Here is a 115,343-nt window from a genome sequence, read left to right on the forward strand (position 1 = left end):
CAGAAACCACCGCGCACTTGCGTTTACCCGAAACGCGGCGACCGGCGGCCAAGGCCAGCGCGCCAGCGCCCTCGGCGATGACGTGTTCTTCCAGTGCCAGACGCACCAGCGTTTCGCGCAATTCGGCCTCGCGCACGATCACCACATCGTCGAGCAGGCTCGAGCACAGGCGGCGGGTCAGAAAGCCGGGAATCTTGACCTTTACGCCATCGGCCAGCGTAGGGACGGGAGCGATTTCGCGCAGATCGCCGCGTACGGCGCGCGCCATCGAATCGACACCTTCCACCTGCGCGCCGACGATGCGCACGCCTTGTGATTTCAGCGCCAGCGCCACCCCGGAGGCCAGTCCGCCGCCACCGATCGGCACGATCACCACGTCCGGCGCATGCGCGGCCAGTTCGATGCCGACCGTGCCTTGCCCGGCGATCACATCCGGGTCGTCGAAGGCGGACAGAAAACGGTAGCCGTTCTGGCCGGCCAGCTCGCGCGCGAACGCAAATGCCTCGTCGTAACTGTTGCCATGCTGGCGGACGGTGGCGCCCCAGTGTGCGACGCCGGCGATCTTGGTCTGCGGCGCGCCGTAGGGCATCACCGTGATGGCCTGCACGCCCAGCCGATATGCCGACCACGCCACACCTTGCGCATGGTTGCCGGCCGAGGCGCAGATCACCGGGCGCTCGTCGCCGCGTTCCAGCCCGGCCAGCAATGCGTTCAACGCACCGCGCACCTTGTAGGAGCCGGTGCGTTGCAGATTTTCCAGCTTCAACCACACACCGAAGCGCTCGGCGTAATGCAGCGGCGTGGGCGACAGGTACTTGCGCAGACGGGCCTGCGCGGCGAGCACGTCGGCCACGCTGACGGCCACGTCGCCTACGTCTGGCTCCTGCGGGGAGGGGCGGCCGGAATCAGGCATTGCGGCACGCGCACGGCCGATCCGGAAGAAGACACCTCCGGATGGCGGTTTGATGCTCGCGCGAGGTCTGGGCGTTCACGCCGCGACCTCGACCGAATCCAGCGCGGTGATCACCACCGACTCGCAGTCGTACACCTTCTGCAACTGCAGGCGCAGCGTCTCCGGTGGCCGGGCGCTGTCCACGTCCAGTTGCAGATGCCAGCGGCCGGCATCGTCCGGCGCGCAGGCGCCCTGGATGGCGCAGGGGCGGAAGCCGCGCCGCTCGGTCATGCCGAGCACGCGCACCAATGCGCCTTCGGCCGGCGTCAGCACCAGATCAAGCCGGTAACGCATGCGATGTCTCCTTGGCCGCGTGTGCGGGATTGCTGTCCAACATGGTGCTGTTGGCGTTGTTGGGCGGCACCAGCGGCCACACGTTGGCGCGCGCGTCGATGGCCACATGCAGCAGGCCGGGGCCGGGTTGCGCCAGCAGTTCGGCCAGCGCCGCGTCCACGTCGCCGCGCGCGACGATGCGCTTGGCCGGGATGCCGAAGACCTGCGCCAATGCTGCAAAATCCGGGTTGTCGGACAGATCGATTTCGCTGTAGCGCTCGGCAAAGAACAGTTCCTGCCACTGCCGCACCATGCCCAGCGAACTGTTGTCCAGCAGCACGATCTTCACCGGCAGCTTGCAGCGCGCGATCGTCACCAGCTCCTGCACGTTCATCATGAAACTGCCGTCGCCGGAGACCAGCACCACGGTGCGGTCCGGGCAGGCGAACTGCGCGCCCATCGCCGCCGGCAGGCCGAAGCCCATCGTGCCGAGCGCGCCGCTGGTGAGGTGATTGCGCGGATCGTTGAAGCGGCAATGCTGGGCCACCCACATCTGATGCTGACCCACGTCGCAGGCGATGATGGTGTCGGCCGGGGCCACTTCGCTCAGGCGTTTGAGCAGCGCCGGCGCGTAGATATCGGTGCCGGGCGCGTCGTAACGCGCGCCGAATTTTTCGCGGTTGGCAAAGCAGCGCGTGCGCCATGCCTGGCAATTGCCACGTGCCGCGCTCAATGCCTTCAGACTGACCGCCACATCGCCGGGCACAGCGATGTCGGCCGTGCGCAGCTTGGAGATTTCATACGCATCGGCATCCAGGTGGATGACGCGCGCAAATGGTGCGAACTCGCTCAACTTGCCGGTGGCACGGTCGTCGAAGCGCGCGCCGACCACCACCAACAGATCGCATTCCTGGATCGCCATATTGGCCGCACGGGTGCCATGCATGCCCAGCATGCCCAGATAATCCGGATGCGCATGCGGCAACGCGCCCAGGCCGCGCAAGGTCAGCGCGGCGGGAATGCCGGTGGCTTCGACAAAGCGCCGGAACGCCTCCACCGCACCGGCCAAGGCGATGCCGCCGCCGCCGTACACCACCGGGCGTTCGGCACTGGCGATGGCCGCCAGGGCTTCGGCCAATTTCGTATCTTCCGGGGCCGGGGGCGGCAACACCGCCGCCGGCACGTGATCGGGCAGATGGGACGCGTCGGCAATCTGCACGTCCTTGGGCAGGTCGATCAGCACCGGCCCGGGACGCCCCTCGCGCGCGATACGGAACGCTTCGCGCACCATGCCCGGAAGATCCTCCACGCGCCGCACCAGAAAGCTGTGCTTGACGATCGGCATGGTCATGCCGAACACGTCCAGTTCCTGGAACGCATCGGTGCCCAGCAGGGGCGTGGCGACCTGGCCGGTCAGGCACACCATCGGGACCGAGTCGAGCATCGCATCGGCGATGCCGGTGACCAGATTGGACGCGCCCGGGCCGGACGTGGCCACGCACACGCCGACCCGGCCGCTGGCACGGGCGTAGCCGTTGGCGGCCAGGGCGGCGCCCTGTTCGTGACGGACCAGGATGTGCTTGAGCCTGGAATCCACCAGGGCGTCGTAGAACGGCATGATGGTGCCGCCCGGATAACCGAACAGCGTTTCCACGCCTTCTGCTTCCAGGGCCTGCGTCAGCCAGCGCGCGCCGTTGCGGGGCGTGCTGTGTGCGGAGGTGTTCATGCGTTGCGGACCTTCGGTGTTAGCGGTGGGGGTGCGGCGGCATTACGCCGCTTGTTGATTCGCGGGTGCGGCGGCGGCTTGCTGCTGCCCGTTGAGCCACACCATCTTGGCGCGCAGCTTCTTGCCCACTGCCTCGATCGGGTGCTCCAGATCGGCCTGCTTGAACTTGGTGTAGTTCGGCAGGCCGGCTTCGTATTCGGCCACCCAGTTCTTGGTGAAGGTGCCGTTCTGGATGTCGGTCAGCACGTCCTTCATGCGCGCCTTGGTGCTGGCGTCGATCACGCGCGGGCCGCTGACATAGTCGCCGTATTGCGCCGTTTCGGACACGAATTCCAGCATGCGGGTGATGCCACCTTCGTAAAACAGGTCCACGATCAACTTCAGTTCGTGCAGTACTTCGTAATACGCGATTTCCGGCTGATAGCCGGCTTCCACCAGCACTTCGAAACCGGCCTGCACCAGCGACGAGGCGCCGCCGCACAGCACGGCCTGTTCGCCGAACAGATCGGTTTCGGTCTCTTCCTTGAAGGTGGTCTTGATGATGTTGGCGCGTGCGCCGCCCAGGCCGCCTGCATAGGTCAGCGCGAACTGCTCGGCCTTGCCGCTGGTGTCCTGGTAGACCGCATAGATGCACGGCACGCCGCGGCCGATCTCATATTCGCGACGCACCAATGCGCCCGGGCCCTTCGGCGCGACCAGCACCACGTCCAGATCGGCGCGTGGGGTGATCATGTCGAAGTGTACGTTCAGGCCATGCGCGAACAGCAGGCAGGCGCCTTGCTTCATGTTCGGGGCGATGACCTCTTCGTAGAGCTTCTTCTGCACCATGTCCGGGGTCAGGATCGCGACCAGGTCGGCGCTCTTCACCGCCTCGGCCGGCGCCACCACGGTGAAGCCGTCGGCCTGGGCCTTGGATTCGGTCGGGCCACCGGCACGCAGGCCGACGGTGACGTCGAAGCCGGAATCGCGCAGGTTCAGCGCATGCGCGCGGCCCTGGCTGCCGTAGCCGATGATCGCGATTTTCGGTTGGGTGTCGTTGCTCATGGAGTAGTCCTTGCGGGGTTAGCAGTGGGAAAAGAATCAGCAGGCAGCGTCAGAGGCTGGCCGGCCGAGCAAAGCGGGGATGGACGACGGCACCGGCCACGCAGGCTTCACCAGCGCCGTGGTCGGCGCGGGTGGGGCAGAGGGTGGCGATGTCGGTGTTGTCGTTCATGTCATTCGAAACTTTTGGTGGTCCCTGAAACGCGAAACCCCGCGCCGTTGCCGGTGCGGGGTCTGATCGAAGCCTTGTGTGTCTGTTGCCTACACGAAGTCCCGTCCCGCACCGGTTGGCGAGGTAATAAGTACGAGCACGAGAAGCGACGCTGCCGACGCGCCGATGGGCGCGGACACTGGGGCGTTCGAGGTGGTGTGGCGGTGCGACATGTGACTGAGATAACCATCGCGGCAGGTGGGGTGTCAACCCTTGCGCATGAAACGGCCGCATCAATCGGCGCTGTGTCGCGAGAAACCGCGTGGCAGCAGCATGGTTGCTGTTGAAACCGGATCGCTGCAGGCCAGCGTTTGACGATACGGGTCACCCAATGCGCGGCATTTGTGCTGACAGGCAGTGCTCACCGAGCGACGCGGCCCGACCCCGCTGGTATGGTTGGCGACTCACATGTGGTGTCCGGGGATCTTCCGTCATGCGTCGCGTACCTGTGCTGTTGATATCTGCCTTGGCGCTGCTCGCGCCGCCCCTCAGTGCCGCCGACCGGATCACCGGGCAGCCGTTCGCCACCCGCTCGGAAGTCATCGCCCCGCATGCGATGGCAGCGACCTCGCAGCCGTTGGCCACCCAGATCGCGCTGGATGTGATGAAGGACGGCGGCTCGGCGGTGGACGCGGCGATTGCCGCCAATGCCGCGCTGGGCCTGATGGAGCCGACCGGCAACGGCGTCGGTGGGGATCTGTTCGCGATCGTCTGGGATCCCAAGACCAGCAAGCTCTACGGCTACAACGGCTCGGGCCGTTCACCCAGGTCGCTGACCCTGGCCGAGTTCCAGCGCCGTGGGTTGAAGGACATTCCGCCGACCGGCCCGTTGCCGGTCTCGGTGCCGGGCGCGGTGGATGGCTGGTTCGCGCTGCACGAGCGCTTCGGGCGCAAGCCGATGGCGCAGAACCTGGCCCCGGCGATCCGCTATGCCCGCGAGGGCCATCCGGTGGCCGAGACCATCGCCTATTACTGGGACCGCTCGGTGCCGCGCCTGTCGCAGTACCCCGGCTTCAAGGAGCAGTTCACCATCGACGGCCACGCACCGCGCAAGGGCGAGCTGTGGAAGAACCCGAACCTGGCCAACACCCTGCAGCAGATCGCCGACGGTGGCCGCGATGCGTTCTACAAGGGCGACATCGCCCGCACCATCGGCGCCTATTTCAAGGCCAATGGCGGCTACCTGAGTTACGAGGACCTGGCCAGCCACACGGGCGAGTGGGTGGAGCCGGTGTCCACCAACTACCGTGGCGTTGATGTCTGGGAGTTGCCGCCCAACAGCCAGGGCATCGCCGCACTGCAGATGCTCAATATTCTGGAGGGTTACGACTTCTCCAAGATCCCGTTCGGCTCGGCCGAGCACGTGCACCTGTTCACCGAAGCCAAGAAGCTGGCCTTCGCCGACCGCGCGCACTTCTATGCCGACCCGGCGTTCCAGCCGGCACCGCTGGCCAGGTTGATCTCCAAGGACTACGCCGCGCAGCGTCGCGCGCTGATCTCCATGGACAAGGCGCTCAAGGAGGCACAGCCGGGCACGCCCAAGCAACTGGAAGAGGGCGACACCATCTACATGACCGTGGCCGATGCCGACGGCATGATGGTGTCGTTGATCCAGTCCAACTACCGCGGCATGGGCAGCGGCATGGCTCCGCCGGGGCTGGGCTTCATCCTGCAGGACCGTGGCGAGATGTTCGTGCTGAAGAAAGATCATCCCAACGGCTACGCGCCGGGCAAGCGGCCGTTCCAGACCATCATTCCCGCCTTCGTCACCAAGGACGGCAAGCCGTGGCTGAGCTTCGGGGTGATGGGCGGGGCGATGCAGCCGCAGGGGCACGTGCAGATCGTGATGAACCTGGTGGACTTCCATATGAATCTGCAGGAAGCCGGCGATGCGCCGCGCATTCAGCATGAAGGCTCCACCGAGCCAACCGGCCAGGCCACTGCGATGAGTGACGGCGGCGAGGTCAACCTGGAAACCGGCTTCTCCTACGACACCATTCGCGCGCTGATGCGCAAAGGCCATCGGGTGATCTTTGCCGATGGCCCGTATGGCGGGTATCAGGCGATCGCGCGCGACCCGGCCAGCGGGGTGTATTACGGCGCCTCGGAAAGCCGCAAGGACGGGCAGGCCGCCGGTTACTGAGCAAGCGTTTGCGGGTGCGTGGCGTCGCTCAATTGCAGCCGCGGCGCGCCGCTAATGATCGTGATGGATTAGGAATTCCCATGAGCTCGATGCAACAGCCCGATCCGCCGTCGCAAACGCACGCGGCGCGGCTCCCCGATGCACCGGTCGCGCTGCTGCGGCTATCGGCCGAGGCCTGCGTGGTGGCCTGCAATCGCGCCGGCCTGGACGTCCTGGGCAAGACTGCCGGCGAGCTGCAAGGCGCGCCGGCGTCGGTGGTGTGGGGATTGAGTGCAGCCGATCTGGTCGGCGAAGACGGCGTATGGGCCGCCCCCGGCGACGACCCGGCCCGGCGCGTGCGTTATGTGCGCGACCGCGAGCACGGTGGCTGGATGTTGTCGCTGCCGCATGTGGAAACCGCGATCCTGCTGCGCGAAGCCACCCGTCTGGCCGAAGACAGCCGACCGGTGCCGATCTCGCCGCTGCTGCAGCCGTTGGTGACACGCCTGCAGGCCGAACACGAGGACCGCACCGTGCTGGAGCGCATTGCCCAGGCGCTGGCCGGCTGCGAACTGGAACTGTTGCTGCCGCCCGGTCTGGCGGAGACCGACATGGGGCGCCGGCTGCAGGCCGGCTTTGGCAATCTGGCCGAGGCGATCCGGCAGGCAGTGGCGTTGTCGGTGCAGATCGCCGCCGAAGTGCCGCCGCTGGTGGCCGGGAACGACGAGATGGTGCGTCAGTCGCAGGCGCAGACCGACGCGCTGGATGGCGCACGCACTGCGGTGGAGCGGCTTGCTTCGAGCCTGCAGGACGTCAATGCCGATCTGGCACAGGTGATCGCGCTGGCCGCCAGTGCCGACGAAAGCGCACGTCAGGGTGTCGCCGCCGCGCAAGCGCTGGGCCAGGCCATGCACGAAGTGGAACGTCGCGCGGCGCGTGCCGGCGAGGTCATCGAAGTCATCGACTCGGTGGCGTTCCAGACCAATATCCTGTCGATCAACGCCAGCATCGAAGCCGCGCATGCCGGCGATGCCGGGCGCGGCTTTGCGGTGGTCGCCACCGAGATCCGCCGCCTGGCCGAACGCGCGGCAGCGGCAGCGCGCGACGTGCGCGCGATCCTGGCCGAAACCAGCGCCGCGGTGGGCGAGGGCGCTGCCTCTGCGCGCGGCACCGAAGCGGTGCTCGATGGCATCACCCGCGTGCTCGGCCAGGCCAGCAGCGCGATGACCACGGTGGCCGTGCGTATCCAGGCGCAGGACGGCGAGATTCGCGGCATCGAACGTGCCGTCGATGGCGTGGTGGCGCTGGGGCGCAGCAACCTGCAGCATGCCGCGCATGTGGCCGAACGTAGCGAGGCGCTGGAGCGCGGCACCGAAACGCTGCGCGACTGCGTGGGCCTGTTCCGTCTGCCGGCCGACCCGCTGGCAGTGCCCCGCCACGCGCGCGTCAAGGAGCTCGCCGTAGCGACCGCCGCTCGTATCGGCACTGCCCTGGCGCAGGCCATCGCACGCGGCCAGATCGATGAAGCGGCGCTGTTCGCACGCAGCTACACACCGATTGCCGGCGTGGAGCCCGCCAAGTTCAGCACCGACTTCGATGCGCTTTGCGACGAGGTGTTACCTGCCTTGCAGGAGCCGCTGCTGGATGCGCATCCCTGGATCGTGTTCGCCATCTGCGCCAATCCCGACGGCTATGTGCCCACGCACAATCTGCGCTTCACCCAGCCGCTGACCGGCGATCCCAAGCGCGATCTGGTCGGTAACCGCACCAAACGCAAGTTCACCGACCGCGTCGGCCGTAGCGTGGGCGCGCACACCGATCCGTATCGCCTGCAGGTCTACCGCCGCGACACCGGCCAGATCATGTTCGACCTGTCGGCGCCGATCTACGTCGGTCGCAGGCACTGGGGCGGTTTGCGGGTGGGCTACACGCTTGAATGACGCGATCGCGTGCGTGCACGCTCCCAAAAAAAAGCCGCCGAAGATAGGCGGCAGGGAGAGAGAGCAGGTTTCTTGTTGTAGTGACTGCAGGCTAGCGGTGTGATGTGCCGTGCAAATGTCCCTGCATGGCGCCGCTGGCGTGCTGCGTGCCAGACGGCCGGTTGCGTGTCAGCCCTGGCACATGCACAACGACCTCCCGAAGGAGGTCGTTGTGACCACCGGCGTATCCAGACAGCGGACCGGCGACGCAGGGGGCGCGATCAGAAGCGCTGGGTGTACTGCAGGTAGCTGTAGCGTCCGGGGATGGCATAGGCCGAATCGAACGAGTTGGCAGAGGCGCTGAGCGCCACCGGCGGGTCGCGGTCGAAGACATTGTTCAAACCCACACGCACGGTCGCATTCCACGGCAGCTGGTAAGACACCTGCATATCGTTGAACGCAGTCGCCGCGACGTGGCGATAGCTGCCGGTGTCGTCCAGCTCGGAGTCGTAGTCCTTCATGCCCGAGTAGTAACGCACGGCCCAGTTGGCGGCCAGGTTGCCGTAGCTCCAGTCCAGGGTGAGCGTGCCGCGCGTGCGCCAGTTCGGGTTGTCGGTGTGGTAGATGCCGTTGTAGCTCTCCCACGCCGAATTGTCGTCCTGCTTCTGCTCGTTGACGGCCACGTAGGTCGAATCCAGCGTCAGCATGAACTGGCCGATCGCGGTCTGCGGGAGCTTGTAACGCGCGGTGAAATCGTAGCCTTGCATGCGTTGCCCGCCGACGTTCACCGGCTGGATCACCAGGCCGGTAATGGCGCCGGTGGCATCGCGCGTGACCAGGTCGCAGAACGCCGAGACATTGAACTGGTAACACTGCGACAGGATCTGGTTGGCGCTGAATTCGGTGATGGCGTCGGTGATCTTGATCTTCCACCAGTCCAGCGACACGTCCAGGCCTTGCACCGAGGCGGGGCTGTAGACGAAACCGAGCGTGGCGTTCTTGGACTTTTCCGGCTGCAGGTTGGCGTTGCTGGTGTAGGTGAACGGATAGATGGTCTGGCCGGAGTTGCCGCTGGCGCTGTTGTACTCGGCCACATAACTGGCCGGCACGCCGCCGGCCGCGCATGCCGCAGCAATCGCGCCGGTGTAGGAGGTGCTGTTGGTCGAGCAGGGATCGGAATAAGTGTCGAAGCTGTCCGATGCGCCCAGGTACAGGTTTTCGATCGATGGCGCGCGGAAGCCGGTGGCGTAGTTGCCCCGGATCAACAGATCGGCGACCGGCTTCCACTTGAAGCCGAATTTGCTGTTGGTGGTGCTGCCGAAGGTGTTGTAGTCCGAATAACGCACGGCTGCGCTCAATTCCAGCAATTGCGCGCCGGCCACATCCTTCAGCAGCGGAATCGCCACTTCGGTGTAGTAGTCGTTGAGCGTGTACGAGCCGGAGGTCGGGGTGAACGAATTGCCCGAGGTGTAACCGGCCGAAATCAAGGCGTCCGGCGAGGAGAAGCCGCTTTCCTCGCGATGCTCGACACCGGCGGCAAAGCTCATCCAGCCGGCGGGAAGCTCGAACAGATCGCCGGTGAGGTTGGCGGTGAAACTGCTGTTCTTGTACTGATAGGTGTTGTGCGCGGTGAACAGGATGTAGTCCAGCATTTCCTGGGTCACGCCACCGGCCGGCGACAAGGGATTGAACGGCACGCAGCCGGCAATGACTGCGCCACCGCTGTCCAGGCACGACAGGGTGCCATTGACGATGGCGGATGCACCGAGCGCGTTACCCAGGTTGAGCAGGTTGACATCGCCGTACTGGGTTTCGGTCTGGTCGGTCTGATTGTGCGCAAAGCCCACATCCCAACTGAACTGCCTGTCCGCAAACTGGAAGTCGCCTTCCAGCCCGGTATACACGTGGGAGGTCTTGACGTCCTGCTGGTAGGTGCGCGCGAATTCGGTCAACCGATGCGACCAACCTACATCGCGCCCGTCGCCGCCGTAGGCGCTGTTGTACGGGTTGTAGTAGCTGTCGCCGCTCATCAGGATGCCGGTGTTGACCGAGGCCAGCGGAAAGCCGGCCAGCTGCTGCGACGATTGGCGGCGGTTGTAGAGTCCATCGAACTTGAAGCGCACGTTGTCGGTGAGTGCGTAGTTGCCTTGCACGTACAAGGCGTCGCGCTTCTGCGGCGTGACCAGGTAGTTGTCCTTGGCGTAGTTGTAGCCGTAGTCGGAGGTATTGAAGGCGGTGTACTGGTCCAGGCCGTAGCGCGGATAATTGCTGTCGCCGCTGGCCGTTGCGCTGCCGGGCAACACGGTCCAGGCACCGCTGTTGCCATCTGCACGCAGACGGCCGCTTGCCGAGTAGCTGCTATACGCCGACGACCCTGCGCCATACACCGGCTCGGCCGAGATCGCGCGGTCGCCTGCCATCACCGCATCTTCGGTGACGCTGGACAGCCCGATCACCAGATTGCCGCGCTCGCTGGTGGCGCCCACGGTGGCATCGAACGAAGTGCGCTGACCGTCGCCCTGGCCGTACTGACCGACGTAGGCGTTGACTTCGGCACCATCGAAATCGGTACGGGTGATGATGTTGACCACACCGGCGATGGCATCGGAGCCATAGATCGACGAGGCGCCGTCCTTGAGCACTTCCACGCGCTCGACGATGGCCGACGGAATGGTATTGAGATCCACCGAGCCGGACAGACCCGATACCCAGCGCCGTCCGTTGACCAGCACCAGGGTGCGCGAGGCGCCCAGATTGCGCAGGCTCACCGTGGCCGAGCCGTCGCCGCCGTTGTTGACGGTGGAGTTCATCGTCGCGCCGTTGGAAGGGATGCGCTTGAGCACGTCGGCCACCGAGGTCAGGCCCTGCTTTTCGATGTCCTGGCGCGTGAGCACCAGCACCGGTTGCGAATTTTCCACATCGACCGAGCGGATGCGCGAGCCGGTGACTTCGATCTTGTCCAGATTGGTCGGACTCTTGTCGGCCTGTTCCTGGGCAACGGCACTGGTGGTGACGCACAGGCCGATGGCGATCGCGAGCGAGCCCCGACGCAGGGTCGGGTGAGACGTGGGCATAGTCATGTGTACGGCGATTCCCGTTAGAGGAGGAGCGACAGCGCGATCCCCGTTGAATGGCACCTGCACGCGTGTGTTTCATCGGCACGACACGCAGGCTTAGCGGGAATTTAACGAGCGGGTTTCGCCACCGTTTTTCGCCGATCGGCGCCTTGTTGCGGTGCGGCGCGCGCAGTGCGTGGGCGCGCCATGTAGTGCCGGAGTAACGCTGCGCGTGTGCGGTGCCGACCTGGGATGCCATGCGTGGACACATGTCGTTGTCGAACGCGACCACACTGCCGTGCTCACCGCCAGGCGGGCGCGACCGCTGCCCGGAACGGCATGCGCCACTGGCGCACCGCGGTGCCGAGTGCGTTGCCGACAGCTGGCGACATTTTTTAGCCGCGCAGGGTGCGATGTGGTTTAATCGCCGCCGAAGTGGGGGTACCGCAGTGCGCTGCGGTTGAGATAGTCCCTTCGAACCTGATCCGGCTGATACCGGCGTAGGGAAGCTTCGTTAGATGCGATGGTCCGTGCCTGCACGGGCGCATCGCCATTGAGCGCCGCCGCTTCGTCCGCCTGCGAATCCTTCGCAGAACCAGCGCCGTGGGTGCTGGTTTTCCAGCACACAGGACGAACGCCATGAATGCCGCGCCTACCGTTTTGCAGCAACAAGCCCAGTCGCTGTCCGAGGCTGTGACCCAGCCGATTCCAGGCTCCCGCAAGATCTTCGTGCAGGGCTCACGCGCCGATCTGCAGGTGCCGATGCGCGAGATCGCATTGACCCGCACACCAACCCTGTTCGGTGGCGAAGACAATGCGCCGCTCAGTGTCTACGACACCTCCGGGCCGTATACCGACCCGCATGCCGCGATCGATCTTGCCGCCGGTCTGGCGCCGCTGCGCGCGCGCTGGATTGCCGAGCGCGACGACACCGTGGCGCTGGACGGCCTGAGTTCCAGCTTCGGCCGCGGCCGCGAGCACGATACGCGCCTGGATGCGGTGCGTTTTCCTGCACGGCGCCTGCCACGCGTGGCGCGCGACGGTGCCAACGTCACCCAGATGCATTACGCACGGCGCGGCATCGTCACTCCGGAAATGGAGTTCGTGGCGATCCGAGAAAACCAGCGCCTGGAAGCGGTGGCTGACGCGATGCTGCGCAAGCAGCATCCCGGCGAGGCCTTCGGTGCCGCGATCCAGCAACGCATCACGCCGGAATTCGTGCGTGACGAAATCGCCCGCGGTCGCGCGATCCTGCCCAACAACATCAACCACCCGGAAAGCGAACCGATGATCATCGGTCGCAACTTCCTGACCAAGATCAACGCCAATATCGGCAACAGCGCGGTGTCGTCCGGCATTGCAGAAGAGGTCGAAAAGCTGGTGTGGTCGATCCGCTGGGGCGGCGACACGGTGATGGACCTGTCCACCGGCAAGCACATCCACGAAACGCGCGAGTGGATCATCCGCAACTCGCCGGTGCCGATCGGCACGGTGCCGATCTATCAGGCGCTGGAAAAGGTCGACGGGCGCGCGGAAGAGCTGACCTGGGAGATCTTCCGCGACACCTTGATCGAACAGGCCGAGCAGGGCGTGGACTACTTCACCATCCATGCCGGTGTGCTGCTGCGCTACGTGCCGCTGACTGCCAAACGGGTCACCGGCATCGTCTCGCGCGGCGGGTCGATCCTGGCCAAGTGGTGCCTGGCCCATCACAAGGAAAACTTTCTCTACACGCACTTCGAAGACATCTGCCAGATCATGAGGGCCTATGACGTGGCGTTCTCGCTGGGCGATGGCTTGCGCCCGGGCTGCATTGCCGATGCCAACGACGCAGCGCAGTTCGGCGAGCTGGAAACGCTGGGCGAGCTAACCAGGACCGCCTGGAAGCACGATGTGCAGACCATGATCGAAGGCCCGGGACATGTGCCGATGCAGCTGATCAAGGAAAACATGGACAAGCAGCTGCGCGAATGCGGCGAGGCGCCGTTCTACACGTTGGGGCCGCTGACCACCGACATCGCACCCGGCTACGACCACATCACCAGCGCGATCGGTGCGGCGATGATCGGCTGGTTCGGCACCGCGATGCTGTGCTATGTCACGCCCAAGGAACATCTGGGCCTGCCCAACCGGCAGGACGTGCGCGACGGCATCATGGCCTACAAGATCGCCGCGCATGCCGCGGACCTGGCCAAGGGGCATCCCGGTGCGCAGGTGCGCGACAACGCCTTGAGCAAGGCGCGTTTCGAATTCCGTTGGGACGACCAGTTCCATCTCGGACTGGATCCGGAAAAAGCCAAGGAGTTCCATGACGAAACCCTGCCCAAGGAAGCGCACAAACTGGCGCACTTCTGCTCGATGTGTGGGCCGCATTTTTGCTCGATGAAGATCACCCAGGACGTGCGCGATTACGCGGCCGAGCACGGCATGGGCGAGGCGCATGCCTTGTCGGCGGGAATGGAAGAAAAGTCGGCGCAGTTTCTGGCACAAGGTGCGCAGGTGTATCGCGCCACGTGACAAGCAGCGTCGTCGTTGCATTGCAGCAGACCGACTGGTTGCTTAAGAAAAATTCAGCTTCGACTTATGCAGATCGCAGCGTGGTACGCAAGTGCCGCACTGCGACTGCATTGCAAGCGGTTACAGCCAGCAAGCATTTCGCGGCCTTTTCCTGAATCGCAGATAAAAAAATCGCGCCAGAGGCGCGAAGTGGACATCGTAATTATTTGAATTCGTCGGCGAGAGAGAGAGAGCCTGACGTCGCCACCTGTCGTAGGGAAGCAACGAGGCATAGAGTAAAATTTGCACCAAATGGATGCATGACACAGTTGGTTGTGGTCCTTTGCTGAATTTGGCGTTTCGCGCGAATTGCGTGTTGCGTTTTTGTAGTCCTTGCATGCCGATGCGTGTTCTTGCCGATGAGTGTTCTTCCCGCTAATGCGATGCCATCGGGCCGGTTACGTGTCGGCCAGTGCGTGGTCGACGTCGCCTCGCGCGAAGTGCACGCGCCCGGCGCCAAGCGCGCCGCGCGCCTGGCACCGAAATCCCTGGCGGTATTGCTGACGCTGGCGCGGCAGCCGGGCCAGGTGGTGACCCGCGAGCAGCTGTTGGCCGAGGTCTGGCCCGACACCTTGCCGACCAACGATGTGGTGACCCAGGCGGTCACGCAACTGCGCAAGGCATTGGCCAGCAACGTCAGCCAGCGCTTCGAGCATATCGAAACCATCGCCAAGACCGGCTATCGCCTGCTGGCGCCGGTTGCGTGGGAGCAGCAGTCGGACAGTCCGGCCGATGTTGCCGCGCCTGCAACGGCTGCAACCGCATCGAGCAACGAGCCCGGCGAGCGCGATCACATCGCCGGCGTCACCGCCATTGCCGCATTGGAGCGCAGCCCGGCAACCCGGCAGACTCGACCACCGGTTCCGTCTGCGTCGGCTGCAGCGCGGCGGCGCCGGTGGATGGCCTTGGCAATGGCCAGCGTGGCCCTGCTGGTGGTGCTGGGGCTGGCGGCGCGGAGGCTGTGGATGCGCGCGCCAGACCGCGACGCAGCAGCGGCCTCGGCAGTGCTCGGCAGCCCCAAGCGCCCGTATCAGGTCATCACTGCAGGCGGCGGTTTCGATCTCACGCCCAGCCTGTCGCCGGACGGGACAATGGTGGCCTATGCCTCGCTGACCAGCGATCGCGCAGGCACCTCGATCCTGGTCAAGACCACCAACAACGCCTATCCGCGCGTGCTGGAGACGCCAGCGGCCGGCATCTCCGATCGGCTGCCGGCCTGGTCGCCGGATGGACGCGAGATCGCCTTCTCGCGACAGGCGCCCGATGGCAGCTGCCGCATCATGATTGCCGCCGCACACGGCCCGGCTGCCGCACGCGAGGTGGCGCGCTGCGACGGCGCGGACATGCTGAGTTTCAGTTGGTTACCGGACGGTCGTGCGCTGCTGTTCGGCAGCATGACGGGTGCGCACGGGGCGCCGCACATGCGTCGGCTGGATCTGGAAACCGGCCAATGGCAGCCGCTGAGCTACAGCGCGCAACCGACCGACTTCGACTACACGCCGCGCTATTCACCGGACGGGCATTGGATCGTGTTTGTGCGCAATCCGCAGCTTGGCGATCTGTGGCGCATACCGGCAAACGGCGGAACCGCCGAACGGCTGACCCACGACAATGCCGATATCCGTGGCTGGAGCTGGTTGCGCGACGGCAGCGGCCTGATCTTTGGACGCCGTGTGGACAGCGAAGCGCGGCTCTACCGGCTCGACCTGGTCGACCGCAGCCTGCATGACCTCGGTGTGGACGATGCGCAGGCGCCGGATGTGGCGCATGGCCATCTGGTGTTCGTGCAGCGCAAACCGCAATTCGGCGTATATCAGGTCATTCACGATCCCATGAATGGCGGCTACATCCGCCGCCGGCTGTTTCCTTCCAGCGGGCGCGACGACCAGCCGATGATTGCGCCGGACGGGCGCCAGCTGATCTTTGCCTCCAATCGCTCCGGGGCGTACGGCCTGTGGTGGGGCGATGTCGGCAAGCCTGGCTCGGTGCGGCTGATCGAAGGCCTGCGGCCGGATGCGCGCCAGGCCGCCGACTGGTCGGCCGACTCGCAACGTGTGCTGGTCAGCGGCAGCGATGCCCAGGGGCATGCGGCACTGTTCGAAGTGACCCCGAGCACGGGCAAGGCGCTGCGGCTACCGGTGGCGCAGGCGCGACCGCTGCAGGCGATTCATGTCCCCGATCCCGATCGGTTATTGGTGGTAGCTGCCGCCGATGACGGGCACACCTTCGCCACGCTCTACGACAGACGCAGCTCTCCATGGCGCGCGCTGGCGTCGCTGCAGGACGTCTCGCAGCTGCGGCTGGACCGCGTCAGCGGCCAAGTATTGCTGACGCGTCTGACCGGCGGTGGGCTATGGCAGGTCGCCCCGTCGCTGGCGGCCGACACCTTGCAGCCGGTCGATCCGCAGCAGCCATCGCGCTGGCGCTATCGCAGCTGGGCGCCTGGCGCGCGGGGTCAGCTTCATTACCTGTCGTCCACCGACACCTGCGCCACCTATGACAGCGACCTGCGCGGTGGTGACGGGCGGTGCCTGGATGTGGCCAAGTACACCACCATCAACGGTTTCAGCGTGGATCAGCGCAGCGGTGCGCTGTATGTGGCATTGGCGGAGGAAGATGGCAGCTCGATCGCCTTCATGCCGTTGCCGGAACGCCTGGCCACGCCTCTGGGGGTGATGTCCAACCTGTTGATCGTGCTGAGGAAAATCGCCTCGTAAGTTCTTCGGAAAGACTTCGTGGCAATTTCGGCAGACCTTCGTCGGAACTTCCTGACTCACGCCAGATTCGGCAAAACACTACGCCCTCTTTCGTACAGGGGGGCTGCCAACATGCAACAGGTCATCACCGCAGATCGCGGGCTCGCACTCTCATTGGATGGTGCCAGCGAGCCGACGTCGACGACCTGTCTGGCGGTCGCGCGCCTGGGCAGCATCCGCACCGCCGCCGCCACCTTCACGCTGTGGGTGCAATTGCGCGGCCGCGCCTGGGTGGAGTCCAAGGAAGGGCGCTTCCGTCTGCGCGCCGGCGACTGGATCGCCTTCGACAGGGAATCGCATCCCACCGTGCAGGCCGACCGTAGCGCGCTTTGTGTGGGCGTCAGCCTCGATGGCGACAGCCTGCAATCCCTGGCCGAGTTGACCGACGCCACGTTGTATCCGGGGCGCAGCCAGCTTTCGCGTGGCGATCTGCGCATTGCATTGCGCTTGTGGCGCAACGCGGCCGCACAGAGCGGGAGTGCGTCGGCACGCCCCTTGTTGCTGCACCTGGCTGCGATGCAACGCGACTTTATCGCGCAGGAGCAGCGCTGCCCGGGGCGTTCGCGCAGCCGTCGTCGTCAGGTCTTCGGTCGCATGCAACGCGCCCTGCTGTATCTGGAAGGCAACAGCGACCGCGTGGTGCGCATCGCCGAGCTGGCGCAACTGACCAATTTCTCCAGTTGGTATGTGTCCAAGACGTTCCAGAGCCTGTACGAGGAAAGCCCGCAGGCTCTGTCGGCGCGTCTGCGCCTGGAGCGCGCCTCCGACCTGCTGCGCGATACCTCGATGATGATCGGTGAGGTTGCGGCCGCAAGCGGCTTCGACAATTGCTGCAGTTTCGCGCGTGCGTTTCGCGCGCGTTTCGGTGTCTCCGCATCGCACTACCGCGACCAAACGACAAATCCGCCAGATTCGGCAAAGCCACGGAACGTGACGCGCAAAGCGACGATGTTCACGCAATCGTAATTTGCACGGGGGCGCTTAACGCGCCACTAACGAACCCTGGAGAGATTGATGAACCTTCGCACCTCCGCAGTGCGGCTGGGCCTGTTGCCCGCCGGTATTGCGATCGCGTTGACGCCGGCATTTGCCGCCAATGCACAAGAGCAGTCCGCCCCGTCGACCACGACGCTGGACCGCATCGAAATTACCGGCTCGCGCATCCGCTCGGTCGACGTCGAAACCGCGCAGCCGGTGTTCACCGTCTCCCAGCAGGACATTCAGAAGTCCGGCCTGGTCAGCGTTGGTGACATTCTTCAGAACCTGTCGATCGCCGGCACCCAGACCTATAGCAAGGCTGCAGTGTTGACCTCGGATCCGGAGCAGGGCGGCCAGTACGTCAACCTCTACAACCTGGGCGAGAACCGTACCCTGGTGCTGGTGAACGGCAAGCGTTGGACCAGCAGCCTGTCGGGCCTGACCGACATGTCGACCATCCCCAGCTCGCTGATCGAGCGCATCGAAGTCCTCAAGGACGGCGCCTCGGCAATCTACGGCTCCGACGCCGTGGCTGGTGTGGTCAACATCATCCTGCGCCAGAACTACGACGGCGCAGAAGCGTCGGCCTACTTCGGCCAGAACGGCCGTGGCGACGGCTCCAAGGAGCAGTACTCCTTCACCGCCGGCACCACCACCGACCGCGCCTCGCTGGTGTTCGGTGCCAACTACACCAACGAAGATCCGGTGTGGGCCAAGGATCGCGCGCTGACCCGTTACTCGGCCGGCCCGAACCATATCGAAGACAGCCTGAGTGCGACCGGTCCGTGGGGCCGCTTCACCTCCAATGGCGAAACCTACATCCTCAACCACACCGGTTCGTTCGACGGCCGTGGCGTGGGCGCGGATTCGCGCAACATCGCCAACTACCACAACGACATCACCACCGACGACTACTACAACTCCGTCGACCAGATGATGTTGCAGCAGTCCAGCCGCAACAAGTCCATCTTCACCACCGGCAGCTACAACCTGACCGACAGCCTGACCTTCAAGTCGACTGCGATGTACTCCGAGCGCGACTCGAACCGTCAGATTGCCGGCTACCCGCTGCAGGCTTCTTCGCAGCCGCAGTTCCCGGTGGCGATCAGCGGCGCCAGCTACTACAACCCGGTCGGCCAGGACATCACCAGCTGGTTCCGTCGTACGGTTGAACTGCCGCGCACCACCGAAAGCAACGTCAAGACCCTACACTTCGATGCGGCGCTGGAAGGCGTGTTCGACGTGGGCAGCCACGGCTGGAACTGGGACGTGGGCTTCAACTACAACAAGTACGATGTGACGCAGGTTTCGCGCGGCAACATCAACTTGCTGGCGCTGCAGAAAGCACTGGGTCCGTCGTTCCTCAATGCACAGGGTCAGGTGCAGTGCGGTACCGCTGCCAGCCCGCTGCCGCTGGGCACCAGCAACGCGCTGGGCCAGTGCACCCCGTTCAATATCCTGGGCGGCCCGTCGGCCTCCACACCGAACGCGCTGCAGTACATCAATGCATTGGGTCAGGCCACGCAGCAAAGCCTGAGCAAGCAGTGGACCGCCAACGTTACCGGTGGTTTGTTTGACCTGCCGGCCGGTGAGCTGGGCTTCGCTGCAGGCGTCGAACACCGTGAAATCAGCGGTTACGACTATCCGGATCAGCTGTCCAGCGCCGGTTACACCACCGATCTGGCCGCACAGGCAACCGAAGGTCGCTACCAGACCAACGAAGCCTACCTGGAGCTGTTGATCCCGGTGTTGAAGGATCTGCCGGGTGCCAAGGAACTGTCGTTCGACGTGGCTGCGCGTTACAGCAACTACAGCCGCTTCGGCGACACCACCAACAGCAAGTTCAGCTTCACCTGGAAGCCGATCGACGATCTGCTGGTGTGTGGTACCTACGGCACCGGTTTCCGTGCGCCGACGCTGTCCGACACCTTCGGTGGCGGTTCGCAGACGTTCGATACCTTCACTGATCCTTGCGATGCGACCTTCGGCTCGCTGGGCAACGCAGGCGTGGCAGCGCGTTGCGCAGGCGAAGGCCTGCCGGCGGGTTTCCGTCAGACCGATACCGCGGGCAACCCGGTGACGCGTCGCGACGTGCAGGGCAACGCTCCGTTCAATTCGGGCGTGGGTAATGCAGAGCTGGAGCCGGAATACAGCATCACCCGGACCGTGGGCATGGTGTACAGCCCGCATTGGGTGCAGGGTCTGGACTTCTCGCTGGATTGGTACCGCATTTCGATCTCCAACATCATTACGTCGCTGACGGCCAATGATGTGTTGAACAACTGCTACCTCAACAGCCTGGCCAGCTACTGTGCCGACTACGGTCGCGATGCGGTCACCGGTCAGGTCACCACGCTGAGCCGCGGCAACGTCAACCTGGGTCGTCTGGAAACCGAAGGCTACAACTTCGGCGTGCGTTATCGCATGCCGGAAACCGCGTACGGCAAGTTCGCTGTCAACCTGGACACCAACTATCTGGCGACCTACAAGTCGCAGGCAGAAGCCGGTGCCGAGTGGGCAAATGCTGCTGGCTACTGGAACTACCCGCGCGTGCGTGCCACCTTGGGTCTGGACTGGTCGCTGGGTTCGCTGTCGGCCAACTGGAATCTGCGCTACTACGGCGGTTTCCGTGATTACTGCTGGGATGCAGCCGCAGGCATCGAGTGCAACAATCCGAACTACCAGACCCCGAACCCGGCATGGGGCGGCGGCACCGGCTCCAACAAGAAGGGCTCGATCTCCTACCAGGACGTCTCTGTCACCTGGCAGGCTCCGTGGGATGGCAGCGTGACCGTTGGTGCCCGCAACATCTGGAACAAGCAGCCGCCGATCACCTACTCGATCACCAACAGCAGCACCGCTGCGATCGATCCGATGCTCGACTACGACCGCTTCCTGTTCGTGCAGTACAACCAGCGCTTCTGATCATCGAAGTGTCGTAAAGATTGAAAAAAAAACGGGCCGAAAGGCCCGTTTTTTTTGTTTTCGGATATTGAGTAAGGGGCAGGGCCTGGCAAACATTATCGCTGCCATGTGCGTCGTGTCTCTGCTTGCCTGACCATGTGTTGCGCCGTGCTGGGGCGACAAGCGTGCTTGATGGTTTGCTGCACGTCGCCGCGCGAGTCATGTTGCGATATCTGTGCAGATCGCAAGCGCCGTGATGCGTGCGCAGACAAGTCGCATTGCGCCATGTCTGCATTCGCGCGGTCGCAAACAGCCAAAGAAAAAGGCGCGACCAAGTCGCGCCTTTCCTGTTGCATCGATCTGGTGCCGCTCTCACGCCTCGGCCAGCCCCAGCAAGGTATCGGCCTGTTCGCGCCAGGCCGGCAGGCGTGTGAGCACACCGACCTTGGACAGGTACTCCTCGTCCACGGTTTCGCCGCTGGCCAATGCGGTCGCTACATGCACCGCGCCGGTTACCCAGAAACTGCGCAGGCTGGAGCGCTGCGGGTGGCGATGGAAGGCCACCGCTTCGATGATCGGCATCGGCAGGCCCCACAGACCGAGCAGATACGCGCCGGCTTCGGTATGGCCCAGACGATCGTCGCCGCCTTCCAGCGGCGGTTCGCGCTCGTCGCGCACGCCGGGCAACAACAGGCCGATATCGGCCAGCAGCGCGGCGGTGGAACCGAGTTCTGCGCTGGTGGGCGGCAACACCTTGGCCGCCAGTCGCGAAGAGAGCAGGGCGCGGCGCTGCATCGCATTGCGCTCGGCCGGGGTCAGCGTCTGCACCGAGAACACTTCGCTGGCCAGGACCAGATCGCGCAGCGTGGCCACGCCCAGGCGGGTCACCGCCGTGCGCAGATCGGTGATGCTGCGGCCGCCAGAGAAGAACGCGGAATTGCACAGCTGCAGCACCTTGGCCGCAATCGCCGGATCGCCGGCGATCAGCTTGGCGATATCGGCCGCGTCGGCGCCTTCGTCTTCTTCCAGTGCATGCATCAGGCTCAGATACAAGTGCGGCGGCGAGGGCAGTTTTTCGATCCGGCCGATCGCGGCGCGCAAGCGCGGATTGCCGAGCAGATCGCGCAGTTCTTCCAGGCTGGTAATGGCTTCTAGCAGGACTTCCGGGGCCAGCGGCATCGGCAGGAAGCGGTGCGCCACGCCAATGATGCGCGCCGGCGGCGTGCGCTGACCATCCTGGGCATCGATCAAGGCGATGCGGATGGTGTCCGGGCGCAGCGTACGGATCTGCCCCAGCAATGTGGCGGAAGTGAGATCCGGCAAGACGGGGGCGACGAGGACCGCATCGAACGGCGACAACGCAGCCGCTTCGATCGCCGAATTGCCGTCGGCCACCTGCTGCACCTGCCACTGATCACCCAGATCGGCGACATAGTCGCTCAGTTCGGACGGAAGGCTGGCTTCGTCCCCAACAAACAGAATACGCAAGACACTTCCCCAAGAGTCACCGGTGACAGACACCGGCCAAACGCTGTCGGCAATGTACCCAATCTGCCGCCGGCGGTCACCGGGATCACGCCAGAAGGCTGATCCCGATCGCCCCGCGGTTGCGGGGCTGCATCACGGTCGTTGGATCAGGGTGCGTCGGAATTATAGCGTTCCACCGACTCCACCAGGATGCGCTTGGCCTCGGCCGCGCCGCCCCAGCCATCCAGCTTGACCCACTTGCCCTTCTCCAAGTCCTTGTAATGCTCGAAGAAATGACCGATGCGCTCCATCCAGTGGCTGGACACCTGGTCGATATCCTCGATATGCGCGTAGCCGGAGAAGATCTTCTCGATCGGCACCGCCAGGATTTTTTCGTCGCTGCCGGCCTCATCGCTCATGCGCAGCACACCGACCGGACGGCAACGCACCACCGAGCCAGGTACCAACGGCAGCGGCAGCACCACCAGCACGTCGGCCGGGTCGCCGTCGCCGCACAGGGTGTTGGGCACATAGCCGTAGTTGCAGGGGTAACGCATCGGGGTGGACAGGATGCGGTCGACGAAGATCGCGCCGCTGGCCTTGTCCACTTCGTACTTGACCGGCTCCGAATCCTTTGGAATTTCGATGACGACGTTGATTTCTTCCGGCAGATTCTTGCCGGAGGTGACCAGTTCAAGACCCATGCGCGTAACTCCCGAGGCGTCATCTAGTGTGTGGAGCGCGATTCTACGCGTTCGGCTGTTGCGATGCAGCGACACTGAATGGGCAGTGTTCTGACCGACGCATGCGGCATAGCCCGCATTCATCCCGGGGAGCTTTCCGATCGTCGCGGACCGCGGCGCGGCGCACGCTGCAGACTCATCCACTGCTCGGGAACTGCCATGTTCAAGCCTGTGCGTTTGCTCGTTGTGCTGCTGCTCTCCGGTGCCGCCCAGCTCGCCACTGCGGCGACGCCTGCGCCACCGCCGACCTTCGTCGATGCGGTGGACTGGCCCGCCAATGGCGAAGGCTGGGAAGCCTTTGTCGATCTGGAGGAGCGGCTCGAGCACGACTTCGACCAGATCTGCGGCGACACCTTTTGCGGCGGCGAATTCAGCGACTACCAGCCGCTGCGCTTCCGCTGCTCGGTGCATCGGGTGAGCGGGGTGGTGCGCAGCTGCATCTGGACCTTCGGTGCCAGCGAGGTCAGCGTCGATTCCCACAGCGGGTACCTGCGCTCGGACAGTCGGGTCTGGCGCTGCACGGCGCCACTGAAGGATGGGACGCGTCTGGACGAGATGTATCGCACCCTGGCGGTGAACAATCCGCTGTTCGAGCCACTGCCCGGTGGCGCGCCGCCGATCTATGACGGCTTGATCGGTTGCCTCTGAGGACGTGTCACCGTAAGCGGTGGCGCTGTGTGCTGCCTGGCGCAGTGATTGCATCCGGGCAGGGCAGCGGGGCACGCGCGGCTTTGGCGATCGAGCTATGCAGCACGCCAGCATCGCAGGCCGCAGGCCAATGGGGCTTGCCGCAGTGCTCAGGTAAGCGCTGTAGGCAGTCGTAGGGCCTGGCGCGGCGTACGGGACCCGGGGCGTGAGTCGGCACGTTCCGGGTCCTGCCCCATCACCTTCGGCCGGCCCGCGGCTTGCGGCACGTCGTCCTCAAAGCAGCGGTACCAGTAGCAGGGCCACGATGTTGATGATCTTGATCAGCGGATTGATCGCCGGCCCGGCGGTGTCCTTGTACGGGTCGCCTACGGTATCGCCGGTGATGGCGGCCTTGTGCGCTTCGCTGCCCTTGCCGCCGAAGTGCCCGTCTTCGATGTACTTCTTGGCGTTGTCCCAGGCCCCGCCGCCGGTGGTCATCGAAATCGCCAGGAACAAACCGGTCACGATCGTGCCGATCAACAATCCGCCCAGTGCACGCGGCCCCAGCAGCAGCCCGACCACCACCGGCACCACCACCGGCAGCAGCGAGGGCAGGATCATTTCGCGAATCGCCGAGCGGGTCAGCATGTCGACGGCGCGGTCGTATTGCGGCTTGGCGGTGCCGGCCATGATCCCGGGGATCTCGCGGAACTGGCGACGCACTTCTTCGACCACCGCGCCTGCCGCGCGCCCCACCGCTTCCATCGCCATCGCGCCGAACAGATACGGGATCAAGCCGCCGATCAACAAGCCGATGATCACGGTGTGGTCGGACAGGTCGAAGGCGAAGACCTGGCCGGGATTGGCCGCCTGCAGGTTATGGGTGTAGTCGGCAAACAGCACCAGTGCGGCCAGCGCGGCCGAGCCGATCGCATAGCCCTTGGTGACCGCCTTGGTGGTGTTGCCCACTGCATCCAGGGGATCGGTGATGTTGCGCACCTCCGGCGGCAGCTCGGCCATCTCGGCGATGCCGCCGGCGTTGTCGGTAATCGGCCCGTATGCATCCAGCGCCACGATCATGCCGGCCATCGACAGCATTGCGGTCGCTGCGGTTGCAATGCCATACAGGCCGCCAAAATGAAATGCACCCCAGATTGCCGCGCACACCGCGATGACCGGCAGCGCGGTGGATTTCATCGAGACGCCCAGGCCGGCAATGATGTTGGTGCCGTGGCCGGTGGTGCTTGCGGCGGCAACGTGCTGCACCGGCTTGTACTGGGTGCCGGTGTAGTACTCGGTGATCCAGACGATCAAGCCGGTGAGCACCAGGCCGATCAATGCGCACATATACAACGCGGTGGCGCCATGCGTGTTGTCGCGCATCAGCGACTGGGTGATCGGCCAGTAGGCGAGCGCGGCCAAGACGCCGGAGACGATCACGCCCCTGTAGAGCGCGCCCATGATCGAGCCGCCCGCTTTGACCTTGACGAACGAGGCGCCCACGATCGAAGCGATGATGGAGACACCGCCCAGCACCAGCGGGTACAGCACCGCATGCGGCCCGGTTTCGGCCAGCGTCAGACTGCCGAGCAGCATCGTGGCGATCACGGTGACCGCATAGGTTTCGAACAGATCCGCGGCCATGCCCGCGCAGTCGCCGACGTTGTCGCCCACGTTGTCAGCGATCACCGCCGGGTTGCGCGGGTCGTCCTCGGGGATGCCGGCTTCCACCTTGCCGACCAGGTCCGCGCCCACATCCGCACCTTTGGTGAAAATACCGCCACCCAGGCGCGCGAAGATCGAAATCAGCGACGAGCCGAATGCCAGCCCCACCAGCGCATGCAGGTTGCGCTCCAGCGGCAGTCCCATCGCCTGCAGCAGCGCGTAATAACCGGCGACGCCGAGCAGTCCCAGGCCAACCACCAGCATGCCGGTGATGGCGCCGCCACGGAACGCCACATCCATCGCAGGGCCGATGCCATGGCGCGCCGCCTCGGCCGTGCGCACGTTGGCGCGTACCGACACGTTCATGCCGATATAGCCGGCCAGTCCCGACAGCACCGCACCGATCGCAAACCCGACGGCGGTGTACCAACTCAGAAACACCCCGACCAGGACGAACAACACGCCGCCGGCAATCGAAATGGTGAGGTATTGCCGATTGAGATACGCGCGTGCGCCTTCCTGGATCGCGGCGGCGATCTCCTGCATGCGTGCGTTGCCGCTCGGCTGCGCGATCACCCAGCGTGACGATACACCGCCATAGACGATTGCCAGGACCGCACACCCCAGCGCAAGTGGTAACCCGTAGTGTTCCAGCATGACCTCTCCCAGAGAATGGATGTCGTCCGGTCGGGACGAACCAAGGGCGATGCACGCAGCGAGTGGAGTGACGAGTACGGACTCGACGGCCATGGAGGCCGTAATGCGCGTCGCGATGTTCGGGTGGCCGGATTGCGGGCGAGTATGCGCCGCAGCTTGCGCCGCTGCCACCACCGCGGCTTTGGCGCGCTGTTCAGTCGCGGCATGACAGCCTGCGGCCAACGTGATCGAGCCGATCCAGGAGTGACGATGTCGAACCATGCCGCAAAATATGCCGTGACGATCGCTGCAGTCTTGCTCAGCGCCCATGCGCTCGCTGCCGAACCGACGCCGGAATTGAAGCAGCGTCCAGCCGGCACCGCGCAAGCGGTCGGCGCCGTGCACACCCTGCGCCAGATTCCCGAGGCCTGCGCGCGCCTGGAAGGCGTGTTCACCGGCAATGCTGCGCAGCCGTATACGTTGTCGGTGGTGCGCAGCAGTCCCGCCTGCCAGCCGCGCGCCCGCTTCGTGGATTTCGCCAAGGCCACTCCCAGCGTCGCATCGGGCTGGATCTTCAACGATGTGATCCGCGTCCCCAGCGCGGCCTGCCCCGCGCAGCAGGCGGTGGTGCGCGTCTGGCGCAAGCCGGTGGATGCCAAACCGCAGCTCGATGGCCAAGGCCAGTCGCGCATCTATCTGGAAGATGCAAAGCAACAGGCCGCCGCCGGAAAGATCCCGCAGGTGCCGATGTTTGCTGCGCAAATGACGGTGGAAGGCAAGGCCTGTCAGTAAGTCAGGCGTTCGCTTCGTCAACTCTATCAACGACAAACCCCGGCCAGGCCGGGGTTGTTTGTACGACGCTTGGCAGGACCGCGATGCATCGTCGCAGCGGCGCACATGCCAACCTGTGTCGTCAAACGCCTGGGCGATGAAGATAAGCGCCGTATCGATGTCCCGCATCCCTTGCTGCGATGCATGGCAACGGAAGGAGATGGGGGATAGCTGAAGCGTGTGTACGGGGCTGCAGCGTCAAGCAAGTCCTGCGGCCGGCCACATCGACGTTCACCCCTCCCACTTCGGCAGCTTCTTCGCCACCGCCATATTCTTCAACGTCACGTACTTGGGCAGGCCATCGCTGTCGTAGGTTAGCGGGGCTTCGCCCTTGATCAACGGGGCGAAGTAGCGGCGGGCGCGGTCGGTGATGCCGAAGCCGTCCTTGCGCAGGAAGCTGGGCGGCATCTTCTTCTCGTGATTGGCCACCTTGTGCAGCGGGGCGGGCACGATCTTCCAGCGGTACGGCGCGTCGCTGACGCGTTCGATCACCGGGATCACTGCGTTCATGCCCTTGAGTGCGTATTGCACCGCCGCCTTGCCGACGGCCTGTGCCTGTTCCCAGTCGGTCTTCGACGCCAGGTGGCGTGCGGAACGCTGCAGGTAATCGGGCAGCGTCCAGTGCACCTTGTAGCTGAGCTCCTGCTTGACCTGCGCAGCGAGAAACGAGGCCACGCCGCCGAGCTGCGCATGGCCGAACGAATCGGTCGCACCGCCGGCATCGGCGACGAAGCTGCCGTGCGCGTCCTGGATGCCCTCGCTGGCCACGACCACGCACCAGCCCACCTTCTCCACTACCTGCTTGACCCTGGCCAGAAACACGGCCTGGTCGTAGGCACGCTCGGGCAGCAGGATGATCTGCGGTGCGTCGTCCGGGCCCTGGCCGGCAAGGCCCGCGGCGGCGGCGAGCCAGCCGGCGTGGCGGCCCATCGCCTCGTAGATGAAGACCTTGGTCGAGGTGTCGGCCATGGCGGCGACATCCAGTGCGGCCTCGCGCACCGACACCGCGGTGTATTTGGCTGCCGAGCCGAAGCCGGGGCAGGTGTCGGTCACCGCCAGATCGTTGTCGATGGTCTTGGGCACGCCGATGCAGTGCAGCGGGTAGCCATAGGCCTTGGCCAGCTGCGAGACCTTCCACGCGGTATCGGCCGAGTCGTTGCCGCCGTTGTAGAGGAACCAGCGCACGTCGTGCGCGCGCAGCACATCGAGCAGGCGCTCGTATTTGGCGCTGTTTTCTTCCAGCGACTTGAGCTTGTAGCGGCACGAGCCGAATGCGCCCCCAGGGGTCTGCGCCAGTGCGGCGATCGCGGCTGCGGACTCCTTCGAGGTATCGATCAGATCCTCGCGCAATGCGCCCAGGATGCCGTTGCGTGCGGCCAGCACCTTGATCTTGCGCGCGCGCGCTTCGGTAATCACACCGGCGGCGGTGGCGTTGATGACGGCAGTGACACCGCCGGATTGGGCATACAACAAGTTGCCAGTAGACATAGGGGGACGGGCTCCTCACATGGGACATGGCGCAGGGGACAGTGCCGGGACATTCCCCGGATGCGGTAAGCTGCACGACCATACGGTCAGCGCTGGCGGAGACCTGAGTCTAACGCCGCCAACCGCAACGCGTTTTTATTCGAAAGTGGAGTCCACTGATGCGATTGGTTCTGTTGGGACCGCCCGGTTCGGGCAAGGGCACCCAGGCGACACGTCTCAAAGACAAGTTTGGGATCCCGCATATTTCCACCGGCGATCTGCTGCGCGCCGAAGTGGCCGCCGGCTCACCGCTGGGCCTGAAGGCCAAGGAAGTGATGGCACGCGGCGATCTGGTCTCCGACGAGATCCTGCTCGGCATGCTGGAGGCGCGGCTCGGTCAGGCCGATGTCGCCAAGGGTTTCATCCTCGACGGCTATCCGCGCAATGTGGCGCAGGCCAATGCGCTGGACGACCTGCTTGGCAAGATCGGTCAGCCGCTGGATGCGGTGGTGCAGCTGGATGTGGCCAGCGAGTTGCTGGTCGAACGCATCGCCGGCCGCGCCAAGGCCGAGGGTCGCGAAGACGATAATCCCGAGTCGGTGCGCAAGCGCCTGCAGGTCTATACCGACTCCACTGCGCCGGTGATCGGTTTTTACGAACAGCGCGGCAAGCTGGCACGCGTGGACGGAGTGGGCTCGCTGGATGAAGTGCTGGAGCGTATCGGCACCGCGCTCGGTCGCTGAGTCGGTTCGGGCCGGGCAGTGCGTCCGGTCCACCCAGTCGCGCTGGAAGCTGGCGCGGCTCTCGCAACGCATTGACTGCACAAAAGAAAAACCCCGGGCGTACAAGACGACCGGGGCAGAATAACGCCAGTAATGAGCTTGCTCAGAGCCCCGCAGCATGAGCTCCCTGGGGATTTGGCCTCTTGGGGAGTAGGACCAAAGGGTGCTGCGACTGGCGTTCAGCATGGTGATGGATGTGACGCAGTTCGCATATCGGGAAATTCCCTACAGTGTGGTAGGTGTTTCCTGACACTGCACTCGGCAATGAGGCGGAATGGCCGGCAACTCCGGCGATCGGCGACAATGCGCTCCATGACCAAACTCCACATCCTCGGCATCGCCGGGACCTTCATGGGCGGTGTCGCCGCCCTTGCGCGCGAGCTGGGCTGGCAGGTAGAGGGCAGCGACCAGGCCATCTATCCGCCGATGTCCACCCAACTGGAAACCCTTGGCATCGCGCTGGCACAAGGCTACGCGCCGTCCAATATCTCGGCAGATGCCAGCGATGTCGTCATCGGCAATGCCTTGTCGCGCGGCAACCCGGCGGTGGAAGCGGTGCTCGACGCCGGCCGTCGCTATAGCTCCGGTGCGCAGTGGCTGGCCGAGCAGGTGTTGCCGGGCCGCGACACGCTGGCCGTTGCCGGTACCCACGGCAAGACCACCACAACTACCATCCTGAGCTATCTGCTGGAAGCGGCCGGGCGCGCGCCGGGCTTTCTGATCGGTGGCGTGGCCGAGGACTTCGGCGTATCGGCGCGACTGGGCCAGGGACGCGAATTCGTGGTGGAAGCCGACGAATACGACACCGCCTTCTTCGACAAGCGCAGCAAGTTCGTGCACTACCGGCCGCTGGTGGCGATCCTCAATAACCTCGAGTACGACCACGCCGACATCTTCCCGGACGTGGCCGCGATCCAGCGCCAGTTCCATCATCTGGTGCGCACCGTGCCGGCGCGCGGGCGGCTGATCGTCAACGGCGAAGACGCGCGCCTGGCCGAGGTGTTGGCGATGGGCTGCTGGACGCCGGTGGAGCGATTCGGTTTCGATGCATCCCTCGACTGGAGCGCACGCCTGATCGCCGCCGACGGCAGTGCGTTCGCGGTGTTGCAGCGTGGGGTGGAGATCGGCCAGGTGCAGTGGCCGCTGGTCGGGCGGCATAACGTGCTCAATGGATTGGCAGCACTGGCGGCCGTGCATGCGGTGGGCGTGGATCCGGCGACGGTGATGCCGGCGCTGGCGCGCTTTCAGAGCGTCAAGCGGCGGTTGGAGCTGTTGGGGCAGGTACGCGACATCACTGTGTACGACGACTTCGCCCATCACCCCACCGCGATCGCGACCACCTTGCAGGGCTTGCGTGCGAAGGTCGGCGCGGCGCGCGTGCTGGTGGCGATGGAGCCACGCAGCAATTCGATGCGGCTGGGCGCGCATGCGCAGGCGCTGGCGCCGTCGTTGCGCGATGCCGATGCGGTGGTGTTTCTGCATCGGCCCGAGTTGGCCTGGGATGCCGCGCCGATCATCGCGCAGGTGCGCGGTGAGGCGCATGTGGCGCATGACGTGGAGGCATTGCTGCAGACGCTGGGTGAGATTGCGCAGCCGGGCGACCATGTGGTGTTCATGTCCAATGGCGGTTTCGATGGTGCGCCGCGTCGCTTCCTGGCGCAATTGTCCCGATGACCGACCTCACGACCAGCGCCGACACCAGCGGCTTGCCGCTGTTTCCGCTGCACAACGTGCTGTTGCCGGGCGCGGCAATGGGCTTGCGCGTGTTCGAACGCCGCTATCTGGATCTGGTGCGCGAGAGCGGCCGCACGGGCAGCAGCTTCGGTGTGTGCCTGATCCTGGATGGCACCGAAGTCGGCGTGCTGGCGACGCCGGCTGCATTCGGCACCGAAGTACGTATCGAGGATTTCGATGTCGGCGCCGACGGCGTGCTGGTGCTGCGCCTGCGCGGCACGCGTCGCTTTCATGTGCAGCGCTCGCGCATCCGCGACAACGGGCTGGTGGTTGGCGAGGTGAGTTGGTGCGAGCCCGACAGCGACGACGAACTGCGGCCCGAGCATGGCCTGCTGGCAACCGTGCTCGAGCGCATGCTCGAACAGGTCGGCGGCGAATTCGCCTCTGCCGGGCCGGAACTGCTGGACCAGGCGGCATGGGTCGGCTGGCGGCTGGCCGAGCTGCTGCCGTTGACCGAACAGCAGCGTCTGTCGCTGTTGCAGCAGGACGATCCGCATCTTCGCCTGGACCAGTTGCTTGCCTGGATGCCGTGACGCGGTGAGACAACCGCGCGCGTGACCCATCACCGCGCTTGCACCCTTGCAGCGGCACACTCGCCACGCTTGAGTGCGCTCACGATGGCATCCCTGCAGTGGATGTGCGCATTGGCGTCACTCGTTATCGATCCATGGAGTGTGCCTTGATCATCGATGTCAAACCGCGTGTGGCGGATGTGTTCAGTCAGGTCTGGCGGACCCTGGCGGTGTTGTTCGTGTGGGACGTGCTGATCACGATCATCTACTACGTGCTGCCGTTCCGCGCGCCTGCGTTGCCGCTGACCATCTTCGGTTCGGCGCTGGCGTTGTTCCTGGGCTTTCGCGCCAACTCGACCTATCAACGCTGGTGGGAAGGGCGGGTGCTGTGGGGCCAGATGATCAATGCATCGCGCAATCTGGTGCGCCTGAGCGTCAGTATCCTGTCCGCACCGGAAGCGGCAGCGCTGGGCCGCACCATTGCGCTGCGCCAGATCGCCTACGTCAATGCGTTGCGCTGCCAACTGCGGCGGCTTCCGGTGGCGATGGTGCTGGAGCCGCGTCTGCATGCCGACGAAGTGGCCGCGGTGATCACGCGCACCAATGTCGCCAATGGCCTGCTCGACACCACCGGGCGTAACGTCGAGCAGGCACGTCGCGATGGCTGGATCGACAGCATTCAACAAGCCAGTGTCGAGCGCATCCTGGTGGATATCGCCAACGCACAAGGCGGCATGGAACGGCTGAAAAATACGCCGCTGCCGTATCAATACCGGTTCTATCCGAACCTGTTTACGCGGCTGTTCTGCGTCTTGCTGCCGATCGGTCTGGTGGAAACGCTGCAATACGCAACGCCGGTGGGGTCGACCGTGGCTGGCCTGATGTTTCTGGCGGTGCTCAAGATCGGCGACGAACTGGTCGACCCGTTCGCCAATGCCATCCACGATCTGCCGCTGGACAGCATGTGCCGCACGGTGGAAATCGATGCACTGCAGGCGATTGGCGAGCAGGCGCCCGAGCCGATGCAGCCGGTGGATGGTGTGTTGTGGTGAGTGCGTCGCGCCTTGACCAATGCGGCTTGCGCGTCTCCAAACGGCGCTGAAGCGCAGGCTCTCGGTCATCTTGAGAGGTAATCGAACGGTGCGGATGCGTCGGTTGTAGAGCGGCTGATCTGCGGCTTGGCTGCAGGGGCCCTTGTCCGCCTACCATCGCGGGACACGCTGCAAGTACGTCCATGTAAGCTCTTATGCGGCATCCATGCCGCGTAAGGTCCCGCGACGGTATGCGGGCAAGGACCCGTCGAGATGGTCGGCGTGCATGGTGCAAGCAATGCATGAGGTGCCTTTACTTCGCTAGCTCACATGTAATTCTGCGACCCGCATCAGCAGGCCAATGCAACTCGCGAGACAGCCAGCTTTTTACGCAGCTACCGACCAACGTCCTGGGGCGGTGTCCTTGCCGATTGCGGGACCGTGTGGCGGCATGGATGCCGCCACCGAGCCTCCAGGGACGGATGCACGGCGTGTCCCGCGAGCGGTGAGGGCACCGCGCGCTCGACTCACCAGGCTGTTGACCCAAACAGTCGGCTGCATCCAAGCGACGCGAACGCGTTGCCGCCATCGATACAGCGTTCAAGACGTTTTATTAGCAGCTCTTATCTACAGGACTGCGCGTTCGTCGACCGATCGCTGTGGCCGATCGATCAACGGCGCTGTTGTGACGGATCCGATGCAGCCGGATCGGATGTAGTGGTTTGCGTCTGCGGTGCAGCGTTGTCTTTGTCCTCTCGCCGCATCGCATTTCCCGACATGCTGTCGATCAATATCACCGGCACCTGCGAGCGTCGACGCTGTTCCAGGCGATGCGGCAGCGGGTCCAGTGCCTCGCGCAAGGCGCTCAGTGCCGGGTCGACCCCACGCAGCGGGTACCACAGGCCGATCAGGCTGAAGTGCCGGCCGTAGCGCAGCGTCTGGGTGCTGCCCACCCACAATGGTTGTGCACCGGGCTGCAGGCGTGCGGCCGCCGGCCACAGGCGCAAGACATGCACATGGCCGGGCGCAGCGTGACGCACCATCAGCAGGGCTTCGACCTGCGTGTCCAGCGTGGCCGGCAGAATCGGTACCTCGTCCGGGCGGCCGCTGACATCGAGCAGATGCAGCGCCTGTTCCCAGCCGGCTTGCGGTTGCACCCGCCAGCCACGTGCTTCCAGCTGACGCTGCAGCGGTGCCAGCGGGCCGGCCAGTTGCACGTCCAGCGGCCAGCGCTGGTCGTCGTCGAATTCGTTGCGGCGTGCGGGCAGCAGGCGCCACTGGCCATTCCACCAGTCACTGGCGGGCAGCTCCATCAGCAACGGCGGCGGCGGTTCGAACCTGGCCAGCTTGGTGTCCAGATTGCGCGGCGCGAACACGATCGCGCAGGTCAGGAACACGCCGTAGAAGATCCACGAGACCGGTTTGACCCAGAACGCGCGGGTGGCGCGACGGCGATAGGCGATGCCCAGCACCAGCAGCCAGAAGATGCCGAACAGCATGCCGCCGACCACGTCGCTGAGCCAGTGCGCGCCCAGATACAGGCGCGCGAAGCCGATCAGCGACACGAACGCGCCACTGACCAGGTACGGCCACACCCGGCGCCGTCCCGGTAGCTCACGCGCGATCAGCAGCGCGAAGAAACCAAAGCCGATCGTGGCCATGGTGACCGCCACCGACGGGAACCCGAAACCGCTGCTGGCCGCCGGCGGGCGCACCACCTGCACGGTGGCGCCCAGTAATTGTGTCAACGCCAGGCCGAAGGCCAGCGCGATCACCCAGTGCGCCACCGCCATCCAGCGGCGACGCCAGGCCAGATAGCCCATCGCTGCTGCGATCGCCGGCAGCAGCACCTGCCAGTCGCCCAGCGAGGCCAGCGCCGCCATCGGGTAGTCGGCCAGCGGGTTGCGCAGCGCCAGCATCAGATCGTGCACGGCCAGGTCCACGCGCAGCGGCTCGCCATGCGCCAGCACCACCATCAGCAACGCGAACCAGCCCCAGCCCAGCAGTAACAGCATCAACGCCATCATCGCCAGCGGCACCGACTCGCGGCGGCGCGGGTCGAACACGCCCACCGACCAGTTGCCCAGCACTGGATGCCGATGCGACCAACCCAGCAGCCGCGCCAGCAAGGCATCCAGATGACCGGCCGACCAGCGGTACGAGTACAGCACCATCGCCCAGGCCAAGCCCATCACTGCGGCCAGCAAGGTGACCACCACGAACAGGCGGCCGGCCACTGCGGCCACCGCGTCGTAGGCAGTGCCCAGCACCCAGCCGGGCACCAGGAACAGCAGCGCCCACGAGATGCAGGCCAGGCCGCTGGCGACCAGATAGCGCTTGAACGGCATGTGCGACATGCCGGCGATGGCCGGCACGAACGGCCGCACCGCGCCCACGTAACGGGCGATCAGGATGCTCTTGAAGGCATTGCGCCGAAACAGCAGCTCGCCACGCTCCAGTAACTGCGGGTAGCGGCGGAACGGCCAGTAGGTGTGCAACTGGTGACCCCACCGGTGGCCGACCCAAAAGCTCAGCGTATCGCCGACGAAGGCGCCCAGGGCTGCGCAGGTCACCGCGTACGGCCCGTTGATCTGACCCAGCCCGATCAGTACGCCGATGGCGAACAGCAACGGCAGCGCCGGCACAATGGCGCCGAGCACGATCACCGCATCGGAAAATGCGATCGCAAAGATCACCACGCCAGCCAGGGTGGGGTGGTGTCCGATCCACTCCAGCGTGGCGTCGATCCATGAATTCATCCGGCGATTATAGGTGGGCATGGCGACGAGGTGACTTGCGCCGTCGTCACATCGGCCTGTCCGCTTCACCTCGGGTTGCGAGCGGATAGCGCCGCAGGCGGGTGTGACACGCAGGCAGCGCGCGCTGTGGTGATGCAGGCGCCCCGCCTACAATGGGGGATGAGTGACGATCCCGCCGGCAATCTGCCGCTGAAGTCCGATACCTTCGGGCGCATCCTGTTGATCCGCGACGCCGATCGCCTGTTCGTGCGGCGCGACCTGAGCGTGGCGCCGTGGCTGTTGCGCGGCGTGGCCTGGTGGCTGGCGCGGCGCGAAGCGTTGGCCTTGCGCCAGCTGGATGGCTTGCCACGCACACCGCGTCTGTTGCGCTGGGACGGGCGCCATCTGGATCGCAGCTATCTGGCCGGCGATGCGATGTACCGGCGCCCGCCGCGCGGCGATCTGGCCTACTTCCGCAGCGCGCGCAAGTTGTTGCATCAGCTGCATCGCTGCGGGGTGGCGCACAACGATCTGGCCAAGGAAGCCAACTGGCTGGTGCAGGACGACGGCAGCCCGGCGGTGATCGATTTCCAGCTGGCGGCACGCGGCGATCCCCGCGCGCCCTGGATGCGTCTGCTTGCACGCGAAGACCTGCGGCACCTGCTCAAGCACAAGCGCATGTATTGCCCGGCCGCGATCACCCCGGTGGAACGCCGCGTGCTCAAGCGCACCTCCTGGGTCCGCAAGCTGTGGTTTGCCACCGGCAAACCGGTCTACCGGTTCGTGACCCGCCGCGTGCTGCACTGGGAAGACAACGAGGGGCAGGGGCCGAGGCCCTGAAGTGCCGGGAAGCGGGAATCGGGAGTAGGGAATCGGTAGAGCGCATCGCGGCGGCTGATCGTGCGTCGGCTGCTGAACGTTCAAGGCGCTAAGCTTTTGCGATTCCCCATTCTCGATTCCCGATTCCCATGACCTTAAACGGCAAAACCCTCTTCATCACCGGCGCCTCGCGCGGGATCGGTCTGGCGATTGCATTGCGGGCGGCGCGGGATGGGGCCAATGTGGCGATCGCGGCCAAATCGGCGGTGGCCAATCCCAAATTGCCCGGCACCATCCATAGCGCAGCCGTGGCGGTGACCGCGGCCGGTGGGCAGGCGCTGGCGCTCAAGTGCGACATCCGCGACGACGACCAGGTGCGTGCGGCGGTGGCCGCCACGGTCGATGCGTTCGGCAGCATCGACATCCTGGTCAACAACGCCAGTGCGATCTGGTTGCGGGGTGCGTTGGACACGCCGATGAAGCGCTTCGACCTGATGCAGCAGGTCAACGCGCGCGGCAGTTTTCTGTGCGCACAAGCGTGCCTGCCGCATCTGTTGCAGGCGCCCAATCCGCACATCCTCACGCTGGCGCCGCCACCGTCCTTGAACCCGGCGTGGTGGGGCGCGCATACCGGCTACACGCTGGCGAAGATGGGCATGAGCCTGGTGACCCTGGGGCTGGCGGCCGAGTTCGGCCCGCAAGGCGTGGCGATCAATGCGCTGTGGCCGCGAACGGTGATCGCCACCGATGCGATCAACATGATCGATGGCGTGGATGCGGCCGCGTGTCGCCGGCCGGAGATCATGGCCGACGCGGCGCATGCGGTGCTGACGCGCAAGGCGGCTGGATTCCATGGCCAGTTCCTGATTGACGACGAAGTCCTGGCCCAGGCCGGCATCACCGAGCTGAGCGGTTATGCGGTCGACCCGTCGCGTGCGTTGTTGCCGGATCTGTTTCTCGACTGAACGCGGCGAACATCGCAGCCCGCGCTTGTTGGTTGGATGCGCAAGGCGGCCGGGAATCGGCGCGCGCAGGTACCGCGATTCGGAGGATCAGTGTGGCCGATCAGCGGCCGCGCCTTGGAAATCCAGCCGCCTCGCGCACGTCCTGGAGCGAGCACAAAGAGTTCACAGTAGGGTTTGCTATCGTACGCGGCTGAAAACGTTTCCAACAGGGATGTACCGCGCGTGTCCTCGATGTTCCGTGTCCTTGTTCTGGTTGCTTCCGCGTCCGTTCTGACGACCGCCTGTGGTGGCAAGTCGCAGCAGCCTGCAACCGATACCGATGCCCAAACGACTGAAACACAGCTGGATTCCTTGCAGGGCGTCAACGCCAAGCTCGGCGCCTACATCGACTGCTTCAATCGCGTCAACGCGAAGGTGCACGCCGGCGCCAGGTATTACACCGGCTGGATGCAGGACCCGTTCGCCGGCCCGACCGGTCGCGAGTCCGGCATGACCGGTCCGTACGATATCGACGCCTATGACATGAAACAGTGCGATGCGCCGGTCAGCGCGGCCGCTGCGGCGAACCCATCGCTGCCTGCATTGGACAAAGCAGCGCGCGACTACCGCGCGGCATTGAAGGCACTGCAGCCGATCAGTCACGCGGTGGCCGATTACTACACGCGTCAGGACTACGAAGACGACCAGTTCGCCAAGGGCAAACAGCTGCACCCGGAGCTGATGGAGGCGCTGGCGACCTACGCCGATGCCAGCACCGCCTTCAGCGCCGAACTGGACATACGAAACGACGCGGCGCAACGCGAAAAACTCAAGACGCTGGAGCAGGGCGAGGGCCGCACGCGCGAGTACTACCGGCTGGCGATGATGCTCGACGCCAAGAAGATCGCCGATGCGCTGGAAGAGGATCAGTTCGACGTGCCACGTGTCACCGCGCTGCTGGACGGCTTCAACCGTCTCTCCGATGAGGCGCATGCCAAGGTGGCCGACCAGGAACCGGGCAAGCTGAGCTGGAACAGTTTCGAAACCGCTGCGGAAACCTTCCGCAGACAAGCCAAGGCGCGGGTGAAACGCGTGGTCGAAAAAACGCCCTATAGCAAGATGGAACAGGGCTGGCTGAATAGCCCCTCGCTGGCGCCCGAAGGCTCGTCGCGCAAGTTGCTCAACACCTACAACGCGCTGGTGTCCGAAAGCAATCGTGAGTAATCACTGCTGTCCTCAGCCATCGCGCGTGTGCCGGCGATCGGCTGCGCCAGATGTCATTGGGCCGCACGCTGCGGCGCCACCTTCTTCAACCCATCAATGGAACGCAAGATGACCCATCAACTCCGTTATGCGCCGCTCGCCGCGGCGATGGCTTTCGCCGCGCTGCTTGCCGGCTGCCAGAAAGAGACACCCGCCACTGCAGTGGAAGGCGCCGACAAGATCAATGCCTACATCACGTGCTTCAATGGCGTCGAGCAGCCGATCCATGAGAGCTACCAGCAATACATCGAGTGGATGCAGGACCCGGAGGCTGGCCCGACCGGCAAGGAAAGCGGTATCCATGCACCGGGCACGGTGCTGTCGCATCACGTGGACGAATGTGGCGCGCCGATGACTGCGGCCCTGGCGCAAACACCGGCCAACCCCGAGCTCGATCCGGTGGCCAAGACCTATCAGGAACGTTTCACCACGCTCAACGAACGTATCGGGGAAGCGGTGCGCTACTACGACCGCGAGGATTATCTGCGCGACGACGGCAAGGGCATGAAGGCGCTGCACGCGCCGCTGATGCAGGCCTATCACGCATTCTTCGAAGCCGGCGAAGCCATGAATACTGCGCTTGAACACAATGAAGACACGCGTCGCAAGGCGCAGATCGACGCGATCGAAAAGGAAGAAGGCCGCAGCGCCTCCTGGTATCACCTGAAGATCATCGGCGAGGGTAAGCAGCTGGTGCAGGTGCTCGACAACGACACGCCGGATCTTGCCGCAGCACAATCCCAGCTCGCGCGCTACCAAGGCATTCTGGAAGAGGCGCAAAAGGCCAAGGTCGGCCAGGGCGATGCGATGTGGGGCCACATGGAACGCTCCGCCGACAAGCTGGCGCGCGAGTCGGGGCGACTGGTCGAGCGTATCCGCACCAAGACACCATTGAACAAGAGCGAGCAGATGCTGCTGGAAAGCGGCTCGCTCCCACCGGGCGGCACGCGCCAGGCGGTGCTGGCCAGCTACAACGATCTGATCGACATGAGCAACCGCATGTCGCATTGATGCTGTGCACGCGTCTCTGTCGCATTGTGGAAGCGCATCGAACAGGTGATTGTGCAAGTTCCGAAGGCACCGCTATTTCGAGTAGTAGCTGAATTCAGATGTAGTCAGAAGCTCAGTGATCGAAGGCGCGGTGCCCTCACCGCTCGCGGGACACGCCGCAAGTACCTCCATGTAGCAACTGTGTTGATCAGGACCTTGATCCGCGACCTCCGATCGGTTTCCTTCGGGCGCGTTTATCCGTAGGTGCCGGCCGCTGGCCGGCACGCTTTTGCGTTTGCTCATGACCGCCGAGTACGCTCAGGCGGGCTGCATGGCGGCTCTTTCATCGCGCACGCGCGCATTGAGGATGACCAGCATCTTGCGCATCACCGCCACGAGGGCGACCTTGCCTTCCTTACCCCGCGCGCGCAGCGATCTGTAAAAATCGCGCAGACGTGGTTCGTGACGAGCCGAGGACGTGGCGGCCATATACAGCACCTGCCGGATGTCGGCTCGGCCTCCGCCGATCCCCCGTTTCCCACGCATCGTGCCGCTGTCGCGCGATAGCGGGGCAACGCCGACCAACCTGGAGATCTGCTTTCCGCTGAGAGTTCCAAGCTCCGGCAGCCGGCACGCCAACACCGCCAGCAACACCGGACCGCCCCCTTTGAGCGTCTTCAGCGCGGCCAAGTGAGGGTGCTCGATGAGCAGCGTCTCCAGCTGCCCTGCGATCAGTTTGTCTAGCCGCGCCACACTGCGCACGAGCTGGTTCACGTTGGCTTGCAGCAGCTTTCGTAGCGGCCTGTCCGCCACCTGCAGCAGCTGTTGTTTGGCCGTCTTCAACAGATCGATGAGCTGTCGGCGGGCACGGACATGCTCGCCCAGATGACGCTGCCACGGCTCCAGCGGAACATACCGATGAAGCTCCATCTTCTCGGCCATGCAGGCCAGCATGGCCGCGTCCAGCCGGTCGGTCTTGGCCAGTCCCAAGCCGTTGGCCAGGTTGCGTGCCCGTTGCGCATTCACGCGCGCCACCGGCAGGGCGGCGTGATGCAAGGCATCCAGCGCTGCCAGCTCGTAGCCCCCGGTCGCCTCCAGCACCACCTGCCGCACCGGCAGCGTATTCAGCCAATCGACAAGCTTCCGATGACCGCTTGCGGTGTTACTGAACTGACGGGCCTGGCCTTGAAAGACAGCCGCATCCAGGAACTGCTTGCACACATCGATCCCGATTCCGCTCATGGGACATCTCCGCTAGGCTAGAAAGGTCGAGAGCTCCCTTGTTTGCCCAGTCTTATCGTTTCGAGTGTCGTCTCGGGCAACTGTTCGGGCGAATCAAGGGAGAATCCGGCGTGGGCACCCAGCTACACGACGATCGCTTAGATCCAGGCTCTGACGGTGGCCCACGCCGGCTCTCGACACCTAAACTGCCACAATCCGAACAGATAAGAATCCGAACAGATAAGGCTCGGTGGCGGCATCCATGCCGCCACACGGTCCCGCAATCGGTGAGGACACCGCACCAGAAAGATGGTCGGTGACTGGATGAAAACCAGCCTGTTGATCGCGTCGTGTTGGAAAGGTGGAAGGATGCGCCGTTATCAGAAAACGCACGCCACGCATTGCTTGGACCACACACACCGACCATCTCGACTGGTCCTTGCCCGCTCACCGGCGCGGGACCTTACGCGGCATGGATGCCGCGTAAGAGCCTACAGGGACGTACTTGCGGCGTGTCCCGCGATGGTGAGCGGGTAAGGACCCTGCAATCAAGCCGCAGATCAGCCGCTCCACACCTGATCGACCCGCACTGCCCAACCACTCCAAGACAATTTAGCCGTTGGAGATCTCCTGCAGTGGCTCGGCACATTGCCGGCAATAACGCGCATCCGGCGCGTGGCCTTCCAGCCCGCAACGCGGACAATTGCGGGTATCGCGCTTGCCGGCGTGGCCGCCTTCGCGCAGCGTGCTGGCCAGTTCGGCGGTGTAGATGCCGGTGGGCACGGCGATGATGCTGTAGCCGATCAGGATCAAGGCCGAGGTGAGGAAGCGGCCCAGCGTGGTCTGCGGCACCAGGTCGCCGAAGCCCACCGTGGCCATGGTCACGATGGCCCAGTACATGCTGGTCGGGATGCTGGTGAACCCGTGTTGCGGGCCTTCGATCACATACATCGTGGCGCCGGCGATCACGGTGATTGTGAGCACGCTGAACAGGAACACCAGCACCTTGCGCCGGCTGCGCCAGAGTGCGTCCACCAGTTGCCCGCTTTCCTCGATGTAGCGGGTGAGCTTGAGGATGCGGAACAGGCGCAGGATGCGCAGCACGCGCACCACCAGCAGCGTCTGCGCACCGGGCACGAAGAACGACAGATAGCTGGGCAGAATCGACAGCAGATCGATCACGCCCCACGCACTCAGTGCGTAATGCAGCGGGCGCCGCACCACCGCCAGGCGCAGCGCGTATTCGACGGTGAACAGGACCGTGAACGCCCATTCCAGCGGCAACAGCCAGTGCGCCGAATGCGAATGGATGCGCGGCACGCTGTCGATCATGATCACCACCACGCTGGTGAGGATCGCCACCACCAGCATCAGATCGAAATTGCGCGACGGACGGGTGTCGTGCCGGTAGATGATGTCGAACCATTGCCGGCGCCAGCCGTGGTCGGTGGCGGGAGTGAGTTGGGGATCGGAGAAAGGGCGCATCCGCGCATTGTGCCGCAGGCCGGCGAATGCGCGAGAATGCGCGTTCTCCCTCCGCTTCTGCGACCCACCATCATGAGCACCGCTGCCGACTCGCCCCTGTCCCTCGCGCATTACTACCTGCCGGTGTACCGCCCGCGCCAGGTGGTGCTGGAGCGTGGCCAGGGCAGTCGCGTGTGGGACGACCAGGGCCGCGAATATGTGGATCTGTCCGCCGGCATCGCGGTCAGCGGGCTGGGCCACAACGATCCGGATCTGATGGCCGCGCTGACCGAGCAGGCCGGGAAGCTGTGGCACACCAGCAATGTGTTCTTCAGCGCACCGCCGTTGAAGCTGGCCCAAGAGCTGGTCACCGCCTCGCGCTTCGCGCACAAGGTGTTCCTGTGCAACTCGGGTACCGAGGCCAACGAAGCGGCGATCAAGCTGGTGCGCAAGTGGGCCAGCAGTCAGGGCCGCCCGGCCGACAAGCGCGTCATCGTGACCTTCCGCGGCAGCTTCCACGGGCGCACCCTGGCGGCGGTCACCGCGACCGCGCAGCCCAAGTACCAGGAAGGCTACGAGCCGCTGCCCGGCGGGTTTCGCTATGTGGACTTCAACGATGTGGCCGCGCTGGAAGCGGCCATGGCCTCGGGTGATGTGGCCGCGGTGATGGTCGAGCCGATCCAGGGCGAGGGCGGGGTGATGCCGGCCGAGCCGGGTTTCCTGAGCCGCGTGCGCGCGCTGTGTGACCGGCACGATGCGCTGCTGGTGCTGGACGAGATCCAGTGCGGCATGGGCCGTACCGGCACGCTGTTCGCACATTGGCAGGAGCAGGTGACGCCGGACATCGTGACGCTGGCCAAGGCGCTGGGTGGCGGCTTCCCGATCGGCGCGATGCTGGCCGGCCCCAAGGTGGCCGAGATCATGCAGTTCGGCGCGCATGGCACCACCTTCGGCGGCAATCCGCTGGCCGCGGCGGTGGCGCGCGCGGCGCTGCGTAAGCTGGCTTCGCCGCAGATCGCCGGGAATGTAGCGCGTCAGTCGGCGGCGCTGCGCGCAGGCCTGGAGGCGCTCAACGCCGAGTTCGGCCTGTTCGCACAGATTCGCGGACGCGGGCTGATGCTGGGCGCGGTGCTTGCGCCGGCGCATGCCGGGCAGGCCGGCGCGATCCTGGATTTCGCCGCCAACCATGGCTTGTTGCTGTTGCAGGCGGGGCCGGATGTGTTGCGCTTTGTGCCGGCGCTCAATCTGACCGATACCGAGCTGGCCGATGGGTTGGAACGCTTGCGCTTGGCGATTGCTGAGTACGTGGCGCAGAAGTAATGGAGTCCTGAGCTTTTGCGCCATCGTGGCCGGCACCGCGCCGGTGAGCGTGGTGGGGTAATACGCGCGGGTCGTTGCGTTTCTTGATTGGTGCTAAGTCATGTCAGGCTCGTGCTGTTGCCGCCGCATGTACCTGCGCGGCAGTTGCAGGATCCGCATGAAGACAGCGTTGCGTAGCTGATGCGGATTGCGTATCGCGCGATGCAGCCCTCCTGCAGCGATTGGATAACGGCGGCGGTCATGGAGGTTTGAGTTTTATCGCTCTACCGTACCCTCACCCCAACTCCTCTCCCGACGGGAGAGGGGCTCGCGTCTGCGTTCGTCATTAACCCGACACCGACTCAAGGCGCCAACGCTGTCCCTGATCGTGGACGCCGACGCGTTCAATGCTGCGAGCAGCGTCTTGCGTCACCCCGAGAGAGTGACAGGTGTTCCGCGATGCTCAACGATTCCCGATTCCCGATTCCCCAATCCCGGCCCTTCACCCCAGCCCATACCGCTTCAACACCCGCCGCAAGCCGCGCGCATCGCGCACCGTGTCCGCATGCAGGCCGGCGGCACGGGCGCCGCGCACGTTGACGAACAGATCGTCGACAAACAACGTGCGCGAGGCGGCCGCATCGAGCCGGGCGAGCGCGCGCTGATACACCTGCACATCGGGCTTGCGGCCCCCCAGTGCGCCGCTGCACAGCACGCGGCCCTGCAATAGCGGAAACAGCGACGGCACGATCCGCTCAATCGCTTCCGCCATCAACGGCCCGTTGTTGGTGAGCACCGCCACCGCGGTCGTTGCCGCCACCGCCAGTACCTGCGCCACTACCGCCGGCTCGGCGCGGCATGCGGCCACGCGCGCATCGATCCAGGTGGCACGATCGATCATGCAGCCGAGCCCCTCGCTGAGCTGCGCCAGATACGCCTGCGTATCGATAAGCCCGGCATCGTAGGCGCGCTCCAGGCCCTGCTCGAACAACACCTGTTGCACACGTTGCGGCGTGCACGCCGCCGCACTGGCAAGCGCGGCCAAACGGCGCGGCCGCGAATAGCTGGCCAGCACGCCGTCGAAATCGAGCAACAAGAGGGACGGTGCTGCAGCCGGCATGGGCGGACTCGGGACGCGGCTGCGCAGCGTTGTCGATTCGGCGCGGCATGGCAAGCGCGCAAGACCCGGTATATCCGGATGCACGCAGGTGGGTGGGGATAGTGCCTATTCAGATCGTTGAATCCGGCAGCAACCTACCCGCCCGCGCCGCCCCTACCCTCCGCGCGGCGCTTGCGGTGGAACTGTGCTGGGTATGGTCGATGCATGCCGCATCCGCGGTATCAGCCGGTCTTGGGGAGGGACCCGGTCACTCAGCACGTCACACCATCCAGGGGGTCGATTGCATGCGCAAGCGCTTGAACACCGATCAGTTGGCGGCATCGGTCGCCGCCATTCTCACCACCGCCACGCGTGGTCGCACGCTGGCTTCGATGACCTTGGTGCTGGCTGGCGCACACAGCCTGCCCATCCTGGCACAGGAAGCGCGCACGCTGGACGCGGTCAGCGTGGTCGGCACCGGCTCCACGCGCACCACTGCCTCCATCTCCGTCGCCGAGATCCAGGCACAGGTGCCCGGCGTGGCACCGCAGCAGTTACTGGCGAGCCTGCCCGGCGTGAATGTCCAGACCACCGATCCGTTCGGGCTGTACGAGTTCGGCGACTCGATGACCATCCGCGGCTTTTCCGCCAACCAGATCGGCGTGACCCTGGACGGCGTCCCGATCGAAACCTTCGACACCCGCGAAGGCGGCCCGATCACCCGTTACGTGTCCAGCGAGAACCTGCTCGACGTCACCGTGTCGGCCGGCTCCGGCGACGTCACCCAGCCGTCGTATCACGCGCTCGGTGGTGCGATCCGTTACACCAGCCTGCCCCCGAAAGGCGGCGACAGCTGGAGCGGCAACCTCACCCAGACCATCGGCTCGGACGATCTGGTGCGCAGCTTCGTGCGGCTGGATACGCCGGATTGGTGGGAAGGCGGCCCCAGCGCCTATCTGTCTGCCTCGCGCACGCAGGGTGGGGTGTGGGACATGGAGCCGGCCACGCAGAAGAGCGATCACTTCGAAGCCAAGATCCGCCAGGCCTGGGACGTGGGCAGCCTGACCCTGGGCTGGATCTACAACAACCGCAAGGACTACGACGTGCAGTCGTACAACTCCGACGGCTCGTTGTCCTGGGATCTGCACGAACGCATCACCGGCAATCCGGAAGTGGATGCCGAGCATTACAGCGAATGGCAGAACGGCCGTCGCGATTCGCTGCTCAGCCTGCACGGCGATTTCCTGTTCAACGATGCGATTGGTGTCACCTTCACCGGCTACTACGAGAACAAGCATGGGTACGGCATCGGCGGCACGCCGCCGAGCACGGCCACCGGCCTGTACAACGATGCCATCGCCGGTACGCCCGGGCGCACCGATATCGCCATCAACGACCCGCAGATCGTCGATGCCAACGGCAATGTGACCCGCGTCGGTGCGATGACACGGCGCGAGGAAATCATGGGCGGCGATCGCTACGGTGTGACCACCGCGGTGTCGTGGGAGACCGAGCACAACAAGCTCGAAGTCGGTGCGTGGTACGAGAACTACGACTTCGATCAGGTGCGCCCGCTGTACAACCTGGACCCGGCCACCGGCGCGCTGCTCAAGGGTTCGCTGCCGATCGTGGTCTACTACGACAACCACTTTTCCACCGAGGTGAAGCAGCTTTACATCAAGGACACGCTGCGTCTGCTCGATGACCGGCTCACCATGGAGTTCGGCGCCAAGGGACTGGATGTCAAACGCGACTACAACGGCATCGCCAATCTCGATGACTTCAATGTCGGTGTGCGCCGCGATGTCACCATCAAGAACAGCGACTGGTTCCAGCCGCAGGTCGGCGCCAGCTTCCAGCTTGCCGAAGGCGTGCAACTGTTTGCCAACTACGCAGAGAACTTCAGCTCCGCCCCGCGGCTGGCGTTGACCTCGGGTGCATTCAATCCGGATATCGCGCCGGAGGAATCCACCAATATCGATATCGGCATCCGCGCCGAGTCCAGCCAGTGGAGCGGCTACATCGCCGCCTACAAGATCGATTACGAGAACCGCATCATCGCGCTGACCGACCCGGACCCGCTGGTGGTCGCGCCCACCGTCTACGCCAACGTCGGCGACGTGCAGACCTATGGTGCGGAAGTGTCCGGCATGTGGAAGCCGGCGCCCGGCTGGCGGCTGGGTGCCTCGCTGACCTGGAACAAATCCGAATTCCAGGACAACTATTTCGGCCCGGTCAGCGGCAACCTGGTGCAGGTGGAAGGTAACGAAGTGCCGGACTCGCCCAAGGTGATGTTCAGCGTCAACGGCGGTTGGGAAGGCGAGCATTTCTTCGCCAACCTCGACACCAAATATACCGGCAAGCGCTACGGCGACACGCTCAATACCGACCAGGTGGATGCCACCTTCATCGTCAACGGCAGCGTCGGCTATCAGGGCGAGGATGCGGGGTTCCTGGCCGGTGGGCGGCTGCAGTTGTCGGTCTACAACCTGTTCGACAAGGACGATGCGATCGGTGCGGTGTTCCCGAACGAAAGTTCCGGCTCGTATCAGTTGATCGCGCCGCGCCAGCTGTTCGCCAGTCTGTCCTACAAGTTCTGAGGGGGTGATGCGGCCGGCGTCATTGCCGGCCGCGTCATGCGTTTTCGTCGGTCGCACTTGATCCATGACATGCAAGGACTACGCGTTGATGCAAGGCAATCACTCTGGGGCGATGACGCGGCGGCAACTGCTGGCGCGCATCGGCATGACCGCTGGCGGCGCGATGATGTATCAGGCGATGAGCAGCCTGGGCATGGCGGCCGAATCCGATTTCAAAGGACCGCTGCAGCTGGATGGCGACCCGAAGGGCGCCTCGGTGCTGATTCTGGGGGCGGGGCTGGCCGGCATGGCGGCGGCCTTCGAACTGCGCAAGGCGGGGTACCGCGTGCAGTTGCTGGAATACAACGACCGCCCCGGTGGGCGTAACTGGACGCTGCGCGGCGGCGACCGTTACACCGAACTCGGCGGGGCGATGCAGCATTGCCAGTTCGACGATGGGCTGTACCTCAATCCCGGACCGTGGCGCATTCCGCATCACCACAAGGCGGTGCTGGGTTACTGCAAACAATTCGGTGTGGCCCTGGAGGCCTTCAACCAGGTCAACTACAACGCGCTGTTGCATAGCCAGCAAGGCTTTGGCGGCAAACCGCAGCGCTTTCGCGCCATCGATGCCGATTACAAGGGTCACGTGTCCGAACTGCTGGCCAAGTGCACCCAGCAACAGGCGCTGGACAAGAGCGTGAGCCGCGAAGACCAGGAAGTGCTGCTGGAATCCCTGCGGACCTGGGGCGCGCTCGACCACAAGTTCGGCTACGTCAAAGGCAAGGACAGCAGCGAGCGGCGCGGTTTTGCGCGGTATCCCGGTGGCGGTCTGTCGGGCAAGCCGGAGTTTTCCGATCCTTTCAGCGTGCAGGACGTGTTGCGCTCGCGTCTGTGGACCACGCTGGCGGCTGGCAACAACTACGAAATGCAGACCACCATGTTCCAGCCGGTGGGCGGCATGGACCAGATCGGCAAGGCATTTGCGGCTCGGCTCGGCGATACCATCACCTACAACGCCAAGGTCACCAGGATCGATCAGGACGGCAACGGCGTGCGCGTCTCCTGGCAGGATGCCGCGCACGGCGGCGAAGAACGTATGGCCAGTGCCGATTGGTGCATCTGCACGATTCCGTTATCGGTGCTCAGCCGCATTCCGGTGACCGCCAGCGACGCAATGACCACCGCGATCGGCCAGGTGCCGTATGCGGCATCGGTGAAAGTGGGCCTGCAATTCAAGCGCCGCTTCTGGGAAGAGGACGAGGCCATCTACGGCGGCATCAGCTACACCGATCTGCCGATCAGCCTGATCAGCTATCCCAGCACCAACTATCACAGCCCCGGCAAGGGCGTACTGCTCGGTGCGTATGTGTGGGGATTGGATGCCTACCAGTTCACCTCGATGCCCCCGGAGCAGCGCGTGCGCAAGGCGGTCGAATACGGCACGCAACTGCATCCGCAATATCCGCGTGAGTTCGAGAACGGCATTTCGGTCGGCTGGCATCGCGTGCCGTTCACGCATGGCTGTTTCGGCATGTGGAGCGAGCAGGCGCGTGCCGAACATTACATGCCGCTGTGCCAGATCGACGGGCGCCTGGCGCTGGCCGGTGAACACGTCTCCTATATCCCGGCCTGGCAGGAAGGTGCGATCTTGTCCGCGCACGATGTCGTCGGCCGTCTGCATCGCAAAGTGCTGGCCGGAGGAGGTCGCGCATGAGTCTGTTGCCACGATTGGCCGCGGGCACGTTCGTCGTTGCGATGGCTGCCCTGCTGTTACCACCGGGCGCGTACGACGCGCAGGCGCAGAGTTCCGATGCCACCCAGCTGTTTCCGCAACAGGGCTTTGCCAAGGCATCCGGCCAGGAGGTCTACCGGGCGATCTGCCAGGGCTGCCACATGCCGGGCGGGCGCGGTGCGCAGGGCGCGGGCGAATACCCCGCGCTTGCCGGCAACCCCAAGCTGGCCGCCGGTCCCTACGTCACCATGATGGTGCTCGATGGCCACGCCGGCATGCCCGGCTTCGGCGCGATGCTCAACGACCGCCAGGTGGCCGAAGTGGTGAGTTATGTGCGCACGCACTTCGGCAACGATCACGCCGAGCGTGTCACCGTCGACGACGTCAAATTGCTGCGCCACTGATGCTCCCTTTCCCTCTCATGCAAGGAGTTGCCATGTCCCGTCCAGTGACAGCCGTCTTCACCGCCGCCCTGTTGTGGTCTGCGGGTCTCACCACCGCGCACGCCGCCGAGGTGATCCGCCACAAGACCCCCAACAGCGATTTCCCCATCGCAGCCGCCGTGGAAATTCCTGCCGGCAAGGCCACCGTCTACGTCAGCGGCAAGGTGCCGGCGGTGGTGGATGCCAGTGCGCCGAAGGACTCGGCTGCCGCCTATGGCGACACCAAGGCGCAGACGGTGAGCGTGTTGAACCAGATCAAGCAGCAACTCGCAGCGCTTGGCCTGGGAATGGGCGATGTGGTGAAGATGCAGGTGTTTCTGGTCGGCGATCCGGCCATGGGTGGCAAGATGGATTTCAACGGTTTCATGGAAGGTTACCGCCAGTTCTTCGGCACCAAGGAGCAGCCCAATCTGCCGGCGCGCTCGGCATTCCAGATCGCCGCGCTCGGCAATCCGTTGTATCGGGTGGAAATCGAAGTGGTCGCCGTTCGTCCTTGAATCCGTGCTGTCGTCCTGCTGGAGGTTGTCATGAAAACTGCTCTTTCGCGCCGCATGTTTCTCCGCGACTCCGCGCTGTTTGCCGGCGCTGCCGGTGCGAGTGCGCTGCCGCTGCTGGCCAGCGCCACCGAACGCTCCGCCACCATCGCACCGACACCGGCGAGTGCGCTGTCGCCGGTGATGATCGGTTCCAACGAGTTTCCTGACGGCCCGTCGGCTGCTGCGGTCAAGGCCATCGCGCAGATCGCACCGCAAGGCGGACGCTACCTGCGCGATGTGCAGATGGAATTGATGGATACCCTGGCCGCCGAGCTCAAACTGCCGGTCAATCACCTGATGGCCTACGCCGGCTCCACCGAACCGCTGGACTACACGATGCTGGCGTTCACCTCGCCCAGCGCCGCGCTCGTCACTGCCGATCCCACCTACGAATCGGGCTGGCGCGCCGCCACCCGCAATGGCGCAAAACTGATCAAGGTGCCGTTGCGCAAGGACTTCTCGCACGATGTGCAGGCGATGTGCGCCGCCGACGCCAGCCCCGGCGTGATCTACATCTGCAATCCCAACAATCCTACCGGCTCGGTCACCGCGCGCGAGGATCTGGACTACGCACTGGCGCACAAGCCCAAGGGCAGCGTGCTGGTGGTGGACGAGGCCTATATCCACTTTGCGCAGAGCACCAGCAGCGTGGTCGACATGGTCGCCGCAGGCGAGGACGTGGTGGTGTTGCGCACCTTCTCCAAACTCTACGGCATGGCCGGCATTCGCCTGGGCTATGCAGCCGCGCGCCCGGATCTGCTGGCCAAGCTGATGTTCTACAGCGTCAACAGCCTGCCGGTGACCGCCGCCGCCGCGGGCCTGGCCAGCCTGCGCGATCCCGCACTGGTGCCGCAGCGGCGCGCACGCACCGCGGCCACCCGCAAGGATGTAATGGCGTTTCTCGCCAAGCAGGGCTACGCCTGCACCGCCTCGGAGAGCAACTGCTTCATGGTCGACGTGAAGCGCCCGGCCGCCGGCTTCAAGGACGACATGGCCACCCATGGCGTGTTCATCGGACGCAGCTGGCCGGTGTGGCCGACCTGGTCGCGGATCACCGTCGGCACCGACGCGGAGATGGCGCGCTTCAAGCAGGCCTTCGTGCAGGTGATCGCCGGCAAGCGCGGCCCGCTGCCGCTGCCGGACGCCACGGCCGATGTGCATGATCCGATGGACGCTTTTTTCCGTTACGCATGAGGCGTTACTCTGTCCGCCCCGGCGCATGCGAACGCGCCGGGGTGGACAGGCGCGCTGGGCGTCGCGCATCCCTTAACGCAGGAGTGTTCCCTTGAACGTGTTTTCAACATTCGCCGTGCTGGGTCTGGTGCTGCTGGCGCCTTCGGCATGGGCGCGCACCTGCGCCGTCACCATCACCGGCAACGATCAGATGAAGTTCGACCAGAGCGCGATCAAGCTGGCGCCCGATTGCACGCAGGTGTACCTGACGCTCAAGCACTCCGGCAAGATGGCCGCCACGGTGATGGGGCACAACTGGGTGCTCACCAAGTCCGCCGACTTCCAGGCAGTGGCCAATGCCGGCGTACGCTCCACCGTGGCCGACAGTTATCTGCTCAAGGCCGACGCGCGCGTGATCGCGCACACCAAGGTGATCGGCGGCGGCGACAGCACCACGGTGAGCTTCCCCACCAGCAAGTTGAGCAAGGGCGGCGACTACACCTTCTTCTGCTCGTTCCCCGGCCACTGGGCGATGATGAAGGGCACGCTGAGTTTCGGGTGAGCTGTCACGTGCCGCAGGTGCGCGTGGCCGGCGGCAAGCGTGCTGTGTGGGGCGCCGGCACGCGGTCATGCCGCGTACTCCAAGGCGATTGTGAGCGGAGCGGATGGCAGCGCCAACGACCGTCGTAGACGGTGCGCGGAGAACTGCGCGCGAATGAAGGCGCGCTGTTGCGCCACGCTCCATGTGTTCTCGTGACCGGGTCGCTTCTGGATGCCGAGATAGACTCCCAACTTGCCGTCGCGTGCAGGTTTCACCATCGCCCCCCGGCGGCCCAGCGTGTTGTATTGCCGCGCATAAGCGCCGTCGCCGGCGACCGGTACTGGTGATCAGCCCGGCGCCGTCTCCGGACTGCCTGGTGGATCCGCTGCGCGCAACAACCCACGTTGCAAGGCCTGCGCCAACGCGCTTTCGCGGCTGCGTGCATCGAGCTTGCGATAGAGGTTCTTCAAATGGAACTTGACCGTGTTTTCCGACAGGTGCAGACAGCGTGCGATCTGTTTGTTGGAATACCCACGTGCTAGTTGCGCGAGCACTTCCAGCTCGCGCTCGCTGAAGATGTCGCCGGCCGGGTCCTCGTCGCCGCTGAGGCGTTCGAGCAGGGCCTGGATGGTGAGTGCGCGGGTGGTGCCGCCGACGGTATGCGGGTCGTGTTGACGCAGCGAGCGCAGCATCGCTTTGGCCGGCAGGCCGAGTTCGACGATCGCCTGCCAGCTTTGCGTCAGTGCCACATGGTCGAGCGCGCTGTACAGATGCGGCAGCGCCGCGACCAGTTCGCCGCGTTGCTGCAGCACCAGGGCGATGCGTGCGCGGGTGCGCGCGAGGTGGCACAGGTTGTCGTTGGCCAGGCAGGCCTGTTCGATCTGGCCCAGGATGGTCAGCGCGGCGCTGCTGCGCCCGGCCAGCCGGTGCCAGCGTGCCAGCGCAAAGCCCATCGCCGCGCGATCGCGCCAGCGGTGGGGCGAGCGCAGCGTATGCGCCAATCCGGATTCGCCGCCGGTACGTGCGATCAGCACATCGATGGCGGCATTGCCCGGATGTTCCAGCAACAGCATCAAGCGCCAGGCTGCAGCCAGCTCCGACAGGCGCGTCAGCTTGCGCCCATGCGCGATCTGTTCGATGTGTTCGAGCAGCGCCAATGCACTGCGCCCGCTGTGGTCGCGCACACGCTCCAGTCCCAGCGCGGTGTCGTAGGCGGCGGCCAGCTCGTCCATGCCGCCGTCGTGCTGTTCCAGCAATTCCAGCGCCGGATGCAGCAGGTCGGCCGCATCGTCGTGGTGGCCGCGTTCGTAATGCAGCTGCGCGAGCAGGCAGTGGCCGGCGGCCTCCAGGACGCCATCCAGCTGCCGGGTGCGGGCGCACCAGTTCAGGGCCTGCCGGTAACAGGCCTCGGCGTCGCCGAGTTGTCCGCGATAGAAAAAGCTCTGGCCCAACGTCAACAGCGCCTGGCTTGCGCCCGGTTCGCTGCCACCGCGCTGCATCGCGTCGCGTGCGTTCAGGGCGTAGCGTTCGGCCAATGCGAAGGCGCCCTGCGCAATGGCGGTGGTGGCGCAGATGCACAGCAGCATGCCACGGCCCAGATGGTCGTCTTCGTCCAGCGCGGACGCTTGCGCGGCGATCTGGGTCAGACCATGCGGATTGCCGCAGATCTCGTCGAGGCGATCGCGCAACAGCGCCACCACCACCGTGTAGTCGCGCTGCAAGGGTTCACGCAGCGCGGCCGGGAAGTCGCGGAAGCGTTCCAGCAGCAGGCGCGCATGGCTGAACTCGCCGAGCTTTGCGTGCAGGTGCGCCTGGGTGAGATTCAGCGCCGGGGTGTCGCGGATGGTGCGGTGTTCGAAATGCCGCAGCAGTGCGCGCACTTCATGCGTGCCGTGGGTCAGCAACAATTGCCAGGTGCCGGCACGCGCGATGTAGCTGGCGGCCAGGTCGCCGCACTCGGCGCGCGATGCATGCCGCACCGCTTCGGCCAGATACCGATGATCGCCAAACCAGCGTGCGGCCCGTTGATGCAGTTGCGTGGCCTGACCAGGATGTTCGCGATCGAGCAGCTGCTGCAGGAAGTCGGCAAACAAGGGGTGATAGCGAAACCACTCGCGCTCGCCATCCATGGGCACCAGCAGACCGTGGAAATGTTCCAGCCGCGCCAGCAGCCGGCCGCTGTCGTCGCGCTGGCGCACCGCATCGGCCAGCGCTGCGTTGACGCGCTCCAGTGGACTGGTGCGCAACAGCAGATCGCGTGTGTCGGCGTCCAGATCGTTGACCACCTGTTCGGCCAGATACGCGGCAATCTGCGCACTGCGGCCGGAGAAACGCGCGGCCACCTCCTGTTGACGTTGCGCGCCACCCTCCAGCCACAAGCGCGCCAGATGCAGCGCCACCGGCCAGCCTTCGGTGTAGCGCAGTAATTCGTCCACCACCGGCGCTGGCACCTGGGGGCCCAGCAATGCCTGCGCTTCGGGCTCATCCAGCGCCAGCTGCGCACTGCCGAGACGGCTGAGCTGCGCCTGCAGGTCCAGCCGCGCCAGCGGCAGCGCCGGTACGCGCCGGGTGGCCAGCAACAGGTGCAGACGTCCGCCGCCGTGTTCGACCAGGCGCAGCACCAGCTCGTCGACGATGCCGCTGCCGAGCCGGTCGTAATCGTCGAGAATCACGCTGATGCGCCGGGGCGCAGTGCGCAGCGCGCGGATCAGCGCCGTCACCGCGTCGCGCGGATCCTGGTCGCGGTTGTGCAGCACTGCCGCGCACAGTGCCGGATCTGCACCTGCGTGCTGGATCGCCAACGCCAGATGGCCAAGGAAGCGCGCGGCATCGGCGTCCTCTTCGTCCAGCGACAGCCAGGCCACGGCGTGGTCGCGCGCGCGCAGCTGCGCATGCCACTGCGCCAGCAGCGTGGTCTTGCCGAATCCGGGCGGTGCCAGCAGCAGGGTGAGCGGCCGTGCTTGCGCCTGATCCAGCGCCGCCAGCAAGGCGTCGCGCACCACCGCACCAGTACGCGGCAGCGGCGGCTCCAGCTTGCTGGCAAGCAGCCAATCGGGAAGAGCGGAATCGCGCGACGGGGAGGGGCGCGGTGTGAGCAACGCAACAGGCTTGAGCATGAGGCGAGGGCGGCCCTGGCAAGCGTCGGCAGCGCGCCGGCTCGACACGCTGCAGATCGTGATGAAACAGCGGCGATGCAGATGGCGTCACCGTGACCGGCGACAACGTCATGTCGGCTGCTTCGAGGGTCCCCACCCATGCCCATCCGTGGACACCTTTCAGAAAGGTATGACAGCCACAAGACAAAAGCAAAGCCTGTCGCTACGCCGCCGCCTGAATGGAGCTTGCAGTGGCGCAGGGTACGCGACACCGCTAAGAACGGCCGGGCCCGTCTGGACGCCATCGAGCCGGCTGCAGCGCCGGCGCCGCGTCTGTTCAGCGTCGGCGCGGGCCTAAGAGGCTTCTCAGGCCCGCACCGATGCCCGGCGTCTTGCGCGGCCAGCGTCACCAGCGGCCACCGCGACGCAGGCGGTGACACCTCGCCTTCAACGCACCACAAAGGTCAGCGTCGCCGGGCCCGTCGCCGGCAACGCAACGCCTGGATTCGCCTCAGTGCGCCACTTCTGCAAACGCCTCGCGCGCGGCGGCCAGCGTGGCCTCGATCACCGCCGCATCGTGCGCGCTGGACATGAAGCCGGCCTCGTACGCCGACGGTGCCAGATACACGCCCCGCTGCAGCATCGCGTGGAAGAAGCGGTTGAAGGTGGTGATGTCGCAGGCGGTGGCCTGCGCGTAGCTCTCCACGATGTCGTCGGTGAAGAACAAGCCGAACATGCCGCCGACCTGGTTGGTGGTGACGGCAATACCGGCGGCGCGCGCGGCATCTTCCAGTCCCTCGCACAACACGCTGGTGGCCTCGCTCAGGCGGGCGTGGAAGCCTGGCTCCTGCACCAGCTCCAGCATCGCCAGGCCCGCCGCCATCGCCACCGGGTTACCCGACAAGGTGCCGGCCTGGTAGATCGGGCCGGCCGGCGCGATCTGCTCCATCAAGTCGCGCCGGCCGCCGTACGCGCCCACCGGCATGCCGCCGCCGATGATCTTGCCGAAGGTGCTCAGGTCCGGCGTCACCCCGTAATGCGCCTGCGCGCCACCCAGTGCGACGCGGAAACCGGTCATCACCTCGTCGAAGATCAGCAGCGCGCCATGCCGCGTGCACAACGTGCGCAGATGCTGCAGGTAGCCGGCCTGCGGCGGAATGCAGTTGGCGTTGCCGACCACCGGTTCGATGATCACCGCGGCCACGTCGGCGCCGATCTCGTCGAACATGGCGGTGGCGCCTTCGAAGTCGTTGAAGCTGAGGGTGGCGGTCAGCTCGCTCAGGCCGGACGGCACGCCCGGCGAGGTCGGCACGCCCAGGGTCAGCATGCCGCTGCCGGCTTTGACCAGGAACGAGTCGCCATGGCCGTGATAGCAGCCTTCGAACTTGATGATGCGGTTGCGCCCGGTGGCGCCGCGCGCCAGCCGCACCGCTGACAGCGTGGCTTCGGTGCCGGAATTGACCATGCGCACCATTTCGCAGGACGGCACCAACCGATGGATCGTCTCGGCCATGGTGACTTCGGCCGCACACGGCGCACCGAACGACAGACCATCGCGGATCGCGCGCTCCACCGCTTCGCGTACTGCCGGGTGATTGTGGCCGGCAATCATCGGACCCCATGAGCCCACGTAGTCGATGTAGCGGTTGTCGTCCACGTCATACAGATACGGGCCATCGGCGCGCGCCACGAAGAACGGCTCGCCGCCGACCGACTTGAATGCACGCACCGGTGAGTTGACGCCGCCGGGCAGCAGCGTCTGCGCCTGGGCGAACAGGGCGTGGGAGCGGGTGTGGTTCATGCGCGCAGATCCTTGAGTGGTACCGATTGGGGGCGGCGCTGCCCGACCGCGGACAGCGCACTCGCCATTGTCAGGCTTGCGGCCCCCGTCCGCCTACCCATCAGGTGCCTGCCTACCCGTCGGAGCGGACGGGTAGGGCAATGCGGCTGTCTATGATCGAACGGGACGGTATCGACGGTTTGGCATGAGCAGATGACCCTCGGTCATTGGCCTCTTGTGGCGGATGTTCAGAAAGTGTGATTCCGGTTGCCACGGCGCCGTTCATTTTTGTCGCGTTGCCGACTGTTCCAGACTTGGGGAGAAAACATGAACCGTAGTATCCAGAAGCGTGCCTTGGCATTGGCGCTGGTCGTGGCCATGGGGAGCGTCCACGCGCAGTCCACCAGCGGCAGTATCGTCGGCAGCGTGGGACAGAGCAGCGGCACCAGCGTGCTGGTGGAAAACAACAGTGGGTTCAGCCGCGAAGTGCCGGTGGATGCGCGCGGCCGTTACACCGCCGGCAATCTGCCGCTGGGTACTTACAAGGTCACCGTCAAGCGCGATGGCGCGGTGGTGGAGACGCGCGAGAACGTCGCGATCACGGTCGGCGCCAATACCGACGTCTCGTTCGCCGCTGCGTCGGGGAGCGGCATGCAGACCCTGGACAGCGTCACCGTCACTGCCGCAGGCCTGACCACCATCGACGTCAGCAGCGTGGACACCCGCACCGTGGTCACCGCCGAGCAGCTGCAGCAGCTGCCGCTGGGCCGCACGGCCGAAGCGATCGCGCTGCTGGCACCGGGCGTGGTGGTCAATAGCGGCGGTTTCGACAACGGCCCGCTCGGCGGCTCGCTGCCCAGCTTCGGCGGCTCGGCCGCCAGCGAAAACGCCTATTATCTCAACGGTTTCAACACCACCACCATCAGCAACAACCTGGGTGGGCTGACCCTGCCATATGGCGCCATCGACCAGCAGGAAATCTTCACCGGCGGCTACGGCGCGCAGTACGGTCGCGCCAATGGCGGCGTGATCAACCAGATCGGCAAGCGCGGCACCAACGAGTGGAAGTTCGGCGCCGCGGTGATCTGGGAGCCGAACGGCCTCAAGGCCAACCAGCGCGACATCTACTGGCGCCCGGACAGCCAGGGCAGCACGATCAACAACGCCGCCTACCGCTACGCGCGCTCGGCCAATGGCCTGTATCAGCCGGCGAGCGAGGCCGAAGCCAACCAGACCACCTACAGCGCCTATGTCGGCGGGCCGATCATCCAGGACAAGCTGTTCTTCTTCCTGGCCGCCGAACAGGTGGATTCGGACGGCGTCCGCGTCGGCACCAATCGCGATACCGACAACGGCCGCACCGGCGGGCTGACCGATTACGACTACAAGCAGAAACGCTGGTACGCCAAGGTGGACTGGAACATCACCGACAACCACCTGATCGAGGTGACCGGCGCCAGCGACGAGGCAGAGACCAACGGGTCGATCTACCGCTACGACTATGTCAATCGCCAGCGTGGCAGCTATTTCACCGACGAGTCCACCTGGAAGACCGGCCCCACCTTGTTCACCGGCAAGTACACCGGCTACCTCAGCGACAACCTCACCGTGACCGCGCTGTACGGCAAGATGAAAACGCCCGACGAGCTGACGCCCTTCAATTACGACGCGGCCGGCGGCCCGGTCATCAACAGCGCCGCGCTGCAGAATCCGGCTTACACCGGCGGCACTCCGCGCATCGGCAGTCAGCTGGTCACCTCGGTCAGTTCACCGGATCGCGAATACAAGAAAGACAATCAGCGTTTGAATCTGGAATGGCGCATCGGCCACCACACGCTCAACTTCGGTATCGACAATCAGAAGTCCGAAGGCATCGATGTGGGCTCGGTGCTGTCAGGCCCCGGCTTTGCGTGGACCTACGGCCAGACCGACGATCCCAATGGCCTGCGGACGGGCGGGCTGGTCAGCCAGTCGGCCAACGAAGCCGGTGGCATCGGTGCGCCGAGCCCGGGCCTGGTCGATCCGGTCAATGGGTCCAGCGGCTACTACGTGGTGCGCAACATCAACACCAGCCTGTACTCCTACGAGGCCAAGCAACGCGCCTACTACATCGAAGACAAGTGGCAGGTCACCGACAACCTGTTGTTGAGCATCGGCCTGCGCAAGGACGAGTTCACCAACTACACCCCGTTCGGCGACCCCTACATCGAAGTGGATAACGCCTGGGCACCGCGCCTGGGCTTCAGTTGGGATGTCAACGGCGATTCCAGCCTGAAGGTGTTCGGCAACATCGGCCGCTATTATCTCGGCCTGCCGTTGTCGGCAGTGAGCCTGTTCACCCCGGCCACCACCACCGATACCTACTTCACCTACAGCGGCATCAACGCCGATGGCACGCCGATTCTGGCGCAGCAGCTGGGTTCGGCAGTGTCGGCCAACTCGCGCTTTGGCCGCATCGCCGATGTGCGCACCGCGGTGGTCAAGGATATCGAGGGCGAGAACCAGGACGAAGTCATCCTCGGCTTCACCAAGCAGCTGGATACCGGCTGGGTGCTGGGCGTGCGCGGCACGCATCGCCGCCTCAATGCAGGTATCGACGATCAGAACTACGACGTCTCCAATACCGCATTGATCGCCGCTGCGGCCGCGCAGGGCGTGACCATCGATTTCTCGCAGGTTGCCGGTGCATCGCTGATCAATCCCGGCCAGACCAACACCTGGGGCGTGATCGGCACCGATGGCCAGTTCCATGAAGTGTCGGTGAGCCGCGAGGCGGCCGGCTTCCCGAAGTTCAAGCGCAATTACTCGGCGGTCGAATTCAATCTGGAACGCCCGTTCGACGGCAAGTGGTACGCCAAGGTCAACTACGTCTGGTCGCATAGCTACGGCACCACCGAAGGTCAGGTGCGTTCTGACCTGTGGCGCACCGGCGGCGCATTGGGCAGCTACCAGGGCCAGGCCTCGGTCTCCACCACGCAGAGCTGGGACCACGCGGCACTGATGGAACACTTCAACGGCGATCAATCCAATGATCACCGCCATCAGCTCAAGTTGTTCGGTTTCTACCAGTTCACTCCGCAATGGGGCGCGTCGGCCAACTTCAGCCTGATCTCGGGCGCGCCGCACAATTGCCTGGGCAACTACTACGGCGACAACTACACCGGCACCGACCCGGCCGGCTACGGTGGCAGCGCGATCACCGGCGGTCCTTACCACTACTGCTACAACCCGGAAACCGGCACCGGCGTGGCATCGCCGCCCGGCTCGCAGGGGCGGCTGGGCTGGATCGCGCAACTCGACATGGGCGTGACCTACAAGCCGGCATTCGCCGCCGGCAAGCTGGCGCTGCGCTTCGACGTGTTCAACATCACCAACGAGCAGACCGCAACCAACATCTATCCGTTCTCGCAGCTGCCCGACAACACCACCAACCCGCTCTGGGACCAGGTCGTGGCCTACCAGGCACCGCGCTCGGGCCGGGTGACATTGAGCTACGACTTCTAATCGCGCCAGGCAATGAGCTCGGTTCCGGCAGCGACGCGTGATGGCACGCGTCGCTGCCTTGTTGTCTGTACGTCACGCTGCCCTTCGTATGCGCTGTTGGAGGATTGGTCGCGCGAATAGATCAGTTGTAGAGCGGTTGATCTGCAGCTTGGCTGCAAGGCCCTTGCCCGCCCACCATCGCGGGACACGCTGCAAGTACGTCTTTGTAAGCTCTTACGCGGCATCCATGCCGCGTAAGGTCCCGCGACGGTGAGCGGGCAAGGACCAGTCAAGATGGTCGGTGTGCGTGGGGCGCCGCGCACTCGACGCACTCAGCTTGTGACTGCATCTGATAAACGATGCTTCGACTTGAGTCCCGGTTTCTTGTGTCTTCGCTTGCGCGTTGTCGCTGGTAACTGCCGTTGTCTGTTATTTGCCAGCCACGCTACCGTGCAAACCCGGCCCGATAGGCCTGCACTGCCGCGAGCGGGTCCGGCGCGGCGTACACGCCGCTGACCACGGCAATCAACTCGGCGCCTGCAGCCACCAATTCGGGCACCTGCGCAGCCGCGATGCCGCCAATCGCCACGCGTGGCACTCCCAGCTCTGCAGCTTGCTGTAGCAGGGCAGGCGTGGCACGACGTGTCGTCACCTTGGTGGTGGTCGGGAAGAACGCACCGAAGGCCACATAGCTGGCACCGGCCGCGACCGCCGCATGCGCACGCGCGATCTCGTCGTAGCACGACACCCCGATGATGGCCTGATCGCCCAACAGCGCACGCGCCGCCGCCGCCTCGCCATCGTCTTCGCCCAAGTGCACGCCCTGCGCGCCCACCTGCAACGCCAGCTGCGCATCGTCGTTGATGATCAACGGCACGGCGTGCGCAGCGCAGGCTTCGTGCAGCGCGCTGGCCTGTTCCAATCGCAGCGCCGCGGTGGCCTGCTTGTTGCGGTACTGCAGCCAGGCGACAGCGGGCAGCAGCGGTAACGTGCGCGCGATCAGGCGCGCGGTGTCGGGCTCGTCGGGTGTGATGAGGTAGACGCCGCGGGCGTTGTGCGGGTCGGGCATGGCAGCGCTTCCGGAAGCGGTGGGTGAGATGGGACAATGCAGTCCCACCGTTGCGTGACCGCGATTATCCGATGAGCGAGACATCCACGACCACCTACCGCACCTGGATGTGCGTCGTCTGCGGGTTTCTCTACCACGAGGCCGACGGCATCCCCGAAGAAGGCATCGCCCCGGGCACCGCCTGGCAAGACGTCCCCGACACCTGGACCTGCCCGGATTGCGGCGTGACCAAGGACGACTTCGAGATGGTCGAGATCGACTGAGACCTTGGCTGGGTTGCTGCGTCTTTCGCGCCATAACATCGCAGGCACACGTTCGCACCGTGCCGGCGAGGGCCTCGCAGGCTGTGGTTTTCAGTGTGTGCGCGCGCGCTGACTGTTCAGCTCGACCAGATGCTCGTGCAGATTGGCCGCATCCTGCGCGCTGGGATTGAGCTGCAGATAGCGCGACAGATCCTGGCGTGCGCCGTTGCGGTGGCCCAGATGCAGATAGGCCATGCCGCGGTCGCGTAGCGCTTCGGGCTGGTCCGGCACCAGCTTCAGGATGCGATCGGCGCTGCGCGCGGCGCGGTCCCAGTGTTCGGCATCGGCGTAGACGCCGTGCAGATTGCGCAGGATGCGGATCAGGATCGCGCGGTGCGGCGCGGGGTCGAGGATCTGCGCCAGGGCGCGGTCGTCGGGAATCTCGCCACCCAGATGCGGACGCGCACGCTCGCGCAACTCGTCCACGCCCAACGGGCGGCCACCGTTGAACGGATCCATGACCAGCACGCCGTCGTCCACCGGCAAACGCACCAGAAAATGCCCGGGAAACGACACGCCCGCCAGCGGAATGCCCAGCCGGCGCGCGACTTCGATCTGCACCATCGCCAGCGAGATCGGGTTGCCCAGGCGGCGCTCGAAGACCTGGTTGAGGTAGCTGTTGCGCGGGTCGTAGTACTCGTCGTGATTGCCCGAATAGCCCAGCTCGTCGAACAGATAGCGATTGACCGCGGCCATCTTCAACGGCCACAGGTCGATCGCCTCCACCTCACGGCGCAGATGCTCGACGTGGCTTTGCACCAGCGTGTCGTACAGCTCGGCGTCCAGCTGCGGATACTCGTCGCGCGCGATCAGCAGCGCGGTGGACATCAACGGCACTGCGTCGTCGTCCAGGCTGGCGAGTGCGGTCCAATGGGGAAGTGGGAGCATGTCGACCATGCTGCCAAGAGTGTCGGCAACTGACGCGTGGTTCAAGTCCGGTACTTCCTGACAGGAAGGGCCTGTCGTGTGAGATTTACTTGAGCTTTGGGATGTCCGGGCTCAGGGTCAATGTGGCGCCGTCCTGCAGGTTGATCTTGGCGGCCTGGCCGGCGTTGAGTTCCAGTACGTAACGGGCCGGGCGCTTGCTGGGGTAGGGCGGGCAGGCATCGCCGGCCGAACACGGCGGCACGTCGCGCTGCTGCGAGACCAGCCGGCGCTCATCGTCGAAATACAGGATGTCCAGCGCGATCTTGGTGTTCTTCATCCAGTACGCCAGTGGTTCCTGGCGGTCGTGGACGAACAGCATGCCGTGATCGTCCGCCATCGCATCGCGAAACATCAGGCCTTTGGCGCGATCGGCATCGTTCTGAGCCAGCTCCACCTGGTAGCGTGTGCCTGCCAGTTCCACCCAGCTGCCGCCGTTACCGGCACAGCCGCCAAGCAGGATCAACGACGCAAGGGCGAGGAAGCGAAGACGGCGCATACGGCATACCAGCGGTCGGGATGCCGCACCATCTGCCAAGCGGCCGCGTGCGTCAAGCGGCTGTGGTGCGTTGTGCAGTCATTGCATGCGATAGGAGTCCGGCCCGCTGTCGCTTCGCAACGCAGGCCGCAAATACGCGTGCTTGCACGCGATCGCTCAGATCACCAGCGGCGGCTCGCCACCGACGATCACCACATCGGCCGCGCGACGCGCGAACAGACCCACGCAGACCACGCCGGGAAGCTGGTTCAAGCTGCGCTCCAGCGCCACCGGGTCGGTGATCTGCAGGTTGTGCACGTCCAGCACCACATTGCCATTGTCGGTGACCACACCATCGCGCCATACCGGCTGACCGCCGGTGAGCGCCAGGATCTGGCGGGCCACCAGGCTGCGCGCCATCGGAATCACTTCCACCGGCAGCGGGAACTTGCCCAGCACCGGCACCTGCTTGCTCGGGTCGACGATGCAGATGAAGCGCTCGCTGGCTTCGGCGATGATCTTCTCGCGCGCCAACGCCGCGCCGCCGCCCTTGATCAGGCAACGGTTCGGGTCGCACTCGTCGGCGCCATCCACATACAGCGACAGATTGCCGGTGTGGTTGAGATCCAGCACCTCGATGCCGTGGCGCCTGAGCTGCGCGCTGCTCTGCTCGGAGCTGGACACCGCACCCTTGATGCGATGACTGATGCGGCCCAAGGCGTCGATGAAGTAGGCCACCGTCGAACCGGTACCGACCCCGACGATCATGCCGTCTTCCACGTAATCGATCGCTTTTTCGGCGGCCAGGCGTTTTGCTTCGGACATGGGTAAGAGCTCTGGATTAGTGATTGGGGATTCGGGATTCGTCAAAGCGGTGCAATGCGGGCGGGCAGTGGGCCAATCCCCAATCCCCAATCCCGAATCACGGCTATTCCATCGCCAGCAACAATTTCCACTGCGCGGCGGTGACCGGCAGGATCGACAGGCGGTTGCCGCGGGCGATCAGCGGGAAGCCTTCGCCCAGCGCATCGGCCTGCTGCTTGATTTCATCCAGTGCGATCGTGCGCTTGAGTTTGCGTTCGAAGGCCACGTCCACCAGCATCCAGCGCGGATCTTCGCGGGTGGCCTTGGGATCGTGGTAGTCGGATTTGGGATCGAACTGGGTATTGTCCGGATACGCTGCGCTGGCGACCCTGGCGATGCCGACAATGCCCGGCACCTTGCAGTTGGAGTGGTAGAAGAACACTCCATCGCCGACATGCATGCCGTCGCGCATGAAGTTGCGCGCCTGGTAATTGCGCACACCGTTCCACGGCTCGGTGCCGACGCGTTCCAGATCCTCGATGGAAAACGTGTCCGGCTCGGACTTCATCAACCAGTAGCGCTTGCGGGCAGTCATACGGAAACGGTGTCGTCTTTCAGGAAGGTGGCGTGTTCGGTGCAGATCGCATCCACCGCCACGTCCCACGACTCGGTGGGCAGGGCGGCCAGCTGCTGCGCGGCGAAGCCGACGCCGACCAGCCAGGGCGGCGGCGTCTGGCGATGCCGGAACGCGAAGCTGCGATCATACCAGCCGCCCCCCATGCCCAGCCGCCGGCACTGCGCGTCGAAGCCGGTCAACGGCGCCACCACCAGCGCCATCTCCTCGGCTGCAAGCAGGTCGGTGCGTTCCACGTCCGGCTCGGGGATGCCGTAGCGATTGCTGACCAGCCCCCGGCCCGGCCGCCACGGCGCAAAGCGCAACACGCGTCCGTCCAGTACCGGCAGGCAATAACGCACGCCGGCCGGCAGGCTCAGCTGCCAACGGTGCAGCGCGATTTCGCCATCCATCGCCCAGTACCCGGCCACCGCACCGGTCTGCGGCGCGAACGGCAGCGCCAGCAGGCGCTCGGCCAGCGCATCGGCGGCGGCCAGTCGCTGCGTCGCCGGCAGGCTGCGGCGCAGCGCGCGCAACTGCTGGCGCAAGGCGTCTCGGTCGTCGGTCATGGTGTCTCGCAGCGATAGGCAGAAGGGCATTGTCGATGGCGCGGACGCGCCTGCCTAGTGCGGACGTATCGACGGATCGCCAACGCCTGCAAGTCGCCGGCCTGTCGCTGAGCGCATGTGCGTGGGGGCTGGTCAGGTTGCGCGTTGCGCATGCGCGCATCGGGTCCTGGCGCAACGATTGCGGCAGTGGCGCAGCCGTGCTGTGTGCGCATGCCGAACGTTTCAGACACACAAAAAGAAACGGCGCCCGAGGGCGCCGTTTCAGATTTGCATTCTCCGCCGTGAACGATGCGGGCGAAACGACCTTGAACCCGGGGTTCAAGTGGGGACGTTGTGAGGCCATCGGGCTTCCCGCTACAAGGCGGACTTGCACTCCCGGCTTCGTCGCGCCCCCGTGGTCGTAATTAAGGGACAAGGCGAATGTTTTGCACGCTGTCGTTTACAGCAGAGAACGCAGTTGAAGTATAGACCTCTGCTGCGCGATGGCTAGCCCATTCGTCGGCCGGTACAGTCGAAAATTCATATTTGCGACGACAGTGCGAACTGCACCTCAACGCGGCGTGTCGGACACGCTATCCAGGCGACGATTCAAGCTATCCAGCGTGCTGGCCAATTCACGGTCGTAGCGCGCTTGCTGATCGCGCAGCTGCTGCAATTCGTGCGCCAGATTGAGTGCGGCCAACACCGCGACGCGATCCACCGCCGCCATGCGATTGCTGCCGCGAATCTCGCGCATGCGCAGATCCAGCAGGCGTGCCGCAGCGGTAAGACTCTCGCGTTCGTCTGCGGTGACGCCAACCGTGTATTCACGATCCAGAATGCGCACGCTGACCGGCTCGTTGTTGCTCACGTGTGCTGCTCCAGGGACTTCAACCGTACGATCATCGCTTCCACGCGCGAGCGCGCCTGCTCGTTCTTGGTCAGCAGTTGCGCGCGTTCGCCGATCAACTGTTCCTGCTGATGACGCAGGCTGCGGTTCTCGTCGGTCAACCGCTGGCTACGCTCGACCAGGGCCTCCACACGGGCGGCAAGTGCGCGGATCTGGGCGAGGGCGGCAGCGTTGTCCATGCGCTCACGATAGGGGCGCGTGCGCGCGCCGGTCAAGCGCCCGGTCGCCGCCCGCCGACCCGCCGTCGGGCCAATCCCGACAAGGGCTGGCACGGCGCCCGGCCCAGCCGGCGTCATGCGCGTGGAACGCTGCATGGAACGCGCCACTGGCGGCCGACGCGGGGGGCCTTGATACACTGGGAAGTCAAATCGCCGGCGCCCATGCCGGCACCTTCCGTTCTCAGCCTGGATGACCCGATGGATCTGCCTGATGTAACCGCTGTGCAAAACGAAAGTCGCCAGCTGGAGCTGGCTTCCTCCGCAGCGGAGTTGCATGGCGGGTTGTGCGGGTGGCTCTCCGGTGGTGGTGCCGACAGCGGCGACTGGCTGGCGCGCATTCTGGCCGACACCGCGCAGGTGGCGCCCAGGCAGGGCGGGGCGCTGGACCAGATGCGTCAGGCCACGGTGGCGCAACTGGAAGACCGCGATTTCGCCTTCGAGCTGCTGCTGATCGACGACGGCGCACCGCTGGCGGCGCGCACCGATGCCTTGTTCGACTGGTGTCGCGCCTTCCTGGGCGGCTTTGGCCTGGCGGCGCAGCAGCGCCCGGCACTGACCGAAGAGGGCGAAGAGGCGCTGCAGGATCTGGCGCGGCTGGCGCAGGCGTCCAGCGACGATTTCGATGCGGCCGACGAAGACGACACCGCCCTGGCGGAGATCGAAGAATTCGTACGCGTGGCGGTGCTGTTGCTGCATGGCGACTGCGTGATGGGGCCGCGCTTCCGCCAACGTTTGAACTGACCGCGCCACCGCCATGAAAAAGCTCACCGGGATCGGCGCGGCCGAGTACGCACGTCGGCGCAGGCAGCTGATGCAGATGGCAGGCGATCAGGCCATCCTGATCCTGCCGGCCGCACCCGTGCGGGTGCGCAGCCACGACACCCACTACCCCTACCGGCAGGATTCGGATTTCTGGTATCTGAGCGGCTTCCCCGAGCCGGAAGCGGTGCTGGTGCTGGTGCCGGGCCGCAAGCACGGCGAGGCGATCCTGTTCTGCCGCGAACGCGACGCCGAGCGCGAAGCCTGGGATGGCCCGCGCGAGGGCCAGGAAGGCGCAGTGGAGCGCTACGGCATGGACGATGCCTATCCCATCGACGATGTCGACGAGATCCTGCCGGGTCTGCTGGAAGGGCGCAGCCGCGTCCATTACCACTTCGGGCGCGACGTGGATTTCGATCTCAAGCTGATCGGCTGGCTCAAGCGCGTGCGCGAGCAGATGCGCCACGGCGCGCAGCCGCCGCACGAATTCCTCGAGCTCGGACATCTGCTGCACGAGCAGCGGCTGTTCAAATCGCGCGACGAGATCGCGTTGATGCAGCACGCCGCCGACATCAGCGTGCGCGCGCATCGCGCCGCCATGCGGCTGGCGCGGCCGGGCATGCATGAGTACGAACTGCAGGCCGAGATCGAGCGCGAGTTCCGCGCCGCCGATGCGTGGCCGGCGTACGGCAGCATCGTCGGCACCGGCAGCAATGCCTGCGTGCTGCATTACCGCGCCAACAACGCGCGCAGCCGCGATGGCGAGCTGGTGCTGATCGATGCCGGCGCCGAATACCGCGGCTACGCGGCCGATATCACCCGCACCTTTCCGGTCAACGGCCGTTTCACCCCCGCGCAGCGCGCGCTGCACGATCTGGTCGGCTCGGCGCAGGCTGCCGCACTGGCGCAGGCGCGCCCCGGCGTGGCCTACGAAGCCGGGCATCTGGCCGCGGTGCAGGCCTTGACCGAAGGGCTGCTGCAGCTGGGCCTGCTCAAGGGCAAGCTGGAGCGCAACATCGCCGACGGCCATTACAAGCGCTTCTATCGGCACAAGACCGGCCACTGGCTGGGGCTGGATGTGCACGATGTAGGCGACTACCGATTGGCGGGCGACTCGCGTCTGCTCGAGCCCGGCATGGTGTTCACCATCGAGCCGGGGCTCTACATCTCCGCCGACGACACCACGGTGGAGGCCAGGTGGCGCGGTATCGGCATCCGCACCGAAGACAATGTGCTGATCACCGCCGAGGGTCATCGGGTGCTGACCGATGCCTTGGCGCGCAGCGCCGACGAGATCGAAGCGGAGATGGCGAGCGTCGGTGTTCAAATCGTCTGAGCTAACGCCGCAGGCGTATCCGCGACTGCATACCGGCGCCATCGCGGCGGTAGCCATGGCGATTCAATAGCCTAACGACGGCCCGCCGTGTGGGCGATGCAGACATGGCATCTGCATATCCGATTCGCGCATTGCCAACCACGCAGGCCACGCATTGAACCAGTGGTTTCAGCCGCTCTCCGGTTGAGAAGCGTTTGGCCAATACCCGCATGGAGCGTGACTAACTGCACAATTGTGATGGGCATTACTGATTCGACGAATTCCGTCGGCAGGAAACGAAGTGAGCCAATGAATGCGCTGCCGGTGCGGGGCTAATGTCGCTGGTGCAGAAAATAAGGTCGCTAGGCGAAATTGTTTTCTGCTTATTAGCCGATCTCCTTCAGTCCTCACTCGGAAGCCGTTCTATGAAGCTCATGAAGATTCAACCGCTGATGTGGCGCCATGGCCTGTGCTCAACTGCCTTACTATTGACCACGGTTCTAGCTGTTGCACCCGTCATGGCGGCTGGCACGACAAGAATTTTAGCAAATGCGCGCGGCCCCGCCGACGCGTTGAAGACAATCAGTAGCAAGGAAGTATTTGCTGCGCATTGGCAATTAGCCTGGAACAGGTGCAAAGCAGGCTCCCCGTCCACGCGGTCCCTGGCGCTGACCGGATTCAATGTGAGGAGCAGGGACTTGAGAGGTAATTACTCGGTGATCAGTGATTGGGCGTGCCGAGATAGTCCCTGAATCGTGCGAGTCCGGTGCCGATGACGGTGCGGCCATGTCGCTTTCCCATCAAGATTTCAGGTGGGGGCGGCAAACACCGGGCGGGTCAGGTTTTCAGGGGCGCCATCGGTGCACACCACCTCGTCTTCGATGCGGATGCCGCCGTAGGGTTTGAAGTGGTCGACGCGCTGCCAGTCGACGCTGGCGGCGTGGCCGTTCTTCTTCACTTCGTCCAGCAGCATGTCGATGAAGTACACGCCCGGTTCGATGGTGACCACCATGCCCGGTTCCAGCACGCGGGTCAGGCGCAGATACGGGTGGCCGGCGGGGTGGTCGATGCGCCCGCCGCGGTCGCTGGCCGCAAAGCCGGCCACGTCGTGCACCTGCAGGCCGATCAGATGGCCCAGCCCGTGCGGGAAGAATGCGGCGCTGACGCCGGTGGCGAGCGCAGCTTCCGGCGACACGGTGAGGATGCCGAAGTCCTTGAGGATGCCCATCAACGCCAGATGCGCATCCACGTGCAACTGCTTGTAATCCACGCCGTTGCGCACGCCCTGGCCCATGCGGATCTGTGCGGCATCCACCGCATCGATCAAGGCCTGGAATTCGCTGCCGGGGTCGGCGGCATAGGTGCGGGTGATGTCGCTGGCGTAACCATAGGCCGAGGCGCCGGCATCAATCAGGAAGCTACGCAGCGGCTGCGGCGGCTGCTGGCCGAGCTCGGTGTAGTGCAGCACCGCGCCGTGTTCGTTGAGCGCGATGATATTGCCGTAGGGCAGTTCATTGGCGTCCTGGCCGACGGCGGTGCAATAGGCCATATGGATGACGAACTCGCTCTGGCCGACGCGGAAGGCCGCTTCGGCCGCGCGATGGCCGCGCACTCCCAACTGCTGGGCGATGCGCAGCAATGCCAGTTCGTATGGCGTCTTGAAGGCGCGCTGGTAGTCCAGGTAGTCGAGCACCGGCTGCGGATTGTTCGGCACATAGGCACCGAGCGCGCTCTGCGCCTCGCCGAGGATGGCGCAACGTTCGACTTGCCTGGGCAGGAGCGCAAGGGCCTGGTCCGGGGTGCGGATGATGTGGATGTCGCAGTGCTCCACCCACCAGCCGCTGGGTGCGTCGGGCACCACATGCCAATAGTCCAACGGCTGGCAGAAGATCAGCGTCGGCCGCTTGCCCGGGGTGTAGACCAGCCAGCTGTTGGGCACCCGCGTCAGCGGCACCCAGGCCTTGAATTGCGGATTGACCGCATAGGGATAGTCGCGGTCGTCGAACACCTGGTAATGCAGGCCACCGCTAGGCACGACCAGGTGGTCGAAGCCGCCGCGCTGCAGCGCCTCGTCGGCGCGCGCGGTCAGCGTGCGCAGGTGGTCGGAATACAGGTGGCTCAAGGACGGCTGGGGCATACGGGGCTCGATCGGCAATGCAAAGACAGGACGCGATTTTGCCGTAATCGTGGTGATGCTGTCCTTCAACCCGGCATGTGTTCTTCGGCGATCCAGGCGCGCAGGCGCTGGCGATGCGGCTCGGACATGGTCAGGAAGCGGAAGCCGGCCCACGCCTGTCCGGGTGCGTGCGCGGCTTCGGCCCACAACAGATGCACGCCGACATCGATCTCGGTGGCGCGGCCGATGCGCTCGGGCAGGCTGAAGCGCAATTGATACAGGGCGTCGTCATGCAGCGGAACCGAAGCCAGCAGCAGCATGCCGGTTTCCGAGACATTGCCGACGCGTCCGATCTGCGCCTCGCTGAGCATGTCGGTCACCGGTACCAGGTCGGACGGCTGGCGGCGCGGTGCGCGGCGGGTGTCCTGGATCATGGCTCGACCTCCGTAGCGGGTGCCTGGCCGGCCAGGGTGCGCAGCGTGCGCACGGTGGCATGCCAGGCACGGTCGATCAGGCGCGATTTCTCCTCGACCAGCAAGCGCGCCTGGCCGCCGGCCATCAGCCGCGCCAGGCCATCCAGCGATTGCTCGCCGACCTTTTGTCCGCGCTGATTGACGAACAGCGCATTGCCGGTCATCGGGCTGTACCAGGACAGCCGTTGCCGGCGCAGATCGCCCGCCTGGTTGATCACGAACTCGAACCAGCTGCCGAACGGCAGGCTGCGCAGCTGTGTGTAGCACGCCTCTTCGGCCGGCGAACGCGGAGTGGCGATGTCCTTGCGCGGGGTGCTGTCGCCCTGGTCGCCCAGCCGCGTGCGCGCCTTGAGCTTGGCGGTGAGTTCGGTGCGCGAGGTCATCTCGTCCTCGCCACCGGGCGTGGACAGGCGCCGCGCGATCGCCGCCGCTTCATCGGGGTGATAGCCGACCTGCAGCAGCGCGGTTTCGATATCGGTGCCGAGCGCGATGTCGGCAGGTTGCTCCTGGCTGCGGCAGGTGACTTCGGCGATGCGCGCGGTCAGTGCCTGGCGCTCGTCCCACTCGGGCGATTGCTCGCCCTGGCGCAGCAGCGTCAGCGTCAGCACGTCCGACCATGCCTGACGCAGTAGCGACTGTACGAAGCGCGGCGGGGCGCTCTGCTCGCACAGCTGCTCGATGCGCGCCTCGGCCTGCTGCTTGGCCGACTCCAGCCGCTCCTTGCCACGCGCCGCATCCACATGGCGCCGCTCGGCGAGGTTGGCCCTGCGCGCCAATGTGCGCAGATGCGCCTGGATCTCGTCGTTGGCTGTGGCGAAGACGGCCTCGTCGCCCCGATAGTCGTTGACGATCCTGTCCACCGCGCTGCCCAGCTTGTGCAGCAGCTGCGGGTCGACGTCGTCGTCGCCCAGCCATACCGCGCCCGACTCGGCCACGGTGTTGAGCAATTCGCGCACCGGGTGCTGGTCGCGCACGAAGAAATGCGTATCGGCCAAGGCTGCGCGCACCACCGGGACCTGCAATCTGGCGAGCAGGGCCTGCGTCGGGGTCTGCTCGCGCACTTCGCGTTGCATCTGCGCGTAGAGCAGGCCGAGCAGATCGAAGGTGTCGCTGTCCTGCGGCGACAGCGCAGCGTCGGGGCCGTGTTGCGTCCGCAGCAACGCCAGCACCTGGCGCTGCACCGCATCGATGCCGGTGGGCTGCGATGCTGCCGCTGCCTGCGCCGCCAGCGTGCCTTGCAGGCTGGCCAGTGCGTCGCTGAGGGCCGCCTTGGGCACCGGCGAGGAGGCGAGCTGGGGAGATGCTTCTTGAGGGGTTGCCTGCGCGCTGGTCGCAGGCGCTGCGCTGTGATGTGCAGAACTTTGCTTGGCAGCTGCGCCTGCGTTGCCGGCTGCCTGCGACTGACGCGCCGACGACATCAGGCCGCCGAGCGCCTGCACTGCATCGCTCAGGGCGGGTGTGGTCTGCTCACCATATGTCGCGCCAGCCAGTGTCATCGGCATCGCGGACGGAGCCAGCAGGGCGTTCTGCCACGGTGTCGGTGCGGATTGCCCGCTCCAGCCGGTTGCAGGTCGCCCGTTGCGCGGCGGCGTCGCGCGCGCGCTGGCGGCCGCAGCATCCTTCGGTGCGGTGGCTGATGCGGGCGCTGCGCGCCGCGTCTGCACATGCGTGGGTTTGACCAGATACGGGTGATAGATCAGGCCAGGCAGAATGCCTTCCTGCGCGAGTGCGCTGTTGGCGCGCTCGTACAGATCGTTCAAACGCTCGATCACCTGACGCTCGAACACGCGATAGAGCGTCAGCTGCCCATCCAGGCTCAGTCCCAGCGTTTCGCCGCACTGGCGCAGCACGCGGCACAGCGCGTACGGGCCCAACGGCAATGCTTCCAGTTCGAATTCGGCCACCGCGCCGATCACCGCCAATCGCTGTGCCAGCAATTGCAGCGCATCTGCGCGGCGGAGGGTCTGGCGACGCGCAATCTCGCTGAGCACGATATCGCGATCGATATCGGTGTCCTCCACCAGGCTGAGCATCAGCGGATGCGCTGATGCGTCGGCCGGTGGCGTCAGCGAGGGGCGATCGCGCAGCGTGGCCAGGTCCTGCGCCAGCTGTTGCAGAAATGCCTGCGGAAACCGATCGATGTGGTCGCGCAGGCCGCGCATCTGTGCAGAGGTCTCTGTCTGGACCTGGCTGCTGCGTGCATGCTGGGCCTGATGCAGCAGCTCGCGTTCCAGCTCGACGATGGTCAGCCGCAGCGCTCCGCTGAGCGCCTGCACGCAGTGCGCGTGCAGGGCGGCGAGCAGGCGCCGACCACGCACGGAAACCGGCGCATCGGCGATTGGGCCGCTGAGCGTGTGCTGCAGGGAAGAGGCGGGAGTGGACATCCGGGGAGGCGGGTTCGGTGCGAGGCGTGAGCTATGTAGCATGTTTTTCCATCGGTCAGCGACCGCACGGGCACGAGACGCGCCTTGCCAGATGCAGTCGCGATCCTCAATGCGGAAGGCGCGCATGGCGCGAAACCGGTGTAACTGCGCGCCAGTGCTGTCGCGTGCGCTACCGATCACGGTGCGGCGTGATGGCTGTGTTGCGCAGCCACGCGATCGTCGCGGTCAGCCCAGAAACAGCTCGACCACGTCATTGGTGAAGCGGCGGCCCAGCTCGGTCGGCACCACGCGTCCGTCCTGCCGGGTCATCCAGCCTTGCGCAATGGCACGCGTCACGGGCACTTCGATGACGGACGCTTCCAAACCGGTGGAGACTTCGAAGTCGCTCAGACCGAAACCCTCGTGCAGGCGCAACAGATTGAGCATGTACTCGAACGGCAGCCGCTCGCGCGGCACGATCTCGTCGCCGCCGATCGATGCCGTACTGCCGGCGCTGGCCAGGTAGCTCTGCGGATGTTTGTGCTTCCAGCGTCGCAGCACATGCTGCTCGGCGCCGGAGCTGATCTTGCCGTGCGCCCCGGCGCCGATGCCCAGATAATCGCCGAAGCGCCAGTAATTGAGGTTATGCGCGCATTGCCGCCCGGACCTGGCGTAGGCACTCACTTCGTACTGCGCATAGCCGGCCTCGGCCAGCAGGCGCTGACAATGTTCCTGGATGTCCCAGGCCGCATCGTCGTCGGGAATGCCCTTAGGCGGCCGCGCGAAGAACACCGTGTTCGGCTCCAGCGTGAGCTGGTAATGCGACAGGTGGGCGGGCTGCAACGCAAAGGCGCGTTCGAGATCGCGCTCGGCCTGCGCCAGTGTCTGTTCGGGCAGCGCGTACATCAGGTCGATATTGAAGTTGTCGTAGCCGGCATCCTGCGCCAGCTTGATCGCACGCTCGGCCTGGGCACTGTCGTGGATGCGGCCGAGCCGCTGCAGCGCCACATCGTCGAAGGTCTGCACACCGAAGCTCAGACGGTTCACGCCAGCGGCGCGATAGCCATCGAAGCGGCCATGCTCGGCGGTGCCTGGATTGGTTTCCAGGGTGATCTCCAGATTCGGCGCAAAGCGCAGCCGCGCGGCCGCCGCTTGCAGAAATCGGTCGATCGCCTCGGGCGGGAACAGGCTCGGCGTGCCGCCGCCGAAGAACACCGAATGCACCACGCGTCCCCACACCAGGGACAGATCCGCATCCAGATCGCGAATCAACGCATCCACGTAGTCCTCGAACGGCAGCACGCCCTTGGCCGCATGCGAATTGAAATCGCAGTACGGGCATTTGCGCACGCACCAGGGCAGGTGCACGTAAAGCGACAGCGGCGGTGGAATCAGGTCGGGCACTGCATCAGGCCATCGGTCATAGCGACAGGGCGTGCAGCTTGTGCTGCAACGTGGCCAGCGCCACCGCACGGTGACTCAGCCGGTTCTTCAACGCGCTATCCATCTGTGCAGCGGTCAGGCCATGCACCGGATCCAGAAACACCGGGTTGTAGCCGAAGCCGCCCGCGCCGCGCGGTTCGGTGGTGATCATCCCTTCCCACCTGCCTTCGGCGATCAGCGGCTGCGGATCTTCCGGGTGACGCAGCAGCACGATCACCGCGTAGAACCGCGCGCTGCGGCGCTCGGCCGGCACGGCGCGCATGGCATCGAGCAACTTGGCGTTGTTGGCATTCGCATCGGTCGGGCTGCCTGCGTAGCGCGCGCTGTACAAGCCGGGTGCGCCGCCGAGCGCATCGACGATCAGTCCGGAGTCGTCGGCCAGTGCCGGCAGGCCGGTGACCGCGCTGGCATGGCGCGCTTTGATCAGGGCGTTCTCGACGAAGGTCAGGCCGGTTTCCGGCACATCGTCTACGCCGAGCTCGCCTTGCGCCACGACGCGCAGCGGCAGGTCGGCGAGCATGGCGCGCAGTTCTTCCAGCTTGCCGGCGTTGCCGCTGGCCAGGACCAGGTGTTTCATTGCTTGGGCTCCAGCAGGTCCCACTTGGTGCCGTACAGATCGCGAAACACCACGACCGTGCCGTACGGTTCCTCGCGCGGGGGGCCGTAAATTCCACGCCGAACGCCTGCATCGCCGCATGGTCGCGCCAGAAGTCGTCGGTGTAGAGAAAATGATCCACCCGCCCGCCGGTCTGGTCGCCGATGCGCGCGCGCTGGGCGTCGTCGCCCGGCTGCGCGAGCAGTAGCGCGGCATCCTGTGGGCCGCCCGGGCCGATCACCACCCAGCGCTTGCCATCGTCGAGCAACCGGTCCTGCAGCACCTGGAAACCCAGCGCACCGGTGTACCAGGCGATCGCCGCGTCGTAGTCGGCGACCAGCAAGGTGGTCAGGGCAATACGTCGGCTCATCCGGCCAGCGCAGCGCGTTGCAGGGCGAACAGTTCGCTCATGCCTTGTTCGGCGAGGGCGAGCAGTGCGTTGAGTTCGTCGCGGCGGAAGGCGTGGCCTTCGGCGGTGCCCTGCAGCTCGATGAAACCGCCGCCATCGTTCATCACCACATTCATGTCGGTGTCGCAGTCGCTGTCTTCGGGGTAATCCAGATCCAGCACCGGCTCGCCGCGATAGATGCCCACCGACACCGCAGCCACGGCGCCGATCAGCGGGTGCTTCTTGATGTCGCCACGCTTGAGCAGCAGGTTCACCGCATCGGCCAACGCCACGTAGGCGCCGGTGATCGCGGCGGTGCGGGTGCCGCCATCGGCCTGCAATACGTCGCAGTCCAGGGTGATGGTGCGCTCGCCCAGGGCATTGCGATCCACGCAGGCGCGCAGTGCGCGGCCGATCAGGCGCTGGATTTCCAGTGTGCGTCCGCCTTGCTTGCCACGTGCGGCTTCGCGATCGGAACGGGTGTGGGTGGAGCGCGGCAACATGCCGTATTCGGCGGTCACCCAGCCTTCGCCCTTGCCGCGCAGGAAGCCCGGCACGCGGTTTTCCAGGCTGGCGGTGCACAGCACGCGGGTGTCGCCGAAGCTGACCAGCACCGAGCCTTCGGCGTGACGGGTGAAGGCGCGTTCGATGCGCACCGGGCGCAGCTGGTCGGCCGTGCGGCCGCTGGGACGGGAAAAGGTCATGCGATGAGTCCGGAAGTCGGGAGGTGGGTCTGGGGCAGCGCGTGGCGGGGCGGTCAGCCAGCGCGGGCCGCTAGGGTACCATTCGCGCTTTGAAGGCACGGGACTGACGATGATTCGAAGCATGACCGCGTTTGCTGGTGGCGAACGCATCACGCCCTGGGGCACGCTCGGTTGCGAGCTGCGCTCGGTCAACCATCGGTTTCTGGAAGTGGGCGTGCGCCTGCCCGAAGAACTGCGTGCGCTGGAGCCATTGCTGCGCGAGCGCGTGGCGGCGAAAAACAGCCGCGGCAAGCTGGATCTGGCGCTGCGCCTGCGCGCGCCGGACAACGCGCAGACCCTGGCCGTCAACGAATCGCTGCTGCAGGAACTCGGTGCACTGGCCACGCGCCTTGACGGGATGTTCCCCAAGCTGCAGGTCGGCTTCACCGATCTGCTGCAGCTGCCCGGCGTGCTGCAGGTGCAGGACGTGGACGCGCCGGCGTTGCAGGCGCAGGCCCTGGCATTGCTGGACGAGGTGGTGGACAGTTTCGTCGCCGCGCGCGAGCGCGAAGGCGGCAAGCTGGCCGATGCGATCAGCGAGCGGGTCGATGCCATCGAACGCATCGCCGCCGAGGTGCGCACGCTGATTCCCGTGATCCGCGAAGGGCAGCGTGCCAAGCTGGCCGCACGCCTGGCCGATCTGCCGCATCCGGTCGATCCCGGTCGCGCCGAGCAGGAACTGGTGCTGTGGCTGCAGAAGCTCGACGTGGACGAAGAGCTCGACCGCCTGTCCAGCCACATCGCCGAGATCCGCCGCGTGCTGGGGCAGCGCGAGCCGGTCGGCCGTCGCCTGGACTTCCTGCTGCAGGAATTCAACCGCGAAGCCAATACGCTCGGCTCCAAGTCGGTGGACAGCCGCACCTCCAACGCCGCCGTGGATCTGAAGGTGCTGATCGACCAGATCCGCGAGCAGGTGCAGAACATCGAGTAGCCGGAAATAGGCAATCGGGAATGGGGAATCGTCAAAGCAGGTACGATTCACCCTTGGCCTGCTTGCTTGGTGCGGTGCCCCATTCCCCATTCCCAACTCTCTATTCCCTAAAATGCGCGGCACCCTCTATATCGTTGCGGCCCCCTCCGGCGCCGGCAAGAGCAGCATCGTCAACGCCACCCTGGCGCGTGATCCCAAGATCGCCTTGTCGATCTCGTTCACCTCGCGCGCGCCGCGGCCGGGCGAGCGGCATGCCGAGCACTACCATTTCGTCTCCGCCGACGAATTCCAGCGCATGATCGAGGCGGGCGACTTCTTCGAATACGCGCTGGTGCATGGCGACTGGAAGGGCACCGCGCGGCAGTCGGTGGAGCCGCAGCTGGCCGCCGGTCACGACGTGCTGCTGGAGATCGACTGGCAGGGCGCGCGCCAGGTGCGCCAGAAGGTGCCCGACGCGGTCAGCGTGTTCATCCTGCCACCGTCGCGCCAGGCGCTGGACGAGCGCATGCGCAAGCGCGGCCAGGACAGCGAGGACGTGATGGCGCAACGCCTGGCCGCCGCCCGCGAAGAGATGCTGCATTTCGAGGAATTCGATTACGTGATCATCAACGAGACCTTCGACACCGCCGTCTCGGAGATGTGCGCGATCTTCACCGCCAGCCGGCTGCGCCGGCAGGCGCAACAGCAGCGCCATGCGGCGTTGATTCGGGCCTTGCTGGACTGATTCGGCTCAAATCCCTGATTCCAAAGGAAACTGAATAGGCCCAGGTTGCCGTGACAGCGGCCGGGGCGTACACTCCGCCCCCTTTCCCTCATTCGATGCGCGGCCGTTGCTGGTCGCCGGGAGCCCGCATGGCCCGCATTACCGTAGAAGATTGCCTGGAAGTCGTGAACAACCGTTTCGAGCTGGTCATGATGGCGTCCAAGCGCGCCCGTCAGCTCGCCAACGGCGTGCAGCCGTTGATCGAAAATGCCGACGCCAGCGACAAGCCCACCGTGATGGCATTGCGCGAGATCGCCGCACGCCGGATCGACAATGCGCTGATCGACGAGGTCGAGAAGGCCGAGCGCGAGCGCGCCGAGCGCGAAGCGCTGGAGTGGGCGGCTGCCGAAGTCGTCGCCGACGAAGACATGTCCAAGAACGACGATTGATCGTTCGCATCGCTGCGATCGATCTGAACAGCCCGCCGCGTGCGGGCTGTTTTCGTTTCAGGCCCGCTTTGCTGCGCGCAGTGTGCAAACGTTTGCCGTGACTGCGTTGCTGGCATAGTCTTCCGGCATGAACCCAGGCCCCACTGCCCAGGCGACCGTCGTGACGTCTCCGTCTTCCGACCAGGCCATCCCCGACTACGTCCTGCACCTCGAACGCGCGGCCAGCTACCTTCCCAAGGAGCAGTTGCCGATCCTGCGCCGCGCCTGGGAAGTGGGCGCCAGCGCGCATGCGGGCCAGAGCCGCAAGTCCGGCGAGCCGTACATCACCCATCCTGTCGCAGTGGCCGGCGTGCTCGCCGAGCTCGGCCTGGACATGGAATCGCTGATCGCCGCGATCCTGCACGACACCATCGAAGATACCCCGCTGACCCGCGAAGAGCTGGCGTCGGAATTCGGCGAAGCGGTGGCCGAGCTGGTCGACGGGGTCACCAAACTGGACAAGCTCAAGTTCCGCGACCGCCAGGAAGCGGCGGCGGAAAGCTTCCGCAAGATGCTGCTGGCGATGTCGCGCGACCTACGCGTGATCATGATCAAGCTGGCCGACCGCCTGCACAACATGCGCACACTGGGCGCGCAGAGCAGTGAGGCGCGCAGCCGCATCGCGCGCGAAACGCTGGAGATCTACGCGCCGATCGCGCAGCGCCTGGGCATGAGCCTGATCAAGTCCGAGCTGCAGAACCTGGGCTTTCGCGCGCTGTATCCGTGGCGTCACGCCATCATCGAAAAACATATCCGCAGCCAGCCGGTGGTGCGGCGCGAATCGATGGCGCAGGTAGAAGTGCAGTTGTCGCAGCGGCTGGCCAAGGAAGGGCTGGAACATCGCCTGGTCAGCCGCATCAAGACGCCCTGGAGCATCTATTCCAAGATGCACGAAGAGAACAAATCCTTCGACCAGGTGATGGATGTGTTCGGCTTCCGCCTGGTGGTGCGCTCGGTGGCCGATTGCTATCACGCGCTGGGCGCGGTGCACGCCACCTTCAAGCCGCTTGACGGGCGCTTCCGCGATTTCATCGCCATTCCCAAGGCCAACGGCTACCAGTCGCTGCACACCGTATTGTTCGGCCCGTATGGCTCGCCGATCGAAGTGCAGATCCGCACCGAGGAGATGGACCTGATCGCCGAACGCGGCGTGGCCGCGCACTGGACCTACAAGGTCGGCTCGGCCTCGCCCAACAGCGCGCAGAGCCGTGCGCACGACTGGATCGTGGAGCTGATCGATTCGCAGCGCGCCGCAGGCTCGTCGCTGGAGTTCCTGGACAACGTCAAGGTCGACCTGTTCCCGGACGATGTCTATCTGTTCACGCCCAAGGGCAAGATCCTGGCACTGCCGCGCAACTCCACCGCGCTGGATTTCGCCTACGCGGTGCATACCGACGTGGGCAACCGCGCGGTCGCCTCGCGGGTGGACAAGAAGCTGGTGCCGCTGCGCACCAAGCTGGTCAGCGGCCAGGCGGTGGAAATCATCACCGCGCGCTCGGCCACGCCCAAGCCGCAATGGCTGGAGTTCGTGGTCAGCAGCAAGGCGCGTACCGCCATCCGCCACCAGCTCAAGCAGCTCGAACACGAAGATGCCGTGCAGCTTGGCCACCGCATGCTCGATCGCGCGCTGGAAGCGATGGACAGCTCGCTGGAGCGGCTGCCCAAGGGGCGCCTGGATGCCTTCCTCGCCGAGCATCGCTATCCACGCCTGGAAGCCTTGCTGGCCGATGTGGCGCTGGGCAACTGGATGCCGACCCAGGCCGCGCAGGCACTGATGGCCTACGCCGAATTACGCGGTGGCGGCCACTCCAAGCATTCGCACGAAAAGATCCTGATCGACGGCAGCGAGCGTGGCGTGATCAGCTTCGCCAACTGTTGCCAACCGATTCCCGGCGACGAAATCATGGGCTACCACACCGCCGGCAAGGGCATCGTGGTGCACCGTCTGGACTGCCCCAACCTGGCCGAGCTGCGCAAGTCGCCAGAGCGGTGGGTGCCGATCGACTGGGACTCCGGGGTGACCGGCGATTACGACACTGCGCTGGTGGTCGAGGTGGAAAACCGCACCGGCGTGCTGGCCCAGCTGGCCGCGGCGATCGCGCAGAGCCAGTCCAATATCGAACGCGTGGATTATCTGGACCGCGATTTCAATGCGGCGGTGCTGCGCTTCAACATCCAGGTCCGCGACCGCCGCCATCTGGCCGAAGTGATGCGCCGGCTGCGGCGTCTGCATGTGGTGCAGAGCGTGGGGCGGCAGTAGGCGGATCGTTGCGTTTTTGGGCAGTGGCTGCGCTGAAGTGAGCCTGTGACACGTCAGCGCTTTGTCGGGCTCAGGCGATCAAACGACGCAGCGCAGGGTTGTCGTTGTCCTGCTTCCACACCAGATGCAGCTCCACCGGCGTGGCAGGCGTTTCGTCGCGTAGCGGCAGGTACACGATGCCGGCGTAGCGCAGGCCGCTGGCGCCTTCGGGCACCAGCGCCATGCCCATGCCGCCGCGCACCAGCGCCAGCACCGAATGGATCTGGCTGACATACTGCACAGCGCGCGGCGCGATGCCGCGCGTACCGAACAACTGTGCCAGCAGATCGTAGAAATAGCGCGCCTCGTCTGGTGCGTAATTGACCAGCGGTTGCCCGTCGAAATCCTGCAGGCGCAGGCTGTCGTGTTGCGCCAGCGGCGAGTCTTCCGGCAATGCGGCGATCAGCGGCTCGCGTGCCACGCAGCGGCTGTGCAGGCCCTGGCGCTGGATCGGCGGGCGCAGCAGGCCGATATCCAGCCGCCCCGCATCCAGCGCATCCAGTTGCGCCAGGCTGACCATCTCCTTGAGTTGCAGATCGACATCCGGCGCTTCGTTGCGCCACCGCGCGATGGCTTCGGGCAGGAAGCGGTAACTGGCGCCGGCGGTAAAGCCCACCGACACGCTGCCGGCATCGCCGGTGCCGATCCGGCGTGCGCGCAGGCCGGCGTTCTCGGCCATGCGCAGGATCGCGCGCGCTTCGGCCAGCAGGCTGCGGCCGGCCTGGGTCAGCCGCACATGCCGGCTGTTGCGCTCCAGCAATGCGGTACCGACGCTGTGCTCCAGCAGCTGGATCTGCCGGCTCAATGGCGGCTGGGTCATGTTCAGGCGCTCGGCTGCGCGGCGGAAGTGCAATTCGTCGGCAACCGCGACGAAGCAGCGCAACTGGGGCAGATCGAACATGGCAGCAGTCCCTTGAATGGGGGGATTTGGATGAATTCGATGCTGCACGTGCAACATCCCACGGCGCAGGGCAGGGATGAATACGGCACAGGCGCCGCAGGCGTCCGCAACGAACGCGAGCATCCATCATCACGGCGTCTACAGAAAATCGTTGCAAAGCAGCGATTTGCGCCCCTTTCGTATCATCCGTCTCGCGATTGATTCAATTCACGTATCAAACAATACGTAATTTGGTTTGGACCAGCAACGATCTGCGTTCCTAGGATCAGCCCAACCCCCGCCCAGGAGCGTTTGTCCGATGAGCAGTAGATATACCCCGTCCGAAATGGCCCAGGCGCTTGGTGCCGGGTTGCTGTCGTTTCCGGTCACGCATTTCGATGCCGAACTGGCGTTCGACGAACCGGCCTATCGCGCCAACCTGGACTGGCTGTCCTCGCACCCGGCGGCCGGCCTGTTCGCCGCAGGCGGAACCGGCGAGCTGTTTTCGCTGACCCTGGACGAGGTCAACCGCGCCGTGCGTGCCGCGGTGACCCAGACGGCCGGGCGCATGCCGGTGATCGCGCCGGCCGGCTACGGCACTGCGATCGCGATCGAGATGGCGCAGGCGGCCGAACGCAGCAATGCCGACGGCATCCTGCTGTTTCCGCCGTACCTCACCGAGTGCGATGCCGACGGCGTGGCCGACCATGTCGAGCGCGTCTGCAAGGCGACGACGCTGGGCGTGATCGTCTACGGCCGCGCCAACGCCAGGCTCGACGATGTGACGCTGGCGCGTGTAGCCGAACGCTGCCCCAATCTGGTGGGCTACAAGGACGGCATCGGCGATGTGGATCGGATGACGCGCATTTATGCGCGGCTGGGCGACCGGCTGTTGTACGTGGGCGGCCTGCCCACCGCCGAAACCTTTGCGCTGCCGTATCTGGAAATGGGCGTGACCACGTATTCGTCGGCCATCTTCAATTTCCTTCCAGAGTGGGCGCTGGAGTTCTATGCAGCAGTGCGCGCGCGCGATCACGCCACCATCTACCGCGAGCTCAACGACTTCGTGCTGCCGTACACCGTGCTGCGCAATCGCCGCGCCGGCTATGCGGTGTCCATCGTCAAGGCCGGCATGCGTGCGGTCGGCCGTCCCGCCGGTCCGGTGCGCACGCCGCTGGCCGATTTGACCGACACCGAAAGTGCGCAACTCAAGCAACTGATCGGAGGACGCCGCTGATGCATACCATCCAGGGCGAATCGCTGATCGGCCAGCGCGGCGTGCGCGGCGCAGGCGCGCAATTTCATGCGGTGGATGCGGCCAGCGGCGAGTCGTTGCAGCCGGCGTTCGGCTCGGTGAGCGCACAGGATCTGGAGCAGGCATGCGCGTTGGCGCAAGCGGCATTCGATACGTATCGCGAGACTCCGCTGCAGGCGCGCGCCCTGTTTCTGGACACTGTCGCCGAGCAGATCCTGGGGCTGGGCGATGCCTTGATCGAACGCGCCATGCGCGAAAGCGGCCTGCCACGCGCACGCCTGGAAGGCGAACGCGCACGCACCGTTGGGCAGCTGCGGCTATTTGCGAACGTGGTGCGCGAAGGCAGCTGGCTGCAGGCGCGCATCGACACTGCGCTACCGCAGCGCACGCCGTTGCCGCGCGCGGACCTGCGCCAGCGCCATATCGCGCTGGGGCCGGTGGCGGTGTTCGGCGCCAGCAATTTTCCGTTGGCGTTTTCGGTGGCCGGCGGCGATACCGCCTCGGCCCTGGCGGCCGGGTGCCCGGTGGTGGTCAAGGCGCATGGTGCGCATCCAGGCACCTCCGAACTGGTCGGCCGCGCGATCCAGGCCGCAGTGGCGCAGTGCGGCTTGCCGGAAGGGGTGTTCTCGCTGCTGTTCGATGCCGGGATCGACATTGGCGCGCAGCTGGTGGCCGATGCGCGCATCAAGGCGGTGGGCTTCACCGGCTCGCGCGCGGGCGGTATGGCGTTGGTCAAGATTGCATCTGCACGTCGCGAGCCGATTCCGGTGTATGCGGAGATGAGCGCGATCAATCCGGTGTATCTGTTGCCGCAGGCCTTACAGGGGCGCGCACCGGCCCTGGGCAAGGCCTTCGTCGGCTCGCTCACCCTGGGCGCGGGGCAGTTCTGTACCAACCCCGGCCTGCTGCTGGCGATCGATTCGCCGGAGCTGGATGCCTTCATCGCCTCCGCAACGCAAACGCTGCAGGCCGTGTCGCCTGCGCCGATGCTCACTGCAGGCATCGGCCATGCGTATGCGCAAGGCGTGCAACGGTTGGGCGCGCATCCGCGGGTGGCTACGCTGGCGCGTGGCGCGGCGGCAGCCACAGGGCATTGTCCGGCGGCGTTGTTCGGCACCGATGCCGATGCCTTCCTGGCCGATGAAGCGCTGCAGGCCGAGGTGTTCGGCGCCTCGTCGCTGCTGGTGCGCTGCAAGGACAGTGCGCAGCTGCGCGCATTGAGCGAGCAGCTGGAGGGCCAGCTCACCGCCACCTTGCACATGGACGACGGCGATACCGAGCTGGCGGCCGCACTGCTGCCGGTGCTGGAGCGCAAGGCCGGCCGCATCCTGGTCAACGACTGGCCCACCGGCGTGGAGGTCTGCCATGCCATGGTGCATGGCGGACCATTCCCGGCCACTTCCGACAGCCGCAGCACCTCGGTGGGGACGCTGGCGATCGATCGCTTCCTGCGGCCGGTCTGCTACCAGGACCTGCCGGCGGCGCTGTTGCCGGCGGCCGTGGCGCACGGCAATCCGCTGGGCTTGTGGCGGCGCGTGGACGGCGCATTGGGCCACGACTGACCGACCCGCTCGCAACGTTGCCTGAGGCGTGCCGGAGGAGGGTCCGGCACGCCGATCGCAGGCCCACTCGGAGTACCGAAGCGCAGTGCGCTTCCATCGTCATAGGTGAGGAACGATGATGGCTATCGATTCAAAAACGGTCGGTTCAACGGCAATCGGCGCAACGACGGTTCCGCGCAGGCGTTATCTGATCCTGCTGATGTTATTCGTGGTGACCACGATCAACTATGCCGATCGCGCCACCTTGTCTATCGCCGGTTCCGCGGTCCAGGATGCGCTGGGCATCGACGCGTTGCAGATGGGTTTCATCTTTTCCGCGTTCGGCTGGGCCTATGTGGCCGGGCAGATTCCCGGCGGCTGGTTGCTCGATCGCTTCGGCTCGCGCCGCGTGTATGGGTTGTCGCTGCTGATCTGGTCGTTGTTCACCGCGCTGCAGGGCTTCATCGGCTGGGTGCCGATGGCCTGGGCGGTGACCACGCTGTTCGTGCTGCGCTTTCTGGTGGGTATTGCCGAAGCGCCGTCGTTTCCCGGCAATAGCCGCATCGTGGCGGCCTGGTTTCCCACCGCCGAGCGCGGTCTTGCCGCCTCCATCTTCAATTCCGCGCAGTACTTCGCCACGGTGGCGTTTGCGCCGCTGATGGGGTGGCTGGTGCATGCCTGGGGCTGGGAGCACGTATTCCTGGTGATGGGCGGCGTGGGCGTGCTGCTGGCACTGCTGTGGCGCAAGACCATCTATGCGCCACGCGAACACCCGCGCCTGTCTGCGCAGGAACTGGACTATATCCAGCGCAACGGCGCGCTGGTGGACATGGAGCAGGGCAACAGGCCAGGCAGCCAGCCCAAGGGCGCGCAATGGCATTACGCCAAGCAGTTGCTGTGCAACCGCATGCTGCTGGGGGTGTATATCGGTCAGTACTGCATCACAACGCTGACCTATTTCTTCCTGACCTGGTTCCCGGTGTATCTGGTCAAGGAGCGCGGCATGTCGATCCTGGAGGCGGGCTTCGTGGCCTCGTTGCCGGCGGTGTGCGGCTTCGTCGGCGGCGTGCTGGGTGGCTATGTCTCCGACCGCATGGTGCGGCGTGGGTATTCGCTCACCGTCTCGCGCAAGACGCCGATCGTGGTCGGCATGTTGATGTCGGTAACGATGATCGGCTGCAACTACGTGCAGACCGAATGGATGGTGGTGGGGCTGATGGCGCTGGCCTTCTTCGGCAAGGGCATCGGTGCACTTGGTTGGGCGGTGGTGGCCGACACCTCGCCCAAGGAAATCGCCGGTCTGTCCGGTGGCCTGTTCAATACCTTCGGCAACATCGCCGGCATCACCACGCCGATCGTCATCGGCTACATCGTCTCCATCACCGGCACCTTCGAGTGGGCGCTGGTGTTCGTCGGGCTCAATGCCCTGCTGGCGGTGGTGTCCTATCTGGCCGTGGTTGGCGAGATCAAGCGCGTGGAACTGAAGGCTCCCCCGGGTGGCCCGGCCGCGCCTGTTCCTGCACCGCGTTGATCGTCTTCGGAGACTCTTGATGAACATCCATACCTCAGCTGCAAATATCGGCGCCACGCCGCGCATCACCGACATCCGCGTGGTGCCGGTCGCCGGCCAGGACAGCATGCTGCTCAACCTCAGTGGCGCGCACGCGCCGTACTTCACCCGCAATGTGCTGGTGTTGCGCGATTCGTCCGGGCGCACCGGCGTGGGCGAGGTGCCTGGCGGCGATGCCATCGCCGGTTTGTTGAACGAGGCGGCCGCGCTGATCCGCGACCGTTCCATCGCCGACTACCAGCGCATCCTCAATCAGGTGCGCACCGCCTTCGCCGACCGCGACAGCGCCGGGCGTGGCCTGCAGACCTTCGATCTGCGCATCACCATCCATGCGGTGACTGCGATCGAAGCGGCACTGCTGGATCTGCTGGGGCAGTTCCTGGATCAACCGGTCGCCGCGCTACTCGGCGAAGGCCAGCAGCGCGATGCGGTGGATGTGCTGGGCTATCTATTCTTCATCGGCGACCGCCGCAAGACCGGGCTGGATTATCGCGACGGCAGCGCTGCCGCCGATGCCTGGGAAGCGGTACGCGATGAGGAAGCACTGACGCCGGCAGCAGTGGTACGGCTGGCCGAAGCGGCTTACGCGAAGTACGGCTTCTGCGATTTCAAGCTCAAGGGCGGCGTGCTGCGCGGCGAAGAAGAGATCGAGGCGATCCACGCGTTGCATGCGCGCTTTCCGCAGGCGCGCATTACCCTCGATCCCAACGGTGCGTGGTCGCTGCAGCAGGCCATCGCGCTGTGCCGCGACATGCATGGCGTGCTGGCCTATGCCGAGGACCCGTGCGGTGCCGAGCAGGGCTATTCCGGCCGCGAGATCATGGCCGAATTCCGCCGCGCTACCGGCCTGCCTACCGCCACCAACATGATCGCCACCGACTGGCGCCAGATGGGCCATGCCATCCAGTTGCAGTCGGTGGACATTCCGCTGGCCGATCCGCATTTCTGGACATTGCAGGGCTCGGTGCGTGTAGCGCAACTGTGCCGCGATTGGGGCCTGACCTGGGGCTCGCATTCCAACAACCACTTCGACATTTCACTGGCCATGTTCACCCATGTGGCCGCCGCCGCGCCCGGGCGCATCACCGCCATCGATACGCACTGGATCTGGCAGGACGGCCAACGCCTCACCCGCGATCCGTTGCAGATTGCAGACGGCCAGATCCAGGTGCCGGCCAAGCCTGGGCTGGGCGTGGAGCTGGACATGGAGGCGCTGGAGGCCGCGCATCGCACCTACCAAAGCCTGAGCCTGGGTGCGCGCGATGATGCGGCCGCCATGCAGGCGTTGATCCCTAACTGGAGCTTCGACAACAAGCGGCCGTGCCTGGTGCGCTGATGCGTCCCGATGCCTGCTGCCGGTGAGCCGGCAGCAGCGCATGACGGCGAGTTCACCGCAGGTGGAGAACCGAGCAATGAAAAGCATGATGGCACTCAGTGGCGCCGCGCTGCTGGCGGTCGGCGCGGCCGGGCGGGCGCGTGCGCAACAGCCCGATGAGGGGTTCTGGAATGGCGCCACGGCCGAGGTCACCGCGCTCAACTTCTATTACAACCGCGACTTCCGCAGCGATGAAGGGCAGGGCAAGCGGGCCGAATGGGCACAGGGCTTCGTCATCGATGCCAGGAGCGGCTACACCCGCGGCCCGGTCGGCGCGGGCCTGGATCTGCTGGGCATCGGCGATTTCAAGCTCGATGGCGTACGCGCGGAAGGCGGCACTGGCCTGCTTCCCAACAACGACGATGGCACCGCCCGGCATGCACTGGTGCGGGTGGCGCCCACGCTCAAGCTGCGCGCCTCGCAGACCGAATTGAAATGGGGCAGCTTCATTCCCAACGAGCCGCTGGTGCGCGCCAGCATCACCCGCATCATGCCCGAGACGTTTCAGGGCGTGACCCTGGAATCCAAGGATGTGCCCAAGCTCGATCTGCTGCTCGCCCGCTTCACCAGTGCCTGGTATCGCGACGGCGATTCGCGCGTGCCGATCACCCTGACCAACAAGAACCGCCGCTTCCTCGGCACCCCGGATTCGGATGCCTTCAATCTGGTTTCGGCAACCTACACCCTGGCTCCGAGCACCCAGATGCGTTATCAGGGCGGGTTGATGGAAGACATCTACCGCCAGCAGCTCTACAACCTGATCCAGACCCACATGTTCGGCAAGGACCGCCTGCGCGTGGATCTGCGTTATTTCCGCACCGACAATGTCGGCCAGTCGCGCGCCGGCCCGATCGACAACCGCATGTTCAGCAGCATGCTGTCCTGGCGCAGCGGCGGCCATGAATTGGGCGCCGGCTATCAGAAGCTGTCCGGGCCCAGTGCGATGCCATGGCCGGGTGGTACCGATGGCAACGTCTTCAACTGGACCTTCATCAACGACTTCCTCGAACGCGGCGAGCGCAGCTGGCAGCTGCGTTACAGCATCGATGGCGACAGCATCGGCATCCCCGGCCTCAGCGTCATGGCGCGCTACATCAGCGGCGACGATGCACGGCCGGCCACCTATGCCGGCGAAGGCCGCGAATGGGCGCGCGACGTGTTGACCACCTATCAATTCCAGAGCGAGCGCTTCAAGCATCTGAGCCTGATCTGGTTCAACGGCACCTTTCGCTCCAACTACCAGCGCAATGTCGATGAAAACCGGTTGATCCTGCAGTACCAGCGCCAGTTCGACAGCCCCGACCGGTGATGCATTCCACCCCCGATGTCCTGCAAGGCAGCCCCCTGATGTCCGCAACCCAGCACGCCATGCCCTGGCTCAGCATCCGCGCCCATGCGCGCGATAACGTCGCCATTGTCGTCAACGATGGCGGCGCGCCGGCCGGCGCCACCTTTGCCGATGGTCTCACCACCTTCGAGCATATTCCGCAGGGCCACAAGATCGCCCTGGTGGACCTGCCCGAAGGCGCGGCGGTGATCCGCCTGGGCGCGGTCATCGGGACTGCCAACGCCGACATCATGCGCGGCGCATGGGTGAGCGAGCAGTTGCTGGACATGCCGCAGGCCCCCGAGCTGGCCACGCTGGATCTGTCGCTGCATTCGGCACCGGAACCCGAGCCTCTGGAGGGCTACACCTTCCAGGGCTACCGCAACCGCGATGGCAGCGTCGGCACGCGCAACATCCTGGGCATCATGACCAGCGTGCAGTGCGTGGTGGGTGTGCTCGGTCACGCGGTGGAGCGCATCCGCGCCGAGTTGCTGCCCAAGTATCCCAATGTCGACGATGTGGTGGCGGTCAATCATGTCTACGGCTGCGGCGTGGCGATTACCGCGCCGGAGGCCATCATCCCCATCCGCACGCTGCGCAATATCGCGCGCAGCCCCAACTTCGGCGGTCAGGCGCTGATCGTGGGCCTGGGCTGCGAAAAACTCGCACCCGAGCGCCTGCTGCCGGACGATGCCAGTGCCGACGACAGCGGTGTGTATCGCCTGCAGGAAGCCAGCCTGGGCTTTGCCGATATGGTGGGCTCGATCATGGCCATGGCCGAAGAGCGCCTGCGCCATCTTGACCTGCGCCGCCGCGAAACCGTGCCGGCCAGCGAGCTGGTGGTGGGCATGCAATGCGGCGGCAGCGATGCGTTTTCCGGCGTCACCGCCAACCCGGGCCTGGGCGTGGCCGCCGACCTGCTGGTGCGCGCCGGTGCCACGGTGATGTTCTCTGAAAACACCGAAGTGCGCGATGGCATCCACCTGCTGGTGCCGCGCGCCGCCAATGCCGATGTAGCCAAAGCGCTGGTGCGCGAAATGGCCTGGTACGACGCCTACCTGGCGCGCGGCCAGGCCGACCGCAGCGCCAACACCACGCCGGGCAACAAGAAGGGCGGGCTGGCCAACATCGTGGAGAAGGCGATGGGCTCGATCGCCAAATCCGGCTCGTCGGCGATCAATGGCGTGGTGCCGCCTGGCGAGCGGGTCAAGGGGCGCGGATTGCAGTACTGCGCCACCCCCGCCAGCGATTTTGTCTGCGGCACGCTGCAGGTGGCCGCCGGCATGAACCTGCATGTGTTCACCACCGGGCGCGGGACCCCGTATGGCCTGGGCATGGTGCCGGTGATCAAGGTCGCCACCCGTAGCGAGCTGGCGCAGCGCTGGTCCGACCTGATGGACATCGACGCCGGCGGTGTGGCCACCGGTGCCAAGACGCTGGAACAACTGGGCTGGGAGCTGTTCCAGCGCTATCTGGACGTGGCCAGTGGCCAACGCACCTGGACCGAGCAGCATCGCCTGCACAATGATCTGGCCTTGTTCAACCCGGCGCCGATTACCTAGGGCGATTCCGTAACCCAACCCCAACCCTCGTTCCACACCATGGCTCGGCCCGCGCTCGCGACGCGGGCGCTCCCAGGCAGGCACGCAGGCGGCGTGCAATCCGTGCATTCTCGCCCCGCGGGTGAGGGGCTTCAACGCACCGGCTCGCGTCAGACCCCGGCACCTGACTCGCCAAGCCGGTCCTGCGCCTTTTTCACCATTCGCTCCCCTGCCGCATGCGCCGATACAATGCGCGCTCGTTTTCAGTGTTGACGGAGCTCCCATGTCCCAGATCGTCCATACCGACCAGGCGCCTGCCGCCATTGGCCCGTATTCGCAGGCCGTGCGCGCCGGCAACACGGTGTATTTCTCCGGGCAGATCCCGCTGGATCCGGCCACCGGCGAGATCGTGCCCGGCGACATCGGCGCGCAGGCGCGCCGCGCGTTCGACAACCTCAAGGCGGTTGCGGAAGCGGCCGGCGGCTCGCTCGACAAGATCGTGCGGCTGGGCCTGTACCTCACCGATCTCGGCCAGTTCGCCGCCGTCAACGCGGTGATGCAGGAGTATTTCCAGGCCCCATTCCCCGCGCGTTCGACCATCGAGGTCTCCGGCCTGCCCAAGGGTGCCGGCTTCGAGGTCGATGCGGTGATGGTGCTCGACTGATCCAGCGCGGCTGATCCGAGCGCTCTGCCGTGCCGCGCGCAGCGACCGTCACCCCACGCCTGACCGTCGCAGGCCAGGCCTCGCTTGCCAGCCTGCCCGGCGTCGGCCCGAAAGTGGCCGAGAAATTCGCTGCGCGCGGCATTTTGACGCTGCAGGATCTGTGGCTGCATCTGCCGTTGCGCTACGAAGACCGCACGCGGCTGACCACGATCGCGCAGTTGCAGAGCGGTGTGCCGGCGCAGATCGAAGGGCGTGTGGATGCAGTGGAGCGCGGCTTCCGCTTTCGGCCGGTGCTGCGGGTAGCGGTGTCGGACGACTCGCACGGCACCGTGGTGCTGCGCTTCTTCCATTTCCGCGCCGCCCAGGTGGCGCAGTTCGCACCGGGTACGCGGGTGCGGGTGTTCGGCACGCCCAAGCCGGGACAGAACGGATGGGAAATCGTGCATCCCAGTTACCGCGTGCTGGCACCGGGCGAGGATGCCGGGCTGGGCGACAGCCTGGATCCGGTCTATCCGGTGCTGGAAGGCGTGGGCCCGGCCACGCTGCGCAAACTCATCGGCCAGGCGCTGGAGCGGTTGCCGGCCGAGGCCGCGCTGGAACTGCTGCCGCCGCACTGGCTGCAGGACGAACAACTGCCCTCGTTGCGCGCCGCGCTGCTGACCATGCATCGCCCGCCGGTGAATACCGACCCACAGCAACTGCTCGCAGGCGGTCATCCGGCCCAGCAACGCTTGGCGATCGAAGAACTGCTGGCGCATCAGCTCAGCCTGCGTCGCCAGCGCATCGCCTTGCAGCGTTTTCATGCACCGAGCCTGCCTGGCAACGGCACCCTGGTGCAGCAACTGCACGCGGCATTGCCGTTCCAGCTCACCGGTGCGCAGCAGCGCGTGTTCGCACAGATTGCCTGCGACCTGGCAAAGCCATCGCCGATGCTGCGGCTGGTGCAGGGCGATGTCGGCAGCGGCAAGACCGTGGTTGCGGCATTGGCGGCGATGCTGGCGGTGGAGCAGGGCAAGCAGGTCGCACTGGCCGCGCCGACCGAGCTGCTGGCCGAGCAGCACCTCACCAATCTCCGTGGCTGGCTGGAACCGCTGGGCGTGCGCATCGTCTGGCTGGCCGGCAAGGTCACCGGCAAGGCGCGCGCCGCGGCGATGGCCGAGGTGGCCTCCGGCCAGGCGCAGGTGGTGGTCGGCACGCATGCGCTGATGCAGGAGGCGGTGGTCTTCCACGATCTGGCGCTGGCCATCATCGACGAGCAGCACCGCTTCGGCGTGCATCAGCGCCTGGCCTTGCGCGACAAGGGGGCCGCTGCCGGCAGCGTGCCGCATCAGTTGGTGATGACCGCCACGCCGATCCCGCGCACCCTGGCGATGTCCACCTATGCGGATCTGGATGTCTCGGCCATCGACGAACTCCCGCCCGGGCGCACGCCGGTGCAGACGATTGTCTTGAGCGCAGAGCGTCGGCCGGAGCTGGTCGAGCGCATCCGCGCCGCCTGCGCCGAAGGGCGTCAGGCGTACTGGGTGTGCACCTTGATCGAAGAAAGCGAAGAGCCCGGCAAGGGCGCGCCCAATGGCCCGCCAAGGATCGAAGCACAGGCGGCGGAGGTCACCTTCCAAGCCCTGTCCGCGCAATTGCCCGGCGTGCGTGTGGCACTGGTACACGGGCGCATGAAAGCGGCCGAAAAACAGAAGGCCATGCTGGATTTCAAGCAAGGCCGCACCGATCTGCTGGTGGCTACCACGGTGATCGAGGTCGGCGTGGACGTGCCCAACGCCTCGCTGATGATCATCGAAAACGCCGAGCGCCTGGGCCTGGCGCAGTTGCACCAGTTGCGCGGCCGGGTCGGGCGCGGTGCGGCCGCGTCCAGCTGCGTGCTGCTGTATCAGGCGCCGCTATCGATGATGGCGCGGCAACGCCTGGAAACCATGCGCCAGACCAACGACGGCTTCGTGATCGCGGAAAAGGATCTGGAGCTGCGCGGCCCCGGCGAATTGCTCGGCACCCGCCAGACCGGCCTGGCCAGCTTCCGCATCGCCGATCTCACCCGCGATGCCCGGCTGCTGCCGCGCGTGCAGGTGCTCGCCGAGCGGTTGCTGGCCGAAGCGCCGGAGATTGCCGACCGCGTGGTCGCGCGCTGGATCGGCAGCGCGGTGCGTTACGCCGCCGCTTAAGTGGCGGGGATTGGGGAATCGGGAATCGTAAAGGCGAGGCTGCTGCCGCCTTGGCGTCCCGGTGATTCGCGCGCCTCGCCGATCCTTGCGAAGATGCAGCAACGAATCCCGAATGCCCAATCTCCAATCCCATGACCAACAAGATACCGCTGCTGATCGACACCGACCCGGGCGTGGACGACGCGCTGGCCTTGCTGATGGCCTTCAACGATACCCGACATGACGTCGTTGGCCTGACCATCGCCGCCGGCAACGTGGGCCTGGAGCACACCGTGCGCAACGCCCTGAAGGTCTGCGAGATTGCCGGGCGTGACGATGTGCCGGTCTACGCGGGCTGCCCGCAGCCGTTGCTGCATCCCTCGGTGGACGCGGCGCATGTGCATGGCATGGACGGCTTTGGCGATGTCAGCCTGGCGCCGGCCAAACGCACTGCCGAGACCGAGCACGCCGCGCTCGCCATCCTGCGCCTGTCGCACGAACACGCCGGCGAGCTGCTGCTGGTCGCGCTCGGTCCGCTGACCAATCTGGCGCTGGCCCTGACCCTGGATCCGACCCTGCCGCAGCGCGTGGCGCGGCTGGTGGTGATGGGCGGTGCGCTGACCGGGCACGGTAACATCACCGCCGCGGCCGAATTCAATATCGGCTTCGACCCGGAAGCGGCGCATATCGTGTTCCGCGGTTTTCCGCAGTTCGACGTGGCCGACTGGGAGGCCACCATCGCGCACGGCCTGCTGCATCGCGACGTCGAGCAATGGCTGGCGGCCGACTCCGCGCAGGCGCGGTTCTACGAGGAAATCTCGCGCAAGACCCGCCTGTGGTCCGAAGACAGCCGCGGCGAGCACTGGTACGCCGCCGACGCGCTGGCGATGGCGTTCGCGCTGCACCCCGAGGGCGCGCAGCGGCTGGAGCAGCGGCCGGTGCATATCGAGCTGACCGGCACCCACACCCGTGGCATGACCCTGGTGGACTGGGATCGCCGGGATGGCGTGCCCGACAACGCCAACCTGCTGCTGGACTACGATCGCCAGCAATTCTTCGGCCTGGTCGCGGCGGCCTTGTCGGCGGGCTAGGGCGTCTTGCGCCAGGCGTCTTGAGGCCGCTATAATGCCCGGCTTATCCAGGCAGCCCGGCGCCAAGTCCATGAAAGATAACGTTCATCCCAGCTACAACGACGTCGTCTTCCACGACGTGACGTCCGATTTCAAGATTCTGACCCGTTCCACCATGAGCTCGAAAGAGACCGTGAAGTGGGAAGACGGCCAGGAATACCCGCTGATCAAGGTGGATATCTCCTCGGCCTCGCACCCGTTCTATACCGGCAAGCACAAGGTGATCGACACCGGCGGCCGGATCGACAAGTTCCAGAAGCGCTACGCGCGCTGAGCTTGCAGGACGGGCTGTACCGGCAGCGGCCGCGCATTGCGCGGCCGTTGTTTTTTGGGGCGTTGGCAACTTCGTTTTCACGCCTTCGACGGGGGCGTCTACGACTTCTGTCCAAGCGACGGCCAAAATGCTGCTGTGCGATAATGACGTGATCCGGGGCGATGCCCTGGACTTCCATCACGTGCCTGCCCATTTGGTGACAGGCGCCTTCCACTGAAGGAGCGTACACAGTGTCCGATCTTGATCAGGTCACGCTCAACGCCGGCGACAAGTCGGTCGTTCTGCCGGTTCTCAAGCCCACGCTTGGCAACGATTGCGTCGATATTTCAAAGCTGACCAAAGAAACCGGTCTGTTCACCTACGACTCGGGCTTTACCGCCACCGCCAGCTGCAAGTCGGCCATCACCTATATCGATGGCGACAACGGCGTGTTGCTGTATCGCGGCTACCCGATCGAACAGTTGGCCGAGAAGTCCAGCTTCCTCGAAGTCTCGTACCTGCTGATGAACGGCGAGCTGCCGACCGCGGACGAATTCAAGAAGTTCGACCACGAAGTCACGCATCACACGATGATGCACGAGTCGCTGAAGAACTTCCTCGGTGGCTTCCGTCATGACGCCCACCCAATGGCCATGCTGGCCGGTTCGGTCGCCTCGCTGTCGGCGTTCTATCACGACACCCTGGACCTCAACGATCCGGAGCAGCGCCGTCAGGCCGCCATCCGTCTGATCGCCAAGGTGCCGACCCTGGCTGCTGCCGCGTACCGCTATTCGATCGGCTGGCCGATCCGCTACCCGCGCAACAACCTCAATTACGTCGACCGCTTCCTGCACATGATGTTCGAAGTGCCGAGCGAGCCGCTGGAGATCAATCCGGTGGTCGCCAAGGCGCTGGATCTGCTGTTCATCCTGCATGCCGATCACGAGCAGAACGCTTCGACCTCGACCGTGCGTCTGGTCGGTTCGACCGGTGCCAATCCGTACGCTTCGGTCGCAGCGGGCATCACCGCGCTGTGGGGCCCGGCACACGGCGGCGCCAACGAAGCCGTGCTGAAGATGCTGGAAGAGATCGGCACTGCCGACAACGTCGAGTCCGCCGTGGCCAAGGCCAAGGACAAGAACTCCTCGTTCCGTCTGATGGGCTTCGGTCACCGCGTCTACAAGAACTTCGACCCGCGCGCCAAGATCATCCGCGAGATGACCCACAAGGTGCTGGGCGAGCTGGGCGTCAACGATCCGCTGCTGGAAGTGGCGCTGAAGCTGGAAGAAGCCGCGCTGAAGGACGACTATTTCGTGCAGCGCAAGCTGTACCCGAACGTCGACTTCTACTCGGGCCTGATCTACAAGGCGCTGAACATTCCGGTGGAAATGTTCACCGTGATGTTCGCCATCGCCCGCACCGCCGGCTGGGTGTCGCACTGGCTGGAGCAGCAGGTCGATCCGGAAATGAAGATCGGCCGTCCGCGCCAGATCTACACCGGCTACGACAAGCGCGACTACACCGACAGCGCCAAGCGCTAAACGCTTGCGGTTGTCTGCTTGAACGAACGCCCCGCATTGCGGGGCGTTTTCGTTGGTAGCGTGCCGTTTACCTCAGGCCTCAGCCGGTGCGTCGATCTCCGCAATCAGCGCATGACTGTCTGCGTTGTACATGCGCGCGCGGCCATCGAGGTCAAGCAAGTAGAAATGGCCGCGGTCGGTCAGGAAGTGCCAGGCCAGGACATGGGTGCCGTGGTAATCGTGACTGGGGTCGCCGGCAGTGACGCGATCCAGCGCGTGCCCGCCCTCGCGGCATAGGCGGCGAATCAGTTTCAGATAGCGCGGCTCGTTTTCCAGCGCTGCGGCCACGCGCGCTTCGCGGTCGGCAATACTGGCCGCACGCCGATCGATTTCTGCCTGCATCTCCGGGATCGACAGTGCCACCAGCTGTGGGTGGGCGCGTAACCAGTTCGCATGCAATACGGCGAGGTCTTCGGTGTCGGCCAGTGCGTAGTAGGCATCGTCGTGCTGGTCCAGCGCATCGCGCGTCGGATTGTCTCCGAAGTATTCGCCGTCCATAAATGCCTGAAGGCTTGCGTCGTCCATCTGTTCCAGCTGCGCGCAGCTGGCCGCATAGATGGCTGCATGTTGGGTTGCCTGCATTGCCTCCAGCCCGCGTCCAACCTGCTGCATGATCGCCAGGTCGGCATTGCAGTTGTAGACGAACTGCGCAAAGCCGCCGTTATCCATTTGTGCTTCATAGACGTCGACGTAGTAGCTGCACATCGCGTCGGCGGCGATCTCATCGGGCCGCAACCATTGATCGAGCAGGGCGTTGACGACGCTGATATTGGACTGGATCGGTGCGGATACATCGTCGCTCTCCAGGCTATTGCGCGAGACGATGATGGCGGTGGAAGGTATGGCGGGCATGCAGGAATCCATTGGCAAAAAAGAGGCGCATGTGTGCGCAAGGTGGTGTGGCGTTAGGTCAGCCCGGTTGCCGGTAGTGGGCAGTGACCTGTTCGCTTAGGAGCTGCCGTAACTGCGCTGCAGACGCGCGTAGCATCGGTTTTTCGTCCAGCTGCGACAATGGGGCCTGACGCAGCGCGTCGTACGGCAGGACGGTCAGGTCGAAGGTCAATTGCTCGGCACTGAACAACCACACCGGAAACTCGGCAGTGCGCTCGCGGTCCAGACGCAGCCGGCGCGTACGCAGTTCGGCCGGAATGCGGTGTTCTTCCAGGAATCGCTGCACTGCATCGGCATCGTCGCTGTGCAGCTGCAACTGCACCGGCGCATGGGCGTCGGCCGTGCCGTCGAGCACGGGGCCGGTCAGGCGCGGCTGGAACGGGCTGAGAAACTCCAGCGCGCGCAATGCGGCCTCGCGGCGTTGGCGCAGCCGCAACCCGTGCGCAGGCCCGGCGAATAGACGTTGGTGCTCGCGCAATGCATCTTCGATCTCGCGATTGCGCGGCAGCGATGCGTCGTCGTGGATGCCCAGCCGGCTGGCCGCCTTGAGCTTGGCCTGATGAAAATCGCGGATGCCGCCCTCGGCCATCAGCCGGGCCGCTTCATGCGCCAGACGATGGCGACGTTCTCGGGTTCGCGTATCGGCGTGCTCGCGCGCGTGGTGCATGACCGGGCTCCCCTAATGAACCTGGTTCGACTCTACAACAGCGGCATGAAGAGGTGGCGAATACCTCGTGTCCCCCCCCCGAAAGGGCACTCACGCAATGGCAATTGTCTACTGCAACCGGAAACAGTCGATGCCACGAAACCGATCGGGGAATCGAGCGGGCGAGGCTGTTCCGATTCCCCATTCCCAAATCCCGATTCCCCAATCCCGGCCCTTAAAAGATATCGAACGCCTTCTCGTCCTGCTGTTCCTGCAGGCCGTAGTCGTAATCCTGCAGGCGATCCAGGTCCTCGTTCTTCACCCATTCCACCGCGCCATTGATGGTGGCCTGGGTCATGCCGTCGGGCGGGTCGTTGGCGGCGATCGGCTTGTCCTTCAGCGCCACACGCATGTAGTCGATCCAGATCGGCAGTGCGGCCTTGCCGCCGTACTCGCGATAGCCGAGCGAACGGAAGTCGTCGCGACCCACCCACACCGTGGTGGCATAAGGGCCGCCAAAGCCGGAGAACCAGGCGTCGCGGTGATCGTTGGTCGAGCCGGTCTTGCCGCCGATGTCCTCACGTCCGAGTACCTTGGCCGCAGTGCCGGTGCCGCGCTGGACCACGTCGCGCATCATCGAGACCAGCTGGTAGGCGGTACGCTCGTCGATCGCGCGCGGCGCGATCTTGGTTTCGGCAGTGGCTGCCGGGGCGGTCTGCGCCGGTGTGGCCGGCGTCGCCGTGGCTGGCTCGATCGACTTGGGCAGCGCGGGAGCGCCGAAGTTGAAGCCGTCCACCACCTGGCTCACCGGCGCGGCATTGCCGCCCTGCAATGCGCAGGTCCGGCAGGCCACCGCCGGGACTTCCTTGAAGACCACATTGCCGTCGCGGTCCTTGACCTCGTCCACGATCCAGGTCTCCACCCGCGAGCCGCCGTTGGCGAACACCGCATAGCCTCGCGCGACCGACAACGGCGTCAGCGACGCGGTGCCCAGCGACATCGACAGGTTGGGCGGCAGCTCGGCTTCCTGGAAGCCGAACTGGCTGATGTATTTGCGTGCGAAATCGACGCTGATCGCGTCCAACAGGCGCACCGACACCAGGTTGCGCGATTGCACCAACGCCTCGCGCAAGCGCATCGGGCCGCGGAAGCCGCCGCCGTCGTTCTGTGGCGACCAGGTCTTGCCGCGGCGGTCGCGGAACACCACTGGCGCATCGAGTACGATCGAGGCCGGATTGAAGCCCTTCTCGAACGCGGCCGCATACACGAACGGCTTGAAGCTGGAGCCCGGCTGACGGCGTGCCTGGGTGGCGCGATTGAACTTGTTGCCGGCGAAGCTGAAACCGCCGACCAGCGCGCGCAGCGCGCCGCTATTGGCATCCAGCGACACCAGTGCGGCCTGGCCACGCGGCAACTGGTCGATGATCCATTCGCCGTCTTTTTCGCCGGTCCGGATGCGGGTCAGGTCGCCGCGCGTCAGCAGCTTGGCCGGCGTCTTGTTGGTCCAGCGGCTGGCGCTGGCCGGCAGGGTCAGCTCGGTCTTGTCGCTCTGCACGACGGTCACGCCACCGTCGGCATTGGTGCGTGCCACGATCACCGCGCGCAGGCCGCCCTGGGCGAACACGCCCGACAGATGCTTGGCCAGTGCCGGCGCATCCGCATCGGCGGCGACATCGAAATGCTGCTCCACGCCATGCCAGCCATGCCGGTGGTCGTACAGGCGCAGGCCTTCGGCAACCGCCGCATCGGCGCCGGTCTGCAGCGTGGCATCGATGGTGGTGGTGACGTGGTAACCCTTGTTGAGCACATCGCCGCCGTATTTGGCGATCATTTCCTGACGCACCAGCTCGGCCACGTACGGGGCGTAGACCTCGACCGGCGGCTCGTGCGGCTTGGCATGCATCGGCACCGCCTTGGCGGCATCGGCTTCGGCCTGGCTGACAAAGCCCAGGTCGGCCATGCGTTGCAGCACGTAGTAATCGCGGCGTTCCTGCGCGCGTTCCGGATTGCTGATCGGGTTGCCGCTGGATGGGAACTTGGGGATGCCGGCCAGCGAGGCCATCTCGTCCAGGCTCAGCTCGCTCATCTTCTTGCCGTAGTAGTACTCGGCCGCAGCACCCACGCCGTAGGCGCGATTGCCGAAGAAGCTCTTGTTGAGATACAGCTCGAAGATCTCGTCCTTGCTCAGCTCACTCTCGATCTTGCGCGCCAGCAGGATCTCGGCGAGCTTGCGGGTGTAGCTGTATTCGGAACTGAGGAAGAACTGCCGCGCCACCTGCTGGGTGATGGTCGACCCACCCGGCACGCGCTTGGCGTCGGTGCTTGCCAGCAGCCACACCGCGCGGGCGATGCCCTTGTAATCCACGCCGCCGTGTTCGTAGAAGCGTGCATCCTCGGTCGCCAGGAAGGCCTGTTTCAGGCGCAGCGGCACGTCCTTCATCTGGATGGGGTAGCGCCGGGTCTCGCCATAGACGGCCATCAGGCGGCCGTCGCTGGAATAGACGTACATCGGCTCCTGCAGTTCGACCTGCTTGAGCGACTGCACGTCCGGCAACTTGGAGGAAACGGCGTAGTACAGGCCGCCGGCAGCAATAGCGCCAAGCAGGGCGAGCACCACGAACGCGGCCAGGACCCAGCCCAGCCAACGACGAATACGGGGCATGTTAAGAGAGATTCCGATTGCAGATTTCTTGGTCGCAGAGTATAGATGACGCCGGGTTTGGCTGGGGCCGAACTCTGGGGATCGCAGCAGACAGAACTGGGGGCACGTCGCGGGGCCATTGCCTTGCGCGTGAAGGGCTTGTCAACTGTTAAAATTTGATTATTAATACGAGGGCGCAGACAAGCGTCCAAGTGCCCATCGGCAGGGGAGTTTCCGTGGGGCTTCTACCCAAGAGTCAGTCGCAACTTATCGGTGTCGATATCAGTTCCACTGCGGTCAAGCTCTTGCAGCTGTCGCGCAGCGGGAACCGTTTCCGCGTGGAACACTACGCGGTTGAGCCGTTGCCGCCGAATGCGGTCGTGGAAAAGAACATCGTCGAGGTCGAGGCGGTCGGCGAAGCGATTCGTCGCGCCATCAACCGGTCCGGCAGCAAGGCCAAGAATGCCGCAGCTGCGGTGGCCGGGTCGGCGGTGATCACCAAGCTGATTCCGATGCCGGCCGATCTGGATGACAGCGATCTGGAAGCCCAGGTCGAACTGGAAGCCACCAATTACATTCCGTACCCGATCGAGGAAGTGAATCTCGACTTCGAGGTGCTCGGCCCGATGCCCAACAGCCCGGACATGGTCCAGGTGCTGCTGGCAGCCTCGCGTTCGGAGAACGTGGAACTGCGCCAGTCCGCGCTGGAACTCGGTGGCCTGACCGCCAAGGTGATGGACGTGGAGGCCTTCGCGGTCGAGAACGCCTTCGCCCTGGTCGCCAGCGAGTTGCCGGTGGCTGCCGATGCGGTGGTTGCGCTGGTGGACATCGGCGCGACCATGACCACGCTGAGCGTGCTGCGCTCCGGTCGCAGTCTGTATAGCCGCGAGCAGGTCTTCGGCGGCAAGCAGCTCACCGACGAGGTGATGCGCCGGTACGGGTTGACCTACGAAGAGGCCGGCCTGGCCAAGCGTCAGGGCGGTTTGCCAGAGAGCTACGAGGTCGAAGTGCTGGAGCCGTTCAAGGAGGCGACGGTGCAGCAGATCAGCCGTTTGCTGCAGTTCTTCTACGCGGGCAGCGAATTCAATCGGGTCGACTGCATCGTGCTGGCCGGCGGTTGCGCCGCGCTGTCGCGCCTGCCGGAGATGGTGGAAGAACAGCTCGGCGTGACCACCGTGGTCGCCAACCCGCTCGCGCAGATGACGCTGGGCCCGAAGGTCCAGGCGCATGCGCTGGCGCTGGATGCGCCTGCATTGATGATTGCCACCGGCCTGGCCCTGAGGAGCTTTGACTGATGGCAAGAATCAATCTATTGCCCTGGCGCGCCGAGCGCCGGAAGGCGCGCGAGCGTGAGTTCTATTCGATGCTCGGCTTCGCTGCGCTTGCTGGCGTGCTGCTGTCCGGACTGATCTGGTTCTACTACGACGCGCAGATCAGCGGCCAGACCGAGCGCAATGCGTTCCTGACCGCCGAAATCGACAAGGTCAAGGCGCAGAACGAAGAGATCAAGGAACTCGACAAGAAGAAGGACCGTCTGCTCGCCCGCAAGAAGGTGATCGAGGAACTGCAGGCCAATCGCTCGCAGATGGTGCATCTGTTCGATTCGCTGGTGCGCACCATTCCCGATGGCGTGGCCTTGACCAACATCAAGCAGGATGGCGACACCCTGACCCTGGAAGGTCGTTCGCAGTCCAACGCGCGCGTCAGTGCCTACATGCGCAACCTGGAAGGCTCGGGCTGGATGACCAATCCTGACCTGTCGATCATCGAGGCCAAGAGCCAGGACAAGGCCGGGCAACCTGCGGGATCGTCGATGGACACCAAGACGCTGCCGTACGTGTTCACCCTCAAGGTCAAGCTGGCCAATCCGAACGAGGCTGACAAGAACGGCACCGCACCGGTCGACGCGCAAGCGCCGGCTGCAGCGCCTGCCGGCACGGCACCTGCGGGCACGCCAGCGGCGACACCTGCAGCGCCTGCGCCTGCCACGCCGCCGGCGGCTGCGCCTGTGCAGCCAGCGCCGGCGTCAGCCAATCGGCCGCAGGAGGGGGCCGCGTCATGAGTCAGAAATCATTCAAGCTCAGCGATCTGGATTTCAACAACATCGGCGGCTGGCCGCAGCAGGCGCGTATCGTGTTCTGCGTGGTGGTCGGCCTGTTCATCATGGTGCTGGCGTGGTTCCTGTTGATCAGCGGCAAGCGCGATGAACTCGAAGGCCTGGAAGGCACCGAAACGCAGCTGCGCACCGAGTTCGAGACCCAGCAGGGCCGCGCGGTGAATCTGGAGCCGCTCAAGCAGCAGCTCGCGCAGATGGAGCAGGTGCTGCAGCAGATGCTGCGGCAGCTGCCCAGCAAGACCGAAATGCCGGATCTGATTATCGACATCTCGCAGACCGCGCTTTCGAGCGGCCTGTCCAACGAGTTGTTCCAGCCGGGTCCGGAATCGCCGAAGGAGTTCTACGCCGAAAAGCCGATCGCCTTGCGCATGGTGGGCAGTTACCACCAGTTCGGTGCCTTCGTCAGCGGCGTGGCGTCGCTGCCGCGTGTGGTGATCCTGACCATGCACGACATCAACCTCAAGCCGAAGGACCCCAAGGCCGGCATCACCCCGCGCGGGGCGCTGGAACTGTCCGGCACGGTCAAGACCTATCGTTATCTGGACGATGAGGAAATGGCCGAGCAGGAGAAGGCTGCGGCCGACGCTGCGAAGAAGGGCGGCCAATGACCATGAGACTGCTCAAGATCCTGTCGTGCGTGGCGCTAATTGCTGTGTTGCCGGCGTGTACGCGCAGTGTGACCAGCACACCGGGCGATGCGCCGAATCTGGAAGCCTGGGTCGCCGAAGTGCGCGCACGTCCGGCACCGCCGTTGGAGCCATTGCCGGTGATGCAGCAGTTCGAGACGTTCGAATATGCGGCGCAGTCGATGCGCGACCCGTTCAGCGATGCCTGGGTCAGTGCGGAAGGCGGTAACGGCACGCGTCCGGATCCGAACCGGCGCAAGGAGCCGCTGGAAGCCTATCCGCTCGACGCCCTCGATATGGTGGGGACCATTGGCGGCGGCTCGGGCCTGATCGCGCTGGTCATGGCACCGGACAAGGTGACCTACCGGGTGCGGCCGGGCGTGTATCTGGGACAGAGCGATGGCCGGGTCACCGGGGTCTACGAAGACCGCATCGAGCTGATTGAACTTGTGCCGGACGGTGCGGGCGGATGGCTTGAACGGCCGGCCGCGCTCGCATTGGATGATCAATAAAGTGATAGGGGATAGCACGATGACGTTTTCCAATGCCCGGCGGCTGCGTCCGGTTCGGCGCCACGCGGTATTCCATGCCTGCGCGCTGGGGTTCGCGCTGGCCCTGGCGAGCGGTGGCGCGTTCTCGGCGGCGGCACTGAAGCAGCCTGTGCAGGATCCGGTCAAGGCCGCTCCGGCGAGCCTGGCGGTGTCCAAGATCGATTTCAAACGTGGCGAGGACGGCGCTGGCCGTCTGATCCTGCAGTTCGACGGCCAGGGCGCCAGCCCGGATCTGCGCACGCAGGGCGACAACGTGCTGGTCGATATCAGCAACGCACGGTTGCCTGCCGAACTGCAGCGCCCGCTCAACGTTACCGACTTTGCCACGCCGGTGCAGCGTGTCGAGGTCAAGCCGTCCGGCTCGGGTTCGCAGCTGGTGCTGTCGACCAAGGGCGCGTTCGATTCGCTGGCCTACCAGACCGGCAACGAGTACGTGGTCGAAATCACTCCGCGCAAGGGCCAGCCTGCGGTCGGTGGCGTCAGCGCCGCAGCAGTCACCCAGGCCGCCGCGCAGATCGCCGCGCGCGGCTACAGCGGCCGCCCGGTGACGTTCAACTTCCAGGACGTGCCGGTGCGCACCGTGCTGCAGCTGATCGCCGAGGAATCCAACCTCAATATCGTCGCCTCCGACACCGTGCAGGGCAATGTCACGCTGCGCCTGATGAATGTGCCGTGGGACCAGGCGCTGGACATCGTGCTGCGCGCCAAGGGCCTGGACAAGCGCCGCGACGGCGGCGTGGTATGGGTCGCCCCGCAGCCGGAGCTGGCCAAGTTCGAGCAGGACAAGGAAGACGCACGCATCGCGATCGAGAACCGCGAGGATCTGATCACCGACTACGTGCAGATCAATTACCACAACGCGGCTGTGATCTTCAAAGCGCTGACGGAGGCCAAGGGGATTGGTGGCGGTGGTGGTGGTCAAGGTGGACAAGGCGGCGCAGGGCAGCAGGACAACGGATTTTTGTCGCCTCGCGGTCGTCTGGTTGCCGACGAGCGCACCAATACGTTGATGATCAGCGATATTCCGAAGAAGGTCGCGCAAATGCGCGAGCTGATTTCGCATATCGATCGGCCGGTGGATCAGGTATTGATCGAAAGCCGCATCGTGATCGCGACCGACACGTTTGCGCGTGACTTGGGTGCACGTTTTGGAGTCACCGGTGCGACGGGGAGGGGTATTTTGAGTGGCTCCCTGGAAAGTAACGTCAACTACCTAAATACCTCTGCACAATCTCGTTTGGAACAGGCTAACGGCGGTACGGTTACGACGCTGCCGGCGCATCTATTTCCCTCTGGTCTGAATGTCGATCTGGGAGCTGGCGGCTTTACGAACAGTGGTGCGGCTGGGCTCGCCTACACCCTGCTTGGTTCCAACTTCAATCTGGATATCGAGCTGTCGGCAATGCAGGAAGAAGGGCGCGGCGAAGTCGTTTCCAATCCGCGCATCGTGACCGCCAACCAGCGTGAGGGTGTGATCAAGCAGGGCCGCGAAATCGGCTACGTGACCATCAGTGGCGCGGGCGTTGCAGGTGGCGGGTCGCAGGCCAATGTGCAGTTCAAGGAGGTTCTGCTCGAACTCAAGGTGACGCCAACGATCACCAACGACAACCGCGTTTTCCTCAACATGAATGTCAAAAAGGACGAAGTGGCGCGCTTCATTACCTTGCCGCAATACGGCACCGTGCCTGAAATCAACCGTCGGGAAGTCAACACGGCCGTATTGGTAGCCGATGGCGAGACGGTGGTAATCGGCGGTGTGTACGAATTCACGGATCGTGAGAGTGTGTCGAAGGTGCCGTTCCTGGGTGACATCCCGTTCCTGGGCAATCTGTTCAAGAAGCGTGGGCGCAGCAAGGAAAAGGCCGAGTTGCTGGTTTTCGTCACCCCGAAGGTGTTGCGAGTGGCGAGCGCTACTCCGTGAGATAGCATAGATACAGAAAATGGCCGCGAGAGCGGCCTTTTCTTTTTGTGGTGCTGGACGTGCATCGTTGCCCATTGCGTGCGATTTGCCCTGCTCCGGCCGCGAACAGGTACTTCGATCTCAAGGTTGAACAAGCCTGAGGACTTGTTGCGCTGTCTTGGCTTTTGTTTCGATCAGCTTGCCCCCCTGCCAAGTCGCGATGCGGGTGACGCGCGTCATACTTGGGTTCACTGACTGAACATCGCAAAGCTGCTCAGTGAACCAATCGCGCTCGAATCGGTCACACTGGGCCTATGAACGCACCGCCGCTCTTGCCCCCAGAAGCCGCTGCCGCGCCCGCCGAGGACCGGTTGCATCGTCAATTCACCTTGCTGCGCGAGTCGCTGGCGCAGCGCATCGTGGGCCAGGCTGCGCTGGTCGAACGGTTGCTGATCGCCCTGCTGGCCGATGGTCATCTGCTGGTCGAGGGCGCGCCCGGTCTGGCCAAGACCACCGCGATCCGCGCGCTGGCCTCGCGCCTGGAAGCGGATTTCGCGCGGGTGCAGTTCACCCCTGATTTGCTGCCCTCCGACCTGACCGGCACCGAGATCTGGCGGCCGCAGGACAGCCGGTTCGAGTTCATGCCTGGGCCGATCTTCCATCCGATCCTGTTGGCCGACGAGATCAATCGTGCACCGGCCAAGGTGCAGTCGGCGCTGCTGGAGGCGATGGGCGAGCGTCAGGTCACCGTCGGGCGGCATACCTATGCGCTGCCGCAGCTGTTCCTGGTGATGGCCACGCAGAATCCGATCGAACAGGAGGGCACGTTCCCGTTGCCCGAGGCACAGCTGGACCGCTTCCTGATGCACGTGCGCATCGGTTATCCGCAGGCCGATGCCGAGGCGGAGATCCTGCGTCTGGCACGTGAGGCCGCACGCGATACCCTGGAAAAGCACGAGACGGTGCCCGACAAGATTCCGCTGGAAGATGTCTTTGCCGCGCGTCGGGTGGTGCTGGACGTGCATCTGGCACCGCAGCTGGAGCGTTATCTGATCGAGATCGTGCTCGCCTCGCGCGATGCCCAGCGCTACGACCCGGCCTTGGCGCGGCGGATTGCCTGGGGCGCGAGCCCGCGTGGGTCGATCGCGCTGGAGCGTTGCGCACGTGCGCGTGCATGGCTGGCCGGGCGCGACTACGTGACCCCGGACGATATCCGCGCAATCGCCCCGGACGTGCTGCGTCACCGCGTGTTGCCCAGCTACGAAGCCACTGCCGAAGGCTGGGATGGCGAACGCCTGGTCGCCGCCTTGCTGGAAAAGATTCCGCTGCCCTGATCGGGTAGCGTGTCGCCGAGGTATGCCATCCTCTGATCAGAATCCGATGTCTTCGATGCCGTCTTCTTCCCCTGTCACCGTGCCGTCGTCGATCGCCGGCGATGGACTGCGGCCGACGCTGGCGGAGCTGATCGGGCTGCGCGGCACCACGACCCATCGCGGGCAGCCAGGTCGTGGCCGCCATGGGCTGGTCGGGCCGGTGCCGGCGGCAACGCGCGGGCGCGGGATGGAATACGCCGAGTCGCGCGAGTACGTGGCCGGCGACGATGCGCGGCACATCGACTGGCGCGTCACCGCGCGTACCGGGCGTGCGCATACCAAATTGTTTCAGGCCGAGCGCGAACGCTTGAGTCTGATCGTGGCCGATACCTCGCCGGCACTCTTCTTCGGCACGCGGGTGCGCTACAAATCGGTGCAGGCCGCACGTGCCGGCGCCGTTGCAGCGTGGCTGGCGCAGCGGCAGGGCGACCGGATCGCCGCACTGCGCGGCACTGCCAGCGAGGCGCCGATTGCGCCGCGCTCGGGTCAACGCGGCGTGTTGCCGGTACTGGATGCGTTGGCGCGCTGGTATGCGCAGCCGCCGTCCGGCGATACGGGCCTGGAGGTGGCACTGGACCATGCCGCGCGGCTGTTGCGTCCGGGGGCGCGGCTCACCGTGCTGGCCGATGCGCGCAGCGCCAGCAGGATTTCTGCCGCGCGCTGGTCGGGTCTGGCCTTGCATCACGAGGTGGTGGTGATCGTGCTGGTCGACCCGCTGGAACTGGCGCCACCGGCCCGCGCACTCAGCTTCGATGTGCGCGGCGAGCGCATTGCGATCGATCTGTCCACGCAGGCCGGACGTGCGCGCTGGCAGGCCGAATTCGTGGCGCCGCTGGAACAATTGACTTCGGTCTTGCAGTCACGCGGCGTGCGGCTGCATCGCCTGTCCACCGATGATGCCAGCGATGCCTGGTTGGGCGGCAGCACCGCCGTACGGAGCCGATGACGATGGCACCGCAATCGCTGCCGCTGCGCGATGTCCATCTGCCGCCGTCGCCGTCGTGGTGGCCGCCGGCGCCGGGCTGGTGGCTGGTGATCGCGGCGGTGGTGCTGGTGCTTGGCACCGCAGGATGGTGGTGGTGGCGGCGCCGTCAGCGGCAGCGTCTGTGGCTGGCGGCATTCGATGCCGAGCTGCAGCGCGCAACGACCCCCGCGCAGCGCCTGGCAGCGTTGTCGATAGTGTTGCGGCGTGCTGCGCGCAGCGTCGATGCGCAGGCCGACCGGCTGCCGGGCGAGGCATGGCTGCAGTTTCTGGATGGGCGCAAAAGCAAGACGCACGCCTTTTCGCAAGGACCGGGTCGCGCGCTGCTGGACGGTGGTTTTCAACGTATGCCGACGGTGACCGATCTGGATGCGGTGCAGGCACTGGCGCGGCAGCGTTTTCTGGATCTGATGCGAGGCCGGCGATGAACTGGCTGCAGTGGTCGCAATGGCAGGATGCGCTGGCGCATTGCGCGTGGCCGTGGGCATGGTGGTTGATGCCGCTGCCGTTGCTGATGTGGTTCTGGCCGCAGCGCCGCGCCGAGACGGCTGCGCTGCGCGTGCCTTACGCCGATCAACTGCATGCGGTTGCGCAGGCAAACAGCGCGCCGGTACTGCGTGTGCCGCGCTGGCTTGCCTGGTTGGGCTGGTTCTTCCTGTGCGCGGCGCTGGCGCGCCCGCAACAATTGGGCGATGTGATCCAGCCGCCGCGCGAGGCGCGACAGATGATGCTGGCCGTGGATCTGTCCGGCAGCATGAGCGAGCCGGACATGGTGCTCGGTGGCAAAGTGGTGGACCGCCTGACGGCCGCCAAGGCGGTGTTGTCGGACTTTCTGGATCGTCGCGACGGCGATCGGGTCGGCTTGCTGGTGTTCGGTCAGCGCGCCTACGCGTTGACGCCGTTGACCGCCGATCTGACCTCCGTGCGCGACCAGTTGGCCGACAGCGTGGTGGGGCTGGCCGGGCGCGAAACGGCGATCGGCGATGCGATCGCGTTGTCGGTCAAACGGCTGCGCGAGCAGAAGCAGGGTCAGCGCGTGGTGGTGTTGCTCACCGATGGCGTCAATACCGCAGGCGTGCTCAACCCGCTCAAGGCCGCCGAGCTTGCCAAGGCCGAAGGCGTGCGCGTGCACACGATCGCCTTCGGCGGCAATGGCGGCTATTCGTTGTTCGGCGTGCCGATTCCGGCCGCGGGCAACGACGATATCGACGAAGACGGGTTGCGCAAGATCGCCGCGCAAACCGGTGGGCGCTTTTTCCGCGCCCGCGATACCGAAGAGCTGGCCGGCATCTATGCCGAGCTGGATCGGCTGGAACCGGTCAAGGCGCTCGGCCCGTCGGTGCAGCCGCGCGTGGAGCGCTATTACTGGCCGTTGGGCGCTGCCATCGTGATTGCACTGCTGGCCTATGTGTTGCCGCGGAGATGGCGATGAGCGCGCTGACCGAACTGGCTGGCTGGCTGCAGTCGCTGCATCCGTTGCGCCCGCGTTTGCTCTGGGCGCTGCTGGCGATCGTGCCGGCGGCAGTGCTGTGGCAGTTGCGGCGACGCGATGCGGACGTGTGGCGGCAAAGCGTGGATGCACATCTGCTGCCGACCTTGCTGGCGTCCGGCAGTCGGCGTGGATGGCTGGGATTCGTGCTGGCTGCGCTGGCCTATGCGCTGGCGGTGGTGGCGATGACCGGGCCGAGCTGGCGGCAGACCGAGCGGCCGGTGTATCACTCCAGCATGCCGCTGGTGGTGGCGCTGGACCTGTCGGCCAGCATCACCGCCAACGATCTGCCGCCATCGCGCTTGCTGCAGGCGCGTGCCAAGTTGGCCACGTTGTTGCGCAGGCGGGCAGGCGGCGAAGTCGCATTGCTGGTCTACGCGGGCGAGAGTTTCACCGTTGCGCCATTGACCGATGACACTGCCAATGTGGCGTTGTTTCTGGATGCGCTGTCGCCATCGGTGATGCCGGTGGACGGCAAGCGCGCCGATGCGGCGATCGATGCGGCCACGCAGTTGCTGCTGCAGGCCGGCTTCAAGCAAGGCGACATCCTGTTGGTCAGCGACAGCGCCGATCGTGCGGCCGGGAGTTCTGCACGGCTGGCGCGCTCGCGTGGATTCAGCGTGTCCGCGCTCGGCGTAGGGAGCGAGCGCGGCGCCGCCTATCGCACCACGACCGGTGAGATTGCGCAGACACGGCTGGATGAGGGCGGCCTGCGCGATCTTGCCGGGCAGGGCGGTGGTCGCTATGCGCGTATCACTGCCGACGATGCGGACCTGCGTGCGCTGGGCGTGCTCGATCCGGCGCAACAGCCGCTGGCCGATGAAACCGCCGAATCCACCGGCGGCAAGACCTGGCTGGACGAGGGCTACTGGCTGCTGTTGCCGGTGATGCTGTTGGCACTGCTGGCGTTCCGGCGGCGTGCGGTTGTGGCGGCGCTTGCCTTGGTGTGCGTGTTGCCGTTGGCCCAGCCCGCGCATGCCGCCGACGGCACCTTGTGGCAACGCGCCGACCAGGTGCAGCAGCAACGTCTGGATGCCGGCGTGCAGGCCTATCGCAAGGGCGATTTCGCCGCGGCACAAAACGCCTTCGAAAATGTGCCCACCGATGAGGGGCTGTACAACCTCGGCAACGCGTTGGCCAGACAGGGCCAGTACGACGCAGCGATTGCGGCTTACGACCGGGCGCTCAAGCAACATCCGGCTCAGCCCGACGCCGTCGCCAATCGTGCGGCGGTGGATGCGGCGCGCAAGCGTCAGCAGCAGAACAACAAGGATGGCAAAGGCCAGTCCGGCGACCAGAAGCAACCCGGTCAGGACAGCTCCGGCCAGAATCAGTCCGGGCAGAACAAACAGAACGATCCAAAGCCTGGCCAGGACGGGCAAGGCAAGCCGGATTCGCAAGGCAAGCAGGATGGCAAGGAGCAGCCGCCTGCGCAGACGCCGCAGGACGCAGCCTCGCAGAACCAGCAGTCCAAAAACGGCCAGGGCGAGCAGAGCAAGCAGGACGCAGCGCCACAATCGGCCGATGCCAAGGCGCAGCAGCAGGCCGATGCCGCGCAGCGGCAAAAGATGCAGCAGGCGATGGCGCAGGCCGGCGACAAGAGCGCCGATGCAAACGGCAAGCAGGCAGCGGCAGCAACGGCGAACGAAACGCCGGAGCAACGCGAGCAGCGCCAGGCGGTGGATGCCTGGCTGCGGCGGGTGCCGGACGATCCGGGCAGCTTGCTGCGCACCAAATTCAGGCTGGAACACGAACGCAGGCAACGGGACGGACGATGATCGGCACACACCATTTGCGCCGCGCGGCGATCGGCATGTTGATTGGCGTGACGCTGCTCACCTGTGCACCGGTGGGCGCCGTCACGCGCGCGTGGCTGGATCGTGACAGCGCCAATGCCGGCGACGTGGTGATGTTGAACATCGAAACCGATCAGCGCGGTGTCGATCCGGATTACACGCCGTTGCGCAACGACTTCGCCTTGGGAGCCAAGAGCGCCAATCAGCAGATGCAGGTGACCAACGGGTCGGTGACGGTGCGCGCGCTGTTCGGTGTGGTGCTGACGCCGCGCAAGAGCGGCGAGCTGATCGTGCCGGCGATCCGTGTCGGTAACGAGCGCACCGAACCGTTGCGGTTGCAGGTGGGCGCGTCGGCAAGCGATGCCGGCAGCAGCGCGCCCGGCGCAGCGGCTGCAGCGCAAGGCAATGAGGATGCCTTTGTCCAGACGCAGGTGGACGATCCGCAGCCCTATGTGCAGCAAAGTGTGGGCGTGGTGGTGCGGCTGTATTTCGCCACGCAGCTGGCGTCCGGCGAGCTGGATCTGGAAGCGCCCGATGGTGCATCGCTGCAGCGCATCGGCGACGATGTCAGTTCGGTCAAGGTGCTCAACAATCGCCAATACAACGTGGTCGAACGACGTTATCTGCTGGTGCCCGAGCGCAGCGGTCGCCTGGTGTTGCCGTCGGCGCGCTTCAACGGTCGGTCGGTCGGGGGCTTCTTCGACGATTACTTCGGTCGCGGCAATGGCGAGCTGAGCGCGCGTAGCGCCAGCATCCCGCTGCAGGTCCGCGCGCAACCGGCCAACGCGCCGCAGCCGTGGTTGCCACTGCGCAGCCTGCAGTTGCGGTATACGACCACGCCGCAGCGCGCGACCGCCGGTGAAGCGGCCCAGCTCGTGGTGGAGGCCAGTGCACGCGGTGCCACCCAGGCGCAGTTCCCGGAATTGCCGACCCCGAGCGTGCCCGACGCGCAGGTGTTCGCCGAGCCGCCGCAGTACGAAGAACGCTTCGTGGATGGGTCGCCGCAGCTGAGGCTGACCCGCCGCTATTCGATCGTGCCCAACCGCGCCGGTCCGCTGGTGGTGCCTGGCTTGCAGGTGGCGTGGTGGGATGTGGGCGCGGCGGCAGCCAAGACCGCGGCATTGCCGGATCTTACGCTGGATGTGGCGGCAGGCAGCGGCGCGTTTGCGGCGCCTGCGCCGGCGCCAACGTCTGCAGCCAATCCGTCACCGGATAACGCTGCGACAACTGCTGCGGCCGGCAAGCTGAGCCTGCAGCAACCCGCGGCCACGCAACCGCCGTGGGGCTGGATCGCTGCGGCGATGGGCTTTGCGCTGCTGTGGATTGCCACCCTGGTGTGGGCCTTGTCACGGCGTCGCGGCGGTTCGCACGGCGCGCCGGTGCTGAACCCCAGCGATGCAGCTGCGCCCGGCCGGCGTGCGACGCATGGGGCAGCCGAACTACGACGCGCGCTCGATACCGGCGGCATGGACGACGTGGCTGCAGTGTTGTGCGGCATGGCCGGCGTTGCCGATATCGACAGCGTGCTGGCCGCGTTGAGCGACCCGGCGCAGCGCGCGGCGGTGGCGCAGATGCAGCGCGCCCGCTGGGGCGGCGATGGTGACGTGACCAGTGCACGTTCGGCATTGCGCGAGGCCTTCGCCAAGGGGCCGCGTTGGCGGCACGCCACCGCTGCGGAGCCTGAGGTATTGGCGCCGCTGTATCCGTCGGCGCCTTGATCGGTGTCGCTGCATCGGCAGCGGTGGACAGGTCTTGGTTAGCCAGCGTGCTGCGCCTCGTTTTGACGCGCTGACTGCAGGTGCAGCTGGTTCTTTAAGCTGTGCTACTTAAAGCAAGGCGTTTGGTCTGCGGCGTGGCTGCAGGGCCCTTGCCCGCCTACCCTCGCGGGACACGCCGTGAATCCGTCCATGTAAGCTCTTACGCGGCATCTATGCCGTGTAAGGTCCCGCGACGGTAGGCGGGCAAGGACCTGTCGAGTTGGTCGGTGTGCATGGAAGAGCGGTGCTGGATGCACCTCGTTCGACGTGAAGCGTCGACGCCACGTCCGATGCTTGCCGCACGACAGACAGCTTTTTAGATGAGCCCCGACCAATCGTCTGGTGCGGTGCCCTCGCCGGTTGCGGGACCGTGTGGCGGCATGGATGCCGCCACCGAGCCCCCAGGGACGGGTTCACGGCGTGTCCCGCAAGCGGTGAGNTGCAAGTACGTCCTTGTAAGCTCTTACGCGGCATCCATGCCGCGTAAGGTCCCGCGAGGGTGGGCGGGCAAGGACCAGTGGAGATGGTCGGCGCGCATGGTTTTCAACAAAGCAACCGGCAGACTGTCTGGTGCGGTGAGGCACCGCGGCCTCGACTCACCGGGCTTTTGATTCAAGCATCCGGTCGTGACTAAATGACGCCCTTGTCTATGTATTTGCTGCTATACGCGTTGCGCCCCGATGAGGCCTGGGCACTGTGGATAGAGCACTTGCAGAGCGGCTGATCCGCGGGCTGGTCGCAGGGTTCTCGCCCGCTCCGACGCCTGCGTCGCCTGATGTCGAGAGGAATACCTACCCTCGGGCGGGCGCGTGGCGGCCGGCCGGGTAGGTGGCCGCGTCGATGGCGTTTGTTAAGCTCCGGGGCTTGTGTCCAGATAAGGCCCGACCAGATGACTGCATCCCCCGCCGCACGCCGCCCGGGCCTGCCCCTGCATTGGAAGATGGGCATTGGCTTCGCCGTCGGTCTGCTGCTGGGTCTGGCCGTCTACTACCTGGCCGGCAGCGATGCCGACTGGGTGCGCGTGGTGACCAAGTACGTCACCACCCCGTTCTCGCAGATCTTCCTCAATCTGATCTTCATGCTGATCGTGCCGTTGCTGTTTTCGGCATTGGTGATGGGCATTTCCGAAATGGGCGACATCCGCGCGCTCGGGCGGGTGGGGTGGCGCACCTTGGGCTACACCATCGTGCTCTCCGGCGTGGCCGTGTTGCTGGGGCTGGTGTTGGTGAATGTGCTCAAGCCTGGCGCGGGCGTGGATCCGCAACTGGCCAACCAACTGATCCAGCAGAACGCCGAGCGCACCCGCGAGATCATTTCCAGCTCCGGCACCCAGCCGCAGGGCATGGACATGCTGTTGTCGATCGTGCCCAGCAACGTGATCGCTGCGGCGTCCAGCAATGGCGCGATCCTGTCGCTGATGTTCTTTGCGGTGATGTTCGGCGTGGGCATGGTGCTCACCGCCGATGAAAAGGTGGCCGCGCTCAAGCGCGGCATCGAAGGCATCTTCGAAATCTCGATGACCTTGATCGGCCTGGTGATCCGGCTGGCGCCGTATGCGGTGGCCTGTTTCATGTTCAATCTGGCCGCGCTGTTCGGTTTCGATCTGTTGATCCGTCTGGGCGCTTACGTGGGCGTAGTGGTGCTGGCGCTGGGCCTGCACATGGTGGTCAGCTACGGGCTGGCGGTGAAGTTCGCCGGGCGCTCGCCGATCGGCTTCTTCCGGCAGACCCAGGAGGCCACGATGATGGCCTTCTCCACCGCCTCCAGCAACGCCACCCTGCCGACCGCCCTGCGCGTGGCCGACGAGATGGGCCTGCCGCCGCGGGTGTCGCGCTTCGTGCTGACCGTGGGCGCGACCGCCAACCAGAACGGCACCGCCTTGTTCGAAGGGGTGACGGTGATCTTCCTGGCGCAGTTCTTCAACGTGGACTTGAGCCTGGGCCAGCAGTTCATGGTGATGCTGGTGTGCATCCTAGGCGGCATCGGCACCGCCGGCGTGCCCTCCGGCTCGCTGCCGGTGGTGGCGCTGATCTGCGCGATGGTCGGGGTCAACCCGGTCGGCATCGGCATGATCCTGGGCGTCAATCACTTCCTGGATATGTGCCGGACGGCGTTGAACGTGACCGGCGATCTGGCGCTGACGACCCTGGTTGCCAAGGGCGAGGAATAGGGAATCGGGAATCGGGAATGGGGAATGGGGAATGGGTAAAGCGGGCTGTTGCGATCGGTACGTGTAATGAGAGGTCATGCCACACCGGGGCAAGGTTGCGGGGCGAGCAGCGATAGCGGCCAACCTGCAACACTGCATCCGATTCCCCATTCCCAATTCTCCATTCCCGACTCCCCATCCCCCTAACGCGCTCTGTGGGAGAATAAGCGTCTCCGCTTCCAGCGGTGTTCCCCTTCCGCTTCCATAGACGCCCATGACCCAGCCCACCCGCCGCCAGCTGGCCAACGCCATCCGTTTTCTCGCCGCCGATGCGGTCGAAGCCGCCAAATCCGGCCATCCCGGCATGCCGATGGGCATGGCCGATATCGCCGAGGTGCTGTGGAACGATTTCTTCCGGCACAACCCGAACAACCCGCAGTGGTTCAACCGCGACCGTTTTGTGCTGTCCAACGGCCACGGCTCGATGCTGCAGTACGCGCTGCTACACCTGTCCGGCTACGACCTGCCGATCGAGCAGCTCAAGCAGTTCCGTCAGCTGCACAGCAAGACCGCCGGCCACCCCGAGCGCAGCGAAACCCCCGGCGTGGAGACCACCACCGGTCCGCTCGGGCAGGGGTTCGCCAATGCGGTCGGGTTCGCACTGGCCGAGAAGCTGCTGGCGCAGCGCTACAACCGCCCGGAGCTGGAAATCGTCGACCACCGCACCTGGGTGTTCATGGGCGATGGCTGCATGATGGAGGGCATTTCCCACGAAGCCGCCTCGCTGGCCGGCACCTGGGGCCTGGGCAAGCTGGTCGCGTTCTGGGACAACAACCAGATCTCCATCGACGGCAACACCGCCGGCTGGTTCAGCGACAACACCCCGGAGCGTTTCGAGGCCTATGGCTGGCATGTAATCCGCGATGTGGACGGACATGACGCCGAGAAGATCAAGGCCGCCATCGAGACCGCGCTGGACAATACCGACAAGCCCACGCTGATCTGCTGCCGCACCAAAATCGGCTTCGGCGCGCCGAGCAAGGCCGGCAAGGAATCCTCGCACGGTGCACCGCTGGGCAAGGAAGAGCTCGAGGGCGCCCGCAAGGCGCTGGAATGGCCGTACGGCCCGTTCGAGATTCCCGAAGAGATCTACGCAGGCTGGCGCGCCGGCGGTACCGGCACGCTGCGTCAGGCCGAGTGGGAGCAGCTGTTCGACAAATACGGCAAGCAGTATTCGGCCGAAGCCGCCGAGCTGACCCGCCGCTCGCACGCCGAGCTGCCGGCCGACTTCATCGCCCAGGCCGATGCCTACATCGCCAAGGCGCAGCAGGACGGCCAGACCATTGCCTCGCGCAAGGCCTCGCAGCTGGCGATCGAAGCGTTCGCGCCGTTGCTCCCCGAGTTGATCGGCGGCTCGGCCGATCTGGCGCATTCCAACCTGACCTTGTGGAAGGCCAGCAAGTCGGTCGCCACCGATGACCCGA

General features: G+C 65.4%; 89 protein-coding genes, 1 other RNA gene, 1 pseudogene and 1 riboswitch (2 of these 92 cut by a window edge). Of the genes and pseudogenes, 55 read left to right on the forward strand and 36 right to left on the reverse strand.

The features are described from left to right. From XaplCFBP3123_RS14400 to ilvC, 4 genes are all read right to left on the reverse strand, one after another. On the reverse strand, positions 1-865 hold the 5' portion of the coding sequence (locus tag XaplCFBP3123_RS14400) for a threonine dehydratase (protein ID WP_253254217.1). The gene continues 206 nt to the left of window position 1, outside the view; the window shows 865 of its 1,071 coding nt (coding positions 1-865); the start codon lies at positions 863-865; its stop codon lies off the left edge, out of view. 123 nt (positions 866-988) lie between these two features. Then, complete coding sequence (locus XaplCFBP3123_RS14405) at positions 989-1,246, reverse strand: ACT domain-containing protein (protein ID WP_104534670.1); 258 nt, start codon at positions 1,244-1,246, stop codon at positions 989-991. Next, positions 1,230-2,951: an acetolactate synthase 2 catalytic subunit gene (gene ilvG / locus XaplCFBP3123_RS14410; RefSeq protein WP_104534671.1), complete on the reverse strand. Its 1,722-nt coding sequence runs from the start codon at positions 2,949-2,951 to the stop codon at positions 1,230-1,232. The genes XaplCFBP3123_RS14405 and ilvG overlap by 17 nt, the downstream gene beginning before the upstream one ends. Before the next feature lie 42 nt (positions 2,952-2,993). Beyond that, positions 2,994-3,995 (reverse strand): ketol-acid reductoisomerase, encoded by a 1,002-nt coding sequence (gene ilvC, locus XaplCFBP3123_RS14415; protein ID WP_104534672.1) that lies wholly within the window; start codon positions 3,993-3,995, stop codon positions 2,994-2,996. A 641-nt stretch (positions 3,996-4,636) separates the two neighbouring features. On the opposite strand from ilvC, the gene ggt reads away from it, so the two are divergent. Both ggt and XaplCFBP3123_RS14425 read left to right on the forward strand, forming a co-directional pair. Continuing rightward, entirely contained in the window at positions 4,637-6,346 is a 1,710-nt protein-coding gene (gene ggt / locus XaplCFBP3123_RS14420; RefSeq protein WP_104534673.1) for a gamma-glutamyltransferase, read from the forward strand. A gap of 80 nt (positions 6,347-6,426) precedes the next feature. Then, the gene (locus XaplCFBP3123_RS14425; RefSeq protein WP_172453277.1) at positions 6,427-8,265 is read left to right on the forward strand and encodes a methyl-accepting chemotaxis protein; all 1,839 of its coding nucleotides are present in this window, start codon (positions 6,427-6,429) and stop codon (positions 8,263-8,265) included. 260 nt (positions 8,266-8,525) lie between these two features. Here the strand turns inward: XaplCFBP3123_RS14425 and XaplCFBP3123_RS14430 are convergent, their stop codons facing one another. After that, positions 8,526-11,297, reverse strand: coding sequence for a TonB-dependent receptor (locus XaplCFBP3123_RS14430; protein ID WP_104534810.1), 2,772 nt, complete (start codon positions 11,295-11,297; stop codon positions 8,526-8,528). A gap of 430 nt (positions 11,298-11,727) precedes the next feature. Further along, positions 11,728-11,825: riboswitch (TPP riboswitch) on the forward strand. A 114-nt stretch (positions 11,826-11,939) separates the two neighbouring features. On the opposite strand from XaplCFBP3123_RS14430, the gene thiC reads away from it, so the two are divergent. The 4 genes from thiC to XaplCFBP3123_RS14455 all read left to right on the forward strand — a co-directional run bounded on the left by thiC (position 11,940) and on the right by XaplCFBP3123_RS14455 (position 20,515). Beyond that, positions 11,940-13,817 carry a phosphomethylpyrimidine synthase ThiC gene (thiC, locus tag XaplCFBP3123_RS14440; protein ID WP_104534675.1) on the forward strand — a complete coding sequence of 626 codons (1,878 nt, stop codon included), beginning with the start codon at positions 11,940-11,942 and terminating at the stop codon, positions 13,815-13,817. 422 nt (positions 13,818-14,239) lie between these two features. Next, complete coding sequence (locus XaplCFBP3123_RS14445) at positions 14,240-16,573, forward strand: winged helix-turn-helix domain-containing protein (RefSeq protein ID WP_104534676.1); 2,334 nt, start codon at positions 14,240-14,242, stop codon at positions 16,571-16,573. A gap of 111 nt (positions 16,574-16,684) precedes the next feature. Continuing rightward, complete coding sequence (locus tag XaplCFBP3123_RS14450; RefSeq protein ID WP_104534677.1) at positions 16,685-17,578, forward strand: helix-turn-helix domain-containing protein; 894 nt, start codon at positions 16,685-16,687, stop codon at positions 17,576-17,578. A 48-nt stretch (positions 17,579-17,626) separates the two neighbouring features. After that, positions 17,627-20,515 (forward strand): TonB-dependent receptor plug domain-containing protein, encoded by a 2,889-nt coding sequence (locus XaplCFBP3123_RS14455; RefSeq protein ID WP_172453278.1) that lies wholly within the window; start codon positions 17,627-17,629, stop codon positions 20,513-20,515. 351 nt (positions 20,516-20,866) lie between these two features. Here the strand turns inward: XaplCFBP3123_RS14455 and XaplCFBP3123_RS14460 are convergent, their stop codons facing one another. Together XaplCFBP3123_RS14460 and ppa are read right to left on the reverse strand one after the other, a co-directional pair. Next, positions 20,867-22,015 (reverse strand): HDOD domain-containing protein, encoded by a 1,149-nt coding sequence (locus tag XaplCFBP3123_RS14460; protein WP_172453279.1) that lies wholly within the window; start codon positions 22,013-22,015, stop codon positions 20,867-20,869. Positions 22,016-22,128: 113 nt separating this feature from the next. Further along, positions 22,129-22,665, reverse strand: coding sequence for an inorganic diphosphatase (gene ppa, locus XaplCFBP3123_RS14465; protein ID WP_002804918.1), 537 nt, complete (start codon positions 22,663-22,665; stop codon positions 22,129-22,131). Positions 22,666-22,863: 198 nt separating this feature from the next. On the opposite strand from ppa, the gene XaplCFBP3123_RS14470 reads away from it, so the two are divergent. Then, on the forward strand, positions 22,864-23,352 hold the full coding sequence (locus tag XaplCFBP3123_RS14470; RefSeq protein ID WP_104534680.1) for a hypothetical protein: 489 nt from the start codon (positions 22,864-22,866) through the stop codon (positions 23,350-23,352). 273 nt (positions 23,353-23,625) lie between these two features. Here the strand turns inward: XaplCFBP3123_RS14470 and XaplCFBP3123_RS14475 are convergent, their stop codons facing one another. After that, a complete protein-coding gene (locus XaplCFBP3123_RS14475) occupies positions 23,626-25,653 on the reverse strand; it encodes a sodium-translocating pyrophosphatase (RefSeq protein WP_104534681.1) in 2,028 nt (675 codons plus the stop codon). A gap of 249 nt (positions 25,654-25,902) precedes the next feature. Between XaplCFBP3123_RS14475 and XaplCFBP3123_RS14480 the strand changes: the two genes are divergently transcribed. Beyond that, positions 25,903-26,424, forward strand: a complete 522-nt coding sequence (locus XaplCFBP3123_RS14480; RefSeq protein WP_104534682.1) for a hypothetical protein — start codon at positions 25,903-25,905, stop codon at positions 26,422-26,424. 270 nt (positions 26,425-26,694) lie between these two features. Here XaplCFBP3123_RS14480 and XaplCFBP3123_RS14485 read toward each other — a convergent pair whose 3' ends face one another. Then, positions 26,695-27,951 (reverse strand): 6-phosphofructokinase, encoded by a 1,257-nt coding sequence (locus XaplCFBP3123_RS14485; RefSeq protein ID WP_104534683.1) that lies wholly within the window; start codon positions 27,949-27,951, stop codon positions 26,695-26,697. Positions 27,952-28,109: 158 nt separating this feature from the next. Between XaplCFBP3123_RS14485 and XaplCFBP3123_RS14490 the strand changes: the two genes are divergently transcribed. From XaplCFBP3123_RS14490 to XaplCFBP3123_RS14505, 4 genes are all read left to right on the forward strand, one after another. Beyond that, positions 28,110-28,673, forward strand: coding sequence for an adenylate kinase (locus XaplCFBP3123_RS14490; protein WP_104534684.1), 564 nt, complete (start codon positions 28,110-28,112; stop codon positions 28,671-28,673). A 342-nt stretch (positions 28,674-29,015) separates the two neighbouring features. Further along, positions 29,016-30,386 carry a UDP-N-acetylmuramate:L-alanyl-gamma-D-glutamyl-meso-diaminopimelate ligase gene (mpl, locus tag XaplCFBP3123_RS14495; protein WP_172453280.1) on the forward strand — a complete coding sequence of 457 codons (1,371 nt, stop codon included), beginning with the start codon at positions 29,016-29,018 and terminating at the stop codon, positions 30,384-30,386. Beyond that, positions 30,383-30,979, forward strand: a complete 597-nt coding sequence (locus XaplCFBP3123_RS14500) for an LON peptidase substrate-binding domain-containing protein (RefSeq protein ID WP_104534686.1) — start codon at positions 30,383-30,385, stop codon at positions 30,977-30,979. Before mpl ends, XaplCFBP3123_RS14500 begins: the two co-directional genes overlap by 4 nt. A 146-nt stretch (positions 30,980-31,125) precedes the next feature. After that, the gene (locus XaplCFBP3123_RS14505; RefSeq protein ID WP_104534811.1) at positions 31,126-32,010 is read left to right on the forward strand and encodes a bestrophin family protein; all 885 of its coding nucleotides are present in this window, start codon (positions 31,126-31,128) and stop codon (positions 32,008-32,010) included. A gap of 650 nt (positions 32,011-32,660) precedes the next feature. Here the strand turns inward: XaplCFBP3123_RS14505 and XaplCFBP3123_RS14520 are convergent. Further along, positions 32,661-34,748: a bifunctional DedA family/phosphatase PAP2 family protein gene (locus XaplCFBP3123_RS14520; protein WP_104534687.1), complete on the reverse strand. Its 2,088-nt coding sequence runs from the start codon at positions 34,746-34,748 to the stop codon at positions 32,661-32,663. A gap of 159 nt (positions 34,749-34,907) precedes the next feature. On the opposite strand from XaplCFBP3123_RS14520, the gene XaplCFBP3123_RS14525 reads away from it, so the two are divergent. From XaplCFBP3123_RS14525 to XaplCFBP3123_RS14540, 4 genes are all read left to right on the forward strand, one after another. Next, on the forward strand, positions 34,908-35,567 hold the full coding sequence (locus XaplCFBP3123_RS14525) for a serine/threonine-protein kinase (RefSeq protein WP_104534688.1): 660 nt from the start codon (positions 34,908-34,910) through the stop codon (positions 35,565-35,567). 128 nt (positions 35,568-35,695) lie between these two features. After that, on the forward strand, positions 35,696-36,511 hold the full coding sequence (locus XaplCFBP3123_RS14530; RefSeq protein ID WP_104534689.1) for an SDR family oxidoreductase: 816 nt from the start codon (positions 35,696-35,698) through the stop codon (positions 36,509-36,511). 222 nt (positions 36,512-36,733) lie between these two features. Next, positions 36,734-37,714, forward strand: a complete 981-nt coding sequence (locus tag XaplCFBP3123_RS14535; RefSeq protein WP_104534690.1) for a YiiG family protein — start codon at positions 36,734-36,736, stop codon at positions 37,712-37,714. Between the two features lie 108 nt (positions 37,715-37,822). Next, positions 37,823-38,764: a YiiG family protein gene (locus XaplCFBP3123_RS14540; protein WP_253254212.1), complete on the forward strand. Its 942-nt coding sequence runs from the start codon at positions 37,823-37,825 to the stop codon at positions 38,762-38,764. Between the two features lie 297 nt (positions 38,765-39,061). On the opposite strand, the gene XaplCFBP3123_RS14545 is transcribed toward XaplCFBP3123_RS14540, so the two are convergent. Next, positions 39,062-39,985: an IS110 family transposase gene (locus XaplCFBP3123_RS14545; protein WP_104534692.1), complete on the reverse strand. Its 924-nt coding sequence runs from the start codon at positions 39,983-39,985 to the stop codon at positions 39,062-39,064. Between the two features lie 591 nt (positions 39,986-40,576). Beyond that, on the reverse strand, positions 40,577-41,449 hold the full coding sequence (locus XaplCFBP3123_RS14555) for an ion transporter (RefSeq protein WP_104534693.1): 873 nt from the start codon (positions 41,447-41,449) through the stop codon (positions 40,577-40,579). Positions 41,450-41,521: 72 nt separating this feature from the next. Between XaplCFBP3123_RS14555 and XaplCFBP3123_RS14560 the strand changes: the two genes are divergently transcribed. Continuing rightward, positions 41,522-42,748, forward strand: a complete 1,227-nt coding sequence (locus tag XaplCFBP3123_RS14560) for an acetylornithine transaminase (RefSeq protein WP_104534694.1) — start codon at positions 41,522-41,524, stop codon at positions 42,746-42,748. A gap of 408 nt (positions 42,749-43,156) precedes the next feature. Here XaplCFBP3123_RS14560 and XaplCFBP3123_RS21910 read toward each other — a convergent pair whose 3' ends face one another. Together XaplCFBP3123_RS21910 and XaplCFBP3123_RS14565 are read right to left on the reverse strand one after the other, a co-directional pair. Then, positions 43,157-43,243 carry a hypothetical protein gene (locus XaplCFBP3123_RS21910; RefSeq protein WP_146091357.1) on the reverse strand — a complete coding sequence of 29 codons (87 nt, stop codon included), beginning with the start codon at positions 43,241-43,243 and terminating at the stop codon, positions 43,157-43,159. Next, the gene (locus XaplCFBP3123_RS14565; protein ID WP_104534695.1) at positions 43,230-43,847 is read right to left on the reverse strand and encodes an HAD-IA family hydrolase; all 618 of its coding nucleotides are present in this window, start codon (positions 43,845-43,847) and stop codon (positions 43,230-43,232) included. Before XaplCFBP3123_RS14565 ends, XaplCFBP3123_RS21910 begins: the two co-directional genes overlap by 14 nt. Before the next feature lie 296 nt (positions 43,848-44,143). On the opposite strand from XaplCFBP3123_RS14565, the gene XaplCFBP3123_RS14570 reads away from it, so the two are divergent. From XaplCFBP3123_RS14570 to azu, 6 genes are all read left to right on the forward strand, one after another. Next, positions 44,144-46,426 (forward strand): TonB-dependent receptor, encoded by a 2,283-nt coding sequence (locus XaplCFBP3123_RS14570; protein ID WP_172453294.1) that lies wholly within the window; start codon positions 44,144-44,146, stop codon positions 46,424-46,426. An 88-nt stretch (positions 46,427-46,514) separates the two neighbouring features. Then, positions 46,515-48,122: a flavin monoamine oxidase family protein gene (locus XaplCFBP3123_RS14575; protein WP_172453295.1), complete on the forward strand. Its 1,608-nt coding sequence runs from the start codon at positions 46,515-46,517 to the stop codon at positions 48,120-48,122. Further along, positions 48,119-48,544, forward strand: coding sequence for a c-type cytochrome (locus XaplCFBP3123_RS14580; protein WP_104534698.1), 426 nt, complete (start codon positions 48,119-48,121; stop codon positions 48,542-48,544). Before XaplCFBP3123_RS14575 ends, XaplCFBP3123_RS14580 begins: the two co-directional genes overlap by 4 nt. Before the next feature lie 32 nt (positions 48,545-48,576). Beyond that, positions 48,577-49,080: a RidA family protein gene (locus XaplCFBP3123_RS14585; protein WP_104534699.1), complete on the forward strand. Its 504-nt coding sequence runs from the start codon at positions 48,577-48,579 to the stop codon at positions 49,078-49,080. A gap of 30 nt (positions 49,081-49,110) precedes the next feature. Next, positions 49,111-50,313 (forward strand): pyridoxal phosphate-dependent aminotransferase, encoded by a 1,203-nt coding sequence (locus tag XaplCFBP3123_RS14590; RefSeq protein ID WP_104534700.1) that lies wholly within the window; start codon positions 49,111-49,113, stop codon positions 50,311-50,313. A gap of 91 nt (positions 50,314-50,404) precedes the next feature. Beyond that, positions 50,405-50,854: an azurin gene (gene azu / locus XaplCFBP3123_RS14595; protein WP_104534701.1), complete on the forward strand. Its 450-nt coding sequence runs from the start codon at positions 50,405-50,407 to the stop codon at positions 50,852-50,854. 326 nt (positions 50,855-51,180) lie between these two features. On the opposite strand, the gene XaplCFBP3123_RS14605 is transcribed toward azu, so the two are convergent. Together XaplCFBP3123_RS14605 and hemL are read right to left on the reverse strand one after the other, a co-directional pair. Beyond that, a complete protein-coding gene (locus XaplCFBP3123_RS14605; protein WP_104534702.1) occupies positions 51,181-53,949 on the reverse strand; it encodes a LuxR C-terminal-related transcriptional regulator in 2,769 nt (922 codons plus the stop codon). Positions 53,950-54,439: 490 nt separating this feature from the next. Further along, on the reverse strand, positions 54,440-55,729 hold the full coding sequence (gene hemL, locus XaplCFBP3123_RS14610) for a glutamate-1-semialdehyde 2,1-aminomutase (RefSeq protein ID WP_104534703.1): 1,290 nt from the start codon (positions 55,727-55,729) through the stop codon (positions 54,440-54,442). Positions 55,730-56,035: 306 nt separating this feature from the next. Here hemL and XaplCFBP3123_RS21525 point away from each other — a divergent pair, with 306 nt between their 5' ends. Further along, positions 56,036-59,212, forward strand: a complete 3,177-nt coding sequence (locus tag XaplCFBP3123_RS21525) for a TonB-dependent receptor (protein WP_172453282.1) — start codon at positions 56,036-56,038, stop codon at positions 59,210-59,212. A gap of 424 nt (positions 59,213-59,636) precedes the next feature. Here the strand turns inward: XaplCFBP3123_RS21525 and thiE are convergent, their stop codons facing one another. Continuing rightward, complete coding sequence (gene thiE / locus XaplCFBP3123_RS14630) at positions 59,637-60,260, reverse strand: thiamine phosphate synthase (RefSeq protein ID WP_104534705.1); 624 nt, start codon at positions 60,258-60,260, stop codon at positions 59,637-59,639. A gap of 23 nt (positions 60,261-60,283) precedes the next feature. Here thiE and XaplCFBP3123_RS14635 point away from each other — a divergent pair, with 23 nt between their 5' ends. Further along, on the forward strand, positions 60,284-60,523 hold the full coding sequence (locus XaplCFBP3123_RS14635) for a rubredoxin (RefSeq protein ID WP_104534706.1): 240 nt from the start codon (positions 60,284-60,286) through the stop codon (positions 60,521-60,523). Positions 60,524-60,613: 90 nt separating this feature from the next. On the opposite strand, the gene XaplCFBP3123_RS14640 is transcribed toward XaplCFBP3123_RS14635, so the two are convergent. From XaplCFBP3123_RS14640 to XaplCFBP3123_RS14675, 8 genes are all read right to left on the reverse strand, one after another. Further along, complete coding sequence (locus XaplCFBP3123_RS14640; protein WP_104534707.1) at positions 60,614-61,495, reverse strand: SirB1 family protein; 882 nt, start codon at positions 61,493-61,495, stop codon at positions 60,614-60,616. 40 nt (positions 61,496-61,535) lie between these two features. After that, a complete protein-coding gene (locus XaplCFBP3123_RS14645; RefSeq protein ID WP_104534708.1) occupies positions 61,536-61,985 on the reverse strand; it encodes a DUF192 domain-containing protein in 450 nt (149 codons plus the stop codon). 156 nt (positions 61,986-62,141) lie between these two features. Continuing rightward, on the reverse strand, positions 62,142-62,789 hold the full coding sequence (gene rpiA, locus XaplCFBP3123_RS14650; protein WP_104534709.1) for a ribose-5-phosphate isomerase RpiA: 648 nt from the start codon (positions 62,787-62,789) through the stop codon (positions 62,142-62,144). 103 nt (positions 62,790-62,892) lie between these two features. Beyond that, a complete protein-coding gene (locus tag XaplCFBP3123_RS14655; RefSeq protein ID WP_172453283.1) occupies positions 62,893-63,363 on the reverse strand; it encodes an EVE domain-containing protein in 471 nt (156 codons plus the stop codon). Continuing rightward, the gene (locus tag XaplCFBP3123_RS14660; protein WP_104534710.1) at positions 63,360-63,950 is read right to left on the reverse strand and encodes a 5-formyltetrahydrofolate cyclo-ligase; all 591 of its coding nucleotides are present in this window, start codon (positions 63,948-63,950) and stop codon (positions 63,360-63,362) included. The genes XaplCFBP3123_RS14655 and XaplCFBP3123_RS14660 overlap by 4 nt, the downstream gene beginning before the upstream one ends. A 269-nt stretch (positions 63,951-64,219) precedes the next feature. Then, positions 64,220-64,404, reverse strand: a non-coding RNA gene (ssrS, locus tag XaplCFBP3123_RS14665) — 6S RNA. Positions 64,405-64,500: 96 nt separating this feature from the next. After that, on the reverse strand, positions 64,501-64,800 hold the full coding sequence (locus XaplCFBP3123_RS14670) for a cell division protein ZapA (RefSeq protein ID WP_053045754.1): 300 nt from the start codon (positions 64,798-64,800) through the stop codon (positions 64,501-64,503). Further along, on the reverse strand, positions 64,797-65,018 hold the full coding sequence (locus XaplCFBP3123_RS14675; RefSeq protein ID WP_024938110.1) for a TIGR02449 family protein: 222 nt from the start codon (positions 65,016-65,018) through the stop codon (positions 64,797-64,799). Before XaplCFBP3123_RS14675 ends, XaplCFBP3123_RS14670 begins: the two co-directional genes overlap by 4 nt. 237 nt (positions 65,019-65,255) lie before the next feature. Here XaplCFBP3123_RS14675 and XaplCFBP3123_RS14680 point away from each other — a divergent pair, with 237 nt between their 5' ends. Together XaplCFBP3123_RS14680 and XaplCFBP3123_RS14685 are read left to right on the forward strand one after the other, a co-directional pair. Continuing rightward, a complete protein-coding gene (locus tag XaplCFBP3123_RS14680) occupies positions 65,256-65,798 on the forward strand; it encodes a YecA family protein (RefSeq protein WP_024938111.1) in 543 nt (180 codons plus the stop codon). A 13-nt stretch (positions 65,799-65,811) separates the two neighbouring features. Then, a complete protein-coding gene (locus XaplCFBP3123_RS14685) occupies positions 65,812-67,152 on the forward strand; it encodes an aminopeptidase P N-terminal domain-containing protein (RefSeq protein WP_104534711.1) in 1,341 nt (446 codons plus the stop codon). A gap of 787 nt (positions 67,153-67,939) precedes the next feature. Here XaplCFBP3123_RS14685 and pepQ read toward each other — a convergent pair. The 7 genes and pseudogenes from pepQ to rph all read right to left on the reverse strand — a co-directional run bounded on the left by pepQ (position 67,940) and on the right by rph (position 75,213). Continuing rightward, a complete protein-coding gene (gene pepQ, locus XaplCFBP3123_RS14690) occupies positions 67,940-69,268 on the reverse strand; it encodes a Xaa-Pro dipeptidase (RefSeq protein WP_104534712.1) in 1,329 nt (442 codons plus the stop codon). A 65-nt stretch (positions 69,269-69,333) separates the two neighbouring features. After that, on the reverse strand, positions 69,334-69,681 hold the full coding sequence (locus XaplCFBP3123_RS14695) for a PilZ domain-containing protein (protein WP_104534713.1): 348 nt from the start codon (positions 69,679-69,681) through the stop codon (positions 69,334-69,336). After that, positions 69,678-72,104: a DUF1631 domain-containing protein gene (locus tag XaplCFBP3123_RS14700; protein ID WP_104534714.1), complete on the reverse strand. Its 2,427-nt coding sequence runs from the start codon at positions 72,102-72,104 to the stop codon at positions 69,678-69,680. Before XaplCFBP3123_RS14700 ends, XaplCFBP3123_RS14695 begins: the two co-directional genes overlap by 4 nt. A gap of 225 nt (positions 72,105-72,329) precedes the next feature. Continuing rightward, positions 72,330-73,487, reverse strand: a complete 1,158-nt coding sequence (hemW, locus tag XaplCFBP3123_RS14705; protein WP_104534715.1) for a radical SAM family heme chaperone HemW — start codon at positions 73,485-73,487, stop codon at positions 72,330-72,332. Between the two features lie 16 nt (positions 73,488-73,503). Further along, the gene (gene rdgB, locus XaplCFBP3123_RS14710; RefSeq protein ID WP_172453284.1) at positions 73,504-74,103 is read right to left on the reverse strand and encodes an RdgB/HAM1 family non-canonical purine NTP pyrophosphatase; all 600 of its coding nucleotides are present in this window, start codon (positions 74,101-74,103) and stop codon (positions 73,504-73,506) included. Positions 74,104-74,179: 76 nt separating this feature from the next. Then, a pseudogene (locus XaplCFBP3123_RS14715) lies at positions 74,180-74,491 on the reverse strand (VOC family protein); the annotation flags it as partial. Further along, positions 74,488-75,213, reverse strand: a complete 726-nt coding sequence (rph, locus tag XaplCFBP3123_RS14720; RefSeq protein WP_104534717.1) for a ribonuclease PH — start codon at positions 75,211-75,213, stop codon at positions 74,488-74,490. The gene rph and the pseudogene XaplCFBP3123_RS14715, both read right to left, overlap by 4 nt. Positions 75,214-75,322: 109 nt before the next feature. Between rph and XaplCFBP3123_RS14725 the strand changes: the two genes are divergently transcribed. From XaplCFBP3123_RS14725 to XaplCFBP3123_RS14740, 4 genes are all read left to right on the forward strand, one after another. Next, a complete protein-coding gene (locus tag XaplCFBP3123_RS14725) occupies positions 75,323-76,183 on the forward strand; it encodes a YicC/YloC family endoribonuclease (protein WP_104534718.1) in 861 nt (286 codons plus the stop codon). Between the two features lie 112 nt (positions 76,184-76,295). After that, on the forward strand, positions 76,296-76,907 hold the full coding sequence (gene gmk, locus XaplCFBP3123_RS14730) for a guanylate kinase (RefSeq protein ID WP_104534719.1): 612 nt from the start codon (positions 76,296-76,298) through the stop codon (positions 76,905-76,907). 128 nt (positions 76,908-77,035) lie between these two features. Then, on the forward strand, positions 77,036-77,335 hold the full coding sequence (gene rpoZ, locus XaplCFBP3123_RS14735) for a DNA-directed RNA polymerase subunit omega (RefSeq protein WP_002812428.1): 300 nt from the start codon (positions 77,036-77,038) through the stop codon (positions 77,333-77,335). Between the two features lie 127 nt (positions 77,336-77,462). Then, a complete protein-coding gene (locus XaplCFBP3123_RS14740) occupies positions 77,463-79,634 on the forward strand; it encodes a RelA/SpoT family protein (RefSeq protein ID WP_104534720.1) in 2,172 nt (723 codons plus the stop codon). A gap of 70 nt (positions 79,635-79,704) precedes the next feature. Here XaplCFBP3123_RS14740 and XaplCFBP3123_RS14745 read toward each other — a convergent pair whose 3' ends face one another. Beyond that, a complete protein-coding gene (locus XaplCFBP3123_RS14745; RefSeq protein ID WP_104534721.1) occupies positions 79,705-80,574 on the reverse strand; it encodes a LysR family transcriptional regulator in 870 nt (289 codons plus the stop codon). A gap of 298 nt (positions 80,575-80,872) precedes the next feature. Between XaplCFBP3123_RS14745 and kdgD the strand changes: the two genes are divergently transcribed. The 11 genes from kdgD to XaplCFBP3123_RS14800 all read left to right on the forward strand — a co-directional run bounded on the left by kdgD (position 80,873) and on the right by XaplCFBP3123_RS14800 (position 94,903). Next, positions 80,873-81,790 (forward strand): 5-dehydro-4-deoxyglucarate dehydratase, encoded by a 918-nt coding sequence (gene kdgD / locus XaplCFBP3123_RS14750; RefSeq protein WP_104534722.1) that lies wholly within the window; start codon positions 80,873-80,875, stop codon positions 81,788-81,790. Further along, positions 81,790-83,370 (forward strand): aldehyde dehydrogenase (NADP(+)), encoded by a 1,581-nt coding sequence (locus XaplCFBP3123_RS14755; protein ID WP_104534723.1) that lies wholly within the window; start codon positions 81,790-81,792, stop codon positions 83,368-83,370. Before kdgD ends, XaplCFBP3123_RS14755 begins: the two co-directional genes overlap by 1 nt. Positions 83,371-83,485: 115 nt before the next feature. Then, positions 83,486-84,880 (forward strand): MFS transporter, encoded by a 1,395-nt coding sequence (locus XaplCFBP3123_RS14760; RefSeq protein WP_301182398.1) that lies wholly within the window; start codon positions 83,486-83,488, stop codon positions 84,878-84,880. A gap of 19 nt (positions 84,881-84,899) precedes the next feature. After that, a complete protein-coding gene (gene gudD, locus XaplCFBP3123_RS14765) occupies positions 84,900-86,255 on the forward strand; it encodes a glucarate dehydratase (protein WP_104534724.1) in 1,356 nt (451 codons plus the stop codon). Positions 86,256-86,331: 76 nt separating this feature from the next. Next, positions 86,332-87,603, forward strand: coding sequence for an OprD family porin (locus XaplCFBP3123_RS14770; RefSeq protein ID WP_104534725.1), 1,272 nt, complete (start codon positions 86,332-86,334; stop codon positions 87,601-87,603). 38 nt (positions 87,604-87,641) lie between these two features. Then, complete coding sequence (gene garD / locus XaplCFBP3123_RS14775) at positions 87,642-89,183, forward strand: galactarate dehydratase (protein ID WP_104534814.1); 1,542 nt, start codon at positions 87,642-87,644, stop codon at positions 89,181-89,183. A 262-nt stretch (positions 89,184-89,445) separates the two neighbouring features. Continuing rightward, positions 89,446-89,826, forward strand: coding sequence for a RidA family protein (locus XaplCFBP3123_RS14780; protein WP_104534726.1), 381 nt, complete (start codon positions 89,446-89,448; stop codon positions 89,824-89,826). A gap of 29 nt (positions 89,827-89,855) precedes the next feature. Further along, entirely contained in the window at positions 89,856-92,000 is a 2,145-nt protein-coding gene (gene recG / locus XaplCFBP3123_RS14785; protein ID WP_104534727.1) for an ATP-dependent DNA helicase RecG, read from the forward strand. Positions 92,001-92,131: 131 nt separating this feature from the next. Further along, entirely contained in the window at positions 92,132-93,070 is a 939-nt protein-coding gene (locus tag XaplCFBP3123_RS14790; protein WP_104534728.1) for a nucleoside hydrolase, read from the forward strand. A 70-nt stretch (positions 93,071-93,140) separates the two neighbouring features. Then, positions 93,141-93,383 (forward strand): type B 50S ribosomal protein L31, encoded by a 243-nt coding sequence (locus tag XaplCFBP3123_RS14795; RefSeq protein WP_024938126.1) that lies wholly within the window; start codon positions 93,141-93,143, stop codon positions 93,381-93,383. 230 nt (positions 93,384-93,613) lie between these two features. Further along, the gene (locus tag XaplCFBP3123_RS14800) at positions 93,614-94,903 is read left to right on the forward strand and encodes a citrate synthase (protein WP_039409911.1); all 1,290 of its coding nucleotides are present in this window, start codon (positions 93,614-93,616) and stop codon (positions 94,901-94,903) included. 72 nt (positions 94,904-94,975) lie between these two features. Here XaplCFBP3123_RS14800 and XaplCFBP3123_RS14805 read toward each other — a convergent pair whose 3' ends face one another. The 3 genes from XaplCFBP3123_RS14805 to XaplCFBP3123_RS14815 all read right to left on the reverse strand — a co-directional run bounded on the left by XaplCFBP3123_RS14805 (position 94,976) and on the right by XaplCFBP3123_RS14815 (position 99,141). Beyond that, complete coding sequence (locus XaplCFBP3123_RS14805) at positions 94,976-95,794, reverse strand: DMP19 family protein (protein WP_172453285.1); 819 nt, start codon at positions 95,792-95,794, stop codon at positions 94,976-94,978. 58 nt (positions 95,795-95,852) lie between these two features. Further along, complete coding sequence (locus tag XaplCFBP3123_RS14810) at positions 95,853-96,500, reverse strand: hypothetical protein (RefSeq protein WP_104534730.1); 648 nt, start codon at positions 96,498-96,500, stop codon at positions 95,853-95,855. 214 nt (positions 96,501-96,714) lie between these two features. After that, positions 96,715-99,141 (reverse strand): penicillin-binding protein 1A, encoded by a 2,427-nt coding sequence (locus XaplCFBP3123_RS14815; RefSeq protein WP_104534731.1) that lies wholly within the window; start codon positions 99,139-99,141, stop codon positions 96,715-96,717. 215 nt (positions 99,142-99,356) lie between these two features. On the opposite strand from XaplCFBP3123_RS14815, the gene XaplCFBP3123_RS14820 reads away from it, so the two are divergent. From XaplCFBP3123_RS14820 to tkt, 13 genes are all read left to right on the forward strand, one after another. Next, positions 99,357-100,415 carry a pilus assembly protein PilM gene (locus XaplCFBP3123_RS14820; RefSeq protein ID WP_047124723.1) on the forward strand — a complete coding sequence of 353 codons (1,059 nt, stop codon included), beginning with the start codon at positions 99,357-99,359 and terminating at the stop codon, positions 100,413-100,415. Then, positions 100,415-101,182, forward strand: coding sequence for a PilN domain-containing protein (locus XaplCFBP3123_RS14825; protein ID WP_047124724.1), 768 nt, complete (start codon positions 100,415-100,417; stop codon positions 101,180-101,182). Before XaplCFBP3123_RS14820 ends, XaplCFBP3123_RS14825 begins: the two co-directional genes overlap by 1 nt. Further along, positions 101,179-101,844 carry a type 4a pilus biogenesis protein PilO gene (locus tag XaplCFBP3123_RS14830; RefSeq protein ID WP_047124725.1) on the forward strand — a complete coding sequence of 222 codons (666 nt, stop codon included), beginning with the start codon at positions 101,179-101,181 and terminating at the stop codon, positions 101,842-101,844. The genes XaplCFBP3123_RS14825 and XaplCFBP3123_RS14830 overlap by 4 nt, the downstream gene beginning before the upstream one ends. After that, positions 101,841-102,374 carry a pilus assembly protein PilP gene (locus XaplCFBP3123_RS14835; protein WP_047124726.1) on the forward strand — a complete coding sequence of 178 codons (534 nt, stop codon included), beginning with the start codon at positions 101,841-101,843 and terminating at the stop codon, positions 102,372-102,374. Before XaplCFBP3123_RS14830 ends, XaplCFBP3123_RS14835 begins: the two co-directional genes overlap by 4 nt. Before the next feature lie 19 nt (positions 102,375-102,393). After that, positions 102,394-104,334: a type IV pilus secretin PilQ gene (locus XaplCFBP3123_RS14840; protein WP_104534732.1), complete on the forward strand. Its 1,941-nt coding sequence runs from the start codon at positions 102,394-102,396 to the stop codon at positions 104,332-104,334. 293 nt (positions 104,335-104,627) lie between these two features. After that, positions 104,628-105,647, forward strand: a complete 1,020-nt coding sequence (locus XaplCFBP3123_RS14845; RefSeq protein WP_104534733.1) for an AAA family ATPase — start codon at positions 104,628-104,630, stop codon at positions 105,645-105,647. Positions 105,648-105,669: 22 nt separating this feature from the next. Beyond that, complete coding sequence (locus tag XaplCFBP3123_RS14850; protein ID WP_104534734.1) at positions 105,670-106,632, forward strand: DUF58 domain-containing protein; 963 nt, start codon at positions 105,670-105,672, stop codon at positions 106,630-106,632. A gap of 2 nt (positions 106,633-106,634) precedes the next feature. Then, entirely contained in the window at positions 106,635-107,096 is a 462-nt protein-coding gene (locus XaplCFBP3123_RS14855) for a DUF4381 domain-containing protein (protein ID WP_104534815.1), read from the forward strand. Further along, entirely contained in the window at positions 107,093-108,100 is a 1,008-nt protein-coding gene (locus XaplCFBP3123_RS14860; RefSeq protein ID WP_104534735.1) for a vWA domain-containing protein, read from the forward strand. The genes XaplCFBP3123_RS14855 and XaplCFBP3123_RS14860 overlap by 4 nt, the downstream gene beginning before the upstream one ends. Then, entirely contained in the window at positions 108,097-109,935 is a 1,839-nt protein-coding gene (locus XaplCFBP3123_RS14865) for a tetratricopeptide repeat protein (protein ID WP_104534816.1), read from the forward strand. The genes XaplCFBP3123_RS14860 and XaplCFBP3123_RS14865 overlap by 4 nt, the downstream gene beginning before the upstream one ends. Beyond that, positions 109,932-111,671: a BatD family protein gene (locus tag XaplCFBP3123_RS14870; RefSeq protein WP_104534736.1), complete on the forward strand. Its 1,740-nt coding sequence runs from the start codon at positions 109,932-109,934 to the stop codon at positions 111,669-111,671. The genes XaplCFBP3123_RS14865 and XaplCFBP3123_RS14870 overlap by 4 nt, the downstream gene beginning before the upstream one ends. Before the next feature lie 928 nt (positions 111,672-112,599). Continuing rightward, positions 112,600-113,880 carry a dicarboxylate/amino acid:cation symporter gene (locus XaplCFBP3123_RS14880; protein WP_104534737.1) on the forward strand — a complete coding sequence of 427 codons (1,281 nt, stop codon included), beginning with the start codon at positions 112,600-112,602 and terminating at the stop codon, positions 113,878-113,880. A 253-nt stretch (positions 113,881-114,133) separates the two neighbouring features. Next, positions 114,134-115,343 carry the 5' portion of a transketolase gene (gene tkt / locus XaplCFBP3123_RS14885; protein ID WP_104534738.1) on the forward strand. Its footprint extends 791 nt past the window's final position, so only the first 1,210 of its 2,001 coding nucleotides appear in the window; it begins with the start codon at positions 114,134-114,136; the stop codon falls past the right edge of the window.

This window comes from Xanthomonas arboricola pv. populi, from assembly GCF_002939945.1.
Classification (GTDB): Bacteria; Pseudomonadota; Gammaproteobacteria; order Xanthomonadales; family Xanthomonadaceae; genus Xanthomonas; species Xanthomonas arboricola_A.

Excerpts from the sequence above, each read along its gene's own strand:
- XaplCFBP3123_RS14520 (WP_104534687.1), bottom strand. The coding sequence starts at position 34,748 with ATGAATTCATGGATCGACGCCACGCTGGAGTGGATCGGACACCACCCC.
- XaplCFBP3123_RS14850 (WP_104534734.1), top strand. The coding sequence starts at position 105,670 with ATGCCATCCTCTGATCAGAATCCGATGTCTTCGATGCCGTCTTCTTCC.
- XaplCFBP3123_RS14585 (WP_104534699.1), top strand. The coding sequence starts at position 48,577 with ATGTCCCGTCCAGTGACAGCCGTCTTCACCGCCGCCCTGTTGTGGTCT.
- ilvG (WP_104534671.1), bottom strand. The coding sequence starts at position 2,951 with ATGAACACCTCCGCACACAGCACGCCCCGCAACGGCGCGCGCTGGCTG.
- XaplCFBP3123_RS14840 (WP_104534732.1), top strand. The coding sequence starts at position 102,394 with ATGACGTTTTCCAATGCCCGGCGGCTGCGTCCGGTTCGGCGCCACGCG.
- XaplCFBP3123_RS14445 (WP_104534676.1), top strand. The coding sequence starts at position 14,240 with ATGCCATCGGGCCGGTTACGTGTCGGCCAGTGCGTGGTCGACGTCGCC.
- XaplCFBP3123_RS14660 (WP_104534710.1), bottom strand. The coding sequence starts at position 63,950 with ATGACCGACGACCGAGACGCCTTGCGCCAGCAGTTGCGCGCGCTGCGC.
- XaplCFBP3123_RS14855 (WP_104534815.1), top strand. The coding sequence starts at position 106,635 with ATGGCACCGCAATCGCTGCCGCTGCGCGATGTCCATCTGCCGCCGTCG.
- XaplCFBP3123_RS14475 (WP_104534681.1), bottom strand. The coding sequence starts at position 25,653 with ATGCTGGAACACTACGGGTTACCACTTGCGCTGGGGTGTGCGGTCCTG.
- XaplCFBP3123_RS14770 (WP_104534725.1), top strand. The coding sequence starts at position 86,332 with ATGAAAAGCATGATGGCACTCAGTGGCGCCGCGCTGCTGGCGGTCGGC.
- XaplCFBP3123_RS14860 (WP_104534735.1), top strand. The coding sequence starts at position 107,093 with ATGAACTGGCTGCAGTGGTCGCAATGGCAGGATGCGCTGGCGCATTGC.
- ggt (WP_104534673.1), top strand. The coding sequence starts at position 4,637 with ATGCGTCGCGTACCTGTGCTGTTGATATCTGCCTTGGCGCTGCTCGCG.
- rph (WP_104534717.1), bottom strand. The coding sequence starts at position 75,213 with ATGACCTTTTCCCGTCCCAGCGGCCGCACGGCCGACCAGCTGCGCCCG.
- XaplCFBP3123_RS14470 (WP_104534680.1), top strand. The coding sequence starts at position 22,864 with ATGTTCAAGCCTGTGCGTTTGCTCGTTGTGCTGCTGCTCTCCGGTGCC.
- XaplCFBP3123_RS14700 (WP_104534714.1), bottom strand. The coding sequence starts at position 72,104 with ATGTCCACTCCCGCCTCTTCCCTGCAGCACACGCTCAGCGGCCCAATC.
- XaplCFBP3123_RS14455 (WP_172453278.1), top strand. The coding sequence starts at position 17,627 with ATGAACCTTCGCACCTCCGCAGTGCGGCTGGGCCTGTTGCCCGCCGGT.
- XaplCFBP3123_RS14745 (WP_104534721.1), bottom strand. The coding sequence starts at position 80,574 with ATGTTCGATCTGCCCCAGTTGCGCTGCTTCGTCGCGGTTGCCGACGAA.
- XaplCFBP3123_RS14565 (WP_104534695.1), bottom strand. The coding sequence starts at position 43,847 with ATGCCGGCTGCAGCACCGTCCCTCTTGTTGCTCGATTTCGACGGCGTG.
- mpl (WP_172453280.1), top strand. The coding sequence starts at position 29,016 with ATGCGCTCCATGACCAAACTCCACATCCTCGGCATCGCCGGGACCTTC.
- XaplCFBP3123_RS14680 (WP_024938111.1), top strand. The coding sequence starts at position 65,256 with ATGGATCTGCCTGATGTAACCGCTGTGCAAAACGAAAGTCGCCAGCTG.
- XaplCFBP3123_RS14405 (WP_104534670.1), bottom strand. The coding sequence starts at position 1,246 with ATGCGTTACCGGCTTGATCTGGTGCTGACGCCGGCCGAAGGCGCATTG.
- XaplCFBP3123_RS21525 (WP_172453282.1), top strand. The coding sequence starts at position 56,036 with ATGAACCGTAGTATCCAGAAGCGTGCCTTGGCATTGGCGCTGGTCGTG.
- XaplCFBP3123_RS14815 (WP_104534731.1), bottom strand. The coding sequence starts at position 99,141 with ATGCCCCGTATTCGTCGTTGGCTGGGCTGGGTCCTGGCCGCGTTCGTG.
- XaplCFBP3123_RS14425 (WP_172453277.1), top strand. The coding sequence starts at position 6,427 with ATGAGCTCGATGCAACAGCCCGATCCGCCGTCGCAAACGCACGCGGCG.
- rpoZ (WP_002812428.1), top strand. The coding sequence starts at position 77,036 with ATGGCCCGCATTACCGTAGAAGATTGCCTGGAAGTCGTGAACAACCGT.
- XaplCFBP3123_RS14795 (WP_024938126.1), top strand. The coding sequence starts at position 93,141 with ATGAAAGATAACGTTCATCCCAGCTACAACGACGTCGTCTTCCACGAC.
- XaplCFBP3123_RS14555 (WP_104534693.1), bottom strand. The coding sequence starts at position 41,449 with ATGCGCCCTTTCTCCGATCCCCAACTCACTCCCGCCACCGACCACGGC.
- garD (WP_104534814.1), top strand. The coding sequence starts at position 87,642 with ATGTCCGCAACCCAGCACGCCATGCCCTGGCTCAGCATCCGCGCCCAT.
- XaplCFBP3123_RS14780 (WP_104534726.1), top strand. The coding sequence starts at position 89,446 with ATGTCCCAGATCGTCCATACCGACCAGGCGCCTGCCGCCATTGGCCCG.
- XaplCFBP3123_RS14825 (WP_047124724.1), top strand. The coding sequence starts at position 100,415 with ATGGCAAGAATCAATCTATTGCCCTGGCGCGCCGAGCGCCGGAAGGCG.
- XaplCFBP3123_RS14830 (WP_047124725.1), top strand. The coding sequence starts at position 101,179 with ATGAGTCAGAAATCATTCAAGCTCAGCGATCTGGATTTCAACAACATC.
- XaplCFBP3123_RS14450 (WP_104534677.1), top strand. The coding sequence starts at position 16,685 with ATGCAACAGGTCATCACCGCAGATCGCGGGCTCGCACTCTCATTGGAT.
- hemL (WP_104534703.1), bottom strand. The coding sequence starts at position 55,729 with ATGAACCACACCCGCTCCCACGCCCTGTTCGCCCAGGCGCAGACGCTG.
- XaplCFBP3123_RS14485 (WP_104534683.1), bottom strand. The coding sequence starts at position 27,951 with ATGTCTACTGGCAACTTGTTGTATGCCCAATCCGGCGGTGTCACTGCC.
- XaplCFBP3123_RS14575 (WP_172453295.1), top strand. The coding sequence starts at position 46,515 with ATGCAAGGCAATCACTCTGGGGCGATGACGCGGCGGCAACTGCTGGCG.
- gudD (WP_104534724.1), top strand. The coding sequence starts at position 84,900 with ATGAACATCCATACCTCAGCTGCAAATATCGGCGCCACGCCGCGCATC.
- XaplCFBP3123_RS14810 (WP_104534730.1), bottom strand. The coding sequence starts at position 96,500 with ATGCACCACGCGCGCGAGCACGCCGATACGCGAACCCGAGAACGTCGC.
- XaplCFBP3123_RS14845 (WP_104534733.1), top strand. The coding sequence starts at position 104,628 with ATGAACGCACCGCCGCTCTTGCCCCCAGAAGCCGCTGCCGCGCCCGCC.
- ppa (WP_002804918.1), bottom strand. The coding sequence starts at position 22,665 with ATGGGTCTTGAACTGGTCACCTCCGGCAAGAATCTGCCGGAAGAAATC.
- XaplCFBP3123_RS14560 (WP_104534694.1), top strand. The coding sequence starts at position 41,522 with ATGAGCACCGCTGCCGACTCGCCCCTGTCCCTCGCGCATTACTACCTG.
- gmk (WP_104534719.1), top strand. The coding sequence starts at position 76,296 with ATGCGCGGCACCCTCTATATCGTTGCGGCCCCCTCCGGCGCCGGCAAG.
- XaplCFBP3123_RS14605 (WP_104534702.1), bottom strand. The coding sequence starts at position 53,949 with ATGCTCAAGCCTGTTGCGTTGCTCACACCGCGCCCCTCCCCGTCGCGC.
- XaplCFBP3123_RS14490 (WP_104534684.1), top strand. The coding sequence starts at position 28,110 with ATGCGATTGGTTCTGTTGGGACCGCCCGGTTCGGGCAAGGGCACCCAG.
- XaplCFBP3123_RS14500 (WP_104534686.1), top strand. The coding sequence starts at position 30,383 with ATGACCGACCTCACGACCAGCGCCGACACCAGCGGCTTGCCGCTGTTT.
- XaplCFBP3123_RS14540 (WP_253254212.1), top strand. The coding sequence starts at position 37,823 with ATGACCCATCAACTCCGTTATGCGCCGCTCGCCGCGGCGATGGCTTTC.
- XaplCFBP3123_RS14865 (WP_104534816.1), top strand. The coding sequence starts at position 108,097 with ATGAGCGCGCTGACCGAACTGGCTGGCTGGCTGCAGTCGCTGCATCCG.
- thiE (WP_104534705.1), bottom strand. The coding sequence starts at position 60,260 with ATGCCCGACCCGCACAACGCCCGCGGCGTCTACCTCATCACACCCGAC.
- XaplCFBP3123_RS14580 (WP_104534698.1), top strand. The coding sequence starts at position 48,119 with ATGAGTCTGTTGCCACGATTGGCCGCGGGCACGTTCGTCGTTGCGATG.
- rdgB (WP_172453284.1), bottom strand. The coding sequence starts at position 74,103 with ATGAAACACCTGGTCCTGGCCAGCGGCAACGCCGGCAAGCTGGAAGAA.
- XaplCFBP3123_RS14675 (WP_024938110.1), bottom strand. The coding sequence starts at position 65,018 with ATGGACAACGCTGCCGCCCTCGCCCAGATCCGCGCACTTGCCGCCCGT.
- XaplCFBP3123_RS14755 (WP_104534723.1), top strand. The coding sequence starts at position 81,790 with ATGCATACCATCCAGGGCGAATCGCTGATCGGCCAGCGCGGCGTGCGC.
- rpiA (WP_104534709.1), bottom strand. The coding sequence starts at position 62,789 with ATGTCCGAAGCAAAACGCCTGGCCGCCGAAAAAGCGATCGATTACGTG.
- XaplCFBP3123_RS14590 (WP_104534700.1), top strand. The coding sequence starts at position 49,111 with ATGAAAACTGCTCTTTCGCGCCGCATGTTTCTCCGCGACTCCGCGCTG.
- XaplCFBP3123_RS14880 (WP_104534737.1), top strand. The coding sequence starts at position 112,600 with ATGACTGCATCCCCCGCCGCACGCCGCCCGGGCCTGCCCCTGCATTGG.
- XaplCFBP3123_RS14805 (WP_172453285.1), bottom strand. The coding sequence starts at position 95,794 with ATGCCCGCCATACCTTCCACCGCCATCATCGTCTCGCGCAATAGCCTG.
- XaplCFBP3123_RS14870 (WP_104534736.1), top strand. The coding sequence starts at position 109,932 with ATGATCGGCACACACCATTTGCGCCGCGCGGCGATCGGCATGTTGATT.
- XaplCFBP3123_RS21910 (WP_146091357.1), bottom strand. The coding sequence starts at position 43,243 with ATGGGCTGGGGTGAAGGGCCGGGATTGGGGAATCGGGAATCGGGAATC.
- XaplCFBP3123_RS14525 (WP_104534688.1), top strand. The coding sequence starts at position 34,908 with ATGAGTGACGATCCCGCCGGCAATCTGCCGCTGAAGTCCGATACCTTC.
- XaplCFBP3123_RS14685 (WP_104534711.1), top strand. The coding sequence starts at position 65,812 with ATGAAAAAGCTCACCGGGATCGGCGCGGCCGAGTACGCACGTCGGCGC.
- XaplCFBP3123_RS14740 (WP_104534720.1), top strand. The coding sequence starts at position 77,463 with ATGAACCCAGGCCCCACTGCCCAGGCGACCGTCGTGACGTCTCCGTCT.
- thiC (WP_104534675.1), top strand. The coding sequence starts at position 11,940 with ATGAATGCCGCGCCTACCGTTTTGCAGCAACAAGCCCAGTCGCTGTCC.
- XaplCFBP3123_RS14545 (WP_104534692.1), bottom strand. The coding sequence starts at position 39,985 with ATGAGCGGAATCGGGATCGATGTGTGCAAGCAGTTCCTGGATGCGGCT.
- pepQ (WP_104534712.1), bottom strand. The coding sequence starts at position 69,268 with ATGCCCCAGCCGTCCTTGAGCCACCTGTATTCCGACCACCTGCGCACG.
- XaplCFBP3123_RS14790 (WP_104534728.1), top strand. The coding sequence starts at position 92,132 with ATGACCAACAAGATACCGCTGCTGATCGACACCGACCCGGGCGTGGAC.
- XaplCFBP3123_RS14835 (WP_047124726.1), top strand. The coding sequence starts at position 101,841 with ATGACCATGAGACTGCTCAAGATCCTGTCGTGCGTGGCGCTAATTGCT.
- XaplCFBP3123_RS14655 (WP_172453283.1), bottom strand. The coding sequence starts at position 63,363 with ATGACTGCCCGCAAGCGCTACTGGTTGATGAAGTCCGAGCCGGACACG.
- ilvC (WP_104534672.1), bottom strand. The coding sequence starts at position 3,995 with ATGAGCAACGACACCCAACCGAAAATCGCGATCATCGGCTACGGCAGC.
- XaplCFBP3123_RS14480 (WP_104534682.1), top strand. The coding sequence starts at position 25,903 with ATGTCGAACCATGCCGCAAAATATGCCGTGACGATCGCTGCAGTCTTG.
- XaplCFBP3123_RS14645 (WP_104534708.1), bottom strand. The coding sequence starts at position 61,985 with ATGCGCCGTCTTCGCTTCCTCGCCCTTGCGTCGTTGATCCTGCTTGGC.
- XaplCFBP3123_RS14760 (WP_301182398.1), top strand. The coding sequence starts at position 83,486 with ATGATGGCTATCGATTCAAAAACGGTCGGTTCAACGGCAATCGGCGCA.
- kdgD (WP_104534722.1), top strand. The coding sequence starts at position 80,873 with ATGAGCAGTAGATATACCCCGTCCGAAATGGCCCAGGCGCTTGGTGCC.
- XaplCFBP3123_RS14695 (WP_104534713.1), bottom strand. The coding sequence starts at position 69,681 with ATGATCCAGGACACCCGCCGCGCACCGCGCCGCCAGCCGTCCGACCTG.
- XaplCFBP3123_RS14530 (WP_104534689.1), top strand. The coding sequence starts at position 35,696 with ATGACCTTAAACGGCAAAACCCTCTTCATCACCGGCGCCTCGCGCGGG.
- XaplCFBP3123_RS14725 (WP_104534718.1), top strand. The coding sequence starts at position 75,323 with ATGATTCGAAGCATGACCGCGTTTGCTGGTGGCGAACGCATCACGCCC.